A 112,174-nucleotide genomic window follows, 5' to 3' on the forward strand; every position below is an offset into this window, starting at 1 on the left:
AGCTCTGCGGCTTTCCGCACCTTTGGGGTGACGAGTGATTACTCTACGTGCGCCACACCCACCCCGCAAAGCAACCCACATCCCGGGCGTGTCGCGCCACGGCCACACCCTCGCAACCCGGCGTTCATCACCGTCGCTCGCCACACCGACCGCACCGACCGGCCCCGCGCCATCCATACCCGCACCGCTACCCGCGCTGAAAACGAAGGAGATTCCGGCCCGAAACACACCGATCACCCGGCCCGCACGCCACACGGCCGCGAACTCCTGCGTTTTCGGAGCAGCTGGTCGTGCGGGGGGCCGGCGGCGGAGGGGCGCGGCGGTGGGCGCGGTGGGCGCGGCTATCCGCAGTAGGTGGTCACCCAGGCGGGCAGACCCGAGGCGGCCGTCACGGTGGACATCGTGCTCAGGTTGCCCTGCCTGTCGATGGCCTGGGTCGTCTCGACCGCGGTGACGAGGATCCCGGCCTGCTCGGCGATCGCCGAGAGGTTCGCCTTGGCGGCCTCGGGAGCGAGCGCAACGAGCTCCGCCCAGCGTGCCTGGTACGCCCGCATCGCGTCGAGCGTCTGCGGCAGCGGGGCCACCTCCGTCGGCCAGCCGTAGGCCGGGGTGTCGAGGATGCCGGGAGTCGTGGCGAGTGCGTCACAGAGCGGCTGGGCCGACGCGAACACCCGGTCCTCCGCCGCCCGCTCCTCAGCCAGCACCGAGAAGACGACGGCGCCGGCGGCGAGCACGAGGGTGAGGACGATCGAGATGACGGTCGCGGCCTTGGCCACGGTCGTCGTCCAGTGGTGCCGGTAGCGGGTGATGATCCGCGCGACGATGGTGACGATCAGACCGAGCGGCGGAGCGAGCACGGCCAACACGAGGCCGATCCACTCGAGCACGGAGGTCTTCGGCCTGACACGCGGCGGCCGGTCGGAGAAATCGAGCGCACGCCGCGCCGCCTCCGCGCGGTCTATCGGCGCGGGAGCGAGGGCGAAGTCGAATGCGCCGCGTTCCCGTTGCGCCTGCTGCGTGTCGCCCAGTTCCATTCGCTGCTCCCTCGATTCGGGGCCAGCGTAGCGAACTTAAGCGACAGTCATGTTTCGAAACGCCGTCTACGAGATGACGACGGCAGCCAGCGTCTTCTTGCCTCGGCGCAGCACCGCGTGCCCGCTCGCGAGCGCTGCGCCGACGAAGTCGGCCTGCTCGTCGGTGACCGTGGTGTTGTTGAGGTAGACGCCGCCCTGGCTGATCGCGCGACGCGACTCCCCCAGTCCCTTGGTCAGCCCGGTGTCGACGAGCGCCTGGGCGATCGTCGTCTGCGGCGTCACGTCGGCCCGCGGCAGCTCGGCGGTCGCGGCGGTCAGCGTCGCCGCGTCGAGCGACTCGAGTTGACCCTGGCCGAACAGCGCCGCGGATGCCGCGATCGCAGCCTCCGTCGCCGCGAGTCCGTGCACGAATGCGGTCACCTCGAAGGCGAGGGTGCGCTGCGCCTCTCGACGGAACGGCTCCGTCGCCACGAGCTCGGCGAGGGCCTCGATGCGCGCGCGGTCGAGGAACGTGAACACCTTAAGCCGGCCGACCACGTCGGCGTCGTCGGTGTTGAGCCAGAACTGGTACATCGCGTACGGGCTCGTGAGCTCGGGGTCGAGCCAGACGGCGTTGCCCTCGCTCTTACCGAACTTGGTGCCGTCGGAGTTGGTGATGAGCGGGGTGCCGATCGCGTGCACCGACACGGACTCGGAGCGACGGATGAGGTCGGTCCCTCCGATGAGGTTGCCCCACTGGTCGCTGCCGCCGGTCTGCAGCACGCAGTCGTACTGCCGGTACAGCTCGCGGAAGTCGAGGGCCTGCAGGATCTGGTAGCTGAACTCCGTGTAGCTGATTCCCGCATCGGAGTTGAGGCGCGCGCTCACCGCGTCCTTCTTGAGCATGGTTCCGACTCGGAAGTGCTTGCCGATGTCGCGCAGGAAGTCGATCGCCGACAGCGGCGCGGTCCAGTCGAGGTTGTTCACCAGTCGCGCCGCGTTGTCGCCCTCGAAGCTGAGGAATCGCGATACCTGCCCCTGCAGGTATCCGACCCACTCGTTCACGACGTCGGGGGTGTTCAGCGTACGCTCCGCGTTCGGCTTGGGATCGCCGATCAGGCCCGTGGACCCGCCGACGAGGCCGAGCGGCCGGTGGCCCGCGAGCTGGAGCCGTCGCATCAGCAGCAGCTGCACGAGATTGCCGAGGTGCAGGCTCGGCGCGGTCGGGTCGAAACCGCAGTAGTAGGTGATCGGGTCCCCCGCGAGCAGCTGCTTGAGCTCGACCTCGTTCGTCGAGACGTGCACGAGGCCGCGCCAGACGATCTCGTCCCAGACATCCTCGAACGAGTCGTCATTGCGCTGGACTGCGGGAACCGGGGATGCTGGAGAAGACACGGATACAGGCTAGCGGAGGTCGCGAGCCCTGACGGGTCGGGTGCGGCTCGATCAGCCCTCTAGGAGTGATGAGCGTGTTCACAGCCCTGTAGGGTTGATAAACTGGATATCAGCCTCACAAGCCTGATTGGAGTATAGATGATCGTCATCACGGCGGATCAGGTCGACAGCCGCTCGACTGCCGACCTCGCGACCGACACTCTCGCCATGCTGAACACGGACTTCGCGCGAGGGCTGCTGCTGTCGGCCGATCGCACGGCAGGCGACGAGATCCAGCTGCTGGTGCGCGACGGCCGCACGGCGGTCGACGTCGTCCTCGCCCTCACCCGCGCGGGGCGTTGGAGCGTCGGACTCGGGGTCGGTTCGGTTCGCGAACCGCTCGGTTCGAGCATCCGCGAATCGACGGGCGACGCCTTCGTGGCCGCTCGGTCCGCGGTCGACCGGGCCAAGAAGAAGGCCACCCGCTTCGCCGCGGCCGCGGAGCCGCGCCGCACAGAAGCGCACGACCTCGAGGCCCTCGTCGACCTGCTGCTCATCCTCCGCGCCAGACGCAGCGAACAGGGATGGGAGATCCACGACCTGGTCACCCGCGGCCTCACCCAGGCCGACGCAGCCAGCGCCATCGGCATCACCCCGCAGTCGGCGAGCAAGCGGGCGCGGGCGGCCGAGCTGCGCGCCGAGGACGCGGCGATCGAGCCGCTCTCCCGCCTCGTCGACACCCTCGACTCCGCCTACCCGGCGCTGCAAGAGGACGCACGATGAACGCCGCCGCGATCGCGTTCTCCGTCATCGGGCTCGTCGCCCTGTACGGGTCGGTCGAGCTGGCCTGGTTCGCGTCTCGGGACAGGCGGTACTGGCTCGTGGCGCCCGGAGTCGTGCCCATCCTCGGCGCGATCGTGTTCGCCCTCGCCGACGTGCCCGTGGTGCATCCGTCGCTCGGCATCCTGGCCGGAATCGGCTTCGTGCTGCTCGGCACGATCGGAGGCAGCCCGTTCGTGTCGTATCTGCTCACCCTCGCGACCCGCGGCAGCGTGACCCCGGGCAGCCACGGCGGGATACTCGTGATGTCGCCCGCGCCCGTTCGCGAGATCCTGCGCGGCGGGGCGACCATCGGCTACCTCGAACGCGTCGCCCTGATCGGCTCGGTGCTCGCCGGGCAGCCCGCGGCGGTCGCGGTGATCGTGGCGATCAAGGGCCTCGGCCGCTACTCCGAGCTCGAGAACTCGGCCGCCCGCGAGCGCTTCATCATCGGCACGCTGGCGAGCCTGGTCTGGGCGAGCGCCTGCACGGCCGCGATCGTGCTCAACTGGTAGCGCTCAGCCCCTCGGCCACCGGATCCGGCTCGCGCGGCGGGTACACCCAGGCCACGAGCACGACAGAGATCATCATGAGCAGGAACCAGGAGCCGAGCTTCGCCACGGACACCGGATGCCACCCGTCGACCTGATCGGGATAGGCCCACGCGTTCGACCAGGTGGCGATGTTCTCGGCCAGCCAGATGAAGACGGCCACGAGCAGGAAGGCGACGAGCAGCGGCATCCGGAATCTCGACCGGAATACCGTGAACTGCATCATCGTCGGCGCGAAGACCAGGACGACCGCAGCGAGCAGCACCCAGCGCGCGTCTGCCACGTAGTGGTGCGTGAAGAAGTTGGCGTAGATGAGCGCAGCGACGACCGCGGTGATCCAGCGGCGCGGGTAGCGCTCGAACCGCAGGTCGAACATGCGGTAGACGCGCACCATGTACGAGCCGACGGCCGCGTACATGAACCCGCTGTAGAGCGGCACCCCGGCGATGCGCAGCAGGCCGTCGCCCTCGTAGACCCACGATCCGACGTCGGTCTTGAAGATCTCCATGCCCGTGCCGACGACGTGGAAGATGACGATGACGCGCAGCTCGCGCAGCGTCTCGAGCCTGGCGACGACCATGATCACCTGGATGGCGACGGCCGCCAGCACGAGGAAGTCGTTGCGGGCGAGGGCCGCGTCGTCGGGGTACCAGAGCCGCGTGCCGACGAGCACGGCGAGCATCGCGGCCCCGAAGATGCACGCCCAGCCCTGCTTGAGCCCGAAGACGACGAACTCGGTCAGGCGGGCGCGCGTGCCGCTGAGCGGCGCCCGGTCGAGGAAGCGGTGGGCGTAGCCGTCGATCGCCTGTTCGACCGAGGTGAACCGTCCCATCACGAGCGCTTCTTCGGGGTGTGCGCCCTGTACGGCGAGACGGTCGGGTCGCCCGGGATACAGAACCGCCACGGGTAGGCCTCGCCGCCGCCGTCGCCCGAGACACCCGTGCGTGCGCTTGTGGAGTGGGCGGATGCCTCGGCGGGCAGTTCGAGGCGGAGCGGGCCGGCCGCGAGGTCGGCTCCCCCGTCGGCGAGCGTGATCCCGAGGGCGACGGCCAGCCGCGCTGGCCCCCGCGCCAGGTCGACGTCCGATTTCGAGGTGAGGCGACGCGCCCTGGCGACGTCGACCCCCTCGACGATCTCGCCTGCCCGTAGCAGCACGGCCGAGGCGGAGCCGGCGGGTGAGCACACGACGTTCGCGCAGACGTGCATGCCGTAGGTGAAGTAGGTATAGAGGTGGCCGGGTTCGCCGAACATCACCTCGTTGCGCCGGGTCTTGCCGCGGAACGAGTGCGAGCCGGGGTCTTCTCCGACACCCAGGTAGGCCTCGACCTCGGTGATGCGCAGCGTCACGTCGCCCGAGACGAGATGTGCGCCGAGCAGCAGGGGCGCGACCTCTACCGCGGATCGGGCGAGCAGGGTGCGGTCGAACACCGGTCTAGAAGAAGGGGATTCCGAGGACGAGCGCCGTGATGATCGCCCCGGCGACGATCGCGCCCGCCACGACGATCACGATCGTCTTGGTGCGCGACCCCATGGGGTCGTACCAGCCCGAGCGCTGCTTGTCGTCGTCGTCGTCCGCCATGCCTAGACCCCCGCGCTGAGAGCGCGAACGCGCGCGGTGAGGGCAGCGAGCTGCTCGGACACACGCACCGGCGCCGTGCCTCCGGCACCGTCGCGGCTCGCGATCGACCCGTCGACGGTGAGCACGGCGCGCACGCCTGACATGAGGTGCGGCGAGACCGACAGATACTGCTCGTCGGTGGGCTCGTGCAGTTCGAGGTCGTGGTCCTCGCAGAAGCGGACGAGCGAACCGCTCACCTCGTGGGCCTCACGGAACGGTATGTGCTGGCGGACGAGCCAGTCGGCCACGTCGGTGGCTAGGGAGAACCCCTGGGGCGCGAGCACACGCATCCGCTCGGTGTTGAAGCGCAACGTTGCGACCATTCCGGTGAAGGCCGGCAGCAGGATCTCGAGGGTCTCGACCGAGTCGAAGACAGGCTCCTTGTCTTCCTGCAGGTCACGGTTGTAGGCCAGCGGCAGACCCTTGAGAGTCGCGAGCAGCCCGGTGAGGTTGCCGATCAGGCGGCCGGCCTTTCCGCGGGCCAGCTCGGCGATGTCGGGGTTCTTCTTCTGGGGCATGATCGACGACCCGGTCGAGAACGCGTCGTCGAGCTTCACGAAGTCGAATTCGCGCGTGTTCCAGAGGATGATCTCCTCGGCCAGTCGCGAGATGTCGACGCCGATCTGCGCGGTGATGAACGCGAACTCGGCCACGGCGTCGCGGCTCGCGGTGGCGTCGATCGAGTTCTCGGTCGGGCCGCTGAGCCCGAGCTCCCGCGCGACGAGCACGGGGTCGAGTCCGAGCGAGCTGCCCGCGAGGGCGCCGGAGCCGTACGGGCTGGTCGAGGCGCGCACGCGCCAGTCACGCAGGCGTTCGAGGTCGCGGACCAGCGGCCAGGCGTGGGCGAGCAGGTGGTGCGCGAGCAGCACCGGCTGCGCGTGCTGCAGGTGGGTGCGGCCGGGCATCACGGCGTCGATGTGGGCGTCGGCCTGACTGGCGATCGCGTCGATGAGCTGCACGACGAGGTGCCCGATGGCGACCGAGTGGTCGAGCAGGTACAACCGGATGAGAGTGGCGATCTGGTCGTTGCGGCTGCGGCCCGCGCGAAGCTTGCCGCCGAGCTCGGTGCCGGTCAGCTCGATGAGCCCGCGCTCGAGGGCGGCGTGAACGTCTTCCTCGTCGTCACGGGCCTCGAACGAGCCGTCGACGACGGCGAGGCCGAGCTGGCCGATGGCGGCGAGCATCCGCTCCAGTTCATCGTCGCTCAGGTATCCCGCCGAGGCGAGCGCCTTCGCGTGCGCGCTCGACCCGGCGAGGTCGTATCCCGCGAGCTGCCAGTCGAAATGGATCGACCGGCTGAGCCGCGCGAGCTCGGGCGACGGACCGCTGGCGAACCTGGCCCCCCAGAGGGAGCCGTCGCCGGTCACGCCAGCGGTGCCGTCATCCTGATCGGTCGTCATCTCGTGAGGCTCAACGACCGTCGGCGGCCGCGTCGCGGCGGGCGGCGATCTTGCTCGGCAGCGACCAGAGCTCGATGAAGCCCTTCGACAGTGACTGGTCGAAAGTGTCGCCGGTGTCGTAGGTCGCGAGGCTGAAGTCGTACAGGCTCGTCGCGCTCTTCTGGCCGGTGACGACGGCGCGGCCGCCCTGCAGCTTGAGGCGGATGTCGCCGGACACGTACTTCTGCGTGTCGTCGATGAACGCGTCGAGGCTGCGCTTCAGGCCGGAGAACCAGAGTCCGTCGTAGACCAGGTTCGACCATTCGGCCTCGACCGAGCGCTTGTAGCGGTTGACGTCGCGCTCGAGGGTCAGGCTCTCGAGGGCCTCGTGGGCGGCGATGAGCGCGACGGCGCCGGGCGCCTCGTAGACCTCGCGGCTCTTGATACCGACCAGGCGGTCCTCGACGACGTCGATGCGGCCCACTCCGTGCTTGCCCGCGACGGTGTTGAGCTGCTCGATGATCGCGAGCGGCGACAGCTGCACGCCGTCGATGGCGACCGGGATTCCGGCCTCGAAGGTGATGACGACCTCGTCGGCCTCCTTGAACACCGACGGGTCTTGCGTGTACTCGTAGAGGTCTTCGATCGGAGCGTTCCACGGGTCCTCGAGGAACCCGGTCTCGACCGCGCGGCCCCAGACGTTCTTGTCGATGGAGTACGGGTTCTTGGCGCTCTGGCGGATCGGGAGGTTGTGCTCCTCGGCGTAGATGATCGCCTTGTCGCGGGTGAGGGCGAGGTCGCGAACCGGGGCGATGCTCGTCAGGTCGGGCGCGAGGGCGGCGACGGCCGCCTCGAAGCGCACCTGGTCGTTGCCCTTGCCGGTGCAGCCGTGCGCGACGCTGTCGGCGCCGAGGCGCTTCGCCGTGATGGCGAGGTGCTTGGCGATGACCGGGCGGCTCAGCGCCGAGACGAGCGGGTAGGTCTTCTGGTACATGGCATTGGCCTTGAGGGCCGGCATCAGGAAGTCGGCCGCGAACTCGTCTTTCGCGTCGACGACGATCGATTCGACGGCGCCGCAGTCGAGGGCGCGCTGACGGATGTCGTCCATGTCCTCGCCGCCCTGGCCGACGTCGACCGCGAGCGCGACGACCTCTTTGCCCGTGGCGTCTTTCAGCCAGCCGATACCTACCGAAGTGTCCAGTCCGCCTGAGTAGGCCAGAACGACGCGATCCGCCATGTTGCTCCCTGCTTTGTAATCGAATTCAAGTGTAGACGGCGAGCGTGCGCCCGCCGTCGTCGTTCTCCGGGCCGCCGACGCTCAGCGGACCGTTCGCCGGCGAGCCGGATTGGCCGCGAACCGCGACACGAGGGTGAGCACTCGCTCGAGCGGCCCGCGCCCGAGAAGACGTGCCCAGATGCTGCAGGCGACGAGCGCCCCCAGCACGAACCAGAGGTACAGGCCGTTGTCGGGCTGCATGAACGCGCTGTCGCCGATGAGATAGACGATCACGACGTGCGCGGTGTAGGCCGTGAGCGCCATCGAGCCGACCGCCGCGACCGGGTAGAGCGGGATGCGCAGCGGCCCGGATGCGATCAGGCACAGCGCGATCACGGCGATCGCGAAGCCGGCGGAGCCGATCACCTCGAACGGGCTGCCGCTGTGCGCCTCCACCGTGGCGAGCAGCTGGATGTCGTACGCCACGGGCCGCGTGCTCGCCGCAACCGCCTGGTTCGCCGCGACACCGGCGCCGTAGCCGAGGACGGCGAGCCCCGCGCCCACCGCGAGCAGTCGCAGACGAATGGATGGCTGCCGCAGATCGAGCCTGCCTATCCCGAGCCCCGCCAGGACGAACGCGATCCAGATCAGCGCAGGGTAGTGACCGGTGACGAGGAGGTCGACGAGCAGCCCGCCGTTCTGCAGGCCGGGAGAGATGGCGACCACGACGACCGGTGCCACGACGCTGACCGCTCCGGCGGCGATGAACAGCGAGCGCGGCCGCCAGCTCAGCACGGGCAGAGCCGCGACGAACAGCACCGCGTACATCGGCAGGATGATCGCGATGCGGGTGTCGAGGGCCACGAGCAGCATGCCGATGGCGAAGATGAGTACCGCGCGAACGAGGATGCGGATGCGCGCCGTGCGCAGGTCGGCGCCCGCCGCCGGCGTCGTGCCTCCCGAGATGATCGCGATCGAGACACCGGCGAGCACCGCGAACAGGATGGACGAGCGTCCGTTGACGACATCGAGCCACGAGCCGGGCTGGGCCCAGTCGAACGGCTCGGTGACTCCGACGTGGGCGCCGTACATTCCGAGCACGGCGAGGCCGCGCGCGATGTCGATGCCGACGATGCGCGTGGTGCTCGTTGCAGTTTCGATGCGCGGCCTCCTTCGTCGGGCGCTACCGGGCCGGTGGGTCAGGCGCGCTCCAGCAGCCAGACCATGAGCGCCTTCTGGGCGTGCAGGCGGTTCTCCGCCTCGTCCCAGATGACGCTCTGCTCGCCGTCGATGACCTCGGCCGCCACCTCGTAGCCGCGGTCGGCCGGGAGGCAGTGCAGGAAGAGAGCGTCGTCCTTGGCGTGTGCCATGAGCGCGGTGTCGACGGTGTAGGCGCCGAAGGTCGCGATGCGCTCGGCCTTCTCGTCTTCCTTGCCCATCGACACCCAGGTGTCGGTGACCACGACGTCGACACCGGAGACCGCGTCGACCGGATCGGTGAAGAGGGCGACCGATCCGCCGTTCGCGGCGGCGACGGCGGTGGCGTCGGCGACGACCTCCGGAGCCGGCGCGTAGGCGATCGGGCTCGCGATCCGCACGTTCATGCCCGCGACGGCGCCCGCGAGCAGGTACGACTGGGCCATGTTGCTCGCACCGTCGCCGAGGAAGGTGACGGTGAGCCCCTTCAGCGTTCCGCGGTGCTCGCGGATGGTGAGGAGGTCGGCGAGCAGTTGGCAGGGGTGGAAGTCGTCGCTCAGGGCGTTGACCACCGGGACGGTGGTGCCGAGGGCCATCTGCTCGAGGCCGCTCTGCGCGTAGGTGCGCCAGACGATCGCCGAGACCATGCGCTCGAGTACGCGCGCGGTGTCTCCGGGTGTCTCCTTGCCGCCGAGCTGGCTGTTGGCGGTGGAGATGATGAGCGGGCTTCCGCCGAGGTCGGCGATTCCCACGGCGAAGGACACCCGGGTGCGGGTCGACGACTTGTCGAAGATAACGGCGACGGTCTGCGGGCCGGCGAGCGGCTTGACCGCGTAGCGGTCTTTCTTGAGCTCGACCGCGAGGTCGAGGATCTCGAGCTGTTCGGCCTGCGTCAGGTCGTCGTCGCGGAGAAAGTGCCGGGTCATGATGTCGCCTCCAGGGCCTGGGTGAAGAGTGTGAGGAATTCTGCGATCTCCGCGTCGCCGACGATGAGCGGCGGCGCGAGACGGATGCTGGTGTCGTTGGGCGCGTTGATGATGAGCCCGAGCTCCAGCGCCCGCGCCGAGATCGCGGGGGCGGACGGTTCGCCGAGGCCGATGCCGATGAGGAGCCCCGCGCCCCTGACCTCGGTCACGAGCGGGGAGCCGATGGCGAGGATCGCGGCGCGCAGCTCGTCGCCGCGGCGGGCCGCGTTCTCGACGAGTCCGGCGTTCTCGATCTCGCCGAGCACGGCGTTGGCCGCGGCGGTGGCGAGCGGGTTTCCGCCGAAGGTGCTGCCGTGCTGGCCGACGGTGAACAGGTCGGACGCCCGGCCGAAGGTGACGAGCGCGCCGATCGGCACTCCCCCGGCGATGCCCTTGGCGAGTGCGACCGCGTCGGGCACGATCCCGTGCTGCTGGAAGGCGAACCAGCTGCCGGTGCGGCCGGCGCCGGTCTGGATCTCGTCGAGGATGAGCAGCGCCCCGTGCTTCTCGGTGAGCTCCCGTGCCCGCTCGAGGTAGCCCTCCGGCAGCTCGACCACGCCGGCCTCGCCCTTGATCGGCTCGACGACGAGCGCCGAGACGTCGTCGCCGATCGTCGCCTCGAGGGCCTCGATCGTGGAGTCGATGTGCTCGATGCCGGGAAGCGCGGGATCGAACGGCTCGCGCAGCGCCGGTTTTCCGGTGAGCGACACCGATCCCATCGTGCGCCCGTGGAACGAGTTGTGGAGCGCGAGGATCTTCTTGTGCTGCCCGTTGCGGCGCGCGAGTTTGATGGCGGCCTCGATGGCCTCGGCGCCCGAATTGCCGAAGTAGACGCGTCCCGCGTCGCCCGCGCCGGTCAGGCGGCGGAGGCGCTCTGCGAGCTCGACCTGCGGAGCGGTGGCGAAGTAGTTGGAGACATGCGCGAGGGTCGCGATCTGCCGGCTGACGGCATCCACCAGCACCGGGTGGGCGTGACCGAGCGAGTTGACCGCGATTCCGGCGAGGAAGTCGAGGTACCTCTTGCCGTCGACGTCCCAGACGTAGCAGCCCTCCCCGCGGTCGAGCATGGTGAGCGGCGCCGGCGAAGAGCCCATCATCGCGGTCGCGAAGCGGTCGCGCCATCCTCCGACGGGCTCAGGGACCGTGTGTGTTTCGCTCATGCGGGTACTACCTCCGTGCCGATGCCGCTGTGGGTGAAGATCTCGACGAGGATCGAGTGCGGCGTGCGGCCGTCGATGATCGCCGCCTTCGCCACTCCCCCGACGACGGCCTCGAGGCACGCCGTCATCTTCGGGATCATGCCCGACTCGAGTGCCGGAAGCAGCTCGGTGAGCTCCTCCGTGTCGATGATGGAGACGAGCGACTCGCGGTCGGGCCAGTCGCGGTAGAGACCGGCGACGTCGGTGAGGATCACGAGCTTCTCGGCGCCGAGCGCCACGGCGAGTGCGGATGCCGCCGAGTCGGCGTTGATGTTGAGCGACTGGCCGGGCTGGTCGAGATCGGGGGCGATCGATGCGATCACCGGGATGCGACCGGCGTTCACCGCCTCCAACACCGCCGTCGGGTCGACGGTGACGACGTCGCCGACGAGACCGAGGTCGACCGTCTCGCCGTCGACGACAGCACCACGGCGGCGTCCGCCGAACAGGTTCGCGTCTTCACCCGAGATGGTGATGGCGAGGCCGTCCTGGTGCTTGTCGATCATTCCGGCGAGCTCGCGGCTGATCTGCCCGGAGAGCACGTCGCGGACGACCTCGATCGACTCGCTTGTAGTCACGCGGTAGCCGCCGCGGAATTCGCTCTGGATGCCGAGCTCGGCGAGACGCGCCGAGATCTGCGGTCCTCCGCCGTGCACGACGACCGGCCGGATGCCTGCGAACCGGAGGTAGGCCATGTCTTCGGCGAACGCGCGCTGGAGAGACTCGTCGACCATGGCGTTGCCGCCGAACTTGACGACCATGATCTTCTCGTTGAACTGCTTGAGCCAGGCGAGCGACTCGATGAGCACCGCGGTCTTCGTGGTGACCTCGAGCTCCGCTGCCTTCCTGAACGCGCCCATCAGCTGGAGTACGCGCTGTTCTCGTGCACGTAGTCGTGCGTGAGGTCGTTGGTCAGGATGGTCGCCGTCGCCGTGCCGACCTTGAGGTCGATGAGCACGTGCGTCGCGCGCGGTGTGAGGTCGACGGCATCGGACGGCTGGTCGGGTTCGCCGGAACGGCAGACGCGCACACCGTTCATGGTCACGTCGACGTCGTAGGGGTCGAACTGGGCGGTCGTGGTTCCGATCGCGGCGAGCACACGTCCCCAGTTGGGGTCGTTGCCGAAGACCGCGGCCTTGAACAGGTTGTTGCGGGCAACCGAACGGCCCACCTCGACCGCGTCGTCTTCGCTGGCGGCGTTGATGGTCTCGATCGAGATGTTGTGGCTCGCGCCCTCGGCGTCGGCCTGCAGCTGGGCGGCGAGGTCGGCGCACAGGGCGGTGACGGCGGCGGTGAACACGTCGAGGCCGGGGGTGATCCCGGATGCCCCGCTCGCCAGCAGGGAGACCTGGTCGTTGGTCGACATGCAGCCGTCGGAGTCGAGGCGGTCGAAGGTGACGCGCGTCGCCGCGCGCAGTGCGCTGTCGAGGTCTGCCGAGCTCAGCCGGGCGTCGGTCGTCAGCACGACGAGCATCGTGGCGAGACCGGGGGCGAGCATGCCGGCACCCTTCGCCATGCCGCCGACGGACCAGCCGGCGCCCTGCACCACTGCCTCCTTCGGCTTCGAGTCGGTGGTCATGATCGCGAGTGCCGCGTCGTGGCCGCCGTCGGCCGACAGCGCGGGGATCGCGGCGGCGACTCCCCCGATGACCTTGTCGCGGAAGTCCTGCCCGCCGACGCCGATGAGGCCCGTGGAGCAGACGAGCACGTCGCCCGCCGAGACGCCGAGGCCTTCGGCGACGGCCTCCGCGGTGGCGTGCGTTGTCTGGAATCCGAAGGCGCCCGTGTAGCAGTTGGCGCCGCCCGAGTTGAGCACGATGGCCTCGACGACGCCGTCGCCGATCACCTGCTGCGACCAGATGATCGGGTTCGCCTTGGCGCGGTTGCTCGTGAAGACGACCGCGGCCGTCTTGTCCGGCCCGAGGTTTTGCACGAGGGCGACGTCGTTCTTGCCGGTGGACTTGAGCCCGGCGGCTACTCCGGACGCGGCGAATCCGGCCGCTGTGGTGACGCTCACGGTGCTACTCCATCGATGCTGAGCCCCGTGGTCTCGGCGAAACCGAGGGCGATGTTGGCGGACTGGATGGCGGCACCGGCCGTGCCCTTGACGAGGTTGTCGATGGCGGTGACCGTGACGACCCTGCGCGTCGACTCGTCGACGGCGAGGCCGATCAGCGCGGTGTTGGCGCCGACGGTGTCGGCGGTGCGCGGGAACTCGCCCGCGGGCAGCAGGTGCACGAACGGCTCGTCGGCGTAGGCGGCCTCGAACGCGGCCCGCACCTCTGCCGCTGTGACGCCGGCCTTCAGCTTCGCTGTGGAGGTCGCGAGGATACCGCGGCTCATCGGCACGAGCACGGGGGTGAACGAGATGCTCACGTCGACCCCGCCCGCGAGAGCGAGGTTCTGTGTGATCTCCGGGGTATGACGGTGGGTCCCGCCCACGCCGTAGGCAGACGCCGAGCCGAGGATCTCGCTGGCGAGCAGGTTGGTCTTCAGGGCCCTGCCCGCGCCGGAGGGACCGACGGCCAGAACGGCGACGAGGTCGTCGGCGCCGAGGAGGCCCGACTGGATGCCCGGCGCGAGTCCGAGAGAGATCGCCGTGACGTTGCATCCGGGTACCGCTATGTGCGTGGCCTGTTTGATCTCTTCACGGTGCTTGCTGCCGTCGGCGTGCAGCAGTTCGGGCAGGCCGTACGTCCAGGCGCCGAAGTACTCGCCGCCGTAGAAGGTCGCCCAGTCGGCTTCGTCGGTGAGCCGATGGTCGGCGCCGCAGTCGATGACGAGGGTGTCGTCGCCGAGGGCGGCGGTGATCTCACCGGACTTGCCGTGGGGCAGGGCGAGGAAGACCACGTCGTGGCCCGCGAGGTTCTCGGGGGTGGTCGCGACGAGGGTCAGGTGGGAGAGGGAGCGGAGGTGGGGCTGCAGCGCGATGAGCGGCTGCCCGGCGTTCTGGAACGCGGTGACGGTGGTGACGGTGAACTCCGGATGCGCGGCGAGCAACCGCAGGAGCTCACCCCCGGCGTAGCCGCTAGCGCCGGCGACGGCAACGGAAAGTGACATGACTCAACCTTATTCAGAGGGGGACGAGGAATGAGGCGGCGGCGAGGTGGACGGGGACCGGAAACGGGTCGACCCTGTCGGCTTCTCGACGCCTAGAGTCGCTCGGAGGTGGCGCGACGTCGCAGCCCGAAAGACAGCACGGTGCTGATCGAGACTGCGTTGCGAAGAATGGCCACCCGCCGAGCGTACCGTGTGCGGTGCCGCTTGGCCGAATCGGCGGCGGCTCGCCGGTCGAGCAGGGCCTGCTCAACCGGCGATGCGGTCACTCGCGCAGCGCAGCCCCGAAGCGCTCGGCGGCCAGCGCGACCGCGGCAGTCTTCGCCTCGGTCGCCTCCGCCGCGGTGAGGGTGCGGTCGGGGGCGCGGAAGCGCAGGGCGAAGGTCAGCGACTTGCTGCCCTCCGCGACTCCGGCGCCGCGGTAGTCGTCGACGAGGTTCGCGTGCTCGAGCAGCGCTCCGGCGCCCTCGACGACCGTGGCGAGCACGTCGCCGGCGGGCGTCGCGGCCGTCACGACCAGGGAGAGGTCTTGCGTGGCCGCGGGGAACGACACGATCGGCGTCGGTGTGACCTCGATCGGGGCGCTCGCGATGAGCGCGTCGAGGTCGACCTCGAGCAGGGCGACGACGCGGGGAAGGTCCCTGTCGTCGGCGATCGCCGGCAGCAGTTCGCCGGCGTAGCCGACGAGTGTGCCGCCCGACCACAGCTCCGCGGTGCGACCGGGGTGCATGGCCTGGTGGCTGCCCTGACGGACGGTGATCGACGCGCCGACGGCGAGGGCCAGCTGGTGGGCCGCGCCGATGGCGTCGGCGAGCCCCGAGGGCGTCGCCGGCTGACCGGGCTGCTTCACGACGGCGTCGCCGAGGTAGAGCGCTCCGACGTGCCACGGCTGCGGCGGGATTCCCGCGTTGAGCTCGAGCAGGGCGTCCATCGACGGACGCTCGTTGCCGACCGGGAGGGCGCCGCTGCCGTAGGCCTCGCCGGCCACGGGGGCGAAGACGAGCCCGATCTCGTAGAGCGCGAGGTCGGTCAGACCCCGGGAGAGGTTGCGACGGGCTGCGTCGATGAGGCCGGGCAGGACGGAGGTCCGCATCCACCCGTATTCGGAGTCGAGCGGGTTCGCGAGCTTGATCGCGGCCACCGGCTCGCCCGTGGCGGAGCCGAAGAGCGTGTTGCTCGCGCTCGTGACGAACGGGTAGGACAGCACCTCGGTGAGTCCTCCGCCCGCGAGGGCCTGCGACGCGGAACGACGCAGCGACTGCGAGCGCGTGAGCCCGCGTCCGGGGGGCGCGACGGGCAGCACAGACGGGATGCGGTCGTAGCCGACGATGCGCGCGACCTCCTCTACGAGGGTGGCCTTGTCGGTGAGGTCGGGACGCCAGGTCGGCGCGGTGACGCTGTAGGCGCCGTCCGCGGGCTCGACCACGGCCCCGATGACGGTGAGCGCGCCCTCGATCTCCTCGGGCGTGTACTCGACACCGATGATGCTCGCGGCGTAGTCGGCGGGGAGCTCGATCGGGGCGGGCGCCTCGAAGCTGCTGTACGACGAGCCGAGGGTGTCTGCGGTCCCGCCGGCGAGGTCGACGAGCAGTTGCACGACTCGCGCGACCGCGGGGGCGGCGACCAGCGGGTCGACCCCGCGCTCGTAGCGCTTCGCCGCCTCGCTCGGCAGCTTGTGCCTGCGGGCCGTGCGCGCGATAGACACGGACTCCCAGTTGCCCGCCTCGATGAGCACGTCGGTCGTCGACGACGACATCTCGGTCTTGGCTCCGCCCATGACGCCGGCGAGGCCGATCGGCCCGGACTCGTCGGTCACGAGCAGGTCTTCGACGTCGAGTGCGCGCACCTTGCCGTCGAGGGTCTCGAACGTCTCGCCGGCGGTGGCACGGCGGATCGTGATGCCCCCGGTGAGGGTGTCGAGGTCGTAGCCGTGGATCGGCTGGCCGAGCTCGAACATGACGTAGTTCGTGATGTCTACGGGCAGCGAGATCGAGCGCACGCCGGCGAGGGCGAGGCGGGCGACCATCCACGGCGGGGTCGGACGGGTGGCGTCGATGCCGCGCACCACGCGCGACTCGAACACCGAGACACCCGCGCGGCCGCGGATCGGCGCGGTGTCGTCGATGGTGACGGAGAACGCTTCGACGGGCTCAGCGACCGTGGCAACCGCAGCGGGGTCGCGGAACGCGGCCCCGGTCGAGTGCGAGTACTCGCGGGCGACTCCGCGCACCGAGAGCGCGTAGCCGCGGTCGGGGGTGACGTTGATCTCGACCGCGAAGTCGTTCAACCCCAGCAGCTCGATGGCGTCGACGCCGACCTCCGGGTCGAGTCCGAGCGACGAGAGCACCAGGATGCCGTCGTGCTCCTCGCCGAGCCCGAGCTCGCGCGCCGAGGCGATCATGCCGTCGGACACGTGGCCGTAGGTCTTGCGCGCGGCGATCGGGAACGGGCCGGGCAGCACGGCACCGGGCAGCGACACGACGACCTTGTCGCCGACGACGAAGTTGTGGGCGCCGCAGACGATGCCTCTCGGCTCGGCCTCCCCTACATCGACCTGGCACCAGTTGATGGTCTTGCCGTTCGACTGCGCCTCGGGGGTGAATTCGAGCACCTGGCCGACCACGACGGGTCCGCTCAGGTCGAAGGCGTGGAAGCCCTCCTCCTCGAAGCCCACGCGCACGAGCGCGGCGTGCAGGTGCTCGACGGAGACGTCTTCGGGCAGGTCGACGTATTCGCCGAGCCAGCTGACTGGGATGCGCATCAGACCACCATTCCGAACTGCTGGCTGAAGCGGATATCGCCCTCGACCATGTCTCTCATGTCGTTCATGTCATTGCGGAACTGCAGTGTGCGGTCGATCCCGAGGCCGAAGGCGAAACCCTGGTACTCGTCGGGGTCGATGCCGGCCGCTCGAAGCACGTTGCGGTTGACCATCCCGCATCCGCCCCACTCCACCCAGCGCGCGCCGCCCTTGGCGTTCGGCTGCCAGACGTCCATCTCGGCGCTCGGCTCGGTGAAGGGGAAGAAGTTGGGGCGCAGGCGGATCTGCGCGCCCTCGCCGAATGTGGCGCGGGCGAGGTGCTCGAGGGTGCCGCGCAGGTGCGCCATGGTGAGGCCCCTGTCGATCGCGATGCCCTCGATCTGGTGGAACACCGGGGTGTGCGTGGCGTCGAGCTCGTCGGTGCGGTACACGCGTCCGGGCGCGACGACGTAGACGGGCAGTTCGCGGCCGAGCAGCGAGCGGATCTGCACCGGCGAGGTGTGGGTGCGCAGCACGAGGTGCGAGTCGACGGGGTCGACGAAGAAGGTGTCCTGCATGGCGCGCGCGGGGTGGTCCTCGTCGAAGTTGAGCGCGTCGAAGTTGAACCACTCGTTCTCGAGTTCCGGCCCCTCCGCGACCTCCCAGCCCATGCCGACGAAGATGTCGCTCATCTTCTCCATCAGGAGGGAGATCGGATGCCTCGCGCCGGCGTTCCAGCGCACTGGCACGGCGGTCACGTCCACGGCCTCGGCGGCGAGCTTCGCGGTCTCCTCGGCGACGGCCAGCTCGGCCTCTCGCGCGGCCACGGCCTGGTTCACGGTGCCGCGGGCCTGCCCGACGAGCTTTCCGGCTGCGGCCTTCTGGTCGCCAGGCACGCTCCGCATGAGCGCGTTGAGCTTAGCCAGCGTCGAGGTCTCCCCCGTGTGCGCTGCACGGGCGAGCTTGAGCTCGCTCACGGTGCTGGTGGCGGCGACCGCCGCGAGCGCGGCGTCGACCGCCGCGGTTACGGCCTCTTCGGTGATCTCGGTGGGTTCTGACACAAGCACCGAGTTTAGCGGGAACCGCTACAGCACTCGTCCGGCGCCCACGCCGCCCGCTCCGCCATCGGGCTGAAGCAGCACCGGCTCGCCGACGGTCGTGCGCGGGCCCTTCGGAGTTCGGCCCCCGGCCGTGCGCCGCGCGACGATGCGTGCGATCCACGACAGGGTCATGTTGAGGGTGACGTAGACCACGAGCACGACGAAGAAGAGCGAGAACTGGTAGCTCGCGCCGTAGTAGTTCTTGAGGAACGTCATGACGTAGCGCAGCAGCTCGGGGTAGCTGATGATGTACGCCAACGACGTGTCTTTCAGCAGCACGACGAGCTGGGCGATGATGATCGGCAGCATCTGCCGGAACGCCTGGGGGAACTCGATCCTGAGGCGCGTCTGCACCGGGGTGAGGCCGATGGCGAGGCCCGATTCGCGCTGACCGCGCGGCAGGGAGTTGATGCCGGCCCGCAGCGCCTCGCCGATTATCGCGCCGTTGTAGACCGCGAGGCCGACGATTCCGGCGATGTAGTTGCCGGTGCCGAACACGAGGAGGGTGAACAGCATCAGGAGCAGAACCGGGATGCCACGGAAGAACTCGAGCAGCACCGAGGTGGGCACGCGGATCCACGCGGTGGCCGAGGTGCGCCCGAAGCAGAACAGCACGCCGAGGATCAGGGCGCTCGCGGCGGCCGGGATCGCCATGGCGAGCGTGCCCTGCAGGCCGCGCAGGATGCCGAGCCAGAGCTGCACGTCGCTGAAGATGTCCCAGCGGCTGGGGTCGAGCAGGCTCGGGGTGACGTTGCCGTTGACCGCGACGCGCGGGGCGGCGAGAGCCGAGTACAGCAGGGCGAGCAGGCCGAGGATGAGGACGACGCCGATGATCGAGAGGATCAGCGAGCGACGGCGGGCCTTGGGCCCGGGGACGTCGTACAGGACGGAGTTGCTCATCGCAGGATCGCCACTCTCTTCTCGACCCGGGCGGCGACGAAGCCGAGCGGGATGGTGATGAGCAGGTAGAAGAACGCGACCGCGAGGAGGATCGCGATGACCTCGTCGCCGCGATCGTTGATGACGACGCTCGCGGAGGCGAACAGCTCGATGACGAAGAATCCGCCGGCGACCGACGTGTTCTTGGTGAGGGCTATGAAGACGTTGATGATCGGCGGCACGACCATGCGCAGGGCCTGCGGCATGACGACGTGACGCAGGGTCTGGCCGAACCCGAGGCCGAGACTGCGCGCGGCCTCCGCCTGTCCGATCGGCACGCCGTTGATGCCGGAACGGATCGCCTCGGCGAAGAACGGCGAGGTGTAGATGGTGAGCCCCAGCACGGCGAGGGCGAAGTAGTTGGGTGGGAAACCCAGCGACGGGAGCAGCACGCCGCAGAAGAAGAGCACGAGGGTGAGCGGGGTGTTGCGCACCAGCTCGGTGTAGACGGTGGCAAAGCCACGGAGCGAACCGACGGGCGAGATGCGCATGGCGGCGACGACGGTTCCCAGGATGAGGGCGAGCAGGCCGGAGAGCGCGAGAAGGCCCAGGGTCTTGCCGAATCCCTCGAGGAATACCGGAAGGTTCTCGATAATGGCATCCATGTGCCCACCTCCCTTTCTTGCCGGTTCTAGTGGCGTAGTTGTTGCGAGCGATGGAACGGCCCGCACGAGTTACCTCGTGCGGGCCATTCTCGGGTAGTGCTTAGCGCGTGTAGTTGTCCACTGCCGGCGGGTCGGGGGTCTCGAGGACCTTGCCCGCGGTTGCCTCCCAGGCGTCGGCCCATGAGCCGTCTTCGTACGCCTCGGTGAGGGTGTCGTTGATCCAGGCGCGGAAGACGTCGTCTTCGAGCGCGAGGCCGATGCCGTAGGGCTCCTCGGTGAACGGGTTGCCCACGACCTCGAACTCTCCCTCGTTCTGGTCGGCGAGACCCGCGAGGATCACGTTGTCGGTCGAGACCGCGACGACCGCGCCGGAGCGCAGCGGCTCGAGGCAGTCGGCGTATCCGGCGGCGGGGAGAACGGTGACGCCGGCGGCGATCAGGTTCTTCTCCGACGTCGAGCCGGTCACGCTGCAGACGGTCTGGCCCGCGAGGTCTTCGACGCTCTCGATGCCGTCGGGGTTGCCCTCGAGCACGAGGATGTCCTGGCCTGCGACGTAGTACGGCCCGGCGAACGAGACGACCTCTTTGCGAACGTCGTTGATCGTGTAGGTGGCGACGACGATGTCGACGTCACCGCTCTGGATGAACGGCTCGCGGTTCTTGGACACCGTCTCGGTCCACTTGATGCCGTCGGCGGGGATGCCGAGCTTCGCGGCGATCAGCTTGCCGATTTCGACGTCGAAACCGACCGGCGTTCCGTCGGGGCCGGCCAAGCCGAACAGCGGCTGGTCGAACTTGGTGCCGATGGTGATCGAGCCGGCCTCGTTGAGCTCCGCCATGGTGGTGCCCGCCTCGAACGAGACCTCCGCCTCAGGGGTCACCTCCGCTTCGGGTGCTGCCGAGTTGGTGCAGGCGCTGAGCGCGAGCACGCCGGTGAGGGCGATGGCTGAGATCAGAAGACTTTTTTTGAGTCTCATGGTTTCCTCCTGGTTGCTGTGATGCTGTGTTGCTCGCCCACCGGTTAGTGGGTAAGTACCTTCGAGAGAAAGTCTTTCGCTCTCGTGCTCTGGGGGTCGGTGAAGAACTTCTCGGGCGTGGCCTCTTCGACGATCGAGCCGTCGGCCATGAACAGCACCCGCTGCGCGGCCTTGCGCGCGAAGCCCATCTCATGGGTGACGACGACCATGGTCATGCCGTCTTTCGCGAGGCCGACCATGACGTCGAGGACCTCGGTGATCATCTCGGGGTCGAGGGCGGAGGTCGGCTCGTCGAACAGCATGACCTTGGGGTCCATGGCGAGCGCACGCGCGATGGCCACGCGCTGCTGCTGGCCGCCGGAGAGCTGCGAGGGCATCTTGTTGGCCTGGTTGGCCACGCCGACCCGGTCGAGGATCTCCATGGCGCGCTTGTCGGCGTCGGCCTTGGAGCGCTTGCGCACGTTGGTCTGACCCAGCGTGACGTTCTGCAGGATCGTCTTGTGCGAGAAGAGGTTGAAGCTCTGGAACACCATGCCGACGTCGGCGCGGAGGCGGGCGAGCTCTGCCCCCTCGGCGGGGAGCGGCTTGCCGTCGATCGTGATGGTGCCGCTGTCGATGGTCTCGAGACGGTTGATCGCCCGGCACAGCGTGGACTTGCCCGAGCCGCTGGGGCCGATGACGACTACCACTTCACCGCGGTGGATCGTGGTGGTGATGTCTTTCAGAACGTGCAGTTCGCCGTAGTGCTTATTGACGTGGTCTACGACGACTAGTGGTTCCATGCCCCCACCCAACCACACGGGCCGGGTGGGGGCCAAACCTTGAAGCCATTCTTAACTCATTTGAAACACTTAGGCCTGACGCCGTGGAGACTAGGCCAGTCGCTGCGCGAACGCGCTTTCATACAGGCAGACGGATGCCGCGGTCGCGAGGTTCATCGATTCGGCGTGTCCGTAGATCGGAACGGTGATCGCGCTGTCGGCGAGAGCGAAGTGCTCGTCGTTCAACCCGCGGGCCTCGTTGCCGAACAGCCACGCGGTGGGCTTGTCGAGACGCCCGGTGGTGCGCGCCTCGAGCAGGTCTTCGCCCTTGATATCGGCGGCGAGGATCTGCAGGCCGTAGCCCTTGACCTTCTCGATGACGGTCTCCAGGTCGGCCGCGACGGCGACCGGGATGTGGAAGATCGAGCCGGTGGTCGCGCGGACCACCTTCGGGTTGTAGAGGTCGACGCTCCGGCCGGTCAGGATGATCGCGTCGGCCCCGGCGGCATCCGCGGCCCGGATGATGGTTCCCGCGTTGCCCGGGTCGCGCACCTCTTCGAGGATGGCGATGAGCTTGGGCTCGGCGGCGAGGATGTCCTTCAGCGACGTGGGGAACTGCTTGCAGACGGCGATGATGCCCTGCGGCGTGACCGTGTCGGCCATGGAGTCGAGCACGTCCTCCGTGACGAATTCGACCTCGAGGCCGATCTCGTCGGCGATTCTCGCGATCTCGGGGTACTTGTCGAGTGCTGTCGGGGTCGCGAAGAGCTCTACGAGAAGCTCCGAACGGTAGGTAAGGGCTTCGGTGACGGCTTGGGGGCCTTCCAAAAGAAAGAGCCCGGTCTGGGACCGGGCGTCTCTCTTGGCTAGCTTTGCCACGCCGCGTACTCGAGGGGAGCGCGGGTTGTCGATCATGGCATTCAGCTTAGGCGGGACACCCCCGTTTAACGGGGCAACGCGCTGGTGCTCACGAGGAGCACCAGCGCGTCGACCGGATAAAGCGGTGTTGCTACGCCTTGACCTTCGGTGCCGAGGTGTCGGCGGGAAGCGCGGCCTTGGCCGTCGCGACGATGGCAGCGAACGTGGCGGGCTCGGTGACCGCGAGGTCGGCGAGGATACGACGGTCGACCTGCACGCCGGCGAGGTTGAGGCCCTGGATGAGGCGGTTGTACGTGAGGCCGTTGGCGCGCGATGCGGCGTTGATGCGCTGGATCCACAGGCGACGGAAGTCACCCTTGCGGGCGCGGCGGTCGCGGTACGCGTAGACGAGGGAGTGGGTGACCTGCTCCTTGGCCTTGCGGTACAGGCGCGAACGCTGTCCGCGGTAGCCCTTCGCGCGCTCGAGGATGACGCGACGCTTCTTGTGGGCGTTTACCGCTCTTTTTACTCTTGCCATTGTTCTAGTCCTAAGTTCTTGGGTTCGCCGGCGTTACTTGCCGAGAAGCTTCTTGATCATCTTCGCGTCGGCGGGTGCGACGAGTCGGTCCTGGTTCAAGCTGCGCTTGACCTTGCTCGACTTGACTTCCAAGTTGTGTCGCATGCCGGCACCCTGCTTCTTGACCTTGCCGGTACCGGTGAGCTTGAAGCGCTTCTTGGCGCCCGAGTGCGTCTTCTGCTTAGGCATCTTTATCCTCTTTCGTTGATACATCTACGGCTGAATCGTCAGCCGACACAGTCTCTGCGGGTACAGCTTCTGTAGGTTCTGGGGAGACCTCGTCGGTCTCGGTGTTGTCGTCCGTGGCATCCGCGGTGGATCCCTTGGCCGGCTTGTTCGCGACGCGACGTGCCTCGGCCTCGGCCTTGGCGGTCGCCTTCGTCTTGAGCGGGCCGATGACCATGACCATGTTGCGGCCGTCGATCGTGGGGCTCGACTCGATCGTGCCGAACTCCGACACGTCTTCGGCGAAACGCTTGAGCAGACGCACGCCCTGGTCAGGACGCGACTGCTCGCGGCCACGGAACAGGATCATTGCCTTGACCTTGTCGCCCGCGGCGAGGAAGCCCTCGGCACGCTTGCGCTTGGTCTCGTAGTCGTGCACGTCGATCTTCAGACGGAAACGGACCTCTTTGAGGATCGTGTTCGCCTGGTTGCGGCGAGCTTCCTTGGCCTTCTGCGCCTCTTCGTACTTGAACTTGCCGTAGTCCATGATCTTTGCGACGGGGGGCTTGGAGTTGGGAGCAACCTCAACCAAATCCAGGTCGGCCTCCTGGGCAAGTCGAAGTGCCACGTCAATGGCAACGACACCGATCTGCTCTCCGGCGGGTCCGACGAGTCGGACCTCCGGTACACGGATTCGGTCGTTAGTACGGGGATCGCTGATGCGGAGCTCCTCTTGTAAATCTGGTGGCCACTCTGGCCGACGGGTGCCGGGCAGGGACGGAAGAGAAGAATCACGCGTTGCTTTTCACTGCTACGCCAACACCCTGTTTGTCTACCGGAGCGGCGCTCTGCAGCACATCAACGGCGGGGTGTAACTACCCGGTAACCTTGAGAAGCGGTTGACGGGTGGGAGAATCTCCACTTTCGTATCGGGGCAAGCCCCGAAGCCTGCACAAGAATAGCAGACACTGCGCGAAAAGACTAAGGAAGCATTCGATGAGCGAGCCCTACTCCCACGACCACGCCTCGAGCTCGACTCTGCACGGCGGTGACGGGCACGATCACTCCGCTTCGGCGCTGGATCCCGACGTCGAGATCCGCGACATCGGGGAGGTGCCGGCGATCGAGGTCATCAACACCGTGGCAATCCATCTGCTGAGCGCCACCGCCGTGAAGCTGGGCCTCGCCGACGACCCCGACGCGCAGTCGCAGATCGACCTCGACGAGGCACGCAAGCTGATCAACGCCCTCGCCGGCCTGGTGACGGCGAGCGCGCCCGAGCTCGGCGACCACCACGCACTCGCCCTGCGCGACGGGCTGCGCACCGTGCAGCTCGCCTTCCGCGAGGCCTCGTCGATCCCCGACGCCGTGGGCAAGGGCCCCGGCGAGAAGTGGACGGGCCCGGTCAACTAACGCATCCGGGACGGGTCGCGCGGCGCCGGTCACCCGCACCCGGCTACTCGCTGATCTGGTCGAGCGACGTGCCGCGCTCCACGGCCAGCAGCGCCAGATCGAGCACGATCAGCGCGGCGACCCGGTCGTCCTTCTCGGCCTCGTAGTCGGGGCCCGGCAAGTAGTGCTCGTCGGTCGAGGCCGACGGGCCCACGGCACGCTGGCCCAGCGTGGTCGCGACGTCGTCGAGAGCCGCGTGCCTCGAGGCGTCGATAATGGCGCCGAGCGCCTCCCGGTCTTCAGTCACCGCCATGAGCGCGCGGGCGAGCTCGCTGCGGATCAGCGCGCGGCGTTCGTACTCGATGCGGTCTGCGTCGTCGAACGGGAGCGCGGCGAGGTCGATGCGTCGGCGCAGCTGCGTGGCGGCGCTCTCCTCGTGGTCGGCGACCTCGACGATGCGGTCGGTCGCGAAGGCCGCGTAGTCGGCGTGGTCGTAGTCGAGCCCGTCGCGGAGCGCGGCCACGATCATGCGGTTCTTCACGGCGAGGCGCACGCCCGAGAGCGCGACGAGCAACCCCTCGTCGACGACGCGCTGCACCGGCACGGCGGGCTCGGCCGCGGGCGCCGTGTAGTGGCCGAGGTCGAGTTGCCCGCGGGGGCGGCGTCGGAAGAATGTCATCGCCTCCATTCTGGACCCCGATCGGTCACCCCGCCCAGGCTCCGTCTCGCGCGGCCTCCGCGGCGAATGTCCCGAGCGACCGCGGCTCGTGGCCGGCGAGGTCGGCGACCACCGAGTTGGGCTCGGAGTCGGGCGACAGCCTCAGGGCCTCGAAGGCATCCGCGTCGGCGCGGGCCTGCTCCTCGGGCACGCCGAGCCCGGTCATCGCCTCGACGTAGTCGTGCGCCTCGCCCCGGTAGACGACGGGGCGGCCGGATGCCTCGGCGATGATCCGCGTCGCCGCTGCGAAGCCCATCGCCCGGGGGCCTGTCGCCGAGAGGGTCTGCCCGGATGCCTGGTGCGTGGTGAGGCATGCCGCGACGACCTCGGCCAGGTCGTCGCAGTGGGTGAAGGCGAACCGGTGGTCGCCGACGGGGATCGCGACGGAGCCGCCGAGCACCGCGGGCCGGAGGAAGCCCTCCGAGAAATTCTGGTCGAACCAGTCGGAGCGCACGATCGTGTAGTCGGCGCCGCTCTGTGCGACGACGCGCTCGGCCGCGAGCAGTCGCTCGTCGCGCATCTCCTCGATGCCGAGGCTCGAGAGCAGCACGATGCGGCGCACGCCCGCGGCGACGGCGACGGCGACGAACTCCTCGTCGACGGCGACCCCGTCGGGCGCCATCAGGAACATGCCCGTCGCGCCGTCGACGACCGGCGGCCAGGTCGCCGGCTCGGCCCAGTCGAACGGCGGGGACCCGCTGCGGGAGGCCGCGGTCACGTCATGACCTCCCGCCCGAAGCGTCGATGCGACGCGCCGCCCGACAGTGCCGGTGGCGCCGAGAACCAGGAACCGGGTTGCAGCGGCCATACTCGAGGCAACCACGCGCCACCGACACTCGGCGTGCACCGACACTCGGCGCGTGAGGCGACGCCCGGCCGGGTGCCGCGGTCATGTCGGCGCACGGTGCGACACTGGCAGCATGGATCCCATCGTGGCGCTGCTCATCGGCCTTGTACTCGGCGTCGTGCTCGGCGGCGTGATCGGGCTGCTCGTCGCCCGCGGTCGATCGGGCGCGCGCGACGACGGGGAAGGAACGGCAGAGCTGATCGGCGAGCTCAAGGCCGAGGCCGCGGCATCCGACGCCACCGCCGTCGCCCTCCGTGAGCAGGTGGAGCAGCTGCTCGCCCAGCAGCGGGCCGCGCAGCAGAGCCGCGACGCCGACAACCGGGTGCTGCAGGCGCTGTCTCCCGTGCAGGAGACCCTGCGCACGATGCAGCAGACGGTCGCGGAGCTGGAGGCGCAACGGTCGTTGCAGCACGGGCAGCTCAGCGAGCAGCTCAAGAACGCGACCGAGTCCGAAGAGCGGCTGCGTGGCACCGCCGAGTCCCTCGCCTCGGCGCTTCGCAACAACGGAACCCGCGGTGTCTGGGGCGAGACCCAGTTGCGCAACGTCGTGCAGGCGGCGGGGCTTATCGAGCGCGTCGACTTCGACGTGCAGGCATCCATCGTCTCCGACGCGGGCGCCGGCCGGCCCGACATGGTGATCCATCTGCCCGGCGGCAAGAACATCGCCGTCGACGCGAAGGTGCCGTTCACCGCCTACCTCGAGGCGTCGCAGATCGCGGCCACCGCGACGGGCGAGGAGGGCGCCCGGCGCGACGCGCTGATGAAACAGCACGTGCGGGTCGTCCGCGGGCATATCGACACCCTCGCGAGCAAGGCGTACTGGGCGGGGCTCGACGCCTCCCCTGAGCTCGTGATCGCGTTCATCCCGAGCGAGTCGCTGGTGGCATCGGCGATGGAGGCAGACCCGAGCATCATGGACTACGCCTTCAGCAAGCGGGTGGCACTCGCCTCCCCCGTGACCCTGTGGTCGCTGCTGAAGACGGTGGCGTTCAGCTGGCAGCAAGACGTGCTCACCGAAGACGCGAAGAACCTCTTCGACCTGGGCAAGGAGCTCTACCAGCGGCTCTCGACGCTGTCGGAACACGCCGACAAGCTGCGTCGATCGATCGACTCGACCGTCGCGAGCTACAACCAGTTCGCCAACTCGCTCGAGTCACGGGTGCTCGTCACGGCCCGCAAGCTCAGCGTGTTCGACGAGTCGCGGGTGATCGGGGCCTCGGCCACGATCGAGTCGGTGGCACGCCCGCTCACCGCCGTCGAGCTCGAACTGGCCGAGGAGCGCAGCGCGTGATGCCGATGCTCCCGGTCGCCGAACTGCACATGCACATCGAGGGCTCGCTGGAGGCCGAGCTCGTCGTGGCTCTCGCCCGTCGCAACGGCATCGACCTGCCCACGTACGACGCGACCGAGCTCAAGAACCGCTACCGCTTCACCGACCTGCAGTCGTTTCTCGACATCTACTACGCGAATCTGGCGGTGATGAAGACCGAGCAGGACTTCTACGATCTGGGCACCGCCTATCTGACCCGCGCCGCGGCATCCGGGGTCCGTCACGCCGAGATGTTCTTCGACCTGCAGACGCACACCCAGAACGGCGTCGCGCAGGAGGCCGTGTTCGGCGGCCTGACGGCGGCCATCGACGAGGCGCGTGCGAGCAGCGGCATAACGGCCGAGCTGATCCTGTGTTTCCTGCGCCACCTCGGCGGCGAAGCAGCGACCGAGACGATGCGCGACGCGCTGCCGTTCCGCGACCGCTTCATCGGCGTGGGGCTCGACTCGTCAGAGCTCGGGTATCCCCCGTCCCTGTTCGCCGAGGCGTTCGGCATCGCCGGCTCCGAGGGGCTGCACCGCGTCGCCCACGCCGGCGAGGAGGCAGGGCCCGAGTACGTCTGGGAGGCACTCGACCTGCTCGGCGTCGAGCGCATCGACCACGGCAACCGCGCCACGGAGGACCCCGCGCTGGTGGCTCGCCTGCGCGACGAGCAGATCCCCCTCACCGTCTGCCCGCTGTCGAACATCGCGTTGAAGACCGCACCGCCCGAGCTCGCCGACCACCTGCTTCCGGCGATGCTCGCCGAGGGCCTGCTCGTGTCGATCAACAGCGACGACCCGGCCTACTTCGGCGGCTACGTCGACGACAACTTCGCGGCGATCACCGCGGGCCTCGACCTCTCGCCGGCGCAGGTCGGGGTGCTGGCCGAGAACTCGTTCACCTCGTCGTTCCTGCCGGAGCGCCAGAAGGAGTCGCTGCGGCGCGAGGTCAGAGCGGCGCTTGCCGCCGACGGACGCTGAGCAGGCCGACGGGCGCTGAGCAGGCCGACGGGAGCTGGACCGGTCGGCGTGGCCGGCCGTTACTCGACCGGCCCCGGCGTCGTCGGCACGGTCGCCAGCGCGAGGAAGAGATCGACACGGTCGCGCATGCGCGAGAGGTCGCGCTGGGTGAGCTCCTCGATGCGGCCGATGCGGTAGCGCAGCGTGTTGACGTGCACGTGCAACGCGGTCGCGGCCTGCTGCCACGCGCCGCTCGCCTCGAGGAACACGCGCAGGGTCAGCACCAGATCGGAGCCGTGTCTGACGTCGTAGTCGACGATCGGGGAGAGCAGGCTGCGACCGAAGGCCGCCGTGATGCGCTCGGGCAGCAGATCGAGCAGGGCCGCGTACGACTGCGGGGTCGAGCGGGTCGACCAGACGATCGTCTCGTCGCCGACGGCGGAGCGCATTCGTGCCCGCGCCGATGCCACCGCGGCGGCCAGCTGGCCGACTCCGGTGGCGCGCTCACTCACGCCCACGCGCAGGCGGCGTGTGCCGAGCAGACGCAGCAGCGGGTGGCCCGGGCGCTCCGCGAGGCCCACGAGCTCGGGTGTCGTGTGGGCACCGCCGAGCAGCGCGACGGCCTCGTCGCCGAAATCGCAGCCGACCACGACCCGGCCGTCGGCCTCGAGCAGTGCGACGAGCGTGTCGAGCACCGCCCGGGAGGGGTAGTCGGAGTCGTCGACCTGCGCGGCGACGGCGGTGATCGGCTGCAGTGGGTCGAGGCCGAGCATGCGCAGTCGCGCCGAGGCGTCTCCCGGCGACAGGCTGTCCGCGATGAGATGCTGCACCAGGTCGATGACCGGCGCCTGCTCGGTGTCGCGTCGGCCGTTCTGGAGTTCGAGCTCGACCCGCACGACGAGCAGCAGCGTGCGCACGACCCGCTGGAGGTCGGCGGGCCACGCGCGGTGGTCGCCGCCGCAGACCAGGTAGCCGATAGTGCGCACGTTGTCGGCGACGACGGGCCATACGGATGCGGACCGGCCGTCTTCGTCGAGCACGACCGATTCCCCGTCGGGCGCGCCGAGCATCCGGTTCCACACCGCCTCCACGCCATCGACCGTCGGCTTCCGCCCCGCGACGGCCGACACCGACCCGCCAGACTCGAGCACCCAGCAGCGCGTGGCGTAGCGGGCGTGGAACGCGCGCAGCGCGCCCCGCGCGCCGCCCCCCGAGCCGATCCCGTCGAGCAGCGTTCGCGTGAAGACGCCGCCTCGGGTTGTCGTCGCGCTGTCTGCGGAGCCGGCCGACGTCACGATGTGGGCGAGCTCGTCGAGCGAGGTTCCCGGCCCGACTGCGAGCAGCACGACGCCGTGCTCGCGGCACGCGTCGACGACGTGCTCGGAGATGTCGCCGGCGACGGTGGCGCCGACGGCGAGCGCAGCCACGCCGTAGGCCGCGAGCTCGGAGACCGAGTCGTCGGTGCTCTCGGCATCGGCAGGCCAGACACCGTGGACGAGCACCAGCGACCCGGGTGCGATGTCACCACCGTGACGTGCGGGCTCGACCGACGTGGAGCCTCTGATGTCGCGCTCGAGCATGGCCGGTTCGGCCCACACGACCGACAGATCGAGTTCGCCGCGGCCGAGCAGATCGAGAACTCGCATTCCCCTACCTCCCGCCTGTCGCAAGCTTAGGGGCCGGTGCCCGGTCTGACCCCATACTCGGCGGGCGAACCCGTTGTCCTCGCGCACGCGACGGGTCTACCCTCGGCAGCATGGTCACCGACGACCCCGCCATCACCAATGCAGACCTCTACTCGGTCCTGTGGGAGAACGAGTTCGTGCGCGTGCTCGAGTACCGCGACACCCCGGGCACATCCTCGACTCCGCACGACCATCCGAACAGCGTGATGATCACCCTGTCCGACTTTCGACGGCGGCTCTCGACCGGCGACCGACAACTCGAGGTGGCCCTGCCCTCGGGGCAGGCGGTGTGGCTGCCGGCGCAACGGCACCACGGCGAGAACATCGGCGACACCGCGACGCACGTGATCTTCGTCGAACTGAAGGGGGCGTCGGCCGGCGATGCAGGCCTCGGGGTACTCGGTCCCGAATAGCCGCGGTCCCGACCATCAGCGGTCGCGGCGGCGCACGGTGGTCCCCCTCCTCCCGGCACCGTCTTCGATGCACACCCGCACGGTGTGCGAGAGTGAGGGAATGCCGTCTCTCCAGTCGTTGAGCGAAGCAGACAGACGTCTCGTCGCGGCGTGGGCTGCGGACTGTGCGGAGAGGGTGCTGCCGATCTTCGAGAGCGAGGCGCCCGCCGACGACCGGCCGAGGGACGCGATCGCCCGCGCACGTGCTTTCGCGCGTGGCGAGCTCGACGCCGCCGGCGAGATACGACGACGATTCGTCGCCGGCCGTGCGGCACACGCGGTGTCGACACCGGCCGCCGTCGCGGCCGCCCGCGCGGCCGGACAGGCGTCCGGAGTCGCCCACATGGGAGCGCACGCGCTCGGCGCCGCCGCCTACGCCGCGAAGGCCGCCGGGCTCGCCGCACCCGATCGTCCGACGGCGACGGCGGACGAGGTCCGTTGGCAGATCCAGCACATGAGCGCCGCAGTGAGGGAGGCTCTTCGCCCTCTTCCACCGCTCGGCGCGGACCCCGCCGGCCCGCTCGGGTCGGGGCTCCTCGCCACGGGCGTGCTCGGGGCGAGCATCCGCGAGATCCAGGCCGCGCTGGGTGACCCGCCGGTCTAGGCGCAGACGATCAGACCCATTTCTCGGCGAGGTGCTCGGCCACGACCCGGCGCACGGTGCCGGAGCGCCCGCGCAAGATGATGCTCTCGGTGCGGATCATGTTGCCGTGCTTGCGCACCCCGTCGACGAGCTGGCCGTCGGTGACGCCCGTCGCCACGAAGTACGTGTTGTCGCTCGTGACGAGGTCGCCCACCTCGAGCACACGGTCGAGGTCGTGGCCGGCGTCGATCGCGCGCTGGCGCTCCTCGTCGTCGCGCGGAAGCAGGCGGCCCTGGATGAACCCGCCGAGCGCCTTGAGCGCGCACGCGGTGATGATCCCCTCCGGGGTACCGCCGGTTCCGACGCACATGTCGATACGCGTGCCGTGCATCGCCGCGTTGATCCCGCCGGCGACGTCGCCGTCGAGCAGCATGCGGGTTCCGGCTCCGGCCTCGCGGATCTCCTCGACGAGCGTCGCGTGGCGCGGACGGTCGAGCACGGCGATGACCATGTCGGAGACGTCTTTGCCCTTTGCCCTGGCCAGCGCCCGGATGTTCTCGCCGATCGGCTGGCGCAGGTCGACGACGCCGTGACCCTCGTGGCCGGTGACGATCTTCTCCATGTAGAACACCGCGCTGGGGTCGTACATGCTTCCGCGGTCGGCGACGGCGATCATGCTGAGGGCGTTCTGCCGGCCGGCCGCCGTGAGCGACGTGCCGTCGATCGGGTCGACCGCGATGTCGCAGGCCTGGCCCTCCCCGCTGCCCACGTGCTCGCCGTTGTAGAGCATCGGCGCGTGGTCCTTCTCGCCCTCGCCGATGACCACGAGGCCGTCGAAGGCGACGGTGCCGAGGAACTTGCGCATGGCGTCGACGGCGGCGCCGTCGGCCGCGTTCTTGTCGCCACGGCCGATGAACGGCACGGCGCGGATGGCCGCCGCCTCGGTCGCTCGGACGAGCTCCATGCCGAGGTTGCGGTCGGGATGAAGGTCAACAATGCCAGTGGGAATGCTCACGTTTGGGTCGTCCTCAGTGTCGATGCCATGGCGCTGTGGTGGGATTCGAGGGGCGAATCAACGTCGCTCCCACTGTACAACGAGCCCGCATGGCCGCGGCTGGCTAGACTTTCCCCGACCAAATAGTTCGAAGAATTCAGCTCTGGAGGCCACAGCAATGCCCATCGCAACCCCCGATCAGTACGCGGAGATGCTCGACAAGGCGAAGACCAAGGGATTCGCCTACCCGGCCGTCAACGCGTCGTCGTCGTCGACGATCAACGGCATCCTGCAGGGCCTCACCGAAGCCGGCTCCGACGGAATCATCCAGGTGACCACGGGAGGCGCCGACTTCTTCGCCGGCCACACCGTCAAGGCGCGCGCATCCGGAGCCCTCGCCTTCGCGGCGTTCGTGACCGAGGCGGCCAAGAACTATCCCGTAACCGTCGCACTGCACACCGACCACTGCCCGCAGAACGCCCTCGACGGATTTCTGCTCCCCCTCATCGCGGCCTCCGAGGCCGAGGTGAAGGCCGGTCGCAACCCGATCTTCCAGAGCCACATGTGGGACGGCTCCGCGGTGCCGCTCGACGAGAATCTCCGCATCGCGCAGGAGATCCTGCCGCGCATGAAAGCCATCAACTCCGTTCTCGAGGTGGAGATCGGCGTCGTCGGCGGCGAGGAAGACGGCGTCAGCCACGACATCAACGAGCACCTGTACACGACGCTCGACGACGCGATCGCGACGGTCGAGGCCCTCGGTCTGGGCGAACAGGGCCGCTACATCGCCGCCCTCACCTTCGGCAACGTGCACGGCGTGTACAAGCCCGGCAACGTGAAGCTCAAGCCGGAGCTGCTCGGAGAGATCCAGGCCGGCATACAGGCCAAGTACGGCACCGGCCCGAAGCCGCTCGACCTCGTGTTCCACGGCGGCTCGGGATCGACCGACGAGGAGATCGCCCTCGCCGTGGCGAACGGCGTCGTGAAGATGAACATCGACACCGACACCCAGTACGCCTACAGCCGTTCGGTCGCCGACACCGTGCTGCGCAACTACGACGGCTTCCTCAAGGTCGACGGAGAGGTCGGCAACAAGAAGGTCTACGACCCGCGCTCGTGGGGGAAGCTCGCCGAGAGCGCCCTCGCCGCCCGCGTCGTCGAGGCGACGAAGCAGCTCGGCTCGGCCGGTCACTCCGGCAAGTAGGTCACTCCTCGGGCTCCCCTTGCGCCGGCAGCTGGAATCTCAGCAGGTCGCGTGAGGGGTCCCAGGAGAGCGACTGCACCGTCGTCTGCAGCGTGAGGTAGTACGGGGCGAGCATCATCGCCCGCCGCCCCTCGGGCAGCGAGAAGTCGAGGCTCAGCGCCACGGCCGTCGAGCCGTCGTTCTCTCCGCGCAGTTCTATGAACAGGGTGCCGACTGTCGCCGCCGGGTTGTCCATCACGGCGAGCAGCAGGGCGCGCAGTGCCGTGCGCTGCGCGGCGTTCATGCGGTCGGCACGCGAGTCGGGGTCGACGACATAGATGCGCCCGAACAGGGCGATCGAGTCGAGCCACGTGCGGTTGGCCTGGCTCACCAGGTCGGATCGCAGCTGCCGCGCCAGCTGGCCGGCGAGCGCGCGGTCGGTCGGCGTCACCTCGCCCGCGTCGGCGATCCCCTCGAGGAACGGCGCGACCCGGTTGCCGAGCCGGGCGAGCGTGCGTCGCTCGACCCGTCGCGCCGCCTCCTCGCTCGCGGCGTGCGACGCGGGAGGCACGGTGCCGGCTCCGGCGAGCAGCGCCTGAGTGCTCGCCACGACGACGAAGCAGAAGGTGGCGGTGGCCACGGTGCCGATGACGACGGCGCTGGCCGCGATGAACGCGACGCTCACCGTCGACCACACGTGCGCGGGCGCGACGAAGGCGATGCAGCCGCAGACGGCCGTGGCCACGCTGAGCAGCGACCCGTAGGCGATGATCTGCCGCACGGTCGAGAACGGCCCCAGCGTCGCGACCACGAAGCCGACGCCGATCGGCGCCCACCAGTGCTGCACGAGCAGCTCGGAGTCCATGCAGCTGATCGTCGACAGCACGAGCCCGGCGAGCGCGAGCGTCAGCGGCACGACCGCGTCGCGCACCGAGAAGGCCGGCCGAAGCGGCCTGGTCGCGAACTGCACGACGACGCAGGCGGCGACGATGGCGGCGACGCCCGCCGCGTCGAGCCAGACCAGCGGCCCGAGGTCTCCGGTGATCGCAATGGTGCCCGCGCCGACGACGAGGGCGAGCATCGCGAAGGCCACGGGCACGAGCGGACGGGTGAACCAGCTCAGCGGGTCGATCTGCTGCGGCGTCACCCGCCACGCGTCACCCCGCATGGCCGGGCGCCGTCTCGGTCGGGGCGCCTGCCCCCGGCACGCTGATCAGCACGGAGGTGCCGCTGCCGGGGGTGGACCACACGCGCACCGAGCCGCCGTGCGAACGGATGCGCGTGACCACGCTCGAGCGCAGCCCGAGTCGGTCGTCGGCGACGCTTCCCGGGTCGAAGCCCTTCCCGTGGTCGATCACCATGACCGTGACGGCGTCGGCGGTCGTCGCGACGACGAGCTCGGCCGACGCCGTGCCCGCATGGTCGAGCACGTTGTCGAGGCAGGCGCGGACGGCGGAGACGAGGGATGACGCCGCCTCCGGAGAGATCCGGATGGCCGCGCTGGAGTCCCCCGTGACATCCACCGTCAGTCCCCGCCATTGGAAATCGGAGACGAGCGTCTCGAGGGAGTTGCGCAGCACGGCGTCGAGGGGCGCGACGGTGGATGCGTCCGCCGACTCTCGCAGCCATGCGGCGTCGCTCAGGGTCGCGACATCCGCCCTGAACCTCTCGCGGGCGCGCGGGTGCAGCGGCCCGGCGGAGTTCATCACCACGGTGAGGTCGCTGAGCACCGTGTCGTGCACGATCGCGGCGGCGCGCTGCTCGAACTGGTTCTCGATCGACATGCGCCGAGTGTCGTCTTCGAGGCGTGCCAGGTCGGGGATCTGCCGCTCCTGGCTGGCCCGGATGGCGGCGAGCGCGAGGAACGCGCCGGCGTACACGAGCAGGGCGAGCGTCGGACCCCAGCCCGGAGCGAAGTGCACCCCGACCAGAAACGACGACACGACGGCTGTCGCCATCGCCATGGTGTAGCCGGCGAGGCTCCAGAGCAGACCGACGAGCGGGCGAACGATCGACACCCCGCCGAGCACCAGCACCAGCGCCGGCCGGTTGAGCACGAAGGCGGCCTCGTCGTTGAGACTCGGGTCGGCGAGCAGCAACGCGACCGTGTACACCGTGGCGAGCGCCCCTCCCCCGAACACGTACAGCAGCCTGGTCGCCGTGCCGGGCCGCCGTCCGCTGATGCCGAGCAAGGCGAGCATGCCTGCGAGGCACAGCAGCGGCACCAGCAGCAGATCGTCGAACCCGCGGTCGACCGCCACATCGACCACGACGGGCACCGTGAGCACGATCACCGCGATCGCCACACCCCACGCGCCTCGCGACACCGCCGACGTGATGACGCGCGACGCGACACCCCGGGGCAGGATGGCGACCCTCGCGGCCTCCGTCGACACGGGTCAGCTCTGGCTGGTGACCCAGGCCGCGAGCGCCGGGTCGGAGGTCATTGCCACCAATACCAGTATGAAGATCACGACGCCGCTGACGACGGCCCCGATCACGGGGATGAAGAAGGCGAGCTTCCTGGCACGCAGACGGGCGACGGCGATCGCGACCGTCACGACGTAGATCAGCGACTGGCTGACGAGCGCGCCGATGCCGAGACCGTTGGCGAGCGCGGTGCTCGTGTACTCGCCGTACCCGCTGGCGACGTACAGGTCGTTCAGGGTGCTCGCGAAGGAGAGGAAGCCGGGGATAGAGCTGATGGTCGAGTAGCCGCCGAGCACGAGGAGGGTGACGGTGAGCGGCATATCCCACGCGCGGGTCCTGGGCGGAGAGCCGGGAACCCGGGTCGAGGCGACGGGAGGAGCCAGCGGGCCGGGGGCGGCTACCGGCACGGAGTCGGGCTCCACGACGTGCCCGCCGGCGGCGATCTGCTCGTCGACGCTGGCGTACTCGCCGTACTGCGGGCGCTCGCGCTGCTCAGTCATCGATTCCTCTGCCAGTCCAGCTGACGAACCCGGCCGCCGAGCCCGCGCTCGTCGGCGTTGCCGTCGGCGTCTTTGCGCAGCTCCTTGGGGAGCGAGAACATGAGGTCTTCCTCGGCGGTGACGACCTGGCTGACATCGCCGTACCCGGCGTCGGCGAGGTCGTCGAGCACCTCCTGCACGAGAACCTCGGGCACCGAGGCGCCGCTGGTGACTCCGACAGTGGCCACGCCGTCGAGCCACTCCTGCTGGATCTCGCTCGCGTAGTCGACCCGGTAGGCGGCCTTCGCGCCGTACTCGAGCGCGACGTCGACGAGACGCACGGTGTTGGAGCTGTTCGCCGATCCGACCACGATGACCAGCTCCGCCTCGGCTGCGACCTTCTTGATGGCGACCTGGCGGTTGGTGGTGGCGTAGCAGATGTCGTCGCTGGGCGGGTCCTGCAGGTTCGGGAAGCGGTCGCGCAGCAGCCGCACAGTCTCCATCGTCTCGTCGACGCTCAGCGTCGTCTGCGACAGCCACACGACGTGGTCGGGGTTGTTCACGACGATGTTCGGAACGTCGGCCGGGCTGTTGACGAGGGTGGTGCGCTCGGGCGCGTGGCCCATGGTGCCCTCGACCTCCTCGTGCCCGTGGTGGCCGATGAGGAGGATCTCGAAGTCCTGCTTCGCGAAACGCACGGCCTCGCGGTGCACCTTGGTCACGAGCGGGCACGTGGCGTCGATCGCGTCGAGCTGGCGGTCGGCGGCGCCCTGCACCACGGCGGGAGAGACACCGTGGGCGCTGAAGACGATGTGCGAGCCCTCGGGGACCTCGTCGACGTCGTCGACGAAGATGGCGCCCTTCTTCTCGAGGGTGGAGACGACGTGGATGTTGTGTACGATCTGCTTGCGCACGTAGACCGGGGCGCCGAAGCGCTCGAGGGCCTTCTCGACGGCGATGACCGCCCTGTCCACCCCAGCGCAGTAGCCGCGCGGGGCTGCGAGCAGCACCCGCTTCGTGCCGGTGACGGGGGTATCCTTTAGCCTGTTCCGCAGCGCGGGAACGCGCGGCATCTCGAGATGCACAGCGACGTTTCCATTAGTGATATTGCTCACGGATCAATTCTATGCGGCGATCGCCGCACTTCTCTGGGAGGGGTCGCCTTGGTCGAGTTCACGCCTGACGCACCGCCCACCGTCGACACGCCGTGGCCGGTCGGGGTGCTGTCGGCGAAGATCAAGGGCTGGATCGACCGGCTGGGCTCCGTCTGGGTCGAGGGCGAGATCACGCAGTGGGGTGTCTCCGGCGGTAACGTCTACGGCAAGCTCAAAGACATCGACGCAGACGTGACCGTCGGCTTCACCGTCTGGTCGTCGGTCAAGGCCCGGCTGCCCGCCGACCTGAAGCAGGGCGACCGCGTCGTCGCGCTCGTCAAACCGAACTACTGGGTCAAGGGCGGCACCCTGACGATGCAGGTGTTCGAGATGCGCCACGTCGGTCTCGGCGACCTGCTCGAACGGCTCGAGCGCCTGCGCCAGCAGCTCGCGGCAGAGGGCCTGTTCGCCGCGTCGCACAGAAAGCCCCTCCCCTTCCTGCCGAACATGATCGGCCTGGTGACGGGCAAAGACAGCGATGCCGAGAAAGACGTTCTGCGCAACGCCCAGCTGCGGTGGCCATCGGTCAAATTCCGGGTGGCGCACGCCGCCGTGCAGGGCGACCGCGCCGTCGCGGAGGTGACCGCGGGCATCCGTCTGCTCGACGCCGACCCGGAGGTCGACGTCATCATCGTCGCCCGCGGTGGCGGTGACTTCCAGAACCTCCTGGTGTTCAGCGACGAGTCGCTCGTGCGCGCCGCAGCGGCCTGCGTCACACCGCTGATCAGCGCCATAGGCCACGAGGCAGACCGACCGCTGCTCGACGACGTCGCCGACCTGCGCGCGTCGACGCCGACGGACGCCGCGAAACGCGTGGTCCCGGATGTCGCGGAGGAGCTCGCCCGCGTCGCCCAGGCCCGCTCCCGCATCGGCACCCGCATGACCTCGCTCCTCACGCACGAGATCGACCGGCTCGAGCAGCTGCGCACCCGCCCCGTGCTCGCGAACCCCGTCTCGCTCATCGACTCGCGGGCGGAAGAGCTCACCCGCTGGGTCGCCCGCAGTCACGAGCTCGTCGACCGGGTCGTCGAGCGCTCGCTCACCCGGGTCGGCGAACTGGCCGGTCAGCTGCGCGCCCTCTCGCCGCAGGGCACGCTCGACCGCGGCTACGCCATCGCGCAGCTGCCGTCGGGGCTCGCGCTGCGCGACGCCGCCGACGCGCCCCCGGGCACCCCCCTCCTCCTCACCCTGGCGACCGGCCGGGTGCGGTCCACAGTCGACGAGCCCCACAGCGAGAAAAGGTAGAATCCCTCCGTGGCAACAGCACAGAACGCCGATGTGAGCTCCCTCAGCTACGAGCAGGCACGAGACGAGCTCATCCGGGTGGTATCCGAGCTCGAACAGGGCTCGTCGACCCTCGAGGAGTCGCTCTCCCTCTGGGAGCGCGGCGAGGCCGCCGCCAAGCGATGCGAGGAGTGGCTGCTCGGAGCGAAGGCCAGACTCGACGCCGCCCGATCGAGCGCCGAATAGTCACCGTGGCCGCCAAGACACCCCGCGAGAAGCCGGCACCCACCCGCGTGCCCCAGGCGAAGCCGCCGCGCGTCGTCGCCGAGCTCGGTCGTCCGGAGACCCCGGAGGAGACCGCGGCACGCAAGGCCGAGAATTCCCGCAAACACCGAGCGAACCAGACCCTGCGCAACCTGCTCTGGTCGCTCGTTGCATCCGTCGGTCTTATGCTCCTCATCGTCATCGTCGTCGTGCGCCCCGCCCAGCCGCCGCGCGAGGCGGTCGACTTCGTCACCATCGCCGAGCAGGCGCAGCCCACTATCGACGAGCCGCTCGCGACCCCCGTGCTCCCGCCGCAGTGGGACGCCAACAACGCAGAGCTGAGCCGGGCCGCAGACGGCGTGTCGAGCTGGTACATCGGCATGGTCACCCCGTCGGACGAGTTCATCGCGCTGAACCAGGGCATCGACGCCAACCCGACCTGGCTGTCGAACCTGCTGGAGCAGCGGGCCGCGACCGGCACCGAGACTATCGACGGCCGCGAGTGGACGATCTACGACCACCGCGACGCCGAAGACCCCGGCAACTTCGCCTATTCCATGGTCACGACAGAGGGAGCGAGCATGTACGTACTCCACGGCACAGCCGACAGCAACGAGTTCCGCACCTTCGCGGCGTCTCTCGAATCGGAGATGGCGGCCGGCGAGTGACCGGCGACACGGCGGCCGTGAAAGAGCCGAAGTCGCCCGCCAAGGCGTGGGAGGAGATGGCGCGCGGCAACGAGCGGTTCGTCTCCGGTGCCCCGCTGCATCCCCGTCAAGACGTCGAGCGGCGCGAGTCTCTGGCCAAGGTCCAGCGGCCCGACGCCGCCCTGTTCGGGTGCAGCGACTCCCGGCTCGCGGCCGAGATCATCTTCGACAAGGGCATCGGCGACCTGTTCGTGGTGCGCAATGCCGGGCAGATCATCTCTGATTCCGTCGTCGGATCGCTCGAATACGCCGTCGCGGTGCTCAAGGTGCCGCTCATCGTCGTGCTCGGTCACGACGAGTGCGGCGCCGTGCGCGCGGCGATCGACTCGCAGAGCGACGACGCCGAGGCGCTCCCCCCGCACATCGCGCACCTGATCGAGAAGATCGTGCCCGCGGTGCGCCGCGTCGCCGGGCCGATCGCGGCCGACGGCGCCCCGATTCCCGCGGGCAGCGTCGACGCGCACGAGGTCGGGCACGAGCACCTGCGCGACACCATCGCCGAGCTGATAGAGGTGTCGGAGCTCATCAGCGACGGCATCGCCGCGGGTACGCTTGCAGTCGTGGGCGCCAACTACCGGCTGCTCGAGGGCCGCGCGGTTCCAGACATCCGCATCGGCAATCTCTAGTCCACCCCACAACACCCCAACGGAAGGCCCAACGTCGTGACCATCTCCCCCGCATCATCCTCTGCCGAATCGAGCGCATTCCGCGTCGAACACGACACGATGGGTGAAGTGCTCGTTCCGGTGAACGCCCTCTACGGCGCCCAGACCCAGCGTGCGGTCGAGAACTTCCCGATCTCGGGCGCCGGCCTCGAGCCCGCCCAGATCGTCGCGCTTGCCCGCATCAAACGCGCCGCGGCGATGGTGAACGGATCGCTCGGCATCATCGACTCGAAGATCGCGGATGCCGTCGCGGCAGCCGCAGACAAACTCATCGCCGGCGAACACCATGACCAGTTCCCGGTCGACACGTACCAGACCGGCAGTGGCACGTCGTCGAACATGAACATCAACGAGGTGCTCGCGACGCTGGCCACCCAGGGACTCGGCTCGCCCGTTCACCCCAACGACCACGTCAACGCCTCGCAGTCGTCGAACGACGTCTTCCCGACCTCCGTGCACGTGGCCGTGACCGGTGCGCTGCTCGGCGACCTCATCCCCGCGCTGGAGCACCTGGCCGCCGCGCTCGACGTGAAGGCGAAGCTGTGGGCGACCGCGGTCAAGTCGGGGCGCACGCACCTCATGGACGCGACCCCCGTAACCCTCGGCCAGGAGTTCGCCGGCTACGCGCGGCAGATCCGGCTCGGCATCGATCGCGTCAACGCCACCATCGTGCGCGTCGCCGAGGTTCCGCTCGGCGGGACCGCCGTCGGCACCGGCATCAACACCCCGGCCGGCTTCCCGCAGAAGGTCATCGCGCAGCTCGCCGCCGACAGCGGACTCCCCATCACCGAGGCCGTCGACCACTTCGAGGCGCAGGGCGCGCGAGACGCCCTCGTCGAGGCATCGGGAGCACTCCGTGTGATCGCCGTGTCGCTCACCAAGATCTGCAACGACCTGCGCTGGATGGGATCCGGCCCGAACACCGGTCTCGGCGAGCTGAGCATCCCCGACCTGCAGCCGGGGTCGTCGATCATGCCCGGCAAGGTCAACCCGGTCATCCCCGAGGCCGTCATCATGGTCGGCGCCCGGGTCGTCGGCAACGACGCGACGATCGCCTGGGCGGGAGCCACCGGCAACTTCGAGCTGAACGTGGCGATCCCGGTGATGGGCACGGCGCTGCTCGAGTCGATCCGGCTGCTCGCCAACTCGAGCGTGCTCCTCGCCGACAAGACCGTCGACGGCCTGCAGGCGAACCTCGAGCACGCCCGCGCGCTGGCCGAGTCGTCGCCGTCGATCGTGACGCCGCTCAACAAGTTCATCGGCTACGAGTCCGCCGCGAAGATCGCCAAGCACGCCGTGGCGTCGTCGCTGACGATCCGCGAGGCGGTCATCGACCTCGGCTTCGTCGAGCGCGGCGAGATCTCGCTCGAACAGCTCGACAAGTCGCTCGACGTGCTGTCGATGACGCACCCCGGCTAGACCTGCTCTGCACGTGCCGCCCGTCCCGGATGCCGGGGCGGGCGGTTCTGCGTTGCCGGTGCTGGTATCTCGCGAGCAGAAGGGCAAGCTTTCGACCTTCAAGCTCGCGCTGAGCGTCGAAACCTTGCCCCGCAGTTCTCGTGGGCGGGCAGAGGGGCAAGCTTTCGACCTCTAACCCCGCCGGGAAGGTCGAAACTTTGCCCCTCTGGTCTGGCCTGCCCTTCTGGTCTGGCCTGTCTGGGGTGGGGCGGGGGCGGAAGCGGGCGGGGCTAGGCGAGCTCGTTCGACTCGAGCATCTCGGTGACCAGCGCGGCGATGGCACTGCGCTCCGAGCGCATCAGGGTGATGTGCCCGAAGAGCGGGTGGCCCTTGAGCGACTCGATGACGGATGCAACGCCGTCGTGACGTCCGACGCGCAGGTTGTCGCGCTGCGCGACATCGTGCGTGAGCACCACGCGCGAGTTCTGGCCGATGCGGCTGAGCACGGTGAGCAGCACGTTGCGCTCGAGCGACTGCGCCTCGTCGACGATCACGAAAGCGTCGTGGAGGGAACGACCGCGGATGTGCGTGAGTGGCAGCACCTCGAGGATGCCGCGCTCGAGCACCTCGTCGAGCACGTTCTGAGACACCACCGAGCCGAGGGTGTCGAAGACCGCCTGCGCCCACGGGTTCATCTTCTCGGCCGCGTCGCCGGGCAGGAAGCCGAGTTCCTGACCGCCGACCGCGTAGAGCGGACGGAACACCATGATCTTGCGGTACTGCTGCTTCTCGAGCACCGCCTCGAGCCCGGCGCACAGGGCGAGGGCCGACTTGCCGGTTCCCGCGCGTCCGCCGAGGGACACGATGCCGATCTCCTGGTCGAGCAGCATGTCGATCGCGAGCCGCTGTTCGGCGCTGCGGCCGTGCAGTCCGAAGATGTCGCGGTCGCCGCGCACGAGCCGCATCTTGCCGCGCGCGGTCACCCGGCCGAGTGCCGAGCCACGCTCGGAGTGGATGACGAGCCCGGTATTGACCGGCATGTCCTGCACGACGCGGGAGTCGAGCTGGTCGTTGTCGTAGAGCTGGTTCATCTGCTCGCCGCTCAGCGTGATGTCGGCCTGCCCGGTGAAGCCGGAGTCGACGGCGAGCTCCGCGCGGTACTCCTCTGCGGCGAGACCGATCGATGCGGCCTTCACGCGCAGCGGGAGGTCCTTGGAGACGACCGTGACCGCGAGTCCGTCGTTGGCGAGGTTCAGCGCGACCGCGAGGATGCGCGAGTCGTTGTCGCCGAGCTGGAGGCCCGACGGCAGCACCGACATGTTGGAGTGGTTGAGCTCGACCCGCAGCGTCCCACCGTCGCCCACGGCGATCGGGAAGTCGAGGCGTTCGTGCTGCACACGCAGCTCGTCGAGGTTGCGCAGCGCCTGGCGGGCGAAGTAGCCGATCTCCGGGTCGTTGCGCTTGCTCTCGAGTTCGCTGATGACGATGACCGGGAGGACGACCGCGTGCTCCGCGAAGCGGAAGACCGCTTTCGGATCGGACAGCAGTACCGAAGTGTCGAGCACGTAGGTGCGCTCCGCCGTAGCGGCCTTCGGATCTGTCGACTGGGCGGTGTTCTGTCGGGGGCTAGCGTTGTGGGCCACGTGCACTCCATCCCCGAGTGACGCGCACCCGGATCCAGTCTGCGAAGACGGCCGCTTACGTTGCGAAACGAACTTACGTGGCCGTCTCGACCAGGCGCCATACCTGATGAGAACGACGCTAAGCCTGCGACCCGCGCGAGCGGAAGCGACACGCCCTGTCGCAATGTGTCCGGCAGGTTAAACTCTCCGGGCGTCAGACGTTGATCGCCGAGCCGAAACTCGTGAAGCTCGCCCGCAGCATGTCGAAGGTGTCCTCCTCGGTGCTCACGTGGGCGCTCAGCCGGATCGAGCCGGCGCGCCGGGTCGCGGTCACGCCGTGGTTGAACAGCGATGCCTCGAGGATCGTCTGCTGGTCGGGCGCGGGCGTGATCACGACGATGCCCGCCCGCTCGTTCTCGGCACGGGACGACGTGACCGGGATGCCGAACTCGTCAGCCAGGTCGATGATGCGGGTCGTCTTCTCGATGATCCGGTCGCGGATGGCGGGGACTCCCACAGTGCTGATCTCCTCGAGGGCCGCCGCGAACCGCGCCTGGGCGATGGGGTCGGGGTTGCTGATGCTGAAGGCGCGGGCGCTGCGGCTCGGAGGCAGCACCTCGTCGAGCGGCATCTCGTCTGCGTCGGTGCCGGTGAAGCCGGAGAACACCGGGGTGAGCTGCTCGACCGCGCGGTCGCTCAACGCCAGGAAGCCGGTGCCCCACCCGGAACGCACCCACTTCTGCCCGCCGGCGACGACCACGTCTGCGACCTGATAGGGCGCATCCGTCACACCGAAGCCCTGGATCGCGTCGACGATGAGCAGCCGGTCACCGATGACCTGACGGATTCCCTCGATGTCGGCGAGGTAGCCGGTGCGGAAGTCTACGAGGCTCACCGCGACGGCGGTGATGGCCGGAGTCAGCTGGTCGCGCAGATTGCCCGGGGTGACCCGTCCGTGGTCGGTCTCGAGCCACAGCGGAGACAGCACGCCGAGCGACTCCGCGGAGCGCACAGCGGCGAAGGTGACGCTCGGAAACTCGGCCGCCGACAGTGCGAGGCCGCCGGTGACGCCGAACATGGCGTGCATAAGACCCTGGCTCGTGTTCGGCTGGAACGCGACCTGGTCGGCGCGGAAGCCGGTCACCGCGGCCACGGCCTCGCGCATGCGCGGGTCCTGGTTCTCGAGCAGGCTGCCCAGCGCGCCGAAGCGGGCGTGGCTCAGCAGGTCGGTCTGGGCGAACTGCTCCTCGACCACGGCGCGGCCGACCGGACCGACGCGGGCGAAGTCGAGGTACCCCGGCTCCTCACCGAAGCGGGAGGAGAACTCGTCGATGTTCATCAGGATCCAAACCGTCGCTGTCTTTTGGCGTAGTCGCGGAGGGCGCGCAGGAAGTCGACCTCGCGCAGGTCGGGGCCGAGGGCCTCGACGAAGTAGAACTCGCTGTGGGCGCTCTGCCACAGCATGAAGTCGCTGAGCCGCTGCTCGCCCGAGGTGCGGATCACGAGGTCGGGATCCGGCTGGCCCTGCGTGTACAGGTGCTCGGCGATGAGCTCGGGGGTGAGCAGCTCGGCGAGGTCGTCGAGCTTGCCGCCCTCGGAGTTGTGCTGGTGCACGATGCTGCGCACGGCGTCGGCGATCTCGCGGCGGCCGCCGTAGCCGACGGCGAGGTTGATGTGCAGGCCGGTGTTGTCTGCTGTCTTCACCTCGGCGGCGTGCATGGCGTCGATGAGCGCCTTCGGCAGGCCGTCCTTCGTGCCCACCTGCTGCACCCGCCAGTCGCTCGTCGCGGCGAGGTCTTCGCTGAGCTCGGCGATGATCTCGAACAGCTGGTCGAGCTCTTCGCCGCCGCGGTTGACGAGGTTGTCGTTGGAGAGCAGGTAGAGGGTGACGACGGAGATGCCGAGCTCGTCGCACCAGGAGAGGAACTCGTGGATCTTGAGCGCGCCGGCGCTGTGGCCGTGCGCGGCGGTCTCGAGGCCGCGCTGCCGCGCCCAGCGCCTGTTGCCGTCGAAGATCATCGCGACGTGCTTGGGCATGGCGCTCGTAGCCAGTCGTCGACGCAGCCTGGTCTGGTACAGGCCGTAGAGAAAGCCACGGCCCAGGGGAACTTGCCTGTCTTTCACTTCGCCTACGCTAGCCCAATCCGGGGTGAGGCTCGGGGACAAACCGCTCGGATAGGCTTCTGGGATGAGCGCAGAGACCCCCACCACCCCGGCACACGGCGAGCCGGCGGCGGATCTGCCCAACATTCCGCTGCTCGAGGAGGCGATCGAGTACGACCGCGTCGACGTCAAGCCCACGTGGCGCGGTTGGATTCACGCGGGCACCTTCCCGCTCGCGATCGTGCTGGGTGTCATCCTCATCGTGGCGGCGGACGGCGCGGCGGCGAAGATCAGCTCGAGCGTCTTCGTGGCATCCTCTCTGCTGCTCTTCGGCATCTCGGCGCTGTACCACCGCATCGACTGGAGCCCCACGACCAAGGCGGTATTCAAGCGGCTCGACCACGCCAACATCTTCCTGCTGATCGCGGGGTCGTACACGCCCATCACCGTGCTCGCGCTGCCGCACGACAAGTCGGTGCTGCTGCTCTGGCTGGTCTGGGTCGGCGCCGGGATCGGCATCCTCTTCCGGGTGTTCTGGATCGGCGCACCGCGCTGGCTCTACGTGCCGCTCTACCTGCTGCTCGGCTACGCCTCGCTGATCTTCATCGTCGACTTCTTCCAGGCGAACGCCGTCATGATGACGCTGATCCTCGTCGGCGGCCTCTGCTACACGGTGGGCGCGATCGTCTACGGGCTCAAGAAACCGAACCCGTTCCCCGGCCGGTTCGGGTTCCACGAGATATTCCACACGCTGACGCTCGTGGCGTTCCTCTGCCACTGGACGGGCATCTACATCGTCGCGACGAACCCGCCGGTCTTCTAGCGGCGGAGTCCCGGCCTGCGCGTGAGTGCGGCCAGCTGCTGCCGGTTGTTGATGCCGAGCTTGGCGTAGATGCTGCGCAGCTGCGACTTGACCGTGTTGGGACTGACGAAGAGCGCGGCGGCCGCGTCTGCCACCGACTCCGACGCGAGGACGGCCGCGACCACCGCGGCCTCGCGCGGCGTGAGGCGGGCGAGCGCGTCGCCGGCCACAGAGGCTCGACCCCGCGAGAGCATCCGCTCCCTCATCTCCGAGGAGATCACGCCCGGGTCGGCGTCGAAGAGGTCGCGCAGGTCGCCGCGGCTGATCATCACGAAGGCCGAGTACACCTCGTGGGTCGTGGCGACGCCCGCCGCGAAACGGAAGTCGTCGAGCGCACGCGGCAGGTCGTCGAGGCGCAGCTCGGACATGGCGGAGACGACGAGCGCCGTCGTCACGATGCGCGGGCTGTCGGTCGCGGCAGAACGCAGCCGGTCGGCGATCCTGGACGCGGCGGTGTAGCGACCGGCGAGCAGCTCGAGGCACGCCTGGGCGGAGAGCAGCAGCTGGCCGGCCAGAGACTGCGGGACGACGGATGTCTCGGCGAGTACGCGCAGCGCGTCGGGGAGGTAGCCCGAACGCGCGAGGAGCGCGGAACGGGCGAGCGCGAGCATCGCCCCGCTCATACCAGCAGAGGTGAGCTCGGCCGGCGATCCCGCGGTCTGGGCATCGAGTGTGACGAGCAGACTCGCCGCGTCGGCAGGCTCGCGCACGACCATCGACTGCAGCAGCGCACGAGCGGCCCAGTACTCGGGGTGCTGGCCGGCCTCCACGCGCTCCGCGAGCAGGATGCGCGCGTCGTCGAACCGCAGCTCGTCGATGAGCAGGTAGGCCTGGGCGAGCCGCGCCGGCACCGAGTAGCGAGACTCCCACCAGGCGTCGTCGTGCGCCTGTGGAAGTCGGCCCAGCCACTCGGCGGCGAGGGCATTGCGCCCGGCGAGCGCATGGATCCACGCGACGCCGCCCGCGGCGTTCAGCTGCACGAGGGGATGCCGGCCGACGACGGCGTGGTCGTAGGCGTCGGTGTACTCGCGGATCGCCCCGGTGAAGTCCCCCGCGAAGTCGAGCGCCATGGCCCATTGGTAATGGAACTCGGGCAGGGCGGGCTGCACCTCGCCCAGGGCCTCGTCGACGACGTCGTCGAGGATGTCGCGGGCGCGCAGGGCGAGATCCCGCGCGTCAGAGAACCGGCCGGCGGCCCGATGGCCCGCCGCGCGGCTCGTCAGTTCGGCGAGAGAATCCATCAGGGTGTCCGGACGGTCGGGCAGGGCGGCGTGACGGTACCGGGTCGCGTCTGCCGCGTCGCCGCGGGTGATGCGGCTCACGTAGGTGCGCGCCATCGACCAGCGCGGGTTCGCGCGGAGCACCTCGTCGGGCAGCGCCTCGAGCGCCGCGAGCAGGCCCTCGGGATGGTCGGCGAGAAGCTCGGCCCAGTCCTGATTCATCGAGTGCATCACGGCGTCCCAGGACGCCGACGCGACGGCGCGGTCGAGGGCCCCTGCGGCGCTGTCGTCGATCATCTGAACTTCCCCTCACCTTCACTCTAGCGGGCGGGCGCTCGCGAGGCAGGTGTCAGACGGCGGGCAGCCGCGGCACGGCCTCGACCAGCCGGCGCGTGTACTCCTCGCGCGGCACCGAGAGGATCTGCGCCGTTGCTCCCGACTCGACGACGCGGCCGCGGTGCAGCAACACCGTCTGCTCGCACAGCGCGGCGACGGCGCTCAGGTCGTGCGACACCATGAGGATCGAGAGACCCTGCGATTCGCGCAGCTCGGCGAGAAGGTCGATCACCTGGATGCGCGTGGTCACGTCGAGCGCGCTGACCGGCTCGTCGGCGAGCAGCAGCCGCGGATGGCAGACCGTGGCCCGCGCGATAGCGATGCGCTGCCGTTGTCCGCCGGAGAACTCGTGCGGATAGCGACCCTGCATATCGGCGTCGAGACCGACGGATGCCAGGGACGCGGCGACGAGCGCGCGCGCCCGGTCTCCGCGGGCGATGCCGAGAGACCGCAGCGGCTCGGCGACGATGCTCGCGACGCGCTGGCGCGGGTCGAGCGAGGAGTACGGGTCTTGGAACACCGTCTGCACCGCGGCCCTGAACCGGCGCGGCGCGGGCAGCGGCAGCTCCCCGCCGTCGAACAGCACGGTGCCTGAGGCGGGGCGGGCGAGGCCGAGCATGAGCTTCAGGATGGTCGACTTGCCGCTGCCCGACTCCCCCACCAGGCCGACGCTCTGGCCGGCGGCGACTCCGAGCGAGACGCCGTCGACGGCGAGCGCTCCCTTGCGGTAGCGGTAGCTCACGTCGCGCAGTTCGAGGATCATCGCCGCCCCAGCCTGTCGTCGAGCGACCGGGCGCTGCGCACGAGCTCGGCGGTGTACGGGTCGGTCGGGGCGGCGAGCATCCCCGCCACGGTCCCCCGTTCGACGGCGACGCCCGCGCGCATCACGACGACGTCGCTCGTCATCGCCGAGACGACGGCGAGGTCGTGGCTGATGAACAGCAGCGCCATGCCACGCGCCTCGACGAGGTCGTCGAGCAGGCGCAGGATCTGCGCCTGCACGGTGACGTCGAGAGCGGTGGTCGGCTCGTCGGCGATGAGCAGTCGGGGCCGGCTCGCGAGCGCGATGGCGATCGCGGCGCGCTGCCGCTGGCCGCCGGAGATCTCGTGCGGGTACGCCCGAGTGATGCGTGGATCGTCGAGCGCCACCTCGGCGAGGGCGTCGGCGACAGCGCCACGGAGGTCGGCACCGCGCAGCCCGCGGTGCCGGGCGATGGGCTCGGCGACCTGCCGCCCGATGCGCATGAGCGGGTCGAGGGCGGTCAGCGGCTCCTGGAAGACGACGGATGCCACGCGCCCGCGCATCCCGACGAGCCGTCGTTCCGGGGCTCCCACGATCTGCACGCCGTCGAGCAGCACGCTGCCCTCGACCGTGAGCGCCGGCGGCAGCAGCCCGGTGACGGCGAGCGACGTGACGGACTTGCCCGAGCCGGATTCGCCGATGATGCCGAGGCGCCCGCCGGCGGCGAGGTCGAAGGCGAGGTCGTCGACGATCGCGCGGCCCTCGGCGGTGCGCACGGTGAGCGCTGAGACGGCGAGCAGGCTCATCGGCTTCTCCTTCTGGCGGGGTCGGCGATGTCGCGCAGGCCGTCGGCGACGAAGTTGACGCCGAGCACGAGGGCGATCAGCGCCAGGCCGGGCGCGATGGCGCCGACGGGCGCGGTGACGAAGGTGCCCTGGGCCTCCTGCAGCAGGCGCCCCCACGACGCGTTCGGCGGAGGGGCGCCGAGCCCCAGGTACGACAGGCTCGCCTCGGCGAGCACGGCGACGCCGAACTGCAGGGCGAGATTGACGCTGAGCGTGGGCCAGATGTTCGGCATGATGTGCCTCGCGACGATTCCCGGCCAGCGGGTGCCGGAGGTGCGGGCCGCCGTCACGTACTGCTCGCCGAGCACGCGTTTGGTGAGCACCCGGGTGAGCCGGGCGACGACCGCCGACATGGCGAGTCCGATCGCGACCATGACGGAGAGGAGCGAGGCACCCTGGGCGGCCACGATGAGCATCGCGAGCAGCAGCACCGGGAACGCGATCACCACGTCGAGCCCCGCCGAGATGGTGTCGTCGAGCCAGGGGGTGGCGAACGCGGCGAGCAGCCCGATCGTGATGCCGATGAGCGCGCCGACGAGTACGGAGCCCAGGCCGACCGTGAGGGCGATGCGCGCCCCGATCATCACCTGGGTGGCGAGGTCGCGGCCGAGCTTGTCGGTGCCGAGCAGGTGCTGCCAGCTCGGCTCCTCGAGCCGGCCGCCCGTCGTGTCGTCGGGCGGGTAGGGCAGCCAGACGAGGGAGAGCAGCGCCGTGGCTGCGACGGCGCCCACGAGGACGAGCCCGAGGATCAGCGTCCAGGAGTGCGGTCGGCGGCGGGCGGGCGCCTGCTGCCCGAGCACGATCGCCGCGGTCATCGGTTGCCCGAGATGCTCAGCCGCAGTCGCGGGTCGACGAGACGCTGCGCGATGTCGGCGAGGAAGCCGAGCACGAGCACGATGAGGGTGCTGACGAACAGCACGCCCTGGATGTTCGGGTAGTCGTGCTGCTCGATGGCGCGCAGCAGCATGCTGCCGAGGCCGGGCAGTCCGAAGACGCTCTCGACCACGACCGCGCCGAGGAAGGTGGTGGCCAGCTCGATGCCGAGGATCGCGATGATCGGCACGGCGCCGTTGCGCAGCCCGTGCCGCCAGAGCGCCTCGACGTGGGCGGATCCCTGGGCGCGCGCCGACCGTAGGTAGTCGCTGCCGAGCACGTCGAGCGTGGCCGAGCGCACGTAGCGGGTGAGAGAGGCGCTCATAACGAGCGCGACCGTGATCACCGGCAGCAACAGCGAACGGAACGCCGCGGCCGGGTCGGCCCAGTCGTCGCGCGGGAAGCCGCTCGACGGCAACCAGCGCAGCGACACGGCGAAGACGTTGACGAGGAGGATGCCCACCCAGAAGACGGGCACCGCGACGCCCAACTGCGACAGGCCGGAGATCAGGATGCCGTACCAGCGGTCGCTCTTGCTGGCGGCGACGAAACCGGCGACGAGGGAGATCGCGAGGGCCAGGGCGAACGACATCAGGGTCAGCGGCACCGTGACGGCGAGGCGGGCGACGATCTCGGGCCACACCGGCAGCGAGCTGATGAACGACTCGCCGAGGTCGAGCCGCAGGAGCTGCGCGAACCAGGTGGCGAACTGCTCGAGCACGGGCCGGTCGGCACCCACCTGCGCCTGCGCGGCGGCGATCTGCTCCGGTGTGGCCGTCACCGACAGCAGCGCGTTCGACGGGTCGCCCGGCAGCAGCCGGAGCAGCACGAAGATGGCCACCATGGCGATGACGAATGACACCAGGAGGAAGGCGCTCCGGCGAAGCAGGTAGGCAGTCATGCGAACTCAAGGCTAGCCCTCCGTGAGGAGGGCCGGCCCGGGGCTACTTCGCGACGATGTCGTAGACGAAGAACTGCGAGTTGAGCCCGTTGACCGGGTAGCCGCTCACCGAGCTCGACGCGACGACGATCTGCGGGTAGAGGTAGAGCCAGACGCTCGCCGCGTCGGCGGCGATCTGCTGGTTGACCAGCTTCAGCTTCTCGGTCTGCTCCTCGGTGGTGGTCGCCGCCTCGGCCTCCGCCACCCAGGCCGTCACCTGCGGGTTGTCGTAGCCCCAGTAGAAGTCGGGGTTGCCGTACCAGACGACGTCGCGGTCATTGACGTGCTCCTGCAGCGTGGCGGTGAAGTCCTGCGCCTTGTAGACCTTCGAGTACCACTCGTCGGAGCTGATCGAGTTGATGTTCACCGTGATGCCGACCTTGGCGAGCTCGCTCTTGACGAACTCGGCGACCGCGGGGTGCGGGTCGTAGGTGGGGGTGTCGAGCGTGAACTCGAAGCCGTCGGCGAGACCGGCGTCGGCGAGCAGCTGCTCCGACAGCGCCGGGTCGTAGGGGTTCACCTGGGTGAGGTCCTCGTACCAGGGATCCGTGGGCGGCACCATCGAGCCGATCAGGGTGCCGTAGTCGCCCCAGATCGAGTTCAGCAGCTTCTCGGTGTCGATCGCCGAGTACACGGCCTTGCGCACGTCGACGTTGTCGAAGGGGGCGACGCGGTCGTTGAAGGCGAGGATCTCCTTCGTCGTCGAGTCGCCGTCGCTGACGACGAAGTCGGCGTTGTCGGTGAACTGGGTGAGCGCGTCGGGGCTCTGCACGCTGGTGACGATGTCGACCTGGTCGGTCAGCAGCGCGTTGCTCAGCGCTGTCGCGTCGGTGAAGTAGTTGAAGACGACCTCGGGGCTGGCGGCCGCCTCGCCCCAGTAGTCGTCGAAGCGCTCGAGGCTCAGCGAGCTCCCGCGCTTCCACTCGCCGAGGGTGTACGGGCCGGTGCCGTCTTCGGTGGTCTCGCCGTCGGTCGCCTCGGCATTGACGATCCACACGTAGGACAGGTTGTAGACGAAGGAGATGGAGCGCTCGGCGAGGGTGACCACGACGGTCTTCTCGTCGGGGGTCTCGATGCCCGCGATGGCCCCGAAGCTGCTCTTGCGCGCCGACTGCGAGTCCTCGGCGAGCACCGCCTCGATGCTGGCCTTGACGTCGGTCGAGGTGAGGGCCTTGCCGGAGTGGAAGGTCACGCCGTCCTGCAGCGTGAACGTGTAGGTGAGGCCGTCGTCGCTCACGGTGTCGCTCGCGGCGAGGAGCGGTTCGACGGTGCCGTCGTCGGCGAGGCGGAAGAGGCCCTCGTACACGTTGCCGGTGAAGGCCTCGGTGACGCCCTGGCCGCCGCCCGCGACGTTGCTGAGGTTCTGCGGTTCGTAGAGCGAGCCGATCTCGATGGCGGAGTCGGCGGACGACGAGTCGGCGGCGCCGGCGCAGCCGGCGAGCGAGAGCGTCGCTGCGAGGCTGAGCGCGACGAACGCGAGGGGCTTGTTCATGATTCTCCAGTGCTGTGGTGATTGGGCAGCGCCTCGACGGACGATCTGCGGATGCTGCGGGGCCGGTGTCAGAGGCTGTAGATGTCGAACCCGCCGGCGAAGACGACCTCGCGCTCGCCTGCCTCGACCGGGCCGGCGAACCGGTTCTGGGCGGGCGGCATCGGACAGTTGTACTGCACCGAGAAGCCGCACGGCGGAACGAAGGCGCGGTTGAAGTCGAGGGTCACGGGGCCGGCGTCGCCGAACCCGGCGCCGTCCGCGCGCTCCACGCGCAGGAACCGGCCCGACGAGTACGTCGACGTCTCGCCGGTGAGGCGGTTGGTGGCGTCGCCGAAGACGAGCAGCAGCGTGCCGTCGTCATCGAAGGCCCCGAGCGAGTAGTCGACACCGTCGCGGGTGAAGGTGATGTCGCCGGGGACGACGAGCTCGCGGCTTCCGCCGTTGTCGCGGATGTGCTCGAACGGGATGGTGCGGTCGCCGGCGACGGGTGTGAACGTGGCCTCGATCACCCAGTCGGGGTCGTAGTCGAAGGCCGTCACCGTGTCGAAGGCGCGGATGGCGGCCGACTCGGAATCCCAGAAACGCAGCCCGTGCTCGGGCTCGCCGGTGTCGAGGTTGCTGCGCGAGAGGCGTGTGACGGTGACGGTCGCGGGCGCCGCGGCGACGGCGCGATCGAACTCGGCCGCGGCGGACTCCTCGGTGACCGGACCGGCGCCGGGGCCCGGCTGGAGCCAGCGGGTCTCGACGAGAGCGAGGTTGCCCGTGGCGGAGGTCACGGCGCCCAGCCGCGAGGTGCGCCAGGCGGTGTGGGCTGCGGGCGCATCCGCAATCGGCGAAGCGGTGGGAGTGATTGTCATGGTCAACTCATTCTCGGGCGGCACGGTGAGCCGGTCACAATCGTGTGACCCCCTGTGTCAATCCGGGAGGTGGACCGTTTATTCCCGTTGCGCGTCACCTGTCGGGTTGGCGGTCGGGTCGGCGGCGCCGGTGCGCGTCGCATCCGGGTCGCGCACGTCGCCGGCCTTCTCGGCGGCGGCCTCGGCCTCGAGCTTCTCGCGGATCTCCGAGCGGTAGCGGGTGCGGCGCACGCGACGGGTCATGTCGAGGATGAGCAGCAGCGTCGCGAGCGCGATCGCGAAGGTCACGGCGAATCCGACCCAGGTGGGCGTGACGAGGTCTTCGTCGCCGTTGTACGAGCCGAAGGTCGGCGAGGGCGTCGGAGCGGTGCCCGTGAGCCACACTCCCGCGCGCAGGTAGGCATCGGTCAGGTGGATCATGGGGTGTCCTCATCGGTAATGCCGGCGAACAGGTCGGTCTCGGGCAGCGTCGTCTCGACGCGGGAGGCGACGAGTTCGAAGTCCTCCCACGGCCAGGCGGAGCGCTGCACGTCGTTGGGCCAGAAGAAGAAGGGGCTGTCGGGCGGCACCTGGCTGGCGTGGGCGCGCAGTGCCGCGTCGCGCACGTCGAAGAACTCGCCCGCGGGAACCTGCGTCGTGATGCTGGGTTCGGGTCGCTCGCTCATCCAGCCCTGCATCTCCTCGAGCGACTCGAGCAGCGGGTGGTCGGGCTGGCTCTCGCGCAGCGCGGTGTGCACGGCGCGGAATCGCTGGGGGCTGATGATGCGGTCGTAGTACACCTTGCTCGTGGTCCATGCGGCGCCCCACTCCGGCAAGCGGTCGGGGTCGGCGGCGGCGGCCATGGCCCATTTCGCCACCTCGTGCGCACGGATGTGGTCGGGGTGCGGGTAGCCGCCGTTCTCGTCGTAGCTGATGACGACGTGGGGGCGGAACTCGCGGATCACCTTCACCAGCGGCACACCGGAGATCTCGAGCGGGGTCATGGCGAAGCTCTGCGGCTGCAGCGCCTCCCCGTTCTCGGGGAGCCCGGAGTCGAGATAGCCGAGCCAGCGGTGCTCGATGCCCATGGCCTCTCGGGCACGGTCCATCTCGAGTCGGCGGAGTCCGCCCATGTCGCGGTCGGCCATGGCGGCCTGGTCGAGGTGCGGGTTCTGGATGTCTCCGGCTTCGCCGCCCGTGCAGCTCACGACCATGACCCGCGCACCGAGGCTGCGGTAGTAGGCGTAGGTGGCGGCGCCCTTGCTCGACTCGTCGTCGGGGTGGGCGTGTACCGCAAGCAGCCGCAGTGTCACCGAACTCCTAGCCCTGATCGAATACCCTTGAGGCTCATAGCCTTCACTCAAGAGTAACCGCAGCACCTGGAGCATTCTTGTCATCGACCCAGCAGGACACTGCGCAGGACCTCGACGCCCGCTACGGTCGCTCGCCGAGGAGCAGCCGGCGCAACAAGTGGGTCTTCGGGTCGACCGCGGCCGCGTTCGTCGCGGTGTTCGCCGCGTGGCTCGTCTGGGGCGGGCTGCTCGGCGCCCCGGCCGAGATCGCGGTCGAGGACACGGGACACACCGTCGTGAGCGATTCTCTCGTGCAGGTGCGGTACCAGCTCACCGTCGACGCGGGCAAGACGGTCGACTGCGCGGTACAGGCGCTCAACTCCACGTTCGGCATCGTGGGCTGGAAAGTCGTCAGCGTGCCCCCGTCGGAGACGCGCACCCGGTCGCTCGTGGAGGAAGTGCGAACGACCGAGTTGTCTGTAACCGGGTTGATATACCGCTGCTGGCTCACATAGTCTTGACCGATTCGCCCATAAGACCGGTCAGTGCGACCGGTCTTCATCTGTATAGGAGAGCATTGTGACTAACGACGGTTCAGTCACCTGGTTGACCCAGGAGGCGTTCGATCGCCGCAGTGCAGAACTCGAGCAGCTCTCGGGGGAGGGTCGCATCGAGATCGCCAAGAAGATCGAGATTGCGCGCGAAGAGGGAGACCTCAAGGAGAACGGCGGCTACCACGCCGCCAAGGAGGAGCAGGGCAAGATCGAGGCGCGCATCCGCGTGCTCACCGAGCTGCTGCGCCACGCGACCGTCGGCGAAGCGCCGCAGTCGAGCGGCGTCGTCGAGCCCGGCACGGTCATCACCGCCAACATCCTCGGTGACAAGAGCGTGTTCCTGCTCGGCAGCCGCGAGATCGTCGGCGACGCCGAACTCGACGTCTACAGCGAGGGCAGCCCGCTCGGCACCGCCATCATGGGCATGAAGGTCGGAGAGTCGACGAGCTACACCGCCCCGAACGGCAAGTCGATCTCGGTCGAGATCGTCGCGGTCGAGACGTACATTCCGTAGGCAGCGCCGGTCGCTGAGCCCGTCGAAACGTGGTCGCTGAGCCCGTCGAAGCGCGGCTCCGGCAGATTTGCCCTTCGACAGGCTCAGGGACCGAAGCGGCGCTCAGGGACCGAAGCGGCCTAGAAGTCGACGCGCGGCTCGTAGCCCTCGTCGCGCAGCCGCGTGAGCACCTCTTGCGCGTGCTCGGGCCCGCGGGTCTCGATGTGCAGTTCGAGCACGACCTGGCTGATCTGCATGCCGTCGCTGTGCCGCGTGTGCAGCACCTCGACGACGTTGGCGTTCGCCTCGGCGACGAGCGCCGCGGTGCGTGCCAGCTGGCCGGGACGGTCGGGCAGCGGGATGCGCAGCTTGAGATAGCGCTCCGAGGCGGCGAGGCCGTGGCTGATCACGCGCTCCATCATCATCGGGTCGATGTTGCCGCCGCTGAGCACCACGACAGTCTTGCCGGCGTCGGTGACCAGTCCGGCGAGGATCGCCGCGACGCCCACCGCGCCCGCCGGCTCCACCACGAGCTTGGCCCGTTCGAGCAGCAGCAGCAGGGCGCGCGCGATGAGGTCGTCGTCGACGGTGATGACCTCGTCGACGAACTCGCTGATCATGGCGAAGTTGAGCACCCCGGGCTTCGACACGTTGATGCCGTCGGCGATCGTCGGCAGGGTCGTGACAGCGGTGATGTAGCCGTTCTGCAGCGAGATCGGGTAGGGCGCGGCGTTCGAGGCCTGCACGCCGATGACGCGCACAGTGCGCCCCTCGAGGGCGGCGCGCTGCTTGACGACGCTCGCGACGCCGGAGATGAGCCCGCCGCCGCCGATCGGCACGATGAAGGTGTCGACGTCGGAGACCTGCTCGAGCATCTCGAGCCCCAGGGTGCCCTGGCCGGTGACGACGTCCATGTGGTCGAAAGGCGGGATGAGCACGGCGCCGGTCTTCTCCGAGAACTCGGCGGCGGCCCGCAGCGGCTCCTCCACGGTGGTTCCGCGCAACACGATGTCAGCGCCGTAGCCGCGGGTCGCCGCGAGCTTCGGCTGGGGAACGCCGACGGGCATGAAGATCGTGGCCTTGATGCCCAGCTCGCGCGCCGCGAAGGCGACGCCCTGGGCGTGGTTGCCGGCCGAGGCGGCGACGACGCCGCGCGCCTTCTCCTCGTCGCTCAGTCGCGCGAGCCGGTTGTAGGCGCCGCGGATCTTGTACGACCCGGTGCGCTGCAGGTTCTCGCACTTGAGCAGCACCGGCGAACCGAGAATATCGGACAAGAAGCGCGCGGTCTCCATCGGCGTGACCTCGGCCACCCGGGAGACGATGTTTCGCGCTCCCTCGAAATCGGCCAGCGAGGGTCCGACGAGGGAGGTTTCGGTCATTGCTTGATAGCTTCTTTCAGCCCGGGACGCGTGGTGGTGCGCCATCTTCCGCTCGCGATATAGGTCACCATGACGTTGAGCGTTGCCACTAACGGTACAGCGAACAGCGCACCGATAATCCCAGCGACGCCGGAACCGGCGGCAACCGCGAAGACGACGGCGAGCGGATGCACCTTGACGGCCGCTCCCATCACGAGGGGCTGGAGGATGTGGCCCTCGACCTGCTGCACGAGGAGCACGATTCCGAGCATGATGAGCGCCTGCCAGGGACCGAGGTAGACGAGGGCGACGAATATCGCGATCGACCCGGTCACCACCGCGCCGACGACGGGGATGAACGATCCGAGGAACACTGCGATGGTGATCGGGATCACCAGCGGGAATCCGCCGAAGGGCAGGCCGAGGATGAACGCGCCGAGGCCGATGCCGACGGCGTCGACGAAGGCGACGAAGATCTGCACCTTCACGAAGGTGGTGAGGGTGATCCAGCCGGCGTGTCCCGATCCGTCGACGGCGGCGCGCGCCTTGCGGGGGAACAGGCGCACGACCCAGTTCCAGATGCCCTTGCCGTCTATGAGGATGAAGAGCGTCGCGAAGAGCACGAGCAGCACGCCGACGAGGAAGTGCCCGGCCGTGGTGCCCACGGTCAGGGCGCCCGACCACAGCGTCGAACTGTCGGCCTGGATCGCCGTCCACGCATCCTCGAGGTATCCGTTGAACTCGGAGGAGTTGATCCCGAACGTCACGTTGAGCCAGTCCTGGAACTCCTCGTACGCGATGATCGAACGATCCTGGATGTCGCCGTAGCCCTGACGGATCTGCCAGACGATGAGGTAGATGAGCCCGGAGATCACCACGATCGCACCGAGCAGGGCGACCGCGACGGCCAGTGCCTTCGGCCAGTGGTGCCGCACGAGGAACTGCACGATGGGCACGAGCAACGCGGCGACGAGCACGGCGATCATCAACGGGATGACGATGTCGCGCAACTGGATGATGAGCAGCCCGAAGACCACGAGCACGCCGACTATGGCGAGGATGCGCCACGACCACGCTCCGGCGATCTTCATGCCTGCCGGCAGGGTGTCGGCGACGACGTCGCCGCTCGAGATCGGGACTGCGGCGGGTGCTAGCGACTCTGGGGCACGGCGGGATCGGAAGAGCATTTCCCGAGTCTATGTTTCCGAACTCGTATTGCTCTATTGCTCGCGAGGACTTGCGGCGACGGGGGCCATCCGCAATAGGAGGTGCGCGGTCTCGCCGACCTCGGGCTGGTCGTTGACGTCGTGCTGCACCGCGATGAGGGTGCCGTCGGGCAGCAGGAAGTCGGTGCGGCGGAGGGAGCCGAGGAAGCTCGACGACACGACGGTCGCGCCGATGGCGCCCGCCCTGTCGGCCGTGGCGAGGGCGACGTCCTCGGGACGGATGAGGGCGTAGACCGGCCCGTCGGGCTGCGGTTCGCCGAGGAGGGGCAGGCGGACGCCGTGCACGACGACCTCGCCGCCCACGACCTCGCCGGGGACGCGGCTCGTGAGGCCGACGAAGTCGGCGACGAAGGGGTTGGCGGGGGTCGCGTACAGCTCGCGCGGGGTGCCGATCTGCTCGATGCGGCCGGCGCGCATCACGGCGACCCGGTCGGCGACGGCGAGCGCCTCCTCCTGGTCGTGGGTCACGAACAGGGTCGTGATGCCGAGGTCGCGCGTGATGCGGCGGATCTCCTCACGCAGCTGCACGCGCACCTTCGCGTCGAGGGCGCTGAGCGGCTCGTCGAGCAGCAGCACCCGGGGCCGGGTGACGAGCGCGCGGGCGAGCGCGACCCGCTGCTGCTGTCCGCCGGAGAGCTGGTGCGCGAAGCGCGCACCGTGCGAGCCGAGGCCGACCATCTCGAGGGCCTCGGCCGCTCGCGTGGCCCGCTCCGCCTTCGCGACCCTGCGCATCCGCAGCCCGAACTCCACGTTCTCCATCACCGTCATGTGCGGGAAGAGCGAGTACGACTGGAAGACCATTCCGATGTCGCGCTTGTTGGTGGGGGTCGACGCGACGTCGACCCCGTCGATGAGGATGCTTCCCGAGTCGATCGTCTCGAGCCCGGACAGCGCGCGGAGCGCCGTCGTCTTGCCGCAGCCCGACGGGCCGAGCAGGGCGACGAACTCCCCCGGCTGCATGACCAGGTCGATGCCCGACAGCGCCTGCACGCCGCCGTAGCTCTTGACGACGTCGCGCAACTCGACGGTGGCGCCGCTTCCGGGCTCGGCGGCCATGGTGCGGGTGGGTGCGGTGAGGGTCATGATTCACTTCCGGTGCGACCGGTGCGGCCGAGTCGGCCGATGGAGAGCAGGAGCACGAACGCCAGCGCGAGCGCCAGCAGTGCGAAGATGACCGCGACGTATGGGTCGGACTGCGAGACCTGCAGCAGCGCGGTCTGCAGGTTCACCCGGTTGAGCAGGCTCGCGATGGTGAACTCGCCGAGCACGACGGCGACCGAGATGAAGCTCGCGGCCAGGACGCCGCGCTTGAGGTTGGGCAGCAGCACGAACCAGAGCACGCGGCCCCAGCCGGCGCTGAGCGTGCGCCCGGCCTCGCTCAGGGTGACGACGTCGACCGCGTCGAGGTTCGACTGGATGGCGCGGTAGGCGTACGGCAGCACGGTGATGCCGTAGGCGAAGGCGAGGGTCCAGATCGAGCCCCCGGCGACCGTGACGACCACCGAGTACACCGGCGCGAGGCCGACGACGAGCACGATGGCGGGCACGGTGATCGGGATGATGGAGATGAACTCGAGCACTCGACGCAGGCGCGGGAACTGCAGGTGCACGAGGATCATCGTGGGCAGCAGCACGACCAGCACGATGCCGACCGTGACGACGGCGAGCAGCAGCGAGTTGCCGATCGCCGTGAACAGGTTGCGGTAGGTGCGCGCGGCGTCCTCGTCGAAGAGGCCGGTCCAGTGGTCGAGCGTGTGCCCGCCGGAGAGCCCGTCGCGGAAGGTGAACTCCACCATGGCGAAGATCGGGAACGCGAACACCAGGCCGACGACGCCGAGGATGATCCAGCGCACGACGTGGTTCGGCTCGGCGCCGATGCGCACGGCGGCCAGACGCCCGGAGTCGTTCTTCACGGCGGTCATCGCTGCCACCTCGACGTGCGCGACTGCAGCACGGAGTAGCCCCACATCACGACGACCATGACGACGACCATCCCGAGCGCGAGGGCGCCGGCCATGTTCTCGCGGCCGAGCACGGTCTCGCTGACGAGCGCCGCGCGGATCTGCAGCGGCACAATCGGCGAGCCCTGGCTGACGAGGGCGGCCGCCGTGGCGTACGACGAGAACGCGTTGGCGAACAGCAGCAGGAGGCTGCCGAAGAAGGAGGGCGCGAGCACCGGGAACGCGATGCGGGTCCAGTAGGTGAGCCGGGTGCCGCCGAGGGTGGCGTTCGCCTCGGCCCACTGCCTCTTCAGCCCCTCGAGGGCGGGCAGGAAGGTGATGACCATCAGGGGAACCTGGAAGTAGGTGTAGACGACGAGTAGGCCGGCCGGCTGGTAGAGCCAGGTGCCGTTCGCGTAGATGTCGAAGCCGACGGTGTTCTTCAGCCACAGGGTCAGCAGGCTCTGCAGGCCGATGGCGGCGATGAACGCGAAGGCGAGCATCACGCCGCCGAACTGGGCGAGAACGCTGGCGACGGAGTCGATGACCGACCGCAGGGCGCCGTCGGCACGGGTGCCGAGCAGGGCGTAGCAGACGAGTGCTCCGACCACGGCTCCGACGACGGCGGTGACCGCCGACACCCAGAACGACGCGGCGAAGGTGTTCAGCACCAGCGGGTCGAGGAGGCCTGCGATGTTGGTGAGGGTGAACGCGCCGTCCTCGGTGAAGAACCCGGTGGTGACCGCGAGGATCGTCGGGATGAAGAGGAAGACGAGCACGTAGAGCGCGAAGGGGGTGAGCCCGAGGTACGTGACCAGCCCGCGGGAGGCGCGGCGCCGGGGTGAGCTGGCCGGTCCGGTGAGCGGGTGCCGCGGAGACGTGGTCTCCGCAGCACCCGCCACGAGAACTGGCGCGTTGGCGACAGTCATGGATGCGTGCTGCTAGCCGATGGCCGCAGCCCACTTTTCTGCGAGGAGAGCGGATGCCGCGGCGGCCTGCTCCTCGGTGGGCGTGACGATGTCGCCCTCGAGGTTGCCGATCTTCGCGATGGCGTCTTCGTCGGTGCTGCCCGCCTCGTTCATGGCCTCGATCGTGACCGGGTACGCCCCGCCGACGATGAAGAGGTTCTGGGCCTCGGCGCTGTAGAGGAACTCCTGCCAGAGACGGGCGGCCGCGGGGTGCGGCGCGTCCTTGCTGATGGCCTGGTTGTAGAAGCTCGTGTAGGCGGCGCCGGGGAGCGTGGTGACTTCCCAGCCGTCGACGACGGCGGCCTGCGAGAGGTTGTTGTAGCTCCAGTCGAAGACGACCTTCGTCTCACCCGAGGCGATCGTGGCGGGAGTCGCGTTGACCGGGATGAAGTTGCCGGCCGCGTTCAGCTCGCCGAAGTAGTCGATTCCGTCCTGGAAGTCGTCGAGGGTTCCGCCCTGCTGCACGGTGGCGAGGCCGACGGCGGCGAACGCCGCGCCCGCCTGGGTCGGGTCGCCGTTGAGTGCGACGGCGCCCTTGTAGTCGTCGCCGAGGAGGTCGTCGAGCGACTCCGGCTTCGGCACGTCGTTCGAGTTGTAGCCGATCGACATCGAGCCGGTGTAGTCGTTGACCCAGAGGCCGGTCGACTCCTTGTTGCCCTCGGGGATCTCGTCCCAGTTGGCCACCTGGTAGGGGGCGAAGTAGTCGGTGCTGGCGAGGGCGACCGCGGTGCCGAGGTCGAAGACGTCGGGGGCGGTGTCCTGGCCGGCGAGGTTGTCGGCGGCGGCGATCTCCTCGGCGCTGGAGATGTCGGGGTCGGCGGAGTTGACGACGATGTCGTACTTCTCCTCGAACATGGCCTTGATCTCGCCGTAGTTGGCCCAGTTGTCGGGGAGCGCGATGACGTTGAGCTCGCCTTCCTCCTGTGCGGCCGCGACGAGGGCGTCGAGTCCGCCGAAGTCGTCGGCCGAGGTCGCGGTCGCCGCGTCGACGTCGGTCGCGGCCGGCGTCTCCGCTGCGGTCGAGCAGGCGCTGAGGGTGATCGCGGCGGCGGCGAAGATCGCGATGCCCGCGAGGTGGCGCTTTCTGAACAAGGGTTCCTCCTGGTGGGCGCACCGGCCGCCCGCGCTGTGAGCGGGCAGAAGGGAACCGGGTCGACCGGTGTGAACGCTACGGAGAATGGCGTACCGGGCGGCGACGGGTCGGTGAACGGCTGGCCAACGCCGGTTGTCGGGCAGGCGCCGATGTCGGCGGCGGTGGGTAGTGTCAGTCGGTGTGATGGAGATCTCTGCGAAACAGGCCCGGCGCATAGCACTGGCGGCCCAGGGATTCGGGCGTCCGCCCGGCGGCGCGGCTGTCGGCATCCGTCAGCTCGGCTCCCTGATCGACCGCCTCGGCCTGCTGCAGCTCGACTCGGTCAACGTGTTCGAACGCAGCCACTACCTGCCGGTCTTCGCCCGGCTGGGGCACTACGACAAGGCAGACCTCGACCGTCTCACCTTCGGCCGCAAGAGCCGCTACACCGAGTACTGGGCGCACGAGGCGGCGGTCATCCCGATGACGAAGCGCCCGCTGTTCCAGTGGCGCATGGACGCCCGGCGGGCCCGGGATGAGGCCGACACCTCGGGATGGGCGCACGCCAACCGCCCGATGCTCGACTGGCTGCGCGCGGAGCTCGCGGCGAAGGGGCCGCTGCCGGCGAGCCAGATCGAGCACGACGCCAACAAGCGCAAGGGCTCGTGGTGGGAGTGGTCCGACGTGAAGCACGGGCTGGAGTACCTGTTCGGCTGGGGCGAGGTCGTCTCCGACGGACGCACGCGCTTCGAGCGCACCTACGCGCTGGCGTCGCAGCGGGTGCCGGCCGAGGTGCTCGCGACGACCGTGGCGGAGGCCGACGCCGTGCGCGCACTCGTCGCCGACGGAGCCCGCGCACACGGCATCGGCACGCTCGGCGACATCGCCGACTACTACCGCATCAAGCAGGGGCCCGCGCGGGCCGCGGTCGACGAGCTGGTGGACGCCGGCGAGCTCGTGCCCGTGTCGGTCGAGGGCTGGACACAGCAGGCGTGGCTGCACCGCGACGCCCGTCTCGCCCGGCGAATCGATGCCGCTGCGCTGCTCTCCCCGTTCGACCCCGTGGTGTGGGCGCGGCCGCGCGCGGAGCGGCTCTTCGACTTCCACTACCGCATCGAGATCTACACCCCGGTCGAGAAACGGGTGTTCGGCTACTACAGCCTGCCGGTGCTCATCGACGACCGCGTCGTCGGCCGCATCGACCTGAAGAGCGACCGCCAGAACCGGGTGCTGCGGGTGCAGTCGGCCTGGCGCGAGGCGTCGGCCCCGGCCGGCGTCGAGGAGCGCATCGCGCCGCTGCTCGAGAGCACGCGGGTCTGGCAGGGCCTGGACGCGATCGAGGTCGTCGATCGCGGCAACCTGGCGCGCGACCTCGCCGGGGCCGTGGGCCTTCCGTTGGTCTCCCCCGCCTGAGCGCGCTCCCGTTCCGAACGACGCCGGCCAGGCGCGCGCTGGTGTGCGCGCTCGGCTGTGAACGCTCGGCTGTGCACGCTCTGCTGTGCGCGCTCTGCTGTGCGCTAGAAGCCGCCGCCGATCTTGTGCAGGCGCTCGACGCGCTCCGCGATCGGGGGGTGGGTGCTGAACAGCTTGTCGATGAGGCCTGGCTTGTTCGGGTCGGCGATCCACATGTGCGCCATCGAGGAGTTCTGGCGCTTCACCGGACGACCGTAGGCGGCGAGTTTCTGCAGTGCGCTCGCGAGGGCTTCAGGATGACGCGTTGTCATCGCCCCCGTTGCATCCGCCAGGTATTCACGCTGACGCGACACGGCCGCCTGAACGACACCGGCCACGAGCGGCGAGATGACGAGTGCGGCGATTCCGAGGATGAGCAGCAGCGGGTTGCCGCCGCCGTTGTTGTTGTTGCGGTTGCCGCCGCTGAAGAAGCTGAAACGCAACAGGATGTCGGCGATGAATCCGACGGCGACGACGAGTCCGAAGACGATCGTCGAGACGCGGATGTCGTAGTTCTGCACGTGGCCGAGCTCGTGCGCCATGACACCCTCGAGCTCGTCGTCCTCCATGATCGCGAGCAGGCCCGTGGTCGCGGCGACGACGGCGTGCTTGGGGTCGCGTCCGGTGGCGAACGCGTTGGGGGCGTCGTCGTTGATGATGTACACCTTCGGCATCGGCATGCCGTTGGTGATCGAGAGGTTCTCGACGATGCGGTACAGCCGCGGGTCGTCGGACTTCTGGATCTCGTGCGCCCCGCTGATGGCGAGAGCCTGGCTGCCTGCCGCGAAGTACTGGATGAGCGTGTATACGCCGGCGCCGATCAGCGTGCCGATCGTGATGGTGAAAGGATCACCGCCGATGAAGAACGTCGCGACGTACCCGAGCACGGCGATGATGATCAGGAACAGCGCGATGATGAACACCGTGTTGCGCTTGTTCGCGGCTATGGCGCGATACATGGACTACCGCCCCGGGGGTTAGAACTGCACGCGGGGAGGTTCGGCGATCGCCGCGGCGTCGGCCACCTCGAAGAACTCGCGCTCGTGGAATCCGAGCCCGCGGACGAAGAGGGTGTTCGGGAAGACCTTGATCTTGGTGTTCAGCTCGCGCACGCCGCCGTTGTAGAAGCGACGGCTTGCCTGGATCTTGTCTTCGGTGTCGACGAGCTCGCCCTGCAGCTGCAGGTAGTTCTGGCTCGCCTGGAGCTGCGGGTACGCCTCGGCGACGGCGAAGACGCTCTTGAGCGCCGACTGGATGTGGCCTTCGGCGACGGATGCCTCACCCGGGGTCGACGCGTTGATCGACTCGGCGCGGGCCTTCGTGACCGCCTCGAAGACGCCCTTCTCGTGGGCGGCATAGCCCTTGACCGTCTCGATGAGGTTGGGGAGCAGGTCGGCCCGTCGCTTGAGCTGCACGGTGATGTCGCTCCACGCCTCGTCGACGCGCACGTTGAGGGTCACGAGGCCGTTGTAGGTCGTCCAGAGATAGATGCCAACGATGAGCACGAGCAGCACGATGACACCGATGACGATAAGGATTTCCATACCGGCCACTATAGGGGAGGCTGTCTCACATCAGAGGCTGAGGGCCGCGGCTCAGAGCGAATTCGCGGTTCACGCGGTGGGGGTCGAGCGCTACACTCTGGCCATGATGGCGCAAGTGGATGAACCGGCTCCGGCCGCGCGTCGTCCGCGCGGTCGACCGCGCAAGTCGGAGACCCGCGTCGACACCCGGGCGCTCATCGTCGCCGCCGCCGCGACGGAGTTCACGGCCAAGGGGTACGACTCCACGTCGATGCGCGCCATCGCCCGGCGCGCGGGAGTCGACCCATCGCTCGTGCACCACTACTTCGGCGACAAGGCCGACCTGTTCGCCGAGACCATCCGCGCCCCGCTGCGCCCCGACCGGCTCGTCGCGGCCGTGCTCGACGGGCCGCGCGACCGAGTCGGCGAGAACCTCGTGCGCGCCCTCGTGACCGCCGTCGACGACCCGAAGGTGAGCAAGCGGGCGGTCGGCCTGCTCCGCACCGCGCTCGGCCAGGAGTTCGCCGCGGCGCTCCTGCGCCAGTTCATCTCGCGGGAGGTTCTCGGGCGCATCGCCGCGACCCTCGGCGGCGAGCATGCCGAGCTGCGCGCCTCGTTCGCGGCGTCGCAGATGGTCGGCCTGCTGGTGGCGCGCTACGGCGTGCGCATCGAGCCCTTGGCGAGCGCGTCGGTCGAGGAAGTGGTTCGCCGCGTCGGACCGGTGATCCAGTGGCATCTCACCGGCGGCGGACCCCTTGACGGAGGCGGGACACCCGGCGAATAATTCTGCACATGGTGAATTATTCGTCGCCTGCGGTGCACATCTCCGGGCTGAGGGTGCGCCGGGGCAGCAACGTCGTCATCGACGGCCTCGACCTCGAGCTGCCACGCGGCGGAGTCACGGGGCTGCTCGGCCCCAGCGGATCCGGCAAGACCACGCTCATGCGCGCGATCGTCGGGGTGCAGATCATCGACGCGGGCACCGTCAGGGTGCTCGGCGAGGAAGCCGGCTCGGCCGGGCTCCGCCATCGAGTCGGCTACGTCACGCAGCTCTCGAGCGTCTACGACGATCTGACCGTGCGCCAGAACCTGCGCTACTTCGCCCGGGTGCTGGGCGCCCCGGCCGCCGACGTCGAGCGCGTGATCGACGAGACCGATCTGGCCGGGCAGGCCGACGCGCTGGCCGGGTCGCTCTCCGGCGGGCAGCTGAGCCGGGCGTCGCTCGCCGCCGCGCTGCTCGGCAGCCCCGAGCTGCTGGTGCTCGACGAGCCGACGGTCGGTCTCGACCCCGTGCTGAGGGTCGACCTGTGGGGGCTGTTCCGGCGACTGTCCGAGGCGGGCGTCACACTGCTCGTGTCGAGTCACGTGATGGACGAGGCGACGCGGTGCGACCGGCTGCTGCTCATGCGCGACGGCGCCGTGCTCGCCGACGACTCCCCCACCGGTCTCATGGCCGCGACCGGCACGACCGACGCGGAGTCTGCGTTTCTCGCGCTCATCCGTCACGGGGCACGCTCATGACCCCCCGCCGCACCCTCGCGACCGCCGGGCGGGTGCTCACGCAGATACGGCACGACCCGCGCACCGTCGTGCTGCTGCTCGTCGTGCCGAGCCTGCTGATCGGCCTGGTCGCCTGGCTCTTCGACGACACCCCGGTTTTCCAGCAGATCGGCCCGGCGATGCTGGCGTTGTTCCCCTTCATCATCATGTTCCTGGTGACGAGCATCGCGACGCTGCGCGAACGGCGGTCGGGAACGCTCGAGCGGCTGCTCAGCCTGCCGCTGTCGAAGCTCGACTTCATCCTCGGCTACGCGCTCGCGTTCGGGCTGCTCGCGGTACTGCAGGCCACCATCGCCGCGACCTTCGCGGTCGCGGTCTGCGGCCTCGAGATCGAGGGCTCGCTCGGGCTCCTCCTCGCCGTCGCCGTCAGCGACGCGGTGCTCGGGACGACGCTCGGCCTGCTCGCGAGCGCCTTCGCACGCACCGAGTTCCAGGTGGTGCAGTTCATGCCGGCGATCGTCTTTCCGCAGGTGCTGCTGGGCGGCGTGCTGATCCGCCGCGACGAGATGCCGCCCGTGCTCGAGGCGATCTCCGACTGGCTGCCGCTGTCGCACGCCATCGACGCGCTGAACGCGGTCGCGACCGGCAGCGAGGACGACGGCTATGTGGTCGGCCAGCTGCTCATCCTCGCGGCCTTCGCGGTGGGAGCGATCGTGCTCGGCTCGATCACCCTGCGCCGCCGCACGCAGTAGGCCGGGCACCCAGCCGCGAACTGGCAGAATCGTTGGGCGCGATCTGCGCCCAATGAACCAAAGGACGCAGCATGACGGATGGCACGGCGGCACGACTTGTCGAACAGCACACGGCGATCATCGAGGACTTCCCCAAGGCCGGGATCACGTTCCGCGACCTGACCCCGGTCTTCGCCGACGGCGCGGCGCTGCGGGCGGTCACCGACGCCCTCGTCGCCCCGTTCGCCGGCCGCATCGACGCGGTCGCGGGGGTCGAGGCACGCGGGTTCCTGCTCGCCGCGTCCGCCGCCTACGCGATGGGCCTCGGTGTGCTGGTGATCCGAAAGCCGGGCAAGCTGCCGCGCGAGGTCATCAGCGAGAGCTACGACCTCGAGTACGGCTCGACGAGCCTCGAGGTGCAGCCGAGCGACTTCCCGCCCGGCACGCGCATCCTGCTGCTCGACGACGTGCTGGCCACGGGCGGCACTCTCGCGGCCAGCTCGCGCCTGATGGAGCGGGCGGGCTGGGTGGTCGCCGGGGTCAGCGTGGTGCTCGAGCTCGAGGAGCTCGACGGGCGCGCGAATCTCGAGGGACGCGACATCCGCTCGATCTCCGTCGTCTAGCGACGGCCGCCCGGCGACAGCCGCCCGGCGACAGCCGTCTCGCGACGGCCGCCTGGCGACCGTCGTCCAGCCGCTAGTTCTTCCGGTCGGTGGCCATGCCCATGCGGGCGAGCACCAGCGTCTCGATCACCTGCACGACGAAGTAGAGCGCGAGCGAGATCGCGGTGACGACGACGACCGACGCCCACACGTCGGCGAACTTCGCCTGCGGCAGGTACTGCAGCGTGCTGAAGCCGATGCCGTCTCCGGTGGACAGCATCTCGACGAGCAGCGCGCCGGTGATCGCGCCGGGCACCGAGATGCGGATCGCGGCGAACAGCGACGGCAGAGCTCCGGGCAGCGCCACCTTGCGCACGGCGGTGAAGGTGCCGCCGCCGTAGACGGCGACCACGTCGAGCATCTCGGGTGATGCGGCCTTCAGGCCGAACACCATGGTGACGAGCGCGGGGAACAGCACGACGATGCCGCCGATGACAGCGACGGATGCCTCAGATCCGTTGCCGAAGATCAGGATGATCACCGGCGCGAGGGCGATGAGCGGCACAGAGCGCAGCAGCATCGCCACCGGCATCAGCGCGCTCTCGGCGCCCTTGGAGACGCGGAACAGGATGGCGCCGAGGATTGCGACGGTCAGCCCGACGACGAACCCGGTGAACGAGTGCCGCAGGGTCACCGCGAGGTTCGCGCCGAGCACCGCACGGTTCTCGGCCGCGTCGGCGTCGACGAAGAGGAAGTCCCAGACGTCGAGCGGGCCCTTCGCGATGTACGGCGAGATGCCGAAGAACGCCAGCACTGCCAGCCAGAGCAGGATGACGATCACGAAGGTCGAGACGCCGACCAGCACGCTTTTGCCCAGCGCCTTGCCGAGCGACTTGAGGGCGCTGGTGCGCACCTGACGTCGCAGCTCGGCGACAGAGGGCGCCCGGGTCTGCGGGGTCGCCGTCGGGTCGAGGGTCGCCTGCGTCATGTCAGGCCGCCTTTCCGGTCGACCAGGGCGCGACGACCCGGGCGACGAGTCCGAGCAGCGCGTAGCCGATGATCGCGACGAGGGCGCACAGCAGGAAGATCACCCAGACGCGCGGCGAGTTCAGGGTGACGGCTGCGCCGACGAGGATCGGGCCGACGCCCACGTCGATCTTGCCGAAGTACTCGCCGAGCACGGCGCCGAGGAAGGCGGCGGGTACGGCGATCTGCAGGGAGCTGAGGATGCCGGGCAGCGCGGCGATCACCCGCACCTTGCGCAGCTGGGTGAGCTTCGAGCCGCCGTAGACGGTGACGACGTCGAGCGACGCCTTGTCCACGGCCTTGAGCCCGAGCAGGGTGCCGACGACGGTGGTGAAGAACACCGAGAACGCCGCGAGGAAGATGGCGGTGGCGGATGGCTCGCCCGGCGCCTTCGCGCCGCCGAGCACGATGAGCACGAGCGGGCCGATGGCGACGATGGGGATGCAGTACGTGATGACGGCGATCTGGCTGAGGACTCCCTCGAGCCACGGCAGCACGAGCACGATCGCCGAGAGCAGCAGCGCGATCCCGTTGCCCCAGAGGTAGCCGATGCCGGCCTCCGTGATGGTCACCGAGAACGAGCGCCAGTAGTAGGCGAAGCCGTCGGTGAAGAACGCCTCGACGACCTGCGGCGGGGTGGGGATCGGGGCGTAGTCGCCCGACCCGCGCGGGCCGAAGACGGTGAGCGCGAGTACCCACCAGACGGCGACGAGCGCCACGAGCCCGAGAAGGCCGACTGCCCAGGACGGGAGTGCACGCCGTGTGCGGGTGACCCCTCTCACGCCGGTCATTCGTCGATCGCGACGCCGCCGGTGCCGAACAGCAGCTCGGAGGCGTGGTCGACGTAGGCGTGGAACTCGGGGGTGCGCTGCATCTCGGGCAGGCGCGGACGCGGGAGGTCGATGTCGATGATCTCTTTGATCCGGCCGGGGCGCGGGCTCATGACCGCCACCTGGTCGGAGAGGAAGATCGCCTCGGAGATGCCGTGCGTGACGAGCAGGGTGGTGGCGGGCTTGTGCGTCCAGATGCGCAGCAGCTCGAGGTTGAGCCGCTGGCGGGTCATGTCGTCGAGCGCGCCGAACGGCTCGTCGAGCAGCAGCACCGAGGGCTTCATCACGAGCGAGCGGGCGATCGAGACCCGCTGGCGCATGCCGCCGGAGAGCTGCGCCGGTCGGGCCTTCTCGAAGCCGCGCAGGCCGACGAGGTCGATGAGCTCGTCGATGTACGACTGGTCGGGCTTCTTGCCGGCGATCTCGAACGGCAGCCGGATGTTCGACATGACGCTGCGCCAGGGCAGAAGCGCGTGGTCCTGGAACGCGATGCCGAGCTCGTTGTTCTTGCGCAGCTCGGTGGGGCTCTTGCCGTCGACCCGGGTGGTGCCCGATGTGGGGTCTTCGAGCCCGGCGAGGATGCGCAGGATGGTGGACTTTCCGCAGCCCGACGGCCCGAGCAGGGCGAGGAACGTGCCCTTGTCGGTGTGCAGATTGGCGTTGTCCAGCGCCGTCACACTCTTCGTCCCCATGCGGAACTCTTTGTGCAGGTCGCTGATCTGGATGCCGGTGCCCAGGGAGATCTCCTGGGCACCGTCAACAGCCGTGGTAATGCTCACGGGTAGTCCTTCTTTACGCGGGGTTTACTGTGAGAGACGCGAATTACTTAGAGTAGGCGATCAGCTCGGGGTTCTCTTCGTAGACCTCGGCGAGGAGCGAGAGGTCGAAGAGGTCGGATGCCTCGACGGTGATGCCTGCGGCGGCGAGAGTCTCCACGGTCTGCTGCTGCAGGTCCTCGCTGATGGTGAACAGGCCGTTCTCCTCGGTGTCGTCCGAGACGATGAGCAGGTTCTGGGCGGCGGAGCCGGCCTTGGCCTTCTCGATGTCAGGCACGGCCTCGGCGCCGTTGAGCTCGAGTGCGAGCTCGGCTGCGGCGTCGGGGTCGTTGACCGCGTCGGCCCAGCCCTTGATCTCGGCGATCAGGAAGGCCTTGAGCTTCTCGCGGTCTCCGGCGATGGTCTGGTCCGTGACCGTGACCGTCTCGGCGACGAAGGGCAGGCCGTTGTCGGCGAACGGCAGGTTCGCGACCTCGTAGCCCTCGGCCGCGACGGAGATGGACTCGTTGGTGAGGTAGGCGACGAAACCGTCGACGTCGCCGTTGATGAGCACCGACGGGTCGTACTGCACGGGCACGATCTCGAGCGAGTCGGGGTCGATGTCGTTGGCGGCGAGCAGCGCCTCGAACAGCGAGGTGTTCGACGCCTGCACGCCGATCTTCTTGCCGACCATGTCTTCGGGGGTGAGGATGTTGCCGGCGTCGGCGATGGACAGGATGGTGAAGGGGTTCTTCTGGAAGGTGGCGCCGATGATCTTGAGCGGGGCCTCCTCGTTGGCGACCACGGTGCCGATCGAGACGGCGTCGCTGAGGGCGACGTCGACCGTTCCGGAGAGCAGCTCGGCGCTGCCGGTCGACGGGCCCGCGGTCATGGTGACCTCGCCGAGACCGGCGTCGGCGTAGTAGCCCTTGTCGAGGGCGAAGAACTCGCCGGCGAACTCCTCGTTCTTGATCCAGGAGAGCTGGAGGCTGAGGTCGCCCAGGCTCTCGGCGTCTCCGTCGGCTGCCGGGGTGGCGCTCGAGCAGCCGGCGAGTGCGAGCACGATGCCCGCCGCGGCGATCGTGACGGCGGCCTTGCGCCGTGGGGAGAAGCTGAAGCGTGCTGACATGGGGAATGCCTGTCTCTCGGGGTGGGGATCGGGGTGAGGATCGCAGCCGACACTACCGAGCGCGCGTTTCGCGTACTTCATGGCAATGTTTCGTGCAGATTAAAGGGGATAACGGTTAAGTATCGACGGTCGATATCGACGGTCGATCGCGACGCTCAGAGCGTGCGGCCCCCGATGAGGCGCTGCAGCCACGCGAACGAGCGCTTGGGCGTGCGTTTCTGCGTCTCGAAGTCGACGTGCACGAGCCCGAACCGCTGGGTGAAGCCGGCGGCCCACTCCCAGTTGTCGAGCAGCGACCACACGAAGTAGCCGCGCAGCGTCACGCCAGGCGCTCCCGCGAACGCGACGGCGAGGTGCTCGGCGAGGTAGAGCACACGCGCTTCGTCGTCGACCGAGCCGTCGCGCTGCACCACGTCGGGAAAGCTGGCCCCGCCCTCGGTGATCACGACGGGCGGCAGGGCCTCGCCGTAGCGTTCGGCGAGCTCTGTGAGCGTGACCGCGAGCGAGTCGGGCGCGATCGGCCAGCCGAAGCCGGTGACGGAGTACTCCCTCATCGGCACGAGCGAGAACGGGAGGCTGCGCGCGGCGGCCGACTCGCCGTCGGGCGTCGAAGCATCCGCGGGCGCACCCGCTGCGACCCGTGTGGGCATGTAGTAGTTGAGCCCGTAGAAGTCGAGCGGCGCGGCGATGGTCGCCAGGTCGCTGGGCTCGATCTCGCGCAGCGGCGCGAACAGGTGCTCGAGCTGCTCGGGGATCACGGGATAACGGCCGAGCAGCACCGGGTCGGCGTACACGCGGTTGTGCACGATGTCGAACAGCTCGGCGAAGAGCGCGTCGTCTTCCCTGTCGCCCGCGGGCTGCACCGGCGAGTGCACGTTGGTGATGCCGATGGCCCCGGTGACGGATGCGGCCCGCAGCGCCTCGACCGCGAGGCCGTGCCCGAGAAGCTGGTGGTGCGCCGCCGGCAGCGAGTCGAAAAGCAGAGTCGCTCCCGGCGCGTGCACGCCGAGCGCGTACCCGTTGAGGGTCACGGTCGCCGGCTCGTTGATCGTCACCCAGCTCTCGACGCGGTCGCCGAACGCCTCCCCCGCGAGAAACGAGTACTCGGCGAATCTGTGGGCGGTGTCGCGCTTCATCCAGCCGCCGGTGTGCTGCAGGGCCTCGGGGGTGTCCCAGTGGAAGAGGGTCGCCATGGGCGAGATGCCGCTCGCGAGCAGCCCGTCGACGAGCCTGTCGTAGAACGCCACGGCGCTGCGGTTGAGTGTGCCCCTGCCGCCCGGCTGCAGGCGCGACCAGCCGAGCGAGAACCGGTAGGAGTCGATTCCGAGCTCGCGCATGAGCTTCAGGTCTTCTTCGTAGCGGCGGTAATGGTCGGCGGCGACAGCGGCGTCGGAGCCGTCGGCGATGCGGCCGCGCTGGGCCATGAAGGTGTCCCACGTGGAGGGCTCTCGGCCGTCGTCGAGGATCGCGCCCTCGATCTGGAAGGCGCTCGTGGCGACCCCCATGGTGAAGCCGGCGGGCACGAGCGCACCGAGTCCTGCCGGGTTGTCGAGCCACTCGCGGCCCGGTCGTCTGCTGGCCGCGGTGCTCACGCGCCGAGCACGCGCTCGAGGTAGGCGTTGCCGAACAGCCGTCCGGGATCGAGCCGGTCGCGCACCGCGACGAAGTCGTCGAAGTGCGGGTACGCGCCACGTAGTGATTCCGCGTCGCGGTTGTGCATTTTGCCCCAGTGCGGGCGTCCGTCGTAGCTGATCATGATCTGCTCAATGGTACGGAAATACTCGGTGGGGTCTTCACGGTAGTAGCGGTGCAGGGCGATGTACCCGGTGGCCCGTCCGGACGCCGTCGACAGCCAGAGGTCGTCGGCCGCGGCGGCGCGCACCTCGATGGGGAAGGAGATGCGCCAGCCCTTGGCGTCGATGAGCGCCCTGATCTCGCGCAGGATCGCGGGCACGGCCTCGAGCGGGACCGCGTACTCCATCTCGCGGAAGCGGGTGCGCCGGGGCGCGACGAACACCTCGTGCGACAGGTCGGTGTAGGCGCGGTCGCCGACGATACGGGTGGCGAAGCGGTTGATCGGCGGGGTGAGCCTCGGCACGGCGACGCCGAGGTTGAGTTTTGCGGCGAGCACGGTGTTCGACATGAAGTCGTCCTCCCACCACGACGCGAACCGCGACAGCGGCCGGCGGTCGGCGGTGACGGGCAGTCGGGTGTTGTACTTGCTCAGCACCGTGTCGGTGTGCGGCCAGACGTAGAACTCGAAGTGGTCGGTGTCGGCGACGCGCTGCGCCCAGGTGTCGACGACGTCGTCGAAGCGCTCGGGCTTCTCGACGGCCCGCAGCAGGAAGGCGGGCACGCACTCGATGGTCACGTCGACGAGCACGCCGAGCGCGCCGAGACCGAGCCGCGCGGCCGGGAGCAGGTCGGCGTTCTCGGTCTCGCTGACCCGCAGGATCCCGCCATCCGCGGTCACCAGGGTGACGGCCCTGATCTGGGTGGCGAGGCCGCCGAAGGCGCCGCCGGTGCCGTGGGTTCCGGTCGAGGTCGCGCCCGCGACGGTCTGCCGGTCGATGTCGCCCATGTTGGCGAGCGCGAGTCCGAAAGGCTCGAGCAGGGCGGGGAGCTGGTGCAGGTTGGTGCCCGCGGCGAGGGTCACCCGGTTGCCGTCGACGGCGACGACGCCCTCGACAGCGGCGATGTCGAGCTGGATGCCGGTGGTGGCGGCGATCGCCGTGAAGCTGTGGCCGGCCCCGACCGGTTTGACGGCGAGACCGTTGTCGCGGGCGAATCGCACGACCTCGACGACCTCGTCGACGCTGGACGGCCGGGCCACGTGCAGGGGTGTCGCCGCCTCGCAGCGCCCCCAGTTCTGCCAGGGTTCGCCGGGGGCGAGCAGCCGGGATCCGGTGAGCGTCACAGGAACGCCCTGCCCTGGCCGCGGTATGTGGGCAGGGTAGCGACCACCGCTCCCCCGTCGACGACGGCGAACGCGTCGAGGTGCTCGCTGATCTCCCCCGCCTTGGTGTGGCGCAGCCAGACCCGGTCGCCCACGTCGAGCGCCGCCCCGCCGCTGACCGGGGTCTGCACCTCGCCGGCCATCTCGAGCGGCAGCATCTTCAGACCCTCGGGCCAGACGAGCTTCGGGGTGCGGTCGGCCGCGGTGGGGCCCGAGGCGATCCAGCCGCCGCCGAGCAGCACGGCGACGTCGGGCTGCGGCTTGCGCACGACCGAGAGCGCGAACGCCGCGGCCGGAGCGGGGTGGAAGTGGGCGTAGTTGTCGAACAGGTGCGGCCCGAACAGGCCCGAGCCCGCCGCGACCTCGGTGACCGCCGCCTCGGCGGTGGTCGACTCGATCGAGCCGGTGCCGCCGCCGTTGACGAACTCGAGGTCGGCGATCTCACGGACGGATGCCACGGCTCGACCGCGGCGATCCGCGAGCTCAGCGGCCGAGCGCCTCTGCACCCACTTGACGGCGGCACCGCGCCCCGGGTTGCCCGCCGGCTGGTTGACGAGCCCGGCGATCTGCGCCTCGTAGCCCATCATGCCGACGAGGGCGAACCCGGGCCGGGCGACGATGGTCTCGGCCAGTGTGCGCGCCTCGACGACGCTGTGCACGGGCGAGCGGCGTACGCCGAGGTGGCCGAACAGGCGGGAGTCCCATGAGGCGTCGAGCTCGAGGCACACCCGCACCGTCTCGCGCTGGGCCGGGGCGAGAACCGAATCGACGAAGTCGAGCTGGGCGACGCTGTCGACCATGATGGTGACGTGCGCGGCGAGCGCGGGCGTGGTGGCGAGCTGCAGCAGGGCGCCGCGGTCGGCGGTCGGGTAGCCGACCACGACGTCGGTGATCGCCTCGCCGTCGGCGCTCGTCGTGGCCAGCCAGTTCGCCTCGGGAAGGGTGTAGGCGAGCACACCCGCGTAGCCGGGCAGGGCGAGCACCGCGTCGAGCACGCCGCGCACCCGCACCGACTTGCTCGCGACGCGGATCGGAACGCCGGCCGCCCGGTCGAGCATGTCGAACGCGTTGTGCGCCAGCGCCTCTAGCGAGATGACGCCGTAGGGCGGGTCGAGGTCGACGGTGGCGTCCTGCAGCCCCGGCCAGTAGGTCGCCGGGTTCTGCCACGGACGTTCCGGCCGGCGGACGAGCTCCACTAGGCGACGCTCTTGATCGGGACGATGGCGAGCCCGCCGAGGGCTGCGGCGATGGCCGAGGCGACGAAGAGACCGGCGAAACCGGCGCCCGCGCCGGCGAATCCGGCATCCGCGCTCACCGCGACGCCGTTTGTGGCGAGTCCGGCGCAGACCACGACGATGAGCGCCCCGAGCAGCGGCGCGACTGCCTGCGGCACGGCGGTGGCGATGTTCATGATGCCGAGGTCCTTGCCGCGCGACTGCGCGTCGGGCAACACCTGCGTGGCGAGCGCTTGGTCGACGGCCATGAAGCTGCCGTAGCCGAGGCCGAGGAGTCCGGCGGCTGCGATCGCGATGGTGAAGTCGGGAACGAAGGCCAGGATCAGGGCCGCGAGGGCCTGCAGGTAGGCGGCGACGTAGACGAAGACCTTGCGCTTGCCGATGCGGTCGCTCAGCTTGCCGACGCCGAGGGCGGAGGCGATGAAGAAGACCATGTAGACCGCGGTGAGCAGCAGCAGGCTGTCTTCGGCGCTCTCGCCGAGGTCGAGCCCGAACATCAGGAAGTAGAGCAGCAGCGTGGTGCCGAGGGCGTTGCCGAGGTTGACGAGGATGCGGCTGAGCAGCGTCCAGCCGAAGTCGGGGAAGCGACGGGGGCTGATCCAGAACCCGCCGAGCAGCATGGCCCCGGTGAGCTTGGGGCGGGCGACGTCGGCCGGCAGCACGGCGTCCTTGGTGAACAGCAGGAACGGCAGCACCGCGACGACCTGCAGCACGGCGACGAGCACGTAGCCGACGATGGTGGCGAGGGCCAGCTCGGTGACGAGCAGCACGCCGAGGATCGTGCCGACGGCCTGCGGCGCCGAGACCCAGCCGGAGACGAAGCCGCGCTGGTTCACGGGGACCTGGTCGGAGATGGTGGCGGTGATCGCGGCGGTGAGCACGCAGAAGCCGATGAGGGCGAGCGACCAGAAGACGCCGATGCCGACCATGGTGGTCTGCAGGCCGAGCAGGATGAGCGATGCGGAGAAGATGACGGTGCCCGCGGCCATCCACGGGCGGCGGCGTCCGAAGCGCGAGACGGTGCGGTCGCTCAGCGCGCCGCTCAGCGGGAAGGCGACGAGGGCGCACACGCCGGCGATCGCGGAGATGATCCCGAACGCGACGACGTTGTCGAGCCAGGCGGCGGCGTTGAGCTGTTCTTCGATCTGCTTGGGCAGCAGCAGTTGGATGGGGGTGAGCTGCGCCATCCAGATTCCGAGCCAGGCGGTGGCGAAGAGCGCGATCCAGCCGCCGGTGACCTTCTTCGTCGGTTCGGAGAAGGCGGCTACGGTTCCTGAATTCTGGGTGGTCGTCATGGGGCGGGCTCCACTGTCTTCGAGGTCGGGTGTTGCAGAGAAAGCACGTGCGCCGTCGAGTCGACCGGTTGGGCGAGGGAGGCGATGGATGTCGCGGCGAACTCGATCACGCGGCTGGCAGCCGCGGTGTCGCGGTCGGCGAGCCAGGCGAGGGTGATGCCGTCGGTCAAGGTGACGACCATGCGGGCGACGTCGTCGAGCGGCAGCAGCCAGCGCATGCCGGTGTCGGCGGCGGCTGTCTCGAGCAGGCCGCTCACGGCGAAGCGGTACCCGGAGTACTGCTCACGCGGCAGACCGGCGAGCTCAGGGGTGCGCAGCGAGTACTGCATCAGCTCGAACATGACCTGCTCGTGCCCGGGGTCGGCGGTCACGACCTCGAGAAACGCCTGCAGCCCGTCGCGGATGGCCGTGCGCAGGTCGTTGCCGAAGCGCAGGGTGGAGAAGGCGGCGATGGTCTGGTTCTCGATCACGTGGCTGATCAGCTCGCGCATCATCTCGTCGCGGCTGGTGAACGCGTAGTGGAAGCTGGCGAGCGACATCTGCGCCTCGGCGACGATGGCCCTCGTCGTGGCCCCGCTCACTCCCTCGGCGGCGATCACCCGGAACGCGGCGTCGAGCAGCGCGGAACGGCGGTCGGCGGCCGACATGCGCGCCATGGGACCCCCTCACCGCGAAACGCTGTGGGTCAGATGACCCAGACACGTGATCAGGATGGCCGAGGGGCTTGCAGCTGTCAAGCATCCGCCCCTCCCCAGAAGGGAGGGTTGTACTAGCTGATGGCGATCTGCGAGGGGTGCGCGGCGTCGCCCTCCTCGTCGGCGACGAAGAGGCCCATCGCCGAGTTGGCGGAGGCCATCAGCTTCATCAGCCAGTCGTGGTCGATCGCCACCTTCTGCTTGCCCGTGAAGTGGAAGAACATGTTCGCGCTCGGATGCAGCCAGATGCCGCTGCGTCCGCCTGCGAGACCCTCGTCGTCTTGCCAGGTCATCAGGAACGCCTCCTGCCTGCGCAGTTTCTGCACGATGACGATCTCGAGGTGCGCGAGCAGCCGGTCGTCGAACTCGACGGTGACGCCGTCGTACTTGAGTGTGCCCATGGAGGATCCCTACCCGGTTTGGCGATGCCGCGCGGCAGAGCCCGCGCGATCGGCAGCGGGCCACGTGGTCTGGGTAGGACGCCGTCGATGCCCAGACTACGCCCGCCGCCCCCGGCCCGGTGCGGCACTCAGGCACTTGCCGGGCAGATGCCGGGGGGATGCCGCGAGCGGATGCCGTGGGCGGATGCCGCGGCCTGGTGTACCCCCGGTCGGACTCGAACCGACACTGGAACGATTTTAAGTCGCCTGTCTCTGCCATTGGACTACGGGGGCCAGCGCCTTCGAGCCTATAGAACCGGCCGGGCACTCGGGGCCTGCGGGGCGCCCGCGCACGCCGCCGCGCTGGTTAACGCCGACAGCGCGGGCCGCCTGAGCGGTCCGCGCTGTCTGGTGTTGCTCGAACAGGTGTGCGCGAGCTACTTGGCCTTCGGGCGCGAGGCGAACTCCTCGAACGCTGCGCGCGGGGTCTCCACGGCGACGATCGATGCGAGGTCGCGGCCGACGAAGAGGTTGATGACCCAGTTGCCGATGACGCGGATCTTGCGCTCCCACGTGGGCATGGCGAGTCCGTGGTATCCGCGGTGCATGACCCAGGCGGGGAAACCGGTGATGCCGATGTTGCCCTTCTGGAACACACCGACACCCAGACCGAGGCCGGCGACGGCTCCGGCGGGCTGGTGGAAGTAGTCCTTGACGTCTTCGCCGCGCAGCGTGGCGACGATGTTCTTCGACAGCAGCTTTCCCTGGCGCACGGCGTGCTGGGCGTTCGGAACGCAGAAGCCGCCGACACCCTTTCCGGTGAGGTCGGGAACGGCGCTGACGTCGCCGGCACCCCAAGCGTCGGCCACGACACCGTCGTCGTTGATGACGCGGAGGTCGGCCTGCACGCGCAGGCGTCCACGCTCTTCGACGGGGAGGTCGGTGTTGCGCAGCATCGGGGAGGCCATGACGCCGGCGGTCCACACGATGGTGTCGCTCTCGAACGTCTCGCCGGTCGACAGCTCGATGACGCCGCCCGTGGCCGACGACAGCTGCGTGTCGAGGTGGATCTGCGCGCCACGCTCGGCGAGGTTCTTGATCACCCAGAGGCTCGTCTTGTGCGATACCTCGGGCATGATGCGGCCCATCGCCTCGATGAGGTGGAAGTGCGTGTCTTCGAACTTGATCGTCTTGTAGCGCTTGACGAGGGCGCTCGCGAAGGAACGCATCTCGGCGAAGGCCTCGATGCCGGCGAAGCCGCCGCCGACGACGACGAAGGTGAGCAGGCGGTCGCGCTCGGGACCGGCGGGCAGGTGCGCGGCCTTGTCGAAGTTGGTGAGGATGCGGTCGCGCACGGCGATCGCCTCTTCGATGTTCTTCATGCCGATGGCCTCGTCGGCGACACCCGGGATCGGGAAAGTGCGCGAGACGGAACCGGCGGTGACGACGATCTGGTCGTACGCGAACTCGTAGTTCTCGCCGATGGGGGGCTCGATCGTCGCCGTCTTCGTGGCGTGGTTGATGCCGACGACCTTGGCGGTGACGATGTCGGTCGTCTTGAGGTGCGCGTGGTGGGGCACGACCGCGTGACGCGGGTCGATGGAGCCTGCCGCGATCTCGGGCAGGAAGGGCTGGTACGTCATGTACGGGCGCGGGTCGACCATGGTGACCTCGGCCTCGCCAGCGCGCAGCTGCTTTTCGAGCTTCCAGGCAGTGTAGAAACCGGCGTAACCGCCGCCGACGATAAGAATCTTGGGCACGAGTCTTGCTCTCCTCAAAGGGGGAATGGATGAAAGTCACCTACGACGGTGGAAGCCACAGGACAATCTACTCCCTTCGGCGCGCTGCCCTAAATTGCCGCACACCCGCGAGAACGAGTAAGACGAACGAGGCGCCGAAGACGGCGAACAGCAGCACGGGGATACCGACGTCGCGCCAGAGGCCGAGAGTGAAGAACGGTTCGTCGTTCGAACCGCCGCCGGATGCCCCGGGCCCGGGCGTCGCGGAGGCGCTCGGCGTCGGGGCGAGAGTCTCGGCCTCCGGGGTGACGGCCTGCGCACGGCGGTTGATGCGGATCCACTCGCCCAGGTCGCCCATCGGATTGGCCGTGACGGCCGGCACCGTCGCGGAGACGGCGGCCGCGGCATCCACCAGTCCGTAGCCGTAGATCGGGTCGGCGCCCTCGACGCCGGCCGGGGTCGCCGTGGCGATGATGCGCTGGATGACGTTGGCCGCGTCGAGCCCCGGGTGCGCGGCCCGCACGAGGGCGACGATACCGGCCATGATCGGGGTGGCGCCGCTCGTGCCGTCCCAGAGCACGTAGCCGTCGCCGGGAACCGCGCCGACGAGCTGCTCACTTGGGGCCGAGACGGCGATCGAGATCCCCTGCGACGAGGCATCCCAGCTGGCCTCGCGGTTGCGGTCGACGCCGCCGACGGTGAGCACGCCGGGCATGGTCGCCGGCGCCCCGACCTGCGAAGTGCCGCTGCCGCGGTTGCCGGCCGCGGCGACGATGACGACGTCCTTGTCCATGGCGTACTTGAAGGCGTCGTCCCAGCTCGTGGGCCACTCGAGGGTGTTGCGGGTGAGCGACATGTTGATGACGGTGGCGCCGTTGTCGACCGCCCAGCGCACGGCGTCGGCGATCTGGTCGTCGGAGCTCGGCCCGTTCGACTCGCTGAAGCCGATGGAGATCGCGAGCAGCGAGGCACCGGGGGCTGCGCCGATCACGCCGGAGGTGCCGCGGCCGCGGCCGGCAGCGAGCGAGGCGACCATGGTGCCGTGCGAGCTGTCGTCGGAACCCACCGGGGTCTGACCGTTCGCGGAGCCGACGGTGGAGAAGTCCACTCCCCCGACGACGGCGCCCGCGAGGTCCTGATGGGTGCCGTCGACGCCGGTGTCGATGATCGCGATGGTCTGGCCTGCGCCGCGGGAGACGTTCCACGCCTCGCGGATGCCGTAGTCGTCGAGCCAGTACTCCCGGTCACGGATCGAGTCGGCGTGGGCGGGGGCGGCGCCGATGAGAACGGATGCCGCGGCGAGCAGGAGCGCGACGGCGGGGGTCGCTCTACGCGGCGAGCGGCCGGTGGTCAAACGCACTCGCAGACCAGCGGGCTCCAGGCGACGCGCTCGAGCGCGAGGTCGCCGATGGGGTTCACGCCGGGCCCGGCCGAGAGCGAGTGTCCCGCGAGGGCGTGCAGGCACTTCACCCGGGTCGGCATGCCGCCGGCCGAGATGCCGTCGATCTCGGGCACGTGCCCGAGGCTCTCGCGGTCGGCGAGGTACGCCTCGTGCGCGGCGAGGTACTGCGCGGCGATGTCCTCGTCGGCGAGCAGCTCCGACAGCTCGTTCATGACCTGGGTCGCCTCGAGGGTCGAGATCGCCGCGGTCGCCGCGGGGTGGGTCAGGTAGTACAGGGTCGGGAAGGGCGTTCCGTCGTCGAGCCGCGGCTTTGTCGCCACGACCGTCGGGTTGCCGCAAACGCAGCGCGCGGCGATGCCGATGACGTTGCGGGCCGGGCGTCCCAGCTGGTGGGAGACGGCGGCGATGTCCGCCTCGGTGGGCGGCGCGAAGGGTGGGGTGCTCATGGAACGGGTACCTGGGGGGTCTCGAGGTCTGCGGCCGAGGCATCCGTCAGTCCCGCCGTGAATACGGAGGAGACCATGGTCTGGAGCCAGTCGACCTGTGTGGTTTGGATCTCGGTGCTGATCGGCACGCCGTCGGCCGCGGCCGCGACCTCGCCGTCGTTCTTCACGAGGTAGGTCAGGTCGCCGGGGAAGACGTAGACCATGCGTGCGCGCGCCTGTGCCTCGATGTACGCGGGATCACTCCAGCGCGCCGCGTCCTCGGTGAGCTGTGTCACCGATTCCTCCTTGTCTTTGACGGCGCTGGAGAGCTCCGCGAGCTGCTGCTGCTGCTCGATGACGAGCCGCAGACTCGGGGCCAGCACGACGACGGCCAGGATGACCAGGCCGAGCATCATGAACGTGAACCCCGAGAGCCGGATGTTGCGCAGCCAGTGCTCGGGAGCACTCTCCATCTGCGGCAGCGCGACGGGAACCTTCTGCGTGCGCTGCCGACGTGCCATCTTTCGACCCTAGGCGGTGAAACGTGGGAAAGCGCTGCGACCCGCGTAGACCGCTGCTTCTCCCAGTTCTTCCTCGATGCGCAGGAGCTGGTTGTACTTCGCGACGCGCTCGCTGCGGGCGGGGGCGCCGGTCTTGATCTGGCCGGTGTTGAGCGCGACGGCGAGGTCGGCGATCGTGGTGTCCTCGGTCTCGCCCGAGCGGTGCGACATGACTGCCGTGTAGCCGCTGCGCTGCGCGAGGGAGACGGCGTCGAGCGTCTCGGTGAGGGTGCCGATCTGGTTGACCTTGACGAGGATCGAGTTCGCGGTGCCGAGCGAGATGCCCTTGGCGAGGCGCTTCGGGTTGGTGACGAACAGGTCGTCGCCGACGATCTGCGTCTTGCTGCCGATGGTCGAGGTGAGCTCGGCCCAGCCCTCCCAGTCGTCTTCGTCGAGCGGGTCTTCGATGGTGACCAGCGGGTACGCGGCGACGAGCTCTGCGTAGTAGGCGCTCATCTCGGCGGCGCTCTTGCTGCCGCCCTCGAACGCGTACGAGCCGTCCTTGAAGAACTCGGATGCGGCGACGTCGAGACCCAGCGCGATGTCCTTGCCGGGCGTGAAGCCGGCGGCGGTGATGGCCTCGACGAGGAGGTCGAGGGCCGCGCGGTTGCTCGACAGGTTGGGTGCGAAGCCGCCCTCGTCGCCGAGTCCGGTGGACAGGCCCTGGCCGTGCAGGATCGACTTGAGCGCGTGGTACGTCTCGACGCCCCAGCGCAGGCCCTCGCTGAAGGTCTCGGCGCCGACGGGCAGGATCATGAATTCCTGGATGTCGACGTTGGAGTCGGCGTGCGAGCCGCCGTTGATGACGTTGAGCATGGGAACGGGCAGCACATGCGCGTTGGCGCCACCGACGTAGCGGTAGAGCGGCTGCTCGGCGGAGTCGGCGGCGGCGCGGGCGACCGCGAGGCTCACGCCGAGGATCGCGTTGGCGCCCAGCTTCTTCTTGTTGTCGGTGCCGTCGAGGTCGATGAGCTCGGCGTCGATCGCGCGCTGCTCGGCGGCGTCGAAGCCCTCGATCGCGGGACCGAGCACGTCGATGACCGCGTCGACGGCCTTCTCGACGCCCTTGCCGAGGTAACGCTTCTTGTCGCCGTCGCGAAGCTCGTAGGCCTCGAACGCTCCCGTGGATGCGCCGGACGGAACTGCGGCGCGAGCCACGGTGCCGTCTTCCAGGAGGACTTCGACCTCTACGGTCGGGTTTCCTCGGGAGTCAAGAATTTCGCGGGCGCCTACTGCTTCGATCAAAGCCACGGGTGGTTCTCCTTACAAAGATGGTGGATTGTCCGTTAGGCATCTTACTCGGGCGGGGTTTGCTCTCCCGCGCCGCCCGCCGTGTTCACCAGACCGTCGGCGAGTGTTGACCTGTCGATCCAGGCGCGCACGGTGGCGTTGAACAGGTCGACGTTCTCGATATTCCACTGGTGGTGCATGCCGGGCGCGGTGGCGGTCTTCACGCCGTCGATGCGCGCCAGCACGGCGAGGGAGTCGACGCTGATCGCCGTGGAGTCGCTGCCGCCGGCGACGGCGAGGACTGTTACTGGCGCACCCGGGTTCTGCTGGCCGAGGTTCTGATCGGCCGGGTTCTGTTGGCCAACGTTCGGCCGGCCGAGGTTCTGCCGGCCCAGGTCCTGCAGCACGCTCGGGGGCAGCCCGCGCACGGTCTCGGCGAACACCGCCAGCGCGGTCTCCCGGCGGATGCCCAGGCCGGTCTCGACGAACAGCTCGACCGAGTCGGCGGGCAGTCCGTAGCCGCGGGCGAGGAAGTGCCAGAACCAACGGCGGTTCCAGGCGGCGAGCATCAGCCGCCCGGAGAGCTTCGTGGCCGGCGACGGCGGAGTGATGCTGGCGCTGGAGACCAGCAGGCTCGTCACCAGACGCGGGTGGCGCGACACGAGGTGCAGACCGACACCGGCGCCGAGCGACAGCCCGACGACGTGGGCGGTGCCGCCTTTCGCCCGGGTCTGGATCAGGCCTGCGACGTTGTCGGCGGCATCCGCCATCGACACCCACGGCTCGTCGTTGCTCGTGCCGAAGCCCGGGAGGTCGGGCACGAGCAGGTGGTGGTCGTCGAATGCGGGGATCTGCTCGCCCCACATCCAGCCGGCGACATTGCCGCCGTGCAGGAAGACGATGGTGTCGCCGGCGTCGGGGTTGAACTCGAGGTGTTTCATCGCCTGCCTCCCGCGTCAACCGCGCGTTCCGTCGACGTCGGGGTTGCGTCGGCATTGACGATCGCGAGCGCGTTGTCGATCAGCCGGTCGAGCTGGGCGGCGAGGAGCGGCTCGTCGACGCCGAAGTCGACGCCGTCTTGATGGGATTCGAGTCCGAGCCAGGCCGCTTCGACGAGCGTCGTCCCCTCGGCGGTGAGCTCGACGGTGTTGGCGCGGGAGTCGGTGGTGCTCTTGGTCACCGCGACGAGTCCGATGTTCTGCAGAACGCCGACGCGCTGCGTCACCGACGCGCGCGAGACGCCGAGGTTGCGGGCGATCGCCTGCTGCGTGGTGGGCCCGAGCACGCGGGCCATGAGCAGCACGAGAAACGGCGCGTAGTGGATGCGGTGCACCGAGAACAGATAGTCGTCGGCGATCCGGTCGAGCAGGACGGTCGCGCGGTGGAGCTTGAACGCGGTGCTGTCGGTGAAGTCGGGCTGGTCCATATTGTTAAGTATCTAACAATGTTGCGGCTCGAGCAACGCCTTCTCGCGAGGTTGTCGTGGAGATTCAGGAGTCAGAGCCACGCCCACACCGGTCGGCCGCGGGATGGTGCGGGTGCGCGGCTGGGGGCGCATCCGTGCTCCTGAATTCCCGATGGGGCGGTCGGCCGTCCCGCTCTAGCGAGTCGGTGGTCAGGCGGCGGGTCAGACGGCGGGGGTCAGGTCGCGCCACTCCAGGTCTTCGACGGTCGTCGTGTCGGGCTTGACTGTCGCGACGCGGAGGAAGCCCTGCGCGGCGAGCGAGTCGAGCAGCACGCGCGTGTTCTTCGTGCTGCGCTCGAGCCGCACGCGCTTGCCCGCGGCGACGAGCTCGGCCTTGAGCTCCATTAGGCGCGCGGGCTCGACGCTGTCGTCGTAGATCAGCGCGGCCGTCTCCGCGGCGAGGGTGTCGGGCAGGTCGGCGAGGTCGACGATGCGCTCGAATCCGAGGGAGAAGCCGGCGGCCGCGACATCCGTGCCCAGGAATCGTCCGATCATGCCGTCGTAGCGTCCGCCGCCGCCGAGCGAGTAGCCGAACTCGGGGTGCGTGACCTCGAAGATCGTGCCCGTGTAGTAGCCCATGCCGCGCACAAGGAACGGGTCGAACTCGAGCACGGCGCGGTCGACCTCGCCGAGCATCTCGCCGATGGCGGCGAGCTCGGTGATCGCGGTCTCGTCGACGCCGTCGGGCAGCGACGCGCGGATGGCGGCCTCGCCGAAGCCGAGATCCATGGATGCCTCGGGCCGGTTCAGGAACTCGGCGAGCGCCGCCACCGGCTCGGCCGGGAATGCGCGGTCCTTGAGCTCTTCGACGACACCGCCGACGCCGAGCTTGTCAAGCTTGTCGAGGGTGATGAGCACGGCGGAGTGCGACGAGGTGGGGAAGCCGAGGGCCGTGAGCATGCTGGTGAGGAGACGGCGGTCGTTGATGCGGATGCTGCAGCCGTCGATGCCGAGAGCGCGGACGGTCGCGGCCGTCGCCGAGATGAGCTCGACCTCCGCGAGCGGGCCGGACTCCCCGATGATGTCGATGTCGCACTGCACGAACTGGCGGTAGCGCCCCTTCTGCGGGCGTTCGGCGCGCCAGACGGGTGCGATCTGGATGGCGCGGAAGACCCTGGGGAGCTCGCCGCGGTGCGTTGCGTAGAACCGGGCGAGCGGAACGGTGAGGTCGAAACGCAGCCCGAGGTCGGCGAGCTCGAGCGAGTCGGTGGCCTGGTGGAGGTCGTCGGCGGTGAGTCCGCGCTTGAGCACCCCGAAGGCGAGCTTCTCGTTGTCGCCGCCGAGCCCGGCGTGCAGACGGGCGCTGTCCTCCATGACCGGTGTCTCGATCTCGTCGAAGCCGTGAGCGGAGTAGGTGTCGCGGATCACGCCGAGCACCCTCTCGCGCTGGGCCTTTTCGGCGGGCAGGAAGTCGCGCATGCCGCGAGGGGCGTTTACGGGGGAAGCCATGACTCCAGTGTGCCAGCCTCCGGGTGCCCGGGATGTCGAGGGGGGGGGTGAGGCGGGGCGCTCGAGATTCATCCGCGAGATTGACGCGCCCGATGCCGGTCGAGCCGTACGCTCGGATCATGACGACAACTCAAGGCATCGAGGTCGAGCACGTCGGTCGCTCCTTCGGCGACGTGCACGCCGTGCGGGATGCGAGCTTCATCGCCGAACCCGGCACCGTGACCGCCCTCATCGGCCCGAACGGTTCAGGCAAGACGACGCTGATGTTGATGCTGGCCTCGCTGCTGCGTCCCGACACGGGCACCATCCGCATCGGCGGCTTCGACCCGAGCGAGAACACGGCCGAGGTGCGCTCGCTGCTCGGCTGGATGCCCGACGTTCTCGGATCGTGGTCGAGCCTCAGCGTGCGCACGACGCTCGAGATCACCGGGCGGCTGTACCGGCTCGACAAGGCCGCCTCCGCCGCGCGCGCCCACGAGCTGCTCGCGCTCGTGGGACTCGAACACCTCGCCGGCCAGCCGACCCGGGTGCTCTCCCGCGGGCAGAAGCAGCGGCTCAGCCTGGCGCGGGCTCTCGTGCACGATCCGAGCATCCTGCTGCTCGACGAGCCCGCCTCGGGACTCGACCCCGCGGCCCGCGCCGACCTGCGCACGCTCGTCCGTCGCCTCGCCTCGGAGGGCAAGACGGTGCTCGTCTCGAGCCACGTTCTCGCGGAGCTCGACGAGATGGCCGACGGCGCCGTGTACATCGGAGCCGGCGTTACCGCCTCGACGGAGACAATGGCGGCGACGCGGTCGACGCTGCGCTCGTGGCGGATCAAGGCGACGGATGGCGCGGCGCTCGAGACTGCGCTCGTAGCCAGCGGCATCGCGCCCGCAGACATCGGTCGGGATCGCACTGAGTTGCTCGTGGCGCTCGAAGGCGAGACCGCGGCATCCGAACTGCTCGCGAAGCTGGTGAGCTCGGGGGTTCTCGTCAGCACGTTCGCTCCCGCGGTCGGCGATCTTGAACACACTTTTCTCGACCTCAGCAAAGGATCCAACCGATGAGCGGCTTCTTCTCCGGTGTCGGCGTCGTTCTGTCGCTCGAGCTGCGGCAGCGCGTGCGCGGCGTCGCCTGGTACGTGCTGCTGGGCGTGTTCGTTGTGCTCATCGCGATCGTGACCACGCTGCTCACGGTGGCGCTGAACGGCTTCGGCATGAGCACGACGGAGCGCGGCGTCGGCGCGGGCATCTACTCGACGATCATCTACTTCGTGCTGCTGCTCGGCACCCTCGTCGTTCCCGCGCTCAGCGGCAATGCGATCAACGGCGATCGTGACGCGGGAACGCTCGCGACGACGCAGATCACCCTCATCACGACGTGGCAGCTGGTGCTCGGCAAGTTTCTCGCCGCGTGGATCACCGCCCTCGCGTTTCTCGTCGCCGCTCTGCCGTTCATCGTCTTCTCGGCGCTCGTCGGCGGGCTCAGCCCGGTCACCGTTCTGGTCTCCGCGGCCGTGCTGGCCGTCGAGCTGGGCGTCGTCGCCGCCATCGGCGTCGGGCTCTCGGGCATTCTGACCCGCTCGCTGTTCTCGATCGTTCTCACCTATCTCGTTGTCGCGGCGCTGAGCATCGGAACGCTCATCACCTTCGCGCTCGGCGGCATCACCGTGCAGACGGAGCGAACCACCACCGTCATCAGCGGCGTGGAGTACGACTCCGACGGCCGCACCCTCGAGTGCGGCGAGCCGATGGTCACGCCGCAGACGGTTCCGCGGTTCGACCTGTTCTGGGGCGTTCTCGTCGCGAACCCGTACGTGCTTCTCGCGGACGCCGTTCCGACGACCTACAACAACGGCTACCCCGACGACCTGTTCGGCTACATCAAGTTCGCGACCCGCTCGGCGCAGATCACCCCGCAGGACTCGGTCTACAACGAGTGCGACCCGAACGCCTCGAATACCGCATCGCCGACCGCCGAGGAGACGATCGATTCGACGATTCCCGGATGGTTTGTGGGGCTCTTCATCCACCTCCTGCTCGCCGGCGGCGCCCTGTACTGGGCCTGGGCCCGCACCGACACCCCCGCCGGTCGCCTCCCGAAGGGAAGTCGCGTCGCATAGTCCCAGGACGAACGCGGGTCACGCAGCAGGAGGGAGGCGGCGGGTCGCGTAGCCCAACGGCGAGTCGGACCCGAAATGCGGATTCCGAAGGGGACCGAGCGGGACGCTCGAAAGGTAAGCCGAGCGGGCGGTGCCGAAGTTGAGCCGAGCCGGAAGCGCGAAAGGGAGCCGAGCGGGCGGCGCCGAACGTAAGCGAAGCCGGACGCGCGAAGGGGAAGCCGAGCGGGCAGTGCCGAACGTAAGCCAAGCGGGACGCGCGAAAGGGAAGCCGAGCAGGCGGCGCCGAACGTAAGCCAAGCGGGACGCTCGAAAGGGAAGCCGAGCGGGCGGCGCCGGAGGGAAGCCGAGAGCCGGGATCGGAAGTGAGCGATCGGCATCACGCGCTCTCCCGGCGGCGCAAGTCTCCATCCGCCAGAATGCCCTCCGGAGCCGATGTCACCGCTCGCGCGAGCTCCCGCTCCCGCTCCCGCAGCAGGTCGCGCATCGCCGCGCTCTTCGACGGCATGCGCCTTCGCGTTCGGCTCGCGTCGACGTCGGCGGGCGGCACGAGGAAGTACTCCGAGCCAACTCGCTCGATCTCCCAACCGTTGTTATGCAGGAGCAGGTGGTGGAACTTGCACAGCAATACCCCGTCGGCGATGTTCGTCTCACCTCCGTCTCTGGCCCAGAAGTTGATGTGGTGCGCCTCGCACATCGACGGCGCACGTTCGCAATTGCCGAACAGACAGCCGCCGTCTCTCACGGCGAGGGCTATTCGCTGTTTCTTGGTGAAGAACCGCTGTTCCCTGCCGACATCGAGCGGCTGACCGAAAGCGTCGATCGTGACCGGCGTTATGTCTGCGGTGCAGGCGATGCGAGCGACCGTGTCGATCGATATCGGGTCGGACGATCCCTCGATGCGCCCGTGGCCGCTGCCGGTCTCGAGCGCCTTCTCCGTGACTAGGACCCGGATCGCCGCGGCGCCTGTTCCGAGCAGTTGGCTCGAGTCGGCATCGGCTCCGGCCTGCAGCAGGCCCAGCATCGTGTCGGAGGCGAGCTGCTCGATCGAGCGCGGATCGTCGAGGATGCGGTCGGCGGTTTCTTTGTTCGAGCCGCTGACGAAGCGCACACCGCGCTTCGGCGAGGTGGCGCGATCGTAGAGCTCGGTGACGACCGCGTAGCTCTCGGGCTCGAGCTCCCAGACGATGCGCCCCATGCCGTTCGGCAGCCGATAGTGCCGCAGCGACCTGCGCTCGAAACGCTCGCGTTCCCGCTCGGCGATGCCGGCCTCGTCGAGTTCGTCGCGCAGTTCGCGCGCCCGGCGTTGCAGCCGGTCGACGTCGAGCGTCGCCGCCTCGGTGACCAGCAACGCCGCAGCAGCCGCAAGAGCGTCGGCATCGACGGCGGCACTCGGCGACCCGAGCCCCGTGCGAATCGCATCGGCCGCGCCGACCGGTAGAGAGCCGTCGGCCACGGCGGCGACTACCGACGCCAGCCATGGCTCGAACGATGTCTCGACGGCGGCCTCGCGCACCATGCGCCCCACGCGCACGGCCGTGCCCGCATCGCGTCCGCTCGACCCGGTGGTCGCCTTGACCATCTCCTCAGGGCTGCGATAGCCCTCCCTTTGCGCGAGACCGGAGTGACCGAGCTCACGTGTGGACCGGGCAGCGATCTCACCGGCGACGAGAGCCAGATGCGCCTCGGCCAGATGCTTCTCCTGCGCGGCAAGTCGGCTCAGCTCGACGAGAGCCGCGTCATCCGTCGCTTGGAAATCGGCGACGTTCTTCGACACCGCGGACAACGCGGCGACAGCAGCAGCGAACTGCTCTGTGAGGCCGGATGCTGGGGTCGTTTGCATGCCTCAATTTTCCCACTTCGAAGGTATGTTCGAACAGATTCGAGTGAAAAGGGTGAAGAAAAACAGCGGTCTGTGGAGAAGTGGAGGAGAGGAGGGGATTCCGGAGATGGCGGGAGCGTGCAACCGGAGGGGGCCGAGGCGGAGACGAGACGAGGCGAGACGGAGACGAGACGAGACGAGACGAGGCGAGACGGAGACGAGACGAGAGGAGGCGGAGACGAGACGAGACGAGACGAGACGAGGCGAGGCGGAGAGACGGAGGCGAGGCGAGGGGCCGAGGCGGATAGGCGGGAGGCCGAAGCGAAGCGACGCCCCGAACGAGACCGGGAAGCGAAGGAGAACGGGAGAGAAGCCCCGAACCCCTAGACCGCCGGCATCCCGATGATCCCCGCGTCGACGCCGCCGTCCTTCTCGACGTCGCGAATCTCGTCCTGCAGCTCGCGAAGCACCGTGCGCAGCGCCCGCTCGGCGTCGAGCCCGTTCGCGCGTGCCGAGGTCACGATGGCGAGCAGGACGCCGCCGAGTTCCTCTTCGCTCGAGAGGGCGAGGGCCGCGGGGGCATCCGCGTCGAGGATCCCGATCTTCTCCGCCTTGCCGAGCACCTTGTCGGCGAGCGCCAGCGCCGGCATGCTCTGCGGGATCCCGTCGAGCACGCTCGTGCGGTGCGACTTGTCGGCCTTCTTCAGCTCGTCCCACATGCCGCTGACGTCAGAGCCCGACTGGATGTTCAGCGCGTCCTTCTGAGCGGAGTCGCCGAAGACGTGCGGGTGCCGCCCGATCATCTTCGCGGTCATGTTCGCCGCGACATCCTCCAGCGTGAACTCCTCGCCGGGCGTGTGCGCCGCGATGTCCGCGTGGAACACGACCTGGTACAGCACGTCGCCGAGCTCCTCGATCATCTCGTCACGGTCTCCGCGCTCGATCGCGTCGACGAGCTCGTAGCTCTCCTCGACCAGGTATTTCACGAGCGACTCGTGCGTCTGCTCGGCATCCCACGCGCATCCGCCCGGCGCCCGCAGCTTCTCGAGTACGGCGATCAATTCTTCGAGCTTCGGATGCTGCGTGGCCTCAGTCATGCGTCCATCCTGTCACCCCCGCCGGGTGCCGCACCCGTCGGAGCCGCCGCGCAGCGAGCAGACCCGAGCCGAGCAGCACCAGCAGCGCCGCGACGGCGAACGCACGGGTGATGTCGGCGCCGGTCGCGCCGAGCACCCCGACGAAGGCGGGCCGAGAATAAGGCCCGGCATCGGACACGCCGCCGGGCACGGCCCCCACCCCCGCCACGACCGCGTCGAACCCGACCTTCACGAGCACCACGTCGCCGCCGCCCACGTTCGTCGCCCCGTCGACCTGCCCGTAGCTGAGCGCCTGGATCCACGTCGACCCGCCGCCCGAGGCGTAGATGTTGGCCTCGTCGAAGTCGTCGGCCCCGTCGCGCGCGGCGGAGCCGAACTGCGCCCGCTCGACCACGGCACCGGTCGCCTCGAGGGTCATCGTGAAGATGTCGACGCCGCCGGATGACGCGGCGATCGAGCCGCTCGTGTGACCGACGATGAGCAGCCGGCCCGAGGCATCCGCCGCGATCGCCGCACCGCGGTCGTCGCCCGACGATCCGTCTTGCGTCGTCCACTGCACGGTTCCGTCGGCGGCGAGCGCTGTCGCAAAGACGTCGGTCGATCCGGCGGATGCCTCGCCGACCACTCCCCCGGTGAACCCGGTCGCGGCCACTCCGGTTGCCGTCGCCACGAGCGACGACACCTGGTCGGTCTCGCTGCTGCCGACGGTCGTGATCCACTCGCGCGCGCCTGCCGCGTCGAAGCGCGCCACCCACCCGTCGTAGCCGCCCGCGCCGGTCGCTCCGGGCATCGCGGCGCCCGCGGTCCCGCCGACATACACGCCTCCGTTGGGGGCGGCCGCGACGGCGAACCCCTTGTCTTCGCCGCTGCTGCCGAACTGGGTCGCCCAGAGCACGGTGCCCGACGCGTCGACGTGGGCGACGACCGCGTCCTTGTCGCCCGCGCTGGTTCCGCCGGCGATCGCGCCCGAGGTGTAGCCGGTGACGAAAGCTCCGCCCGCGCCGTCCGCGGCGATGCCATACACGCGGTCGGCGGCGGCCTGGGCGCCGAAGGTGGTGCGCCACTGAACCGTTCCGTCGGCGGCCAGCTTCACCGCCAGCGCGTCGTCGTTCTGGCTGGCGCCCGCGTGGTCCTGTCGCACGTACCCTCCCACGATCGACGCACCGCCCGTTCCGTCGGCGATACCGTAGGCGCGCTCGTTCAGCGCCGTGGCGACGGGTGTGACCCACCGCTGGGCGCCCGCGGCGTCGAGGCTCTGCACGAGAATGTCGAACCCGCCGAGCGCGGGCTGGCCGAGCATCGGGCCGGCCGCGTTGACGACCTGCACGACGCTGCCGTCCGACCGGCCGAGCACGCCGCCCGCACGGTCGTCGCCCGGCGATCCGAACTGGCTGCCCTCGAACGGCGCAGGCGGCGTGGTCTGCAGGTAGCCGGCCAGGTCGCGCAGCCCCTCACGGAACCCGGCGTCCCACACACCCCAGTCGTGACCGCCGTTGTACACACGCATCTCGGCGCTGATCCCCGGCACGCGCTTGGCCTTGTTGTAGAGGGTCGCCGCCTCGTAGTCGAGATCGTGGATCGCGTCCTGCGGCAGCGGGTTCGCCCACTCATCGTCTCCGACGGCGATGAAGAGGTGCACGGGCAGCGCGGGGTCGAAGTCCGCGAACGCGGTCGGATAGCTGAGCTGCTGGTAGCGCGACTCGTCGTAGAGCGCGGCGCCGACGCCGTAGGCGCCGAACTCGCGGGTCGACGAGTCGACCGGGGTCGACGGAAAGTAGACGGCGGGGCTGAGCACGATGCCGGCCGAGAACGTGTCCTGGTGCACGGTCGCGAACCGCAGCGCGCCCGCGCCGCCCATCGAGTACCCGCCGACGGCTCGCGCCGCCCGGTCGTCGACGGTCGGGAAGCTCGCGTCGATGTGGTCGACGAGGTCGACGGTGAAGCCGGTCTCAACCGCTGCGGTGGCGGGGGCGCCGGTGTAGAGCGAGTCGACGTAGTAGTTGCCGCGGTCGCTCCACGGCGCGTCGGGCATCACGACGATCATCGGCGGGATCTCCCCCGCCGCGATCAGCTCGTCGAGCGCCCCGGCCTCCTGCTGCCACGCGGCCTGCGAGTCGCCGCGCCCGTGCAGCAGGTACAGCGTCGGGTACCTGGTGGCCCCGCTCGCGTCGTAGCCGTTCGGCAGGTAGACGGTGTAGTCGATCGCCCCGCCGATCGCGGCGCTCTGCACCGAGCCGGGCACGAGCTGGCTCGGTGCCGCCTGGGCCGGTGCGACTCCGGCGAGAACGGATGCCGCGGCGAGCACGAGCGTTGTCGAGATGCCGAACTGCGTCTTCCACTTCATTGTGGTTCCTTACGTCGGTGTGCGGGTTGTCTATCGGGGCAGTGCTGCGGCGAGCGCCAGAATCGACCGCGCGCGGCCGACCATCGCGCCGTCGACCATGTCGCCGTTGGCGAGCGTCGAGACGCCGCCCGAGCCGGTGGCCGCGAGAACGGACTCCGCCCACGCGAGCTGCGCGGCGTCGGGGCGGAACACGTCGGCGATGACCGACAGCTGAGAAGGGTGGATGGCTGTGCGCCCGACCCACCCGAGGTCGCGTCCGCGCTCGGTGTCGGCGCGCAGGCCGTCGAGGTCGCGGATGCCCGGGTACGCCGACAGCATGGGCGCCGGCAGCCCGGCCGCGCGCGCCGCGAACAGCACCCGCATGCGCGCGTAGTCCATCGCCGCGGGCGCACGGGTGCCGAGGTCGCTCGCGAGGTCGCTCTCGCCGAGCGCGAGCCGCGTCACCGCGGAGTGCGCGGCGAGCGCGAGGGCCCCCTCCACCCCGAGGGCGGTCTCGAACAGGGCGGTGAGCGGATGACCCGGAACGGCCCGAGCCACCACGTCGAGGTCGCTCAGGCTCTCGACCTTCGGAACCCGGAGCTCGAACTCGGCGTCGACGGCGGCGAGCGCGGCGAGGTCGAGCGGCTCCCCCGCGTTGATGCGCACCTGGACCACGGTGCAGCCGGGAGCCCGTGCTCGCAGCCACGACGCGACGGCCTCCCTCGCGGAGGCCTTGTGCGCGTCGGCGACCGCGTCTTCGAGGTCGAGGATGACCAGCTGCGCGCCGGTCGCGACGGCCTTGTCGAAGCGCTCGGGCCGGTCGCCCGGCACGTAGAGGCCGGTGACGATGGGCGCGTTGACGGGTGGGGCGACAGTCATACGATCCCTCGTTCTCGAAGCGCCGCGAGCTGTTCCGGCGTGACCCCGATGTCGGCGAGCACGTCGTCGGTGTCGCGGCCGTGGGCGCGTCCGGCCCAGCGGATGTCGCCCGGCGTCTCGGAGAGCCGGAACAGCACGTTCTGCATCTTCACCGGCCCGAGTTCGTCGTCGTCGACGGTGCGGATAGTGCCGATCGCCTCGTACTGCGGGTCGGCGAGCACGCCGCGCACGTCGTACACGGGGGCGACGGCGGCCTGCGCGTTCTCGAACGCCGCGAGCACCTCGGCCGTCGAGCGTTCGGCGATCCAGGACGAGACGGCAGCGTCGAGCTCGTCGGCGTGTTCGGCACGGCTGTGCCCCGAGACGAACCACGGTTCATCCGCCAGCTCGCTTCTTCCGACGAGACGGATGACCCGTTCCGCGATCGACTGCGAGCTGGTAGACACCGCGACCCACTCGCCGTCTCCGGTGCGGTAGACGTTGCGGGGTGCGTTGTTGACCGACCGGTTGCCCGTGCGCTTCTGCACCGTTCCGAGCTGGTCGAACGTGGTGATCTGCCCGCCGAGCAGCATAAGAATCGGCTCGATGATGGCCATGTCGACCACCTGGCCGACGCCGGTCGACTCGGCCGAACGCAACGCGACCATGACCGCGTAACTGGTGGCGAGGGCGGCGATGCCGTCGGCGAGGCCGAACGGCGGAAGCGTCGGCGGCCCGTCGGGCTCCCCGGTGAGCGCGGCGAACCCGCTCATCGCCTCGGCGAGCGAGCCGAAGCCGGGACGCCCGGAGTACGGCCCGACCTGCCCGAACGCGGTCACACGGGCGATCACCAGGCGCGGGTTCGCGGCCAGCAGCTCGGCGGGTCCGATGCCCCAGCGCTCGAGCGTGCCCGGCCGGAAGTTCTCGATCAGCACGTCGGCGTCGGCCACGAGCCGCAGCAGCAGGTCCGCGCCGTCGGGCGAGCCGAGGTTGATGGTGACGGTGCGCTTGTTGCGTCCGAGGGTCTTCCACCACAGGTTGACGCCGTTCTTCGCCGGTCCGTGCCCGCGGGCGGCGTCGGGCTTGGCCGGGTGCTCGACCTTGATCACGTCGGCCCCGAAGTCGCCGAGGAAGGTCGCGGCGAGGGGACCCGCGAACAGGGTCGAGATGTCGAGCACCCGAACGCCGGCGAGCGGTGCGGCACTCACTCGAGGTCCCAGGCGAGCCGGAAGCCGATGCTCGTCGACGCCTCGACACCGAGCCCGGCAAGCAGGTACTTGAGGCTGAACTCGGGCGGGCGCACTCCCCCGTCGACGTACCAGTCGCTGCCGAGCGAGACGTGGTCGCTGCCGCCCTTGAGCATCACGAACCGGGTGATGCCGTCGCTGTGCTCGCTCTCGGTCCAGTTCCAGACGCGGGGTTCGCCGCGCGTGAATCCGGGCTGGGTCGCGGCGAGCTGCCACTCGAACTCGGTGGGCAGGCGGGCGCCCACAGACGCCGCGTAGGCGCGGGCGTCGGCGAGGGTCACCGAAACCGCGGGGGCGGATGAACCGTCGCCCACCCCTCGGAACGCCGCGAACTCGGCCGCGGTCACCTCGGTCGCGGCGACGGCCACCCGGCCGACGCTCACGGTGACCAGTTCGCTGCGGTCGTCGTGCAGGCGCGGGGCGAGCGGCTTCCACTCCTCCACATACGGGGCGCCCTGGTAGACGCCGGTCTCGCGCCGGCGGTAGGTGAGCGGAAGCTCGTACTGGCCCGCCTCGACCTCGACGACGCGGGCGGCCGGCGCCCCGAGGGCAGTTCGAGGCGCGGGGCGTCGCACGTTCGTGCGCGCCGGGAACGAGGCATCCGTCGCCCGCTCGTCGGCCGCGGCCTCGGCCAGCAGCGCGTCGAGCCAGACCGGACGGGGGCCGTGCACGGCGAGGATGCCGGCGATGCCGCGCGCCGGCACGAGGGTGCGCGGCTCGGCGAGGGCTGTGCCGGATGTCACGTCGAACAGCTCTCCGCCGATCGCGTCGAACGCGGCCTCGTCGATCATCGCCCCCGCGAAGTCGGTGGTGCCGCGGTTGACGATCGTGAACAGGGTGAGGTCGTCGTTCTGCCAGCGGGAGACGTAGACGCCTGCGGCGATGGCCTCGGGAACGGCGTCGCTGAGCGGCGTCCACTCCCCCTCGACGAGCAGCTCGTTCGCGGCCCGCTGCACGCGCAGGGCACGGCGCAGGGTCGACTTGTCGCGCGGGTTCCAGCCGACCCACACGCCGAAGACCGTGTCCCAGACGAGGATGCCGGTGCCGTTCATCCACGCCGATTGCAGCTCGGCGCTGTGGTCGTGGTTCCAGCGCCGGGTCGAGTGCATCATGTGGCGGCGTTCGTACCAGTGGGCGCGCATGACTCCGGGGGCGTCGCTGTCGGCGAACCACTGCGCCCAGCTGAGGTGGTGGTCTTCGATGCGCTGGTTCGGCACACGCGACTCGCCCTCGAGCACTTGCGGCGGGGAGGCCCACTGCAGCGCGCGGATGAGCGCGGCGTCGCCCTCTTTCATCGTGTCGAGGAAGACGCCGTCGACGCCGAGCTCGCCGACGATGAGCGCGAGCTCGCCGGCGTCGTCGTTGGCGGCGCGGCGGGTGCCGGTGTCCCACGGGTTGTAGTCGATGAAGACCTTGAGGCCGCGGTCGTGCAGGGCGGCGATCAGTTCGACGATGCCGGGAACGTCGCGGTAGAAGTCGTACTGGTTGCGGTCGTCGATGCCGATGACCGGGTAGGCGTGCCAGAGCACGATGCCGTCGAATCCGCCGAGGTCGGCCGTCGCCTCGAGGAAGGCGTCGACGGTGAACCGCTGGTTCTCGTGGTCGAACAGCCGTTCGTCCCACAGCCAGGTGAGGGCGACGCTGTAGGCCGCGCGCGTCCAACGGGCGTGCGCGAACTCGTAGGCGGCGCCGCTGTACTCGAGCCGCTCGCGGGCCTCGAGCCGCCAGGCGGCGAGGTCGTCGCGCCAGGCCGGCCAGTCGGCGGGGTTCCCGGGTGCGGCGAAGATCTTGGCGATGTCCCCCACGGCGGGATCGATGACGCCGCCGGCCGGCAGGGTGGTCGGCAGGTCGATCGCACGGGGAACGAGCGGGTCGAACTCGTTCGTGTTCGCTTCGTCGGGGTCGTGGATGGTCATCGTTCTCCTTCCGTCCTTTCGGCGACCGCGCTGAGGGCGACGGTGCGCCGGGCGAGCTCGTCGAATCCGACGCCGTCGAACCCGGGGATGCTCGAGGCGAGTCGGTTCTTGAGCGGTTCGATCCAGATTCTAGGCAGGGCGGATGCCCCGGCGAGAGCCCCGCAGATCGAGCCGGCTGTGGCGCCGGTCGAGTCGGTGTCCCATCCGCCGGAGACGGCGAGGGTGACGGCCGTCGCGAAGTCGCCGCGGCTGCGCGTGAGCGCGAAGGCGAGCAGGGCCGAGTTGTTGAGCACGTGCACCCAGTGCAGGTGCCCGTAGTCGGCGTAGATCGCGTCGATGGCCTGCTCGTCGGTGAGCGTGCTGTGGCCGAGTTCGACGCCGCGGCGGATGGCGGTGGCGTAGCGGCTGAGCGGGGGCACGACCGCGAGGCCGGCGGCGATCACGTCGTCGACGGAGTCGCCGACCACCGCGGCGGCGGATGCCGCGGCGGCGAATGCCGCGCCGTAGAGGCCGTTGCGGCCGTGGCTGAGGCGGGCGTCGGTCACGGCGAGGGCGGCGGCTCGGGCGGGGTCGCCCGGCGATGCCCAGCCGTAGAGGTCGGTTCTTATCTGCGCGCCGATCCAGTCGCGGAACGGGTTGCCGTACAGGCCGGCGACCTCGGGCTCGTAGCCGTCGAGCAGGTTGCGGTAGGCGATGCGTTCGGCGGTGAACACGCGGCCTCCGGGCAGGTTCGCGAGCCACGACTGGGCGACGTCGTCGGTGGTAAAGCCCGCACCGACGCGTTCGAGCAGGTCGAGGGCGATGAGCGGAAAGTTCAGGTCGTCGTCTTCGGGCATGCCGTCGATGTTCTCGACGAGGCTGGTGGGCCGGCTGCGACGGTTCCACGGGTAGGCGGCGGCGACCTCCGGGTCGAGGCCGATCTCGGTGAAGTAGCCGGCGACGGGCCAGTTGCCGGTCGACTCGGCGATGGCGCGGATGCCCTCGCGCGGGATCTTCTCCACCGGCTTGCCGAGCAGGCAGCCGGCGGCGCGGCCGAGCCAGGCGCCGTGGATGCGGTCGTACAGCGCGGTCGCTGAGCCTGTCGAAGCGTCGGTCGCTGAGCCTGTCGAAGCGCCTGTCGCCGAGCCTGTCGAAGCCCCGGTCGCTGAGCCTGTCGAAGCGCCGGTCGAAGCGCGGGCCTCGGGCGCTTCGACAAGCTCAGCGACCGAAGCGACCGAAGCGACCGAATCCGGCTCCACGGCCAGCAGCTCTCCCGGCACCGCAACCTCGTCGACGGCCGCGAGCAGCTCGCGCGCGAGCGCACGCACCCCCTCGGGCGCCGGCTGCGGCGTGGCTCCGTTCACCGGCGCGACCTCTGCCCCGCCTGCCGCGAGCCAGCGGTCGCGGATCGCCGTCACGTCGCGCCCGTCGAGCTGCGCGGCGACGAGCGCGTGCGGCAGCAGGTCTTCGGGCTGGGTCCAGCTGAGGCGCAGCATCAGCGAACGGCCACCGCTGCGGTGAGGGCGTCCATGGCGCCGGCGCGCTGAGCTACGCGTTCGCCGTCCTTCGCCCAGATGTCGCGCGCGACCCCGGCCATGACCGGTCCCGAGGCGGTGATGTCCATGCGGCTGCCCTCGTTCACAGCAGAGATCCACTCGGCCGGAATCGACTCGACTCCCGCGAGCGCTCCGGCGATCGACCCGGCCATGACCGCGATCGAGTCGGAGTCGCGGCCGTAGTTGATGGCACCGAGCACGGCGTCGGAGTAGTCGCCCTTCGCGGCGACGAGCATGCCGAGCGCGATCGGCAGCTCCTCGATCGACTTGGTGCGGCTGGGGATGCGGGCGTCGCGAGCCGGCGCCCGGTAGTTCGGGCCGACGGTGTCGAAGGGCTCGACGGCGGCGCGCAGCACGTGCAGTCCGGTGCGCCAGTTCTCGACACCGGAGGCCGCCTCGACGACCGCCTCGATGGCATCCTTCGTCCCGTCTTTCGCCAGTCGCAGCGCGGCTTCGACGGCGCTCTGCCAGGTGGCGCCGGGGCGCATCGCCTCGGCGATCGCGGCGGCGTACACGCCGGCGGCCTCGCGGCCGTAGCTCGACTGGTGGGCGCCGGCGACGTCGATCGCCTCGGCGTACGCCGCCTCGGGGGCTCCCGCGTTGGCGATGCCGATCGGCGCCACGTACATGGTGGCTCCGCAGTTGACGACGTTGCCGACACCGGCCTCGCGCGGATCGATGTGGCCGTAGTGCAGCCGGGTCACGAGCCACTTCTCGGCGAGGAACACGCGGTGCAGCAGCAGCGCCTCCGACTCGAGCTCGGGAATCCAGCGCTTCTCGTTGATCATGAGCGGCACGAGGTAGTCGGCCACCGAGTAGGCGTCGAGGTGGTCACGCACCGTGGCGTAGACGTCCACCAGCGCGTTGGTCATCAACGTGTCATCCGTCACGTGTCCGTCGCCCTTGTGGTACGGCGCGATGGGCCGGGCGTTGCGCCAGTCGGCCATGAACGGGGGCACGATTCCGGTGATGAATCCGTCGTAGCGTTCCTGGATCGCCTCCGGGGTGTTGCCCTCGGCCGCGCCTCCCAGCGCGTCGCCGACCGCTGCGCCGGCGAGCGCTCCTGTTGCCTTGTCCTCGAGCAGGTCCATCGGTACTTCTCCTTGCCTGGTGTGAATTCTGAGCTGGTGTGGGCCCGCCGCGAAGGGCGGGCCCACGGGTGGTGCGTGTTAGCCGACCGAGGCCCAGCCGTCGGTGAGCTGCTTCTTCAGATCGTCGAGACTGATCGAGTTGGCGAAGTACTGCTGCAGCAGCGGGGTGGCGTACTGGTCTTTCCACTGCGGGTAGTTCGTCGCCTTCTGGAACGGCGCACCGGCGAGGTTCTCACCGGTCTTGAGCAGCTCGGCCCAGCCGTTGGCGCCATCGGTCTGCGCGGCGACCTCGTCGCGAGCGGCGCTCGACGTCGGGATCAGCCAGTCGCCCTGGGCGAGCTTCGCCTGGTTCGACGCGCCCATGAAGTAGTCGATGAACTTGGCCGACTGCTCGACGTGCTCGCTCTCGGCCGCAACCGACATGGTCTGCGGGTTGGCCGCCTGGATCGGTCCCTCGTCTCCGGCGAGCGGGGGCAGAACCGTCCAGTTGAAGCCTTCGGGCGCCGACTCGGTGATCTGCTGGGCGAGGAAGTTGCCGCCGATGTACATGGCGTACTGTCCGGCGAGGAAGCCGGGCAGAACATCCGAGCCGCTCTGTGTGAGCGTCACCGGGTCGAGCGACTTGTCTTCGTAGGCCATGGCGTGCACGTGCTCGGGCACGGCCACCTCGGCGTCGCCGACCTCGATGGTGGCGTCGTCTCCGGTGCCCTCGAAGAAGTCGCCGCCGTAGCCGAGGGCGGTGTTCATCATCGCAGCGGTGGGCTGCTTGAGCCCCCAGCCGACGCCGTAGCTGCCGTTTGCGGTGAGCTGCTTCGAGATGTCGGCCAGTTCGTCCCAGGTGAGCTCGTCACCGGTCGGAACCTCGACACCGGCCGCGGCGAACGCGTCGGTGTTGGCGAACACGACGTAGGTCTGCAACAGGGTGGGGGCCGCGACGATGGCGCCGTCTTCGCTGGTGACCGTCTCCCAGACCTCGTCGGCGACGGCGTCTTTCACGTCGTCGCTGAAGTACTCGCCGATGTCGGCGAGGTAGCCCTGTTCGGCGAAACCGAGAATGTCGGATGACTCGTCGTGGATCACATCGGGCGCGGTGCCGCCCTGGAACTGGGTCACCAGCTGGTCGTGAACGTTGTCCCAGCTGCCCTGCGTGAGCTTGACGGTGATGTCGGGGTTCTCCTCGTTCCACGCGTCGACGATCTCCTCGGTCGCTGCGATGGTCGAGTCCTGGTAGGCGAGGCTCTGGAACGTGATGGTGACCGGCTCGCCGCTGTCGGCGCTGTCGTTATCGCCACCGCCGCCGCCGAACGCGCATCCGCTCATCGCTCCCATCACCATGATCGCGATCGTTCCCGCCGCAAAGGCGTTGCGTTTCTTCATTTCCGTTCTCCTTCTGTGATTGCACTTCACTGTGTTTGCACTGTGGATCTATCCCTTGACCGCTCCGCTCAGCAGCCCCGAGGTCAGGCGGCGCTGGATGATGGCGAAGAACACGAGGCTGGGGATGGTGGCCAGGAGGGATGCCGCGGCGAGCTGGCCGAGCTGCACCTGGCCTTCCGCTCCGACGAATCTGGCGAGCGTCAGCGGAAGCGTCTGCAGAGCCGGATCCTGGATGAGCACCAGGGCGAAGAAGAATTCGTTCCAGCTCGAGATGAATGTGAACAGGCTCGTGGCGACGAGGCCGGGAGCCAGCAGCGGCAGGATGATCACGCGCAGGATCGTGATGCGCGAGGCGCCGTCCATGGCACCGGCCTCTTCGAGCTCGACCGGGATGCCTGCGATGTAGCCCTGCAGCATCCACAGCGCGAACGGCAGCGACCACACCGTGTAGACGAGGATCAGCCCGAGCAGGCTGTCGACGAGTCCCAGCTGCTTGAGCACCAGGAACAGCGGGATGATGATGAGAATGAACGGGAATACCTGGCTGAGCAGGATCCAGCCGGTGGCGACGCCCCGCAGCTTGGTGCGGAACCTCGCCAGGGCGTAGGCCGCGGGCAGCGAGATCAGCGTCACGATCACCGTGGTCGACACGGCCACGAGCAGGCTGTTCGCGGCGGCCTGCACGAGGTTCGCCTTGTCGATCGCCTGGATGAAGTTGTCGAGATTCAGGCTCTGCGGCAGAAACGACGGGGTCGCCGAGATCAGCTCTTGCGGCGTCTTGAACGCGGTGAGCACGAGGAACAGCAGCGGGAAGCCGAGGAAGACGACGTAGCCGAGCATCGCCAGGTACTGCAGCGGGCGCACGACGCTGCGGGTGCGTCGGCTCATGGTGTTGGCGGTGGTCATGAGAGTCGGCTCCTTGCCTGGCCACGGAGGTACACGAAGAGGAACACGGCGATCACGACGACCATCACGTTGCCCATCGCCGCCGCGTAGCCGAAGTTGCCGTAGCGGAAGGCCTCGTTGTAGGCGAAGAGCATCGGCAGCATGGTCTGCCCGCCCGGCCCGCCCGCCGTGAGCACGTAGACGAGGGCGAACGAGTTGAAGTTCCAGATGAGGTCGAGCGTGGTGATGGCGACGATGATCGGCCGCAGCGCAGGCAGGGTCACGTGCCAGAACCGCTGCCAGACGCCCGCGCCGTCGATGGCCGCGGCCTCGTGCAGCTCGGCTCCCACGTTCTGCAGGCCGGCGAGCAGGGTGATGGTGGTCTGCGGCATCCCGGCCCAGACGCCGACGACGATCACGGCGGGCAGTGCGGTCGAGAAGTCGCCGAGCCAGTTGATGTCGCCGGGGAGGCCGACCGCCCGCAGCCCCTCGTTGATCGGCCCGTAGGTCGGGTTGAGCATGAGGCGCCACATGATGGCGATGACGACGGGCGGCATGGCCCACGGCACGAGCGCGAGGGTGCGGGCGAGCCAGCGGAACTTGAGGTCGAGGTTCAGCAGCAGCGCGAGGCCGAGCGAGGCGAGAAACTGCAGAATGGTGACGCCGAAGGCCCAGATCAGGCCGATGCGGAACGAGTTCCAGAACAGCTCGTTGGTCGCGAGCTTCTGGTAGTTCTCGATGCCGTTGAAGTTCGTCTCGACGTTGAGGCCGGCCTCGGCGTCGGTGAAGCCGAGCAGGATGCCCTGTGCGAGCGGGTAGACGCTGAAGAGAACGACGGGAACCATCGCCGGCAGGATCAGCAGCCAAGCGTCGCGGTTGCTCTTCGAACGCCGCATCGGCCGACCCGACTTCAGCCGGGCTTCTTTGGTAAGACTCATTACTTCATCGCCTTTGATGTCTGTCTGGTGGATGCTTCGGGGCCGCAGCCTTCTCTAGTGCGGTATCACCGAGGACTCGCGGATCGTGAGCTTGGGGGCGATCACGACCTGCTTCACGGGGGCGTCGGGGTCGGCGAGCCGGCGGATGAGCAGCTTGGCCGCCTCGCGCGCACGCTTGACCGACCCGAGGTTCACGCTGGTGATCGACGGGGTGACGAGCTCGGCGATCTCCGTGTCATCCATACCGATCAGGGCGACGTCGCCGGGCACGGAGAGTCCGCGGCGGGCGAGCACCTTCATGGTCGCGACGGCGAGCAGGTCGTTGGCGCACACGATCGCGTCGGGCGCCGACTGGTCGAGCAGCGCCTCGGCGGCGACGAGGCCGGCCGCGAACGTGAAGTCGTCGGCGTTGACCTGCAGGTCGCCGTGCATCGGCAGGCCGCGCTTGTCCATGGCGGTCACGTAGCCGCGCAGGCGGGCGGCGCCGGGAACGGTGTCGACCGGCCCGTTGACGAAGGCGATGCGCTGGCGGCCCTGCTTGGCGAGGTGCTTGATGGCAAGTCCCATGCCCGCGACCGAGTCGGCGCGCACGCTGTCGAGCTCGACGCCCTCGGGCAGCGAGCCGATGACGACGATGGGCAGGCGGCTCGCGCGCAGTTCGGCGATCAGCGGCTCGGTGACGCGCAGCGGGCTGAGGATCATGCCGTCGGCGTAGCCGCGGTTGAGGCTCGAGAGCAGGGCGATCTGGTCTTCGGCGTCGTTTCCGGTGGAGGAGGTGACGAGCCGGTAGCCGGCGTCGGTGACGACGCGCGAGATCTCGTTCATCATCGCGACGTACACCGGGTTGCCCACGTCGGCGACGGCGAGCGCGATCTGCTCGGTGCGGCCCACCTTGAGCGAGCGGGCCGTCGCGTCGGCGACGTAGCCGAGCTCCTGGGCCGCGGCCTTGACCTTGGCGGAGATCTGCTCCGACGCGGGAAGGCCGTTGAGCACGCGCGACACGGAGGCGATGGAAACCCCGGCGCGCTCGGCGACCAGTACCAGCGTCGACTTCTTGGCCTCGGCCATGCGCTCTCCCTCGAGTGTCTTCGTAAACGTTTACAAGAACGTTTACAGAGACCCTAGCCCGGTCGCCGCATCGAACGCAAGGCCCGGTGCCTGAGCCTGTCGAAGGGCCGCCCTCCGGCCGGTTGAGTAGGGCCGTCTACGGCCCGTATCGAAACCTCACCGCCGAATAGACTTCTCCCCATGGACCCCGCCGCCAACTACCTCCGCGCCGAGCTCCTCCCCCGCCGGCTTCACGGCTGGCGCAAACTCCGCCGCTACGGCGCAATGGCCATCGAGGCCCTATCCGGCGAGTTCCCCACAAACGTCGACCTGGTCGTCTACCGTCGCGACACCGGCTCCGAGGTCATGCGAACACCGGCGGATGTCGGATCCCCCGACTTCCTCCTCGACCAGGTGAACGCCGACCTGAAGTCGAAGACAGTGACCGAGTTTCTGGCGGAGTGGCGGTTGGACGAAGACTGATAGGTCTCTGTCCCTACGACGCAACTCAGCTATATAGAGCGGCCCCGGTCCCGCCCACGGGTCTTGGCGTCGCTCGCTACCACCTCTCGGCAAGAATGCAATCAGAAATGTCGTAGTCACCTCGAAGCCTGAAACGCTCAGCTGCGAGGTGCGGAGAAGTTCCAATCGGCAGTCCGACCGACTTCATCAGTTCGGGGATACCGTAATTGCCGCCGTCGCCAGAGAATCCTGCGAGAGCCAGCGCGCGGGCGCGTCCAATATTTTCCGGGATATCTGCGCGTACGAGATCAAAAGTACGCCCTTCTCCAAACACAGCGAAACAGGTTGCACCCACCGCTAAGTCGTCGTCATCCACGAATCGTTTGATGCTCCCAAGTGAGAGCTGGGTACTGTTCCAGCCGAGTCTTTGATCTCCCATGCGGCTCACCAGAGTCGTAGGCCTCCCGAACGGAAGCCCCAACGCACCCACAAGAGCCGTCGGGAGGGTGCTACCGCTCCCACGAGCGTGCTCCTTGCTGATTTCCAACCGAAGCGCCCAGCTGTCGCCCACGCGGAATAGTCGACGCGTTTCGTACGCGGTTTTTCGAGGAACAAGACTTGTCGTGGCTGCGAATTCGACCATGCCGTCGACAGTTCTGAAAGGGAGAGACGACGCGTAGGCAACGACGCTGCTCTTCGTCACGCTGAATCGGCTGGTCAGATCCGCTTCCAACTTCGAAAGTCTGATCGAGCCTCCATTTTTGCCTACCTCGTCAGCAATGAGAAGCCGAATCGATTGATAGGCGGCTAAGCCCCAAGACGCGAGGGCCCAAGAACTCCGATCGACTCGCGTAAATCGCTCGTCAGACGACAGGACATTCTTCGTCGATCGGACACTCCGAGGCATTCCGAGACGATCCGTGATGGCTTCGGTCGTCAGCGGCGACCCCTGAGTCTCGAGGATGACTGCAGCGCGATCGGTGATTCCGAAGCCTTTGACAAGTACAAAACCCTCATGCAGCTTGAATCCGCAGTACTTGACCCACTCTTCTGACTGATCCATCCCTGTGAGTTCGATCACGTCTTCGAGCCGGATTGCGCGGCGCCCGGCTGCGGCGCGCACCACATCTGCCCGAGTCTTCCGAATCGCAGTCGCAACGTTCGGCTCACACCACCACCCGTCGCGAACCTCGAATGTCTTGTCGAGTCTTTCGATGATTCGCCACCAGGGCTGCTCCAAAGCCGCAATCTCGTCCGCAAGGCGCGGAGACTCCAGAAGAACCGCCGCGAGCGGACGAGTGTGTTTCGTATCGACTAGGCCAATAAGCATCCGAACCCGATTGACCTCATGTGCGGACCGCAATTCGTTTAGCAAGAGGACTTCGATTTGCCTAATTCGTTCGCGCGAAACCGCAAACCGTACGGCGAGTTGTTCCAACCTGTCGGGCTTCTCGGCGAAAACTCGCCGCCGTAATACCTCTATCTCCCTTGCGCCAAGATTCCGGACGACATCATCGAACGTCGTCGATGCGCTCTCGACAGGGTCCTCCATTCCGACGTGCGTCATTCTTAGTCAGTCTGTGGCGATGCGGGCAGGAACACTCTTGCCTCGAGGACCTCGCCGAGGGGAAGCCGACTTGCGAGTGCCAACGCCGCTTCGAGAGGACTCTGAAACAACCGGGCTTCGGCGCGTTCCCAAAACAGCCTTGCGTCAGCATCGGAGAGCGTCTCGACTATGCGCTTGAGGCGGTCCAGCCCTGCCTCGGTTATTCCGGCCGTCCCTTTCGAGCACAGATCGCACGCTACGAGGAGCCCGCTCGAGGACGCAGTGACTTCAAGCCGGGCGAACTCCGGGCCGGGAAGGCGCTGCTGACCCACCTGAATTCCGCAGGTTTGACAGCGAAACTCAGCTTCGGAAATTGCCGCAAGCCGCTCCTTGTTGGAAACTCGGCTGACTGTATTTGGGCGGAATCTGGCCGACCACACTTCGCTCCCAACAGTGACCAGCCGAAGTTCGTGCGGGCGCAGTTGCGCGTCTTGGCGATTCGTGTCAATTTGCCAGCCGTAGGCACGCAAGTCCCGCATACGTCTATCCGCTTGCTCAAACTGAGGCAGAGCGGAGCGTAATTGCTGCTTCGTAAATATGGTTCCTGCGCCGACCTCGTGCGCGAGCCAACGCCCGACCTGGGCCAGGCTGCTCTGAGTGTTAGTCACGCGCTTCCCCCTTGAATCGATTATGGTTCAACTATTATGTGGCCGCGGATACCAGACTTGCCGTAGGCAATGAACACGGCGCGCTAGAGATAGGGGACTCGTTGAGCCGAAATGAACCGCTCGCTGCCAGCTCGACGGAAGAGATCGTCGCTGATCGGCTCCGAGCTGTGGAAGCTGAAAATGGCGTTAAAGAAACATTGCAGATTGAGTGGCGATCGGCCCCGAAAAGTCTGTCAGTCATCACGATGCCCCTCAACCTTCTGTCATACAACCCCGACACCCATCGCATAAAGGCCCAGCGCGATTACGACTCTGGTCGCGATCAGTCGCTTTCGACGGACCCGTGGAGCGCCGAGGCTCAGCAGTACCTGGATTACCTCCTTTCTGCCTTGCCCAACGATCCGAGCAAGATCGACCCGGCCTTCGAGAAGCTGCGAGACGACCTCGAGAGCTACGGTCAAAAGGAACCCGGAATCATCACCCCGTCTGGAATCCTGATCAACGGGAACTCCCGTTGCGCAGCACTCCGAAAAGGCAATGCCACCCAAATGCGGGTGGCCGTCCTCCCTTCGGATTGGTCGTGGACCGACGTCTCTGCTGTCGAACTTGAACTTCAAATGCGCAAAGACTTTAGACGTGACTACTCATTCGTAAATACTCTTTTGGCCCTGGACGAAGCGATCTCGGAGGTCGGAGCAGAAACGGCGATGAAGTCGTTCCGTATGCAGAAGACCGCCTTCAACCGGTCGATCTGGATCCTTCAGACCCTCCGCGATCTCGCCGATCGCAGTAAGCAAGATGATGGCTCCTCGCTTAATTTGAGGGACTTCGAAAACGACCAGGGCAAGCTCGAGGAGCTTTACCGGACGTTTAGCGCCACCGCGAAGAACGACGCTGAAGCCGCTGACATACTCCGTGAGTCCCGGCTCCTCGGACTCCTCCTGGACAAATCCAAAACCGATATACGCCTCGTGACTGAAAAATTCGTACCTGATTACCTGGACAAGCTCTTGGCGGGAACGACATTCGACTCGCAGCCGGCTGCTGTCGGTCAACAGATTCCCGGACTGGGACGAGGCCTTCCGAGTGAGCCGCCCGTGCTCCAAAAGGTAAAGGGTCTCGTCGACCAGATTGCTCAGCTTCGGACAGAGCTTCTGAGCGAGAATGATGCGGTAAACGCATCCGCCCAGAGAAAATACGGCGAAATTAATGGTCTGGTCGAGTCCGCACTCGATGCAGCTGGAAAGTCCGCCCGGCTCAAGAAAACGCAGCAGGCCGCAATCGACAGGATCAACGACGCCGCGGACGCTCTTGAGAATGCCGTCTTGGAAGTGGCGGACGCGAAGAGCAAACAGGCGTTGGACGAAGTTAGCTTGGATGAGGCCGTGACGAACCTGCGACGGAGCATCTCAATCTTTGCCGGTTCCGTCTTGCGCATGACAACGATGCCGAAGGAATCCGCTGAGTGGCTGGCCGCAATGCGAGCTCTCAAAGATGACTGAGGCCCGAACGCTACGGCTAAGTCTCACGCTTCGCGGCACGGTTCTCGCCGAGACGGCAGTAGAGAATCTCTCTGCGCTTCGCCGAATTCAATTGGATTTTCCGTCTGCAGACTCTTTCGGGCGTAGTTCGTTCGAAATTGATCTGGGTAGTTTCCTCGGAAACCTAGCGGGAATCGCGAAATGGACAGCGGGTCCCGTGGACTGGTCGGCGCCACTTCATGATCTGGCAATTTCTGTTCTGGACGACGCAGATCACCTTGAAGAGCTGCGCAGGGCGCACGAGATTGAACCGACTGAGCTGTCACTAGAAGCGGATTGGCAGGGCGAGCTTACAGATTTTCAAAACCGTGACCTCGTGAAATTACTCGCCATGCGCCACGGCGCCAACTTCAGCGTGCCTGGTGCAGGCAAGACGAGGGTAGCGCTGGGATTTCTTTCACACCTCAGAGCCACCGGCCGCGCAAAGAGAGCCCTGGTAATCGCACCAAAATCAGCCTACGAGAGCTGGATCAATGAGGCCGGCGTCGCTTTCAGTGAGGGCCGACGAGTAGTGGTCTATTCCGGGGGCACCGCTCCGGACTGCGATGTCCTAATTGTCAATTACGAACGGCTCGCATCATCTCGGACTCATCTCGCGGGTTTCCTCGGCCGCGGCCGGACCCTGTTGATCCTTGACGAAGCACATCGGATGAAACGAGGAGCTAACGGCGTCTATGGCGCAGTGTGCCTAAGTCTCGGACCACTGGCGGCAGCGCGCTTGGTGCTCTCAGGGACCCCAGCTCCTAATGGACTCAGTGATCTAAAATCGATCTTTGAGTTCGTATGGCCAGGACGGGGAAGTCGACTTCTTGGCACCGGAGCAGCCGAATGGTCAGCGGTCTCGTCGGCGGTGAAGCCGCTCTTCACGAGAACGACGAAATCGGAACTCGGGCTGCCTCCACTCAGTGTCCGGATTCAGACGGTCGCCCTTCCTCCAATCCACCGAGAGATTTACGACGCGCTGCTCGGGCAACTTCGGCGCTCAGTTTCCGAGCACGAGCGAATCGATGACCTGGGGAAGGTCATCGTATATCTGCTTATGGCAGCAACAAGTCCCGCGCTCCTAGCCATCGGGTCTTCGCAGCACGAACCCCTCCAGTTCCGGGTCCCGCCCTTCACTGCTCCCCAATCGGGTCAGCTCCGATCGTTGATGGCCGAACTACCGCGATACGAAATGTCGCCAAAGTTGCTTGAAGCTGTGCGAATCGCCAGAGAGAACGCGCGACTCGGTCGGAAAACCCTGATCTGGTCCACATTCATTCGGAACTTATCGACGCTTCAAGCGTTGATGCCTGAACTCGATCCCCAGTTGGTAGTCGGCGGTACCTCGGATGAGGATAGAACAGCAAGACTTGACAGGTTTCGGAACAACGCCGGAACCTTCGTTCTTCTGTCGAACCCCGCGACGCTCGGGGAAGGAGTGAGTCTGCATCACGAATGCCACGACGCCGTCTACATCGACAGGGATTTTGCCGCAGGAAGGTTCCTACAAAGCCTGGACCGAATTCATAGACTCGGGCTGAAGCCCGGCACCGAGACAAAAGCAACGGTACTAGTGGCTGAAGGGACGATCGACGAGCTCGTACTGGCTCGGCTTGCTCGGAAACTGGATTGGATGAGCGATGCGCTCGATGACCCTTCACTTTCGGTTCTAGCCGACCTCGAAGAGGAACGAGAGTCGGCCGGTGTTTTGGACGCTAGCGACGCGGAGGCAGTCTGGGCATTCTTAGGCTCTCGTGAGTACTCCTAAGTACATACTGCTTGGCGCAGCCCGGTGGCTGGCCGAACTTAGGCTGCGCGACCTGAGTTCGGCGCGATTGTCGCTAAAGACTGCGCCTGTCTATCGCACGCTAACTCCCACACAATATGAGTCCGCTTTCGAGTGGTTGATCAGCCAAGACCTAGTTTCAGTTAATGGTGAAGTACTGGATAGCTACGGCCAACCTGCTGCTCAGGTTATGCGGAAGGCCATAGATGAGATGGAGCCGCCTTGGCTGGCCGATGCGGACTCCCTCATAAAACAGCCCAGTGATCTGCCTCTGGATGTGCTCGAAATCGGCGAGGTGCTGGAAATGGGTCAGGAGGACGTATTCGATGAAGTAAAGCGGGCGTGGAGAAAGTTCGATGACACGGCACAGCGAGAACTAGGAGCAGCGGGCGAATTAGCGATGATGGGTTGGCTCGAGGAGCATTGTGACGGAGACGTCATCCATGTGTCTTCGTACGACGACACAGCCGGCTATGACATTGCTCTTGAAGTTAACGGTGCCCGTTTGGCGCGTATCGAGGTGAAGGCAACTCGTCGGATCGACTCAGCAGTCGTCTATTTAAGTCGCAACGAATTCGAGACTATGCGGCGGAGCCCGACATGGTGCTTGCAGGTGATTTCGTTGAACGCTGGAGGAGACATTCGATCGATTGGCTGGCTCCCGTCTGCTCTATTGGAAGACTGGGCTCCTCGCGACCAACCGGGTGGTGTCTGGCAATCTATGAGGCTTTCCGTCCCCATCGGCGAATTACGCCCGGGTAGCGCGCCCCCTGTGAATTCGATGCTCTCAAGAAAGTGAACTCTGAGCGCCAAAACGCGGAGCCCGGGCCACAAATAGCCGACGCGAACCTCGAGTATGAATCCCGGCGATCCGGCCCTATCTGAACCTCTCGAGGTGGAATCAGTCGTCGCGTGTCAGTCGCTCCGCGAATACTTACCTCCAATGCTGGACAATGGAGTCAACGTCACAAATCGAGGAGCAAGAATCGTGCCTGAGCTATCCGTTCTTGAGATTTGTGCCGGAGCCGGGGGCCAGGCCGCTGGTTTGGAGAGGGCCGGTTTCAATCACGAGCTTGCCGTTGAGATTGAACCTCCGGCCGCCGCCACCCTGCGCCTCAATCGCCCATCGTGGGACGTCCATGAGGGAGACGTTCGCGAAGTTGACGGCAATAAATATCGGGGAATCGATCTCGTAGCCGGGGGCGTCCCCTGCCCGCCATTCAGCGTCGCGGGCAAGCAGCTCG

General features: G+C 68.6%; 110 protein-coding genes, 1 tRNA gene and 1 pseudogene (1 of these 112 cut by a window edge). 28 read left to right on the forward strand and 84 right to left on the reverse strand.

Annotated features, from left to right (window positions below; all coding sequences use genetic code 11):
* Positions 1–341: 341 nt before the first annotated feature.
* Both ABIE21_RS08650 and tyrS read right to left on the reverse strand, forming a co-directional pair.
* Positions 342–1,034, reverse strand: a complete 693-nt coding sequence (locus ABIE21_RS08650) for a hypothetical protein (RefSeq protein WP_354024427.1) — start codon at positions 1,032–1,034, stop codon at positions 342–344.
* A 66-nt stretch (positions 1,035–1,100) separates the two neighbouring features.
* A complete protein-coding gene (tyrS, locus tag ABIE21_RS08655; protein ID WP_354024428.1) occupies positions 1,101–2,408 on the reverse strand; it encodes a tyrosine--tRNA ligase in 1,308 nt (435 codons plus the stop codon).
* A gap of 138 nt (positions 2,409–2,546) precedes the next feature.
* Between tyrS and ABIE21_RS08660 the strand changes: the two genes are divergently transcribed.
* Both ABIE21_RS08660 and ABIE21_RS08665 read left to right on the forward strand, forming a co-directional pair.
* Positions 2,547–3,170, forward strand: a complete 624-nt coding sequence (locus ABIE21_RS08660; RefSeq protein ID WP_354024429.1) for a DNA-binding protein — start codon at positions 2,547–2,549, stop codon at positions 3,168–3,170.
* Positions 3,167–3,721 (forward strand): hypothetical protein, encoded by a 555-nt coding sequence (locus ABIE21_RS08665; protein ID WP_354024430.1) that lies wholly within the window; start codon positions 3,167–3,169, stop codon positions 3,719–3,721. The genes ABIE21_RS08660 and ABIE21_RS08665 overlap by 4 nt, the downstream gene beginning before the upstream one ends.
* Here the strand turns inward: ABIE21_RS08665 and ABIE21_RS08670 are convergent.
* From ABIE21_RS08670 to infC, 21 genes are all read right to left on the reverse strand, one after another.
* Positions 3,711–4,589 (reverse strand): DUF817 domain-containing protein, encoded by an 879-nt coding sequence (locus ABIE21_RS08670; RefSeq protein WP_354024431.1) that lies wholly within the window; start codon positions 4,587–4,589, stop codon positions 3,711–3,713. The two genes, ABIE21_RS08665 and ABIE21_RS08670, sit on opposite strands and share 11 nt — an antisense overlap.
* Positions 4,589–5,185 (reverse strand): DNA-3-methyladenine glycosylase, encoded by a 597-nt coding sequence (locus ABIE21_RS08675; protein ID WP_354024432.1) that lies wholly within the window; start codon positions 5,183–5,185, stop codon positions 4,589–4,591. Before ABIE21_RS08675 ends, ABIE21_RS08670 begins: the two co-directional genes overlap by 1 nt.
* A gap of 4 nt (positions 5,186–5,189) precedes the next feature.
* Positions 5,190–5,336, reverse strand: a complete 147-nt coding sequence (locus ABIE21_RS08680; protein WP_354024433.1) for a hypothetical protein — start codon at positions 5,334–5,336, stop codon at positions 5,190–5,192.
* A 2-nt stretch (positions 5,337–5,338) separates the two neighbouring features.
* Positions 5,339–6,775 carry an argininosuccinate lyase gene (argH, locus tag ABIE21_RS08685; protein ID WP_354024434.1) on the reverse strand — a complete coding sequence of 479 codons (1,437 nt, stop codon included), beginning with the start codon at positions 6,773–6,775 and terminating at the stop codon, positions 5,339–5,341.
* 10 nt (positions 6,776–6,785) lie between these two features.
* Entirely contained in the window at positions 6,786–7,991 is a 1,206-nt protein-coding gene (locus ABIE21_RS08690; RefSeq protein ID WP_354024435.1) for an argininosuccinate synthase, read from the reverse strand.
* An 81-nt stretch (positions 7,992–8,072) separates the two neighbouring features.
* Positions 8,073–9,239 (reverse strand): heparan-alpha-glucosaminide N-acetyltransferase domain-containing protein, encoded by a 1,167-nt coding sequence (locus ABIE21_RS08695; RefSeq protein WP_436232333.1) that lies wholly within the window; start codon positions 9,237–9,239, stop codon positions 8,073–8,075.
* A complete protein-coding gene (gene argF, locus ABIE21_RS08700) occupies positions 9,170–10,093 on the reverse strand; it encodes an ornithine carbamoyltransferase (protein WP_354024436.1) in 924 nt (307 codons plus the stop codon). Before argF ends, ABIE21_RS08695 begins: the two co-directional genes overlap by 70 nt.
* Positions 10,090–11,292, reverse strand: a complete 1,203-nt coding sequence (locus ABIE21_RS08705) for an acetylornithine transaminase (RefSeq protein ID WP_354024437.1) — start codon at positions 11,290–11,292, stop codon at positions 10,090–10,092. The genes argF and ABIE21_RS08705 overlap by 4 nt, the downstream gene beginning before the upstream one ends.
* On the reverse strand, positions 11,289–12,191 hold the full coding sequence (argB, locus tag ABIE21_RS08710; RefSeq protein WP_354024438.1) for an acetylglutamate kinase: 903 nt from the start codon (positions 12,189–12,191) through the stop codon (positions 11,289–11,291). Before argB ends, ABIE21_RS08705 begins: the two co-directional genes overlap by 4 nt.
* Positions 12,191–13,348, reverse strand: coding sequence for a bifunctional glutamate N-acetyltransferase/amino-acid acetyltransferase ArgJ (argJ, locus tag ABIE21_RS08715; RefSeq protein ID WP_354024439.1), 1,158 nt, complete (start codon positions 13,346–13,348; stop codon positions 12,191–12,193). Before argJ ends, argB begins: the two co-directional genes overlap by 1 nt.
* Entirely contained in the window at positions 13,345–14,391 is a 1,047-nt protein-coding gene (argC, locus tag ABIE21_RS08720) for an N-acetyl-gamma-glutamyl-phosphate reductase (RefSeq protein ID WP_354024440.1), read from the reverse strand. Before argC ends, argJ begins: the two co-directional genes overlap by 4 nt.
* A gap of 262 nt (positions 14,392–14,653) precedes the next feature.
* Positions 14,654–17,149: a phenylalanine--tRNA ligase subunit beta gene (gene pheT / locus ABIE21_RS08725; RefSeq protein ID WP_354024441.1), complete on the reverse strand. Its 2,496-nt coding sequence runs from the start codon at positions 17,147–17,149 to the stop codon at positions 14,654–14,656.
* Positions 17,149–18,189, reverse strand: a complete 1,041-nt coding sequence (pheS, locus tag ABIE21_RS08730) for a phenylalanine--tRNA ligase subunit alpha (RefSeq protein ID WP_354024442.1) — start codon at positions 18,187–18,189, stop codon at positions 17,149–17,151. Before pheS ends, pheT begins: the two co-directional genes overlap by 1 nt.
* A gap of 24 nt (positions 18,190–18,213) precedes the next feature.
* Complete coding sequence (locus ABIE21_RS08735; RefSeq protein ID WP_354024443.1) at positions 18,214–19,128, reverse strand: ABC transporter permease subunit; 915 nt, start codon at positions 19,126–19,128, stop codon at positions 18,214–18,216.
* A complete protein-coding gene (locus tag ABIE21_RS08740) occupies positions 19,125–19,772 on the reverse strand; it encodes an amino acid ABC transporter permease (RefSeq protein ID WP_354024444.1) in 648 nt (215 codons plus the stop codon). The genes ABIE21_RS08735 and ABIE21_RS08740 overlap by 4 nt, the downstream gene beginning before the upstream one ends.
* 100 nt (positions 19,773–19,872) lie before the next feature.
* On the reverse strand, positions 19,873–20,748 hold the full coding sequence (locus tag ABIE21_RS08745) for a glutamate ABC transporter substrate-binding protein (RefSeq protein WP_354024445.1): 876 nt from the start codon (positions 20,746–20,748) through the stop codon (positions 19,873–19,875).
* 44 nt (positions 20,749–20,792) lie between these two features.
* Positions 20,793–21,530: an amino acid ABC transporter ATP-binding protein gene (locus ABIE21_RS08750; protein WP_354024446.1), complete on the reverse strand. Its 738-nt coding sequence runs from the start codon at positions 21,528–21,530 to the stop codon at positions 20,793–20,795.
* A gap of 90 nt (positions 21,531–21,620) precedes the next feature.
* Positions 21,621–22,424: a TrmH family RNA methyltransferase gene (locus ABIE21_RS08755; RefSeq protein ID WP_354024447.1), complete on the reverse strand. Its 804-nt coding sequence runs from the start codon at positions 22,422–22,424 to the stop codon at positions 21,621–21,623.
* A 94-nt stretch (positions 22,425–22,518) separates the two neighbouring features.
* Complete coding sequence (gene rplT / locus ABIE21_RS08760; protein ID WP_354024448.1) at positions 22,519–22,905, reverse strand: 50S ribosomal protein L20; 387 nt, start codon at positions 22,903–22,905, stop codon at positions 22,519–22,521.
* A gap of 33 nt (positions 22,906–22,938) precedes the next feature.
* Entirely contained in the window at positions 22,939–23,133 is a 195-nt protein-coding gene (gene rpmI, locus ABIE21_RS08765) for a 50S ribosomal protein L35 (protein WP_354024449.1), read from the reverse strand.
* Positions 23,126–23,830 carry a translation initiation factor IF-3 gene (infC, locus tag ABIE21_RS08770; protein ID WP_354025138.1) on the reverse strand — a complete coding sequence of 235 codons (705 nt, stop codon included), beginning with the start codon at positions 23,828–23,830 and terminating at the stop codon, positions 23,126–23,128. Before infC ends, rpmI begins: the two co-directional genes overlap by 8 nt.
* 275 nt (positions 23,831–24,105) lie before the next feature.
* Here infC and ABIE21_RS08775 point away from each other — a divergent pair, with 275 nt between their 5' ends.
* Positions 24,106–24,522 carry a DUF1844 domain-containing protein gene (locus tag ABIE21_RS08775; RefSeq protein WP_354024450.1) on the forward strand — a complete coding sequence of 139 codons (417 nt, stop codon included), beginning with the start codon at positions 24,106–24,108 and terminating at the stop codon, positions 24,520–24,522.
* A 43-nt stretch (positions 24,523–24,565) separates the two neighbouring features.
* Here ABIE21_RS08775 and ABIE21_RS08780 read toward each other — a convergent pair whose 3' ends face one another.
* Complete coding sequence (locus ABIE21_RS08780; RefSeq protein WP_354024451.1) at positions 24,566–25,180, reverse strand: hypothetical protein; 615 nt, start codon at positions 25,178–25,180, stop codon at positions 24,566–24,568.
* Positions 25,181–25,205: 25 nt separating this feature from the next.
* Positions 25,206–26,027: an NAD(P)H-binding protein gene (locus tag ABIE21_RS08785; RefSeq protein ID WP_354024452.1), complete on the reverse strand. Its 822-nt coding sequence runs from the start codon at positions 26,025–26,027 to the stop codon at positions 25,206–25,208.
* Between the two features lie 112 nt (positions 26,028–26,139).
* Between ABIE21_RS08785 and ABIE21_RS08790 the strand changes: the two genes are divergently transcribed.
* Entirely contained in the window at positions 26,140–27,357 is a 1,218-nt protein-coding gene (locus ABIE21_RS08790) for a DNA recombination protein RmuC (RefSeq protein ID WP_354024453.1), read from the forward strand.
* Complete coding sequence (locus ABIE21_RS08795) at positions 27,357–28,358, forward strand: adenosine deaminase (protein WP_354025139.1); 1,002 nt, start codon at positions 27,357–27,359, stop codon at positions 28,356–28,358. The genes ABIE21_RS08790 and ABIE21_RS08795 overlap by 1 nt, the downstream gene beginning before the upstream one ends.
* Positions 28,359–28,417: 59 nt before the next feature.
* On the opposite strand, the gene ABIE21_RS08800 is transcribed toward ABIE21_RS08795, so the two are convergent.
* Positions 28,418–29,983 carry a helix-turn-helix domain-containing protein gene (locus tag ABIE21_RS08800; protein ID WP_354024454.1) on the reverse strand — a complete coding sequence of 522 codons (1,566 nt, stop codon included), beginning with the start codon at positions 29,981–29,983 and terminating at the stop codon, positions 28,418–28,420.
* A 110-nt stretch (positions 29,984–30,093) separates the two neighbouring features.
* On the opposite strand from ABIE21_RS08800, the gene ABIE21_RS08805 reads away from it, so the two are divergent.
* Together ABIE21_RS08805 and ABIE21_RS08810 are read left to right on the forward strand one after the other, a co-directional pair.
* Positions 30,094–30,435, forward strand: coding sequence for a cupin domain-containing protein (locus ABIE21_RS08805; protein WP_354024455.1), 342 nt, complete (start codon positions 30,094–30,096; stop codon positions 30,433–30,435).
* Positions 30,436–30,535: 100 nt separating this feature from the next.
* A complete protein-coding gene (locus tag ABIE21_RS08810) occupies positions 30,536–31,078 on the forward strand; it encodes a putative immunity protein (protein ID WP_354024456.1) in 543 nt (180 codons plus the stop codon).
* 10 nt (positions 31,079–31,088) lie between these two features.
* Here ABIE21_RS08810 and glpX read toward each other — a convergent pair whose 3' ends face one another.
* Positions 31,089–32,021 (reverse strand): class II fructose-bisphosphatase, encoded by a 933-nt coding sequence (gene glpX, locus ABIE21_RS08815; protein ID WP_354025140.1) that lies wholly within the window; start codon positions 32,019–32,021, stop codon positions 31,089–31,091.
* 160 nt (positions 32,022–32,181) lie between these two features.
* On the opposite strand from glpX, the pseudogene fbaA reads away from it, so the two are divergent.
* A pseudogene (fbaA, locus tag ABIE21_RS08820) lies at positions 32,182–33,255 on the forward strand (class II fructose-bisphosphate aldolase); the annotation flags it as partial.
* 1 nt (position 33,256) lies between these two features.
* On the opposite strand, the gene ABIE21_RS08825 reads toward fbaA, so the two are convergent.
* Genes ABIE21_RS08825 through ABIE21_RS08840 form a run of 4 tightly spaced genes read right to left on the reverse strand, consistent with a single transcriptional unit; the run spans position 33,257 to position 37,216 of the window.
* Positions 33,257–34,381, reverse strand: coding sequence for a hypothetical protein (locus tag ABIE21_RS08825; RefSeq protein ID WP_354024457.1), 1,125 nt, complete (start codon positions 34,379–34,381; stop codon positions 33,257–33,259).
* A 10-nt stretch (positions 34,382–34,391) separates the two neighbouring features.
* On the reverse strand, positions 34,392–35,630 hold the full coding sequence (locus tag ABIE21_RS08830; protein WP_354024458.1) for a sensor histidine kinase: 1,239 nt from the start codon (positions 35,628–35,630) through the stop codon (positions 34,392–34,394).
* 3 nt (positions 35,631–35,633) lie between these two features.
* Positions 35,634–36,164 (reverse strand): DUF6264 family protein, encoded by a 531-nt coding sequence (locus ABIE21_RS08835; RefSeq protein WP_354024459.1) that lies wholly within the window; start codon positions 36,162–36,164, stop codon positions 35,634–35,636.
* Positions 36,161–37,216 carry a 4-hydroxy-3-methylbut-2-enyl diphosphate reductase gene (locus ABIE21_RS08840; protein WP_354025142.1) on the reverse strand — a complete coding sequence of 352 codons (1,056 nt, stop codon included), beginning with the start codon at positions 37,214–37,216 and terminating at the stop codon, positions 36,161–36,163. The genes ABIE21_RS08835 and ABIE21_RS08840 overlap by 4 nt, the downstream gene beginning before the upstream one ends.
* A 90-nt stretch (positions 37,217–37,306) precedes the next feature.
* Here ABIE21_RS08840 and xseA point away from each other — a divergent pair, with 90 nt between their 5' ends.
* From xseA to ABIE21_RS08865, 5 genes are read left to right on the forward strand one after another with little or no spacing between them, the layout of a single operon-like run.
* Positions 37,307–38,542: an exodeoxyribonuclease VII large subunit gene (xseA, locus tag ABIE21_RS08845; RefSeq protein WP_354024460.1), complete on the forward strand. Its 1,236-nt coding sequence runs from the start codon at positions 37,307–37,309 to the stop codon at positions 38,540–38,542.
* Positions 38,543–38,551: 9 nt separating this feature from the next.
* Positions 38,552–38,767, forward strand: a complete 216-nt coding sequence (locus tag ABIE21_RS08850) for an exodeoxyribonuclease VII small subunit (protein ID WP_354024461.1) — start codon at positions 38,552–38,554, stop codon at positions 38,765–38,767.
* 5 nt (positions 38,768–38,772) lie between these two features.
* Positions 38,773–39,453 carry a DUF4245 domain-containing protein gene (locus ABIE21_RS08855; RefSeq protein ID WP_354024462.1) on the forward strand — a complete coding sequence of 227 codons (681 nt, stop codon included), beginning with the start codon at positions 38,773–38,775 and terminating at the stop codon, positions 39,451–39,453.
* 56 nt (positions 39,454–39,509) lie between these two features.
* On the forward strand, positions 39,510–40,118 hold the full coding sequence (locus tag ABIE21_RS08860; RefSeq protein ID WP_354025143.1) for a carbonic anhydrase: 609 nt from the start codon (positions 39,510–39,512) through the stop codon (positions 40,116–40,118).
* A 36-nt stretch (positions 40,119–40,154) separates the two neighbouring features.
* Entirely contained in the window at positions 40,155–41,576 is a 1,422-nt protein-coding gene (locus ABIE21_RS08865) for a class II fumarate hydratase (RefSeq protein WP_354024463.1), read from the forward strand.
* 269 nt (positions 41,577–41,845) lie between these two features.
* Here ABIE21_RS08865 and ABIE21_RS08870 read toward each other — a convergent pair whose 3' ends face one another.
* The 3 genes from ABIE21_RS08870 to ABIE21_RS08880 all read right to left on the reverse strand — a co-directional run bounded on the left by ABIE21_RS08870 (position 41,846) and on the right by ABIE21_RS08880 (position 45,301).
* Positions 41,846–43,198, reverse strand: a complete 1,353-nt coding sequence (locus ABIE21_RS08870; RefSeq protein ID WP_354024464.1) for a PhoH family protein — start codon at positions 43,196–43,198, stop codon at positions 41,846–41,848.
* A gap of 193 nt (positions 43,199–43,391) precedes the next feature.
* Positions 43,392–44,516: an aminotransferase class V-fold PLP-dependent enzyme gene (locus ABIE21_RS08875; RefSeq protein WP_354024465.1), complete on the reverse strand. Its 1,125-nt coding sequence runs from the start codon at positions 44,514–44,516 to the stop codon at positions 43,392–43,394.
* Positions 44,516–45,301, reverse strand: coding sequence for an isoprenyl transferase (locus tag ABIE21_RS08880; RefSeq protein WP_354024466.1), 786 nt, complete (start codon positions 45,299–45,301; stop codon positions 44,516–44,518). Before ABIE21_RS08880 ends, ABIE21_RS08875 begins: the two co-directional genes overlap by 1 nt.
* 64 nt (positions 45,302–45,365) lie before the next feature.
* On the opposite strand from ABIE21_RS08880, the gene trhA reads away from it, so the two are divergent.
* On the forward strand, positions 45,366–46,103 hold the full coding sequence (gene trhA, locus ABIE21_RS08885) for a PAQR family membrane homeostasis protein TrhA (protein ID WP_354024467.1): 738 nt from the start codon (positions 45,366–45,368) through the stop codon (positions 46,101–46,103).
* Here the strand turns inward: trhA and ABIE21_RS08890 are convergent.
* From ABIE21_RS08890 to mca, 9 genes are all read right to left on the reverse strand, one after another.
* Positions 46,100–47,659 carry a helix-turn-helix transcriptional regulator gene (locus ABIE21_RS08890; protein WP_354024468.1) on the reverse strand — a complete coding sequence of 520 codons (1,560 nt, stop codon included), beginning with the start codon at positions 47,657–47,659 and terminating at the stop codon, positions 46,100–46,102. The genes trhA and ABIE21_RS08890 overlap by 4 nt on opposite strands.
* A 52-nt stretch (positions 47,660–47,711) precedes the next feature.
* Positions 47,712–48,461, reverse strand: a complete 750-nt coding sequence (locus tag ABIE21_RS08895) for an ABC transporter ATP-binding protein (RefSeq protein WP_354024469.1) — start codon at positions 48,459–48,461, stop codon at positions 47,712–47,714.
* A complete protein-coding gene (locus tag ABIE21_RS08900) occupies positions 48,458–49,246 on the reverse strand; it encodes an ABC transporter ATP-binding protein (RefSeq protein WP_354024470.1) in 789 nt (262 codons plus the stop codon). Before ABIE21_RS08900 ends, ABIE21_RS08895 begins: the two co-directional genes overlap by 4 nt.
* Positions 49,243–50,100, reverse strand: coding sequence for an ABC transporter permease (locus ABIE21_RS08905; protein ID WP_354024471.1), 858 nt, complete (start codon positions 50,098–50,100; stop codon positions 49,243–49,245). Before ABIE21_RS08905 ends, ABIE21_RS08900 begins: the two co-directional genes overlap by 4 nt.
* Positions 50,097–51,059 (reverse strand): ABC transporter permease, encoded by a 963-nt coding sequence (locus tag ABIE21_RS08910; RefSeq protein WP_354024472.1) that lies wholly within the window; start codon positions 51,057–51,059, stop codon positions 50,097–50,099. The genes ABIE21_RS08905 and ABIE21_RS08910 overlap by 4 nt, the downstream gene beginning before the upstream one ends.
* A 43-nt stretch (positions 51,060–51,102) precedes the next feature.
* Positions 51,103–52,590 (reverse strand): ABC transporter substrate-binding protein, encoded by a 1,488-nt coding sequence (locus tag ABIE21_RS08915; RefSeq protein WP_354024473.1) that lies wholly within the window; start codon positions 52,588–52,590, stop codon positions 51,103–51,105.
* A gap of 68 nt (positions 52,591–52,658) precedes the next feature.
* Positions 52,659–53,447, reverse strand: coding sequence for a DUF1684 domain-containing protein (locus ABIE21_RS08920; RefSeq protein ID WP_354024474.1), 789 nt, complete (start codon positions 53,445–53,447; stop codon positions 52,659–52,661).
* A gap of 78 nt (positions 53,448–53,525) precedes the next feature.
* Complete coding sequence (locus ABIE21_RS08925; protein WP_354024475.1) at positions 53,526–53,867, reverse strand: hypothetical protein; 342 nt, start codon at positions 53,865–53,867, stop codon at positions 53,526–53,528.
* Positions 53,864–54,739 carry a mycothiol conjugate amidase Mca gene (gene mca / locus ABIE21_RS08930; RefSeq protein ID WP_354024476.1) on the reverse strand — a complete coding sequence of 292 codons (876 nt, stop codon included), beginning with the start codon at positions 54,737–54,739 and terminating at the stop codon, positions 53,864–53,866. The genes ABIE21_RS08925 and mca overlap by 4 nt, the downstream gene beginning before the upstream one ends.
* A gap of 77 nt (positions 54,740–54,816) precedes the next feature.
* Between mca and ABIE21_RS08935 the strand changes: the two genes are divergently transcribed.
* Positions 54,817–55,233 (forward strand): DUF4307 domain-containing protein, encoded by a 417-nt coding sequence (locus ABIE21_RS08935; RefSeq protein WP_354024477.1) that lies wholly within the window; start codon positions 54,817–54,819, stop codon positions 55,231–55,233.
* 64 nt (positions 55,234–55,297) lie between these two features.
* On the forward strand, positions 55,298–55,786 hold the full coding sequence (gene greA / locus ABIE21_RS08940; protein ID WP_354024478.1) for a transcription elongation factor GreA: 489 nt from the start codon (positions 55,298–55,300) through the stop codon (positions 55,784–55,786).
* A 119-nt stretch (positions 55,787–55,905) separates the two neighbouring features.
* Here the strand turns inward: greA and ilvA are convergent, their stop codons facing one another.
* From ilvA to ABIE21_RS08970, 6 genes are read right to left on the reverse strand one after another with little or no spacing between them, the layout of a single operon-like run.
* Positions 55,906–57,144 carry a threonine ammonia-lyase gene (gene ilvA, locus ABIE21_RS08945; protein ID WP_354024479.1) on the reverse strand — a complete coding sequence of 413 codons (1,239 nt, stop codon included), beginning with the start codon at positions 57,142–57,144 and terminating at the stop codon, positions 55,906–55,908.
* Positions 57,141–58,310, reverse strand: coding sequence for an AI-2E family transporter (locus ABIE21_RS08950; protein ID WP_354024480.1), 1,170 nt, complete (start codon positions 58,308–58,310; stop codon positions 57,141–57,143). The genes ilvA and ABIE21_RS08950 overlap by 4 nt, the downstream gene beginning before the upstream one ends.
* 33 nt (positions 58,311–58,343) lie before the next feature.
* Positions 58,344–59,432: an ABC transporter ATP-binding protein gene (locus ABIE21_RS08955; RefSeq protein ID WP_354024481.1), complete on the reverse strand. Its 1,089-nt coding sequence runs from the start codon at positions 59,430–59,432 to the stop codon at positions 58,344–58,346.
* On the reverse strand, positions 59,429–60,271 hold the full coding sequence (locus tag ABIE21_RS08960) for an ABC transporter permease (protein ID WP_354024482.1): 843 nt from the start codon (positions 60,269–60,271) through the stop codon (positions 59,429–59,431). Before ABIE21_RS08960 ends, ABIE21_RS08955 begins: the two co-directional genes overlap by 4 nt.
* The gene (locus tag ABIE21_RS08965) at positions 60,268–61,218 is read right to left on the reverse strand and encodes an ABC transporter permease (RefSeq protein ID WP_354024483.1); all 951 of its coding nucleotides are present in this window, start codon (positions 61,216–61,218) and stop codon (positions 60,268–60,270) included. Before ABIE21_RS08965 ends, ABIE21_RS08960 begins: the two co-directional genes overlap by 4 nt.
* Before the next feature lie 12 nt (positions 61,219–61,230).
* Positions 61,231–62,349: an ABC transporter substrate-binding protein gene (locus ABIE21_RS08970; protein ID WP_354024484.1), complete on the reverse strand. Its 1,119-nt coding sequence runs from the start codon at positions 62,347–62,349 to the stop codon at positions 61,231–61,233.
* 184 nt (positions 62,350–62,533) lie between these two features.
* Here ABIE21_RS08970 and ABIE21_RS08975 point away from each other — a divergent pair, with 184 nt between their 5' ends.
* Positions 62,534–63,742: a winged helix-turn-helix domain-containing protein gene (locus ABIE21_RS08975; protein WP_354025144.1), complete on the forward strand. Its 1,209-nt coding sequence runs from the start codon at positions 62,534–62,536 to the stop codon at positions 63,740–63,742.
* A gap of 104 nt (positions 63,743–63,846) precedes the next feature.
* On the opposite strand, the gene ABIE21_RS08980 is transcribed toward ABIE21_RS08975, so the two are convergent.
* Both ABIE21_RS08980 and ABIE21_RS08985 read right to left on the reverse strand, forming a co-directional pair.
* Positions 63,847–64,740 (reverse strand): M48 family metallopeptidase, encoded by an 894-nt coding sequence (locus ABIE21_RS08980; protein ID WP_354024485.1) that lies wholly within the window; start codon positions 64,738–64,740, stop codon positions 63,847–63,849.
* Positions 64,741–64,758: 18 nt separating this feature from the next.
* A complete protein-coding gene (locus tag ABIE21_RS08985; protein WP_354024486.1) occupies positions 64,759–65,325 on the reverse strand; it encodes a LemA family protein in 567 nt (188 codons plus the stop codon).
* 103 nt (positions 65,326–65,428) lie between these two features.
* Between ABIE21_RS08985 and ABIE21_RS08990 the strand changes: the two genes are divergently transcribed.
* From ABIE21_RS08990 to ABIE21_RS09005, 4 genes are all read left to right on the forward strand, one after another.
* Positions 65,429–66,088: a TetR family transcriptional regulator gene (locus ABIE21_RS08990; RefSeq protein WP_354024487.1), complete on the forward strand. Its 660-nt coding sequence runs from the start codon at positions 65,429–65,431 to the stop codon at positions 66,086–66,088.
* 8 nt (positions 66,089–66,096) lie between these two features.
* On the forward strand, positions 66,097–66,825 hold the full coding sequence (locus ABIE21_RS08995) for an ABC transporter ATP-binding protein (protein WP_354024488.1): 729 nt from the start codon (positions 66,097–66,099) through the stop codon (positions 66,823–66,825).
* Positions 66,822–67,556: an ABC transporter permease gene (locus ABIE21_RS09000; RefSeq protein ID WP_354024489.1), complete on the forward strand. Its 735-nt coding sequence runs from the start codon at positions 66,822–66,824 to the stop codon at positions 67,554–67,556. The genes ABIE21_RS08995 and ABIE21_RS09000 overlap by 4 nt, the downstream gene beginning before the upstream one ends.
* Positions 67,557–67,627: 71 nt before the next feature.
* Positions 67,628–68,158 carry an adenine phosphoribosyltransferase gene (locus ABIE21_RS09005; RefSeq protein ID WP_354024490.1) on the forward strand — a complete coding sequence of 177 codons (531 nt, stop codon included), beginning with the start codon at positions 67,628–67,630 and terminating at the stop codon, positions 68,156–68,158.
* A 73-nt stretch (positions 68,159–68,231) separates the two neighbouring features.
* Here ABIE21_RS09005 and ABIE21_RS09010 read toward each other — a convergent pair whose 3' ends face one another.
* The 19 genes from ABIE21_RS09010 to hisS form a co-directional block, all read right to left on the reverse strand.
* Positions 68,232–69,125 carry an ABC transporter permease gene (locus ABIE21_RS09010; RefSeq protein ID WP_354024491.1) on the reverse strand — a complete coding sequence of 298 codons (894 nt, stop codon included), beginning with the start codon at positions 69,123–69,125 and terminating at the stop codon, positions 68,232–68,234.
* A gap of 1 nt (position 69,126) precedes the next feature.
* The gene (locus ABIE21_RS09015) at positions 69,127–69,954 is read right to left on the reverse strand and encodes an ABC transporter permease (protein ID WP_354024492.1); all 828 of its coding nucleotides are present in this window, start codon (positions 69,952–69,954) and stop codon (positions 69,127–69,129) included.
* On the reverse strand, positions 69,951–70,685 hold the full coding sequence (locus ABIE21_RS09020; protein ID WP_354025145.1) for an ABC transporter ATP-binding protein: 735 nt from the start codon (positions 70,683–70,685) through the stop codon (positions 69,951–69,953). The genes ABIE21_RS09015 and ABIE21_RS09020 overlap by 4 nt, the downstream gene beginning before the upstream one ends.
* A 130-nt stretch (positions 70,686–70,815) precedes the next feature.
* The gene (locus ABIE21_RS09025; protein ID WP_354024493.1) at positions 70,816–71,877 is read right to left on the reverse strand and encodes an ABC transporter substrate-binding protein; all 1,062 of its coding nucleotides are present in this window, start codon (positions 71,875–71,877) and stop codon (positions 70,816–70,818) included.
* Positions 71,878–72,032: 155 nt separating this feature from the next.
* Entirely contained in the window at positions 72,033–73,469 is a 1,437-nt protein-coding gene (locus tag ABIE21_RS09030) for a GH1 family beta-glucosidase (protein ID WP_436232324.1), read from the reverse strand.
* On the reverse strand, positions 73,466–74,773 hold the full coding sequence (locus tag ABIE21_RS09035) for a D-arabinono-1,4-lactone oxidase (RefSeq protein ID WP_436232334.1): 1,308 nt from the start codon (positions 74,771–74,773) through the stop codon (positions 73,466–73,468). Before ABIE21_RS09035 ends, ABIE21_RS09030 begins: the two co-directional genes overlap by 4 nt.
* Positions 74,774–74,790: 17 nt before the next feature.
* Positions 74,791–76,029 (reverse strand): alanine racemase, encoded by a 1,239-nt coding sequence (locus ABIE21_RS09040; protein WP_354024495.1) that lies wholly within the window; start codon positions 76,027–76,029, stop codon positions 74,791–74,793.
* On the reverse strand, positions 76,029–77,363 hold the full coding sequence (locus ABIE21_RS09045) for an MFS transporter (protein ID WP_354024496.1): 1,335 nt from the start codon (positions 77,361–77,363) through the stop codon (positions 76,029–76,031). Before ABIE21_RS09045 ends, ABIE21_RS09040 begins: the two co-directional genes overlap by 1 nt.
* Positions 77,360–78,019: a TetR/AcrR family transcriptional regulator gene (locus tag ABIE21_RS09050; RefSeq protein WP_354024497.1), complete on the reverse strand. Its 660-nt coding sequence runs from the start codon at positions 78,017–78,019 to the stop codon at positions 77,360–77,362. The genes ABIE21_RS09045 and ABIE21_RS09050 overlap by 4 nt, the downstream gene beginning before the upstream one ends.
* Before the next feature lie 113 nt (positions 78,020–78,132).
* Positions 78,133–78,459 (reverse strand): DUF7882 family protein, encoded by a 327-nt coding sequence (locus tag ABIE21_RS09055; RefSeq protein WP_354024498.1) that lies wholly within the window; start codon positions 78,457–78,459, stop codon positions 78,133–78,135.
* A gap of 200 nt (positions 78,460–78,659) precedes the next feature.
* Positions 78,660–78,732, reverse strand: a tRNA-Leu gene (locus tag ABIE21_RS09060).
* A gap of 143 nt (positions 78,733–78,875) precedes the next feature.
* On the reverse strand, positions 78,876–80,198 hold the full coding sequence (locus ABIE21_RS09065; RefSeq protein WP_354024499.1) for an NAD(P)/FAD-dependent oxidoreductase: 1,323 nt from the start codon (positions 80,196–80,198) through the stop codon (positions 78,876–78,878).
* Positions 80,199–80,265: 67 nt separating this feature from the next.
* Positions 80,266–81,543, reverse strand: a complete 1,278-nt coding sequence (locus ABIE21_RS09070; protein ID WP_436232335.1) for a S8 family peptidase — start codon at positions 81,541–81,543, stop codon at positions 80,266–80,268.
* On the reverse strand, positions 81,528–82,025 hold the full coding sequence (locus ABIE21_RS09075; protein WP_354024501.1) for a DUF501 domain-containing protein: 498 nt from the start codon (positions 82,023–82,025) through the stop codon (positions 81,528–81,530). Before ABIE21_RS09075 ends, ABIE21_RS09070 begins: the two co-directional genes overlap by 16 nt.
* Positions 82,022–82,525 carry an FtsB family cell division protein gene (locus tag ABIE21_RS09080; RefSeq protein ID WP_354024502.1) on the reverse strand — a complete coding sequence of 168 codons (504 nt, stop codon included), beginning with the start codon at positions 82,523–82,525 and terminating at the stop codon, positions 82,022–82,024. Before ABIE21_RS09080 ends, ABIE21_RS09075 begins: the two co-directional genes overlap by 4 nt.
* Positions 82,526–82,534: 9 nt before the next feature.
* A complete protein-coding gene (eno, locus tag ABIE21_RS09085; RefSeq protein ID WP_354024503.1) occupies positions 82,535–83,815 on the reverse strand; it encodes a phosphopyruvate hydratase in 1,281 nt (426 codons plus the stop codon).
* Between the two features lie 44 nt (positions 83,816–83,859).
* Positions 83,860–84,735 (reverse strand): alpha/beta fold hydrolase, encoded by an 876-nt coding sequence (locus ABIE21_RS09090; RefSeq protein WP_354024504.1) that lies wholly within the window; start codon positions 84,733–84,735, stop codon positions 83,860–83,862.
* Entirely contained in the window at positions 84,732–85,220 is a 489-nt protein-coding gene (locus ABIE21_RS09095; protein WP_354024505.1) for a MarR family winged helix-turn-helix transcriptional regulator, read from the reverse strand. Before ABIE21_RS09095 ends, ABIE21_RS09090 begins: the two co-directional genes overlap by 4 nt.
* A gap of 201 nt (positions 85,221–85,421) precedes the next feature.
* Positions 85,422–86,708, reverse strand: a complete 1,287-nt coding sequence (gene hisS, locus ABIE21_RS09100) for a histidine--tRNA ligase (protein ID WP_354024506.1) — start codon at positions 86,706–86,708, stop codon at positions 85,422–85,424.
* A gap of 119 nt (positions 86,709–86,827) precedes the next feature.
* Between hisS and ABIE21_RS09105 the strand changes: the two genes are divergently transcribed.
* The gene (locus tag ABIE21_RS09105; protein ID WP_354024507.1) at positions 86,828–87,757 is read left to right on the forward strand and encodes an ABC transporter ATP-binding protein; all 930 of its coding nucleotides are present in this window, start codon (positions 86,828–86,830) and stop codon (positions 87,755–87,757) included.
* A complete protein-coding gene (locus ABIE21_RS09110) occupies positions 87,754–88,812 on the forward strand; it encodes an ABC transporter permease (RefSeq protein WP_354024508.1) in 1,059 nt (352 codons plus the stop codon). The genes ABIE21_RS09105 and ABIE21_RS09110 overlap by 4 nt, the downstream gene beginning before the upstream one ends.
* Positions 88,813–89,188: 376 nt before the next feature.
* Here the strand turns inward: ABIE21_RS09110 and ABIE21_RS09115 are convergent, their stop codons facing one another.
* From ABIE21_RS09115 to ABIE21_RS09170, 12 genes are all read right to left on the reverse strand, one after another.
* Positions 89,189–90,652, reverse strand: a complete 1,464-nt coding sequence (locus tag ABIE21_RS09115) for an HNH endonuclease signature motif containing protein (protein WP_354024509.1) — start codon at positions 90,650–90,652, stop codon at positions 89,189–89,191.
* A 362-nt stretch (positions 90,653–91,014) separates the two neighbouring features.
* Entirely contained in the window at positions 91,015–91,728 is a 714-nt protein-coding gene (locus tag ABIE21_RS09120) for a MazG family protein (protein ID WP_354024510.1), read from the reverse strand.
* Positions 91,721–94,072, reverse strand: coding sequence for an alpha/beta hydrolase (locus ABIE21_RS09125; protein WP_354024511.1), 2,352 nt, complete (start codon positions 94,070–94,072; stop codon positions 91,721–91,723). Before ABIE21_RS09125 ends, ABIE21_RS09120 begins: the two co-directional genes overlap by 8 nt.
* Positions 94,073–94,102: 30 nt before the next feature.
* Positions 94,103–94,930: an HpcH/HpaI aldolase/citrate lyase family protein gene (locus ABIE21_RS09130; RefSeq protein WP_354024512.1), complete on the reverse strand. Its 828-nt coding sequence runs from the start codon at positions 94,928–94,930 to the stop codon at positions 94,103–94,105.
* Complete coding sequence (locus ABIE21_RS09135) at positions 94,927–96,117, reverse strand: CaiB/BaiF CoA transferase family protein (RefSeq protein ID WP_354024513.1); 1,191 nt, start codon at positions 96,115–96,117, stop codon at positions 94,927–94,929. Before ABIE21_RS09135 ends, ABIE21_RS09130 begins: the two co-directional genes overlap by 4 nt.
* Entirely contained in the window at positions 96,114–98,072 is a 1,959-nt protein-coding gene (locus tag ABIE21_RS09140; protein ID WP_354024514.1) for an SUMF1/EgtB/PvdO family nonheme iron enzyme, read from the reverse strand. The genes ABIE21_RS09135 and ABIE21_RS09140 overlap by 4 nt, the downstream gene beginning before the upstream one ends.
* Positions 98,069–99,547: an ADP-ribosylglycohydrolase family protein gene (locus tag ABIE21_RS09145; protein ID WP_354024515.1), complete on the reverse strand. Its 1,479-nt coding sequence runs from the start codon at positions 99,545–99,547 to the stop codon at positions 98,069–98,071. Before ABIE21_RS09145 ends, ABIE21_RS09140 begins: the two co-directional genes overlap by 4 nt.
* Positions 99,547–100,698, reverse strand: a complete 1,152-nt coding sequence (locus tag ABIE21_RS09150; protein WP_354024516.1) for an ADP-ribosylglycohydrolase family protein — start codon at positions 100,696–100,698, stop codon at positions 99,547–99,549. Before ABIE21_RS09150 ends, ABIE21_RS09145 begins: the two co-directional genes overlap by 1 nt.
* 78 nt (positions 100,699–100,776) lie before the next feature.
* Positions 100,777–102,075: an ABC transporter substrate-binding protein gene (locus tag ABIE21_RS09155; RefSeq protein ID WP_354024517.1), complete on the reverse strand. Its 1,299-nt coding sequence runs from the start codon at positions 102,073–102,075 to the stop codon at positions 100,777–100,779.
* A gap of 48 nt (positions 102,076–102,123) precedes the next feature.
* Positions 102,124–102,981, reverse strand: a complete 858-nt coding sequence (locus ABIE21_RS09160; protein WP_354024518.1) for a carbohydrate ABC transporter permease — start codon at positions 102,979–102,981, stop codon at positions 102,124–102,126.
* Entirely contained in the window at positions 102,978–103,898 is a 921-nt protein-coding gene (locus tag ABIE21_RS09165; RefSeq protein ID WP_354024519.1) for a carbohydrate ABC transporter permease, read from the reverse strand. The genes ABIE21_RS09160 and ABIE21_RS09165 overlap by 4 nt, the downstream gene beginning before the upstream one ends.
* Positions 103,899–103,952: 54 nt before the next feature.
* The gene (locus ABIE21_RS09170) at positions 103,953–104,966 is read right to left on the reverse strand and encodes a LacI family DNA-binding transcriptional regulator (RefSeq protein ID WP_354024520.1); all 1,014 of its coding nucleotides are present in this window, start codon (positions 104,964–104,966) and stop codon (positions 103,953–103,955) included.
* A gap of 180 nt (positions 104,967–105,146) precedes the next feature.
* Here ABIE21_RS09170 and ABIE21_RS09175 point away from each other — a divergent pair, with 180 nt between their 5' ends.
* Positions 105,147–105,428: a hypothetical protein gene (locus tag ABIE21_RS09175; RefSeq protein WP_354024521.1), complete on the forward strand. Its 282-nt coding sequence runs from the start codon at positions 105,147–105,149 to the stop codon at positions 105,426–105,428.
* 76 nt (positions 105,429–105,504) lie between these two features.
* Here ABIE21_RS09175 and ABIE21_RS09180 read toward each other — a convergent pair whose 3' ends face one another.
* Together ABIE21_RS09180 and ABIE21_RS09185 are read right to left on the reverse strand one after the other, a co-directional pair.
* Complete coding sequence (locus ABIE21_RS09180; RefSeq protein ID WP_354024522.1) at positions 105,505–106,974, reverse strand: hypothetical protein; 1,470 nt, start codon at positions 106,972–106,974, stop codon at positions 105,505–105,507.
* 2 nt (positions 106,975–106,976) lie between these two features.
* Positions 106,977–107,621: a hypothetical protein gene (locus ABIE21_RS09185; RefSeq protein WP_354024523.1), complete on the reverse strand. Its 645-nt coding sequence runs from the start codon at positions 107,619–107,621 to the stop codon at positions 106,977–106,979.
* A 101-nt stretch (positions 107,622–107,722) separates the two neighbouring features.
* On the opposite strand from ABIE21_RS09185, the gene ABIE21_RS09190 reads away from it, so the two are divergent.
* The 4 genes from ABIE21_RS09190 to ABIE21_RS09205 all read left to right on the forward strand — a co-directional run.
* Positions 107,723–109,123 (forward strand): transcriptional regulator, encoded by a 1,401-nt coding sequence (locus tag ABIE21_RS09190; RefSeq protein WP_354024524.1) that lies wholly within the window; start codon positions 107,723–107,725, stop codon positions 109,121–109,123.
* A gap of 196 nt (positions 109,124–109,319) precedes the next feature.
* Positions 109,320–110,912, forward strand: a complete 1,593-nt coding sequence (locus tag ABIE21_RS09195; RefSeq protein WP_354024525.1) for a DEAD/DEAH box helicase — start codon at positions 109,320–109,322, stop codon at positions 110,910–110,912.
* A complete protein-coding gene (locus ABIE21_RS09200; protein WP_354024526.1) occupies positions 110,899–111,729 on the forward strand; it encodes a protein NO VEIN domain-containing protein in 831 nt (276 codons plus the stop codon). The genes ABIE21_RS09195 and ABIE21_RS09200 overlap by 14 nt, the downstream gene beginning before the upstream one ends.
* 144 nt (positions 111,730–111,873) lie before the next feature.
* Positions 111,874–112,174: the beginning of a DNA cytosine methyltransferase gene (locus tag ABIE21_RS09205; RefSeq protein ID WP_354024527.1), read on the forward strand. It continues 731 nt past the right edge of the window; 301 of the gene's 1,032 nt are visible here — the first part of the coding sequence; the start codon lies at positions 111,874–111,876; the stop codon falls past the right edge of the window.

Source organism: Conyzicola nivalis (genome assembly GCF_040548875.1).
Taxonomy (GTDB): Bacteria; Actinomycetota; Actinomycetes; order Actinomycetales; family Microbacteriaceae; genus Conyzicola; species Conyzicola nivalis_A.

Excerpts from the sequence above, each read along its gene's own strand:
- ABIE21_RS08650 (WP_354024427.1), bottom strand. The coding sequence starts at position 1,034 with ATGGAACTGGGCGACACGCAGCAGGCGCAACGGGAACGCGGCGCATTC.
- ABIE21_RS08660 (WP_354024429.1), top strand. The coding sequence starts at position 2,547 with ATGATCGTCATCACGGCGGATCAGGTCGACAGCCGCTCGACTGCCGAC.
- ABIE21_RS08665 (WP_354024430.1), top strand. The coding sequence starts at position 3,167 with ATGAACGCCGCCGCGATCGCGTTCTCCGTCATCGGGCTCGTCGCCCTG.
- ABIE21_RS08670 (WP_354024431.1), bottom strand. The coding sequence starts at position 4,589 with ATGGGACGGTTCACCTCGGTCGAACAGGCGATCGACGGCTACGCCCAC.
- ABIE21_RS08680 (WP_354024433.1), bottom strand. The coding sequence starts at position 5,336 with ATGGCGGACGACGACGACGACAAGCAGCGCTCGGGCTGGTACGACCCC.
- argH (WP_354024434.1), bottom strand. The coding sequence starts at position 6,775 with ATGACGACCGATCAGGATGACGGCACCGCTGGCGTGACCGGCGACGGC.
- ABIE21_RS08690 (WP_354024435.1), bottom strand. The coding sequence starts at position 7,991 with ATGGCGGATCGCGTCGTTCTGGCCTACTCAGGCGGACTGGACACTTCG.
- argF (WP_354024436.1), bottom strand. The coding sequence starts at position 10,093 with ATGACCCGGCACTTTCTCCGCGACGACGACCTGACGCAGGCCGAACAG.
- ABIE21_RS08705 (WP_354024437.1), bottom strand. The coding sequence starts at position 11,292 with ATGAGCGAAACACACACGGTCCCTGAGCCCGTCGGAGGATGGCGCGAC.
- argB (WP_354024438.1), bottom strand. The coding sequence starts at position 12,191 with ATGGGCGCGTTCAGGAAGGCAGCGGAGCTCGAGGTCACCACGAAGACC.
- argC (WP_354024440.1), bottom strand. The coding sequence starts at position 14,391 with ATGTCACTTTCCGTTGCCGTCGCCGGCGCTAGCGGCTACGCCGGGGGT.
- pheT (WP_354024441.1), bottom strand. The coding sequence starts at position 17,149 with ATGCGCATCCCAGTCAGCTGGCTCGGCGAATACGTCGACCTGCCCGAA.
- ABIE21_RS08735 (WP_354024443.1), bottom strand. The coding sequence starts at position 19,128 with ATGAGCAACTCCGTCCTGTACGACGTCCCCGGGCCCAAGGCCCGCCGT.
- ABIE21_RS08740 (WP_354024444.1), bottom strand. The coding sequence starts at position 19,772 with ATGGATGCCATTATCGAGAACCTTCCGGTATTCCTCGAGGGATTCGGC.
- ABIE21_RS08745 (WP_354024445.1), bottom strand. The coding sequence starts at position 20,748 with ATGAGACTCAAAAAAAGTCTTCTGATCTCAGCCATCGCCCTCACCGGC.
- ABIE21_RS08750 (WP_354024446.1), bottom strand. The coding sequence starts at position 21,530 with ATGGAACCACTAGTCGTCGTAGACCACGTCAATAAGCACTACGGCGAA.
- ABIE21_RS08755 (WP_354024447.1), bottom strand. The coding sequence starts at position 22,424 with ATGATCGACAACCCGCGCTCCCCTCGAGTACGCGGCGTGGCAAAGCTA.
- rplT (WP_354024448.1), bottom strand. The coding sequence starts at position 22,905 with ATGGCAAGAGTAAAAAGAGCGGTAAACGCCCACAAGAAGCGTCGCGTC.
- rpmI (WP_354024449.1), bottom strand. The coding sequence starts at position 23,133 with ATGCCTAAGCAGAAGACGCACTCGGGCGCCAAGAAGCGCTTCAAGCTC.
- ABIE21_RS08775 (WP_354024450.1), top strand. The coding sequence starts at position 24,106 with ATGAGCGAGCCCTACTCCCACGACCACGCCTCGAGCTCGACTCTGCAC.
- ABIE21_RS08780 (WP_354024451.1), bottom strand. The coding sequence starts at position 25,180 with ATGACATTCTTCCGACGCCGCCCCCGCGGGCAACTCGACCTCGGCCAC.
- ABIE21_RS08785 (WP_354024452.1), bottom strand. The coding sequence starts at position 26,027 with ATGGCCGCTGCAACCCGGTTCCTGGTTCTCGGCGCCACCGGCACTGTC.
- ABIE21_RS08790 (WP_354024453.1), top strand. The coding sequence starts at position 26,140 with ATGGATCCCATCGTGGCGCTGCTCATCGGCCTTGTACTCGGCGTCGTG.
- ABIE21_RS08795 (WP_354025139.1), top strand. The coding sequence starts at position 27,357 with ATGCCGATGCTCCCGGTCGCCGAACTGCACATGCACATCGAGGGCTCG.
- ABIE21_RS08800 (WP_354024454.1), bottom strand. The coding sequence starts at position 29,983 with ATGCGAGTTCTCGATCTGCTCGGCCGCGGCGAACTCGATCTGTCGGTC.
- ABIE21_RS08805 (WP_354024455.1), top strand. The coding sequence starts at position 30,094 with ATGGTCACCGACGACCCCGCCATCACCAATGCAGACCTCTACTCGGTC.
- ABIE21_RS08810 (WP_354024456.1), top strand. The coding sequence starts at position 30,536 with ATGCCGTCTCTCCAGTCGTTGAGCGAAGCAGACAGACGTCTCGTCGCG.
- glpX (WP_354025140.1), bottom strand. The coding sequence starts at position 32,021 with ATGGAGCTCGTCCGAGCGACCGAGGCGGCGGCCATCCGCGCCGTGCCG.
- ABIE21_RS08835 (WP_354024459.1), bottom strand. The coding sequence starts at position 36,164 with ATGACTGAGCAGCGCGAGCGCCCGCAGTACGGCGAGTACGCCAGCGTC.
- ABIE21_RS08840 (WP_354025142.1), bottom strand. The coding sequence starts at position 37,216 with ATGCCGCGCGTTCCCGCGCTGCGGAACAGGCTAAAGGATACCCCCGTC.
- ABIE21_RS08860 (WP_354025143.1), top strand. The coding sequence starts at position 39,510 with ATGGCGCGCGGCAACGAGCGGTTCGTCTCCGGTGCCCCGCTGCATCCC.
- ABIE21_RS08875 (WP_354024465.1), bottom strand. The coding sequence starts at position 44,516 with ATGAACATCGACGAGTTCTCCTCCCGCTTCGGTGAGGAGCCGGGGTAC.
- trhA (WP_354024467.1), top strand. The coding sequence starts at position 45,366 with ATGAGCGCAGAGACCCCCACCACCCCGGCACACGGCGAGCCGGCGGCG.
- ABIE21_RS08890 (WP_354024468.1), bottom strand. The coding sequence starts at position 47,659 with ATGATCGACGACAGCGCCGCAGGGGCCCTCGACCGCGCCGTCGCGTCG.
- ABIE21_RS08895 (WP_354024469.1), bottom strand. The coding sequence starts at position 48,461 with ATGATCCTCGAACTGCGCGACGTGAGCTACCGCTACCGCAAGGGAGCG.
- ABIE21_RS08900 (WP_354024470.1), bottom strand. The coding sequence starts at position 49,246 with ATGAGCCTGCTCGCCGTCTCAGCGCTCACCGTGCGCACCGCCGAGGGC.
- ABIE21_RS08905 (WP_354024471.1), bottom strand. The coding sequence starts at position 50,100 with ATGACCGCGGCGATCGTGCTCGGGCAGCAGGCGCCCGCCCGCCGCCGA.
- ABIE21_RS08910 (WP_354024472.1), bottom strand. The coding sequence starts at position 51,059 with ATGACTGCCTACCTGCTTCGCCGGAGCGCCTTCCTCCTGGTGTCATTC.
- ABIE21_RS08915 (WP_354024473.1), bottom strand. The coding sequence starts at position 52,590 with ATGAACAAGCCCCTCGCGTTCGTCGCGCTCAGCCTCGCAGCGACGCTC.
- ABIE21_RS08920 (WP_354024474.1), bottom strand. The coding sequence starts at position 53,447 with ATGACAATCACTCCCACCGCTTCGCCGATTGCGGATGCGCCCGCAGCC.
- ABIE21_RS08925 (WP_354024475.1), bottom strand. The coding sequence starts at position 53,867 with ATGATCCACCTGACCGATGCCTACCTGCGCGCGGGAGTGTGGCTCACG.
- ilvA (WP_354024479.1), bottom strand. The coding sequence starts at position 57,144 with ATGACCGAAACCTCCCTCGTCGGACCCTCGCTGGCCGATTTCGAGGGA.
- ABIE21_RS08950 (WP_354024480.1), bottom strand. The coding sequence starts at position 58,310 with ATGCTCTTCCGATCCCGCCGTGCCCCAGAGTCGCTAGCACCCGCCGCA.
- ABIE21_RS08955 (WP_354024481.1), bottom strand. The coding sequence starts at position 59,432 with ATGACCCTCACCGCACCCACCCGCACCATGGCCGCCGAGCCCGGAAGC.
- ABIE21_RS08960 (WP_354024482.1), bottom strand. The coding sequence starts at position 60,271 with ATGACCGCCGTGAAGAACGACTCCGGGCGTCTGGCCGCCGTGCGCATC.
- ABIE21_RS08965 (WP_354024483.1), bottom strand. The coding sequence starts at position 61,218 with ATGACTGTCGCCAACGCGCCAGTTCTCGTGGCGGGTGCTGCGGAGACC.
- ABIE21_RS08975 (WP_354025144.1), top strand. The coding sequence starts at position 62,534 with ATGGAGATCTCTGCGAAACAGGCCCGGCGCATAGCACTGGCGGCCCAG.
- ABIE21_RS08980 (WP_354024485.1), bottom strand. The coding sequence starts at position 64,740 with ATGTATCGCGCCATAGCCGCGAACAAGCGCAACACGGTGTTCATCATC.
- ABIE21_RS08985 (WP_354024486.1), bottom strand. The coding sequence starts at position 65,325 with ATGGAAATCCTTATCGTCATCGGTGTCATCGTGCTGCTCGTGCTCATC.
- ABIE21_RS08990 (WP_354024487.1), top strand. The coding sequence starts at position 65,429 with ATGATGGCGCAAGTGGATGAACCGGCTCCGGCCGCGCGTCGTCCGCGC.
- ABIE21_RS08995 (WP_354024488.1), top strand. The coding sequence starts at position 66,097 with ATGGTGAATTATTCGTCGCCTGCGGTGCACATCTCCGGGCTGAGGGTG.
- ABIE21_RS09000 (WP_354024489.1), top strand. The coding sequence starts at position 66,822 with ATGACCCCCCGCCGCACCCTCGCGACCGCCGGGCGGGTGCTCACGCAG.
- ABIE21_RS09005 (WP_354024490.1), top strand. The coding sequence starts at position 67,628 with ATGACGGATGGCACGGCGGCACGACTTGTCGAACAGCACACGGCGATC.
- ABIE21_RS09010 (WP_354024491.1), bottom strand. The coding sequence starts at position 69,125 with ATGACGCAGGCGACCCTCGACCCGACGGCGACCCCGCAGACCCGGGCG.
- ABIE21_RS09015 (WP_354024492.1), bottom strand. The coding sequence starts at position 69,954 with ATGACCGGCGTGAGAGGGGTCACCCGCACACGGCGTGCACTCCCGTCC.
- ABIE21_RS09020 (WP_354025145.1), bottom strand. The coding sequence starts at position 70,685 with ATGGGGACGAAGAGTGTGACGGCGCTGGACAACGCCAATCTGCACACC.
- ABIE21_RS09025 (WP_354024493.1), bottom strand. The coding sequence starts at position 71,877 with ATGTCAGCACGCTTCAGCTTCTCCCCACGGCGCAAGGCCGCCGTCACG.
- ABIE21_RS09045 (WP_354024496.1), bottom strand. The coding sequence starts at position 77,363 with ATGACGACCACCCAGAATTCAGGAACCGTAGCCGCCTTCTCCGAACCG.
- ABIE21_RS09050 (WP_354024497.1), bottom strand. The coding sequence starts at position 78,019 with ATGGCGCGCATGTCGGCCGCCGACCGCCGTTCCGCGCTGCTCGACGCC.
- ABIE21_RS09055 (WP_354024498.1), bottom strand. The coding sequence starts at position 78,459 with ATGGGCACACTCAAGTACGACGGCGTCACCGTCGAGTTCGACGACCGG.
- ABIE21_RS09075 (WP_354024501.1), bottom strand. The coding sequence starts at position 82,025 with ATGAGCACCCCACCCTTCGCGCCGCCCACCGAGGCGGACATCGCCGCC.
- ABIE21_RS09080 (WP_354024502.1), bottom strand. The coding sequence starts at position 82,525 with ATGGCACGTCGGCAGCGCACGCAGAAGGTTCCCGTCGCGCTGCCGCAG.
- ABIE21_RS09090 (WP_354024504.1), bottom strand. The coding sequence starts at position 84,735 with ATGAAACACCTCGAGTTCAACCCCGACGCCGGCGACACCATCGTCTTC.
- ABIE21_RS09095 (WP_354024505.1), bottom strand. The coding sequence starts at position 85,220 with ATGGACCAGCCCGACTTCACCGACAGCACCGCGTTCAAGCTCCACCGC.
- hisS (WP_354024506.1), bottom strand. The coding sequence starts at position 86,708 with ATGGCTTCCCCCGTAAACGCCCCTCGCGGCATGCGCGACTTCCTGCCC.
- ABIE21_RS09105 (WP_354024507.1), top strand. The coding sequence starts at position 86,828 with ATGACGACAACTCAAGGCATCGAGGTCGAGCACGTCGGTCGCTCCTTC.
- ABIE21_RS09110 (WP_354024508.1), top strand. The coding sequence starts at position 87,754 with ATGAGCGGCTTCTTCTCCGGTGTCGGCGTCGTTCTGTCGCTCGAGCTG.
- ABIE21_RS09115 (WP_354024509.1), bottom strand. The coding sequence starts at position 90,652 with ATGCAAACGACCCCAGCATCCGGCCTCACAGAGCAGTTCGCTGCTGCT.
- ABIE21_RS09120 (WP_354024510.1), bottom strand. The coding sequence starts at position 91,728 with ATGACTGAGGCCACGCAGCATCCGAAGCTCGAAGAATTGATCGCCGTA.
- ABIE21_RS09125 (WP_354024511.1), bottom strand. The coding sequence starts at position 94,072 with ATGAAGTGGAAGACGCAGTTCGGCATCTCGACAACGCTCGTGCTCGCC.
- ABIE21_RS09130 (WP_354024512.1), bottom strand. The coding sequence starts at position 94,930 with ATGACTGTCGCCCCACCCGTCAACGCGCCCATCGTCACCGGCCTCTAC.
- ABIE21_RS09140 (WP_354024514.1), bottom strand. The coding sequence starts at position 98,072 with ATGACCATCCACGACCCCGACGAAGCGAACACGAACGAGTTCGACCCG.
- ABIE21_RS09145 (WP_354024515.1), bottom strand. The coding sequence starts at position 99,547 with ATGCTGCGCCTCAGCTGGACCCAGCCCGAAGACCTGCTGCCGCACGCG.
- ABIE21_RS09150 (WP_354024516.1), bottom strand. The coding sequence starts at position 100,698 with ATGGACCTGCTCGAGGACAAGGCAACAGGAGCGCTCGCCGGCGCAGCG.
- ABIE21_RS09155 (WP_354024517.1), bottom strand. The coding sequence starts at position 102,075 with ATGAAGAAACGCAACGCCTTTGCGGCGGGAACGATCGCGATCATGGTG.
- ABIE21_RS09160 (WP_354024518.1), bottom strand. The coding sequence starts at position 102,981 with ATGACCACCGCCAACACCATGAGCCGACGCACCCGCAGCGTCGTGCGC.
- ABIE21_RS09165 (WP_354024519.1), bottom strand. The coding sequence starts at position 103,898 with ATGAGTCTTACCAAAGAAGCCCGGCTGAAGTCGGGTCGGCCGATGCGG.
- ABIE21_RS09170 (WP_354024520.1), bottom strand. The coding sequence starts at position 104,966 with ATGGCCGAGGCCAAGAAGTCGACGCTGGTACTGGTCGCCGAGCGCGCC.
- ABIE21_RS09175 (WP_354024521.1), top strand. The coding sequence starts at position 105,147 with ATGGACCCCGCCGCCAACTACCTCCGCGCCGAGCTCCTCCCCCGCCGG.
- ABIE21_RS09180 (WP_354024522.1), bottom strand. The coding sequence starts at position 106,974 with ATGACGCACGTCGGAATGGAGGACCCTGTCGAGAGCGCATCGACGACG.